The sequence below is a fragment of the Acidithrix sp. C25 genome, assembly GCF_904848545.2.
The window spans coordinates 230,686-346,028 of the sequence record NZ_CAJHCI020000007.1 but is presented as its reverse complement, the minus strand read 5'-3'; the positions used below and the strand labels follow the sequence as shown (position 1 = coordinate 346,028).

At 47.9% G+C, this 115,343-nt stretch carries 89 protein-coding genes, 1 tRNA gene and 2 pseudogenes (2 of these 92 only partly in view); 45 read left to right on the top strand and 47 right to left on the bottom strand.

The genetic code is table 11. From position 1 onward, the window contains the following. The 5 genes from kdpB to ACIDITHRIX25_RS83110 form a co-directional block, all read right to left on the bottom strand. Positions 1-810 carry the beginning of a potassium-transporting ATPase subunit KdpB gene (kdpB, locus tag ACIDITHRIX25_RS83125; protein WP_052606465.1) on the bottom strand. The gene continues 1,248 nt to the left of window position 1, outside the view, so 810 of the gene's 2,058 nt are visible here — the first part of the coding sequence; it begins with the start codon at positions 808-810; its stop codon lies off the left edge, out of view. Then, the gene (kdpA, locus tag ACIDITHRIX25_RS83120) at positions 810-2,498 is read right to left on the bottom strand and encodes a potassium-transporting ATPase subunit KdpA (protein ID WP_201731951.1); all 1,689 of its coding nucleotides are present in this window, start codon (positions 2,496-2,498) and stop codon (positions 810-812) included. The genes kdpB and kdpA overlap by 1 nt, the downstream gene beginning before the upstream one ends. Then, positions 2,498-2,584, bottom strand: a complete 87-nt coding sequence (kdpF, locus tag ACIDITHRIX25_RS000000104335; protein WP_152626096.1) for a K(+)-transporting ATPase subunit F — start codon at positions 2,582-2,584, stop codon at positions 2,498-2,500. Before kdpF ends, kdpA begins: the two co-directional genes overlap by 1 nt. Before the next feature lie 145 nt (positions 2,585-2,729). Next, entirely contained in the window at positions 2,730-3,443 is a 714-nt protein-coding gene (locus ACIDITHRIX25_RS83115) for a response regulator transcription factor (protein WP_201731950.1), read from the bottom strand. Further along, the gene (locus ACIDITHRIX25_RS83110) at positions 3,433-4,935 is read right to left on the bottom strand and encodes a sensor histidine kinase (protein ID WP_201731949.1); all 1,503 of its coding nucleotides are present in this window, start codon (positions 4,933-4,935) and stop codon (positions 3,433-3,435) included. Before ACIDITHRIX25_RS83110 ends, ACIDITHRIX25_RS83115 begins: the two co-directional genes overlap by 11 nt. 570 nt (positions 4,936-5,505) lie before the next feature. Here ACIDITHRIX25_RS83110 and ACIDITHRIX25_RS83105 point away from each other — a divergent pair. After that, the gene (locus ACIDITHRIX25_RS83105) at positions 5,506-6,675 is read left to right on the top strand and encodes a universal stress protein (protein ID WP_201731948.1); all 1,170 of its coding nucleotides are present in this window, start codon (positions 5,506-5,508) and stop codon (positions 6,673-6,675) included. 315 nt (positions 6,676-6,990) lie between these two features. Here ACIDITHRIX25_RS83105 and ACIDITHRIX25_RS83100 read toward each other — a convergent pair whose 3' ends face one another. Continuing rightward, positions 6,991-8,400: an NAD-dependent malic enzyme gene (locus ACIDITHRIX25_RS83100; RefSeq protein WP_201731947.1), complete on the bottom strand. Its 1,410-nt coding sequence runs from the start codon at positions 8,398-8,400 to the stop codon at positions 6,991-6,993. A 570-nt stretch (positions 8,401-8,970) separates the two neighbouring features. Between ACIDITHRIX25_RS83100 and ACIDITHRIX25_RS83095 the strand changes: the two genes are divergently transcribed. Both ACIDITHRIX25_RS83095 and ACIDITHRIX25_RS83090 read left to right on the top strand, forming a co-directional pair. Beyond that, positions 8,971-9,630: an NADPH-dependent F420 reductase gene (locus tag ACIDITHRIX25_RS83095; protein WP_201731946.1), complete on the top strand. Its 660-nt coding sequence runs from the start codon at positions 8,971-8,973 to the stop codon at positions 9,628-9,630. A 782-nt stretch (positions 9,631-10,412) separates the two neighbouring features. After that, positions 10,413-10,595, top strand: coding sequence for a hypothetical protein (locus ACIDITHRIX25_RS83090; protein WP_201731945.1), 183 nt, complete (start codon positions 10,413-10,415; stop codon positions 10,593-10,595). Positions 10,596-10,634: 39 nt separating this feature from the next. On the opposite strand, the gene ACIDITHRIX25_RS83085 is transcribed toward ACIDITHRIX25_RS83090, so the two are convergent. The 7 genes from ACIDITHRIX25_RS83085 to greA all read right to left on the bottom strand — a co-directional run bounded on the left by ACIDITHRIX25_RS83085 (position 10,635) and on the right by greA (position 17,585). Then, positions 10,635-10,707: transfer RNA gene (locus ACIDITHRIX25_RS83085), tRNA-Arg, on the bottom strand. A gap of 148 nt (positions 10,708-10,855) precedes the next feature. Next, complete coding sequence (locus ACIDITHRIX25_RS83080; RefSeq protein ID WP_201731944.1) at positions 10,856-12,331, bottom strand: amidase family protein; 1,476 nt, start codon at positions 12,329-12,331, stop codon at positions 10,856-10,858. A gap of 92 nt (positions 12,332-12,423) precedes the next feature. Further along, entirely contained in the window at positions 12,424-12,942 is a 519-nt protein-coding gene (locus ACIDITHRIX25_RS83075; RefSeq protein ID WP_052604586.1) for a hypothetical protein, read from the bottom strand. 161 nt (positions 12,943-13,103) lie between these two features. Then, entirely contained in the window at positions 13,104-14,696 is a 1,593-nt protein-coding gene (gene cimA, locus ACIDITHRIX25_RS83070) for a citramalate synthase (RefSeq protein ID WP_201731943.1), read from the bottom strand. Next, positions 14,686-15,609, bottom strand: a complete 924-nt coding sequence (locus ACIDITHRIX25_RS83065; RefSeq protein WP_201731942.1) for a branched-chain amino acid transaminase — start codon at positions 15,607-15,609, stop codon at positions 14,686-14,688. The genes cimA and ACIDITHRIX25_RS83065 overlap by 11 nt, the downstream gene beginning before the upstream one ends. Continuing rightward, positions 15,599-16,624 (bottom strand): 3-isopropylmalate dehydrogenase, encoded by a 1,026-nt coding sequence (locus ACIDITHRIX25_RS83060; RefSeq protein ID WP_201731941.1) that lies wholly within the window; start codon positions 16,622-16,624, stop codon positions 15,599-15,601. The genes ACIDITHRIX25_RS83065 and ACIDITHRIX25_RS83060 overlap by 11 nt, the downstream gene beginning before the upstream one ends. Positions 16,625-17,132: 508 nt before the next feature. Then, on the bottom strand, positions 17,133-17,585 hold the full coding sequence (greA, locus tag ACIDITHRIX25_RS83055; RefSeq protein ID WP_235347569.1) for a transcription elongation factor GreA: 453 nt from the start codon (positions 17,583-17,585) through the stop codon (positions 17,133-17,135). Positions 17,586-18,122: 537 nt separating this feature from the next. Between greA and leuC the strand changes: the two genes are divergently transcribed. Both leuC and leuD read left to right on the top strand, forming a co-directional pair. After that, the gene (leuC, locus tag ACIDITHRIX25_RS83050) at positions 18,123-19,532 is read left to right on the top strand and encodes a 3-isopropylmalate dehydratase large subunit (RefSeq protein WP_052604590.1); all 1,410 of its coding nucleotides are present in this window, start codon (positions 18,123-18,125) and stop codon (positions 19,530-19,532) included. Positions 19,533-19,622: 90 nt separating this feature from the next. After that, a complete protein-coding gene (leuD, locus tag ACIDITHRIX25_RS83045; protein WP_201731940.1) occupies positions 19,623-20,216 on the top strand; it encodes a 3-isopropylmalate dehydratase small subunit in 594 nt (197 codons plus the stop codon). On the opposite strand, the gene ACIDITHRIX25_RS83040 is transcribed toward leuD, so the two are convergent. Next, a complete protein-coding gene (locus ACIDITHRIX25_RS83040; protein ID WP_201731939.1) occupies positions 20,185-21,108 on the bottom strand; it encodes a DMT family transporter in 924 nt (307 codons plus the stop codon). The two genes, leuD and ACIDITHRIX25_RS83040, sit on opposite strands and share 32 nt — an antisense overlap. A 2-nt stretch (positions 21,109-21,110) precedes the next feature. Next, entirely contained in the window at positions 21,111-22,241 is a 1,131-nt protein-coding gene (gene serC, locus ACIDITHRIX25_RS83035; protein WP_052604593.1) for a phosphoserine transaminase, read from the bottom strand. 34 nt (positions 22,242-22,275) lie between these two features. Between serC and ACIDITHRIX25_RS83030 the strand changes: the two genes are divergently transcribed. Further along, positions 22,276-23,490, top strand: a complete 1,215-nt coding sequence (locus tag ACIDITHRIX25_RS83030) for a pyridoxal phosphate-dependent aminotransferase (RefSeq protein WP_052604594.1) — start codon at positions 22,276-22,278, stop codon at positions 23,488-23,490. A gap of 550 nt (positions 23,491-24,040) precedes the next feature. Here the strand turns inward: ACIDITHRIX25_RS83030 and ACIDITHRIX25_RS83025 are convergent. Further along, positions 24,041-25,033 carry an NAD(P)/FAD-dependent oxidoreductase gene (locus ACIDITHRIX25_RS83025; RefSeq protein WP_213333473.1) on the bottom strand — a complete coding sequence of 331 codons (993 nt, stop codon included), beginning with the start codon at positions 25,031-25,033 and terminating at the stop codon, positions 24,041-24,043. A 190-nt stretch (positions 25,034-25,223) separates the two neighbouring features. On the opposite strand from ACIDITHRIX25_RS83025, the gene serA reads away from it, so the two are divergent. The 3 genes from serA to ACIDITHRIX25_RS83010 all read left to right on the top strand — a co-directional run bounded on the left by serA (position 25,224) and on the right by ACIDITHRIX25_RS83010 (position 31,302). Further along, positions 25,224-26,789 (top strand): phosphoglycerate dehydrogenase, encoded by a 1,566-nt coding sequence (gene serA, locus ACIDITHRIX25_RS83020; RefSeq protein WP_052604601.1) that lies wholly within the window; start codon positions 25,224-25,226, stop codon positions 26,787-26,789. 1,155 nt (positions 26,790-27,944) lie between these two features. Further along, entirely contained in the window at positions 27,945-29,495 is a 1,551-nt protein-coding gene (locus ACIDITHRIX25_RS83015) for a 2-isopropylmalate synthase (protein ID WP_052604598.1), read from the top strand. A gap of 916 nt (positions 29,496-30,411) precedes the next feature. Then, complete coding sequence (locus ACIDITHRIX25_RS83010) at positions 30,412-31,302, top strand: hypothetical protein (protein ID WP_052606380.1); 891 nt, start codon at positions 30,412-30,414, stop codon at positions 31,300-31,302. Here the strand turns inward: ACIDITHRIX25_RS83010 and ACIDITHRIX25_RS83005 are convergent. From ACIDITHRIX25_RS83005 to ACIDITHRIX25_RS82955, 11 genes are all read right to left on the bottom strand, one after another. Continuing rightward, positions 31,261-33,582 (bottom strand): putative bifunctional diguanylate cyclase/phosphodiesterase, encoded by a 2,322-nt coding sequence (locus ACIDITHRIX25_RS83005; protein ID WP_052606381.1) that lies wholly within the window; start codon positions 33,580-33,582, stop codon positions 31,261-31,263. The genes ACIDITHRIX25_RS83010 and ACIDITHRIX25_RS83005 overlap by 42 nt on opposite strands. A 207-nt stretch (positions 33,583-33,789) precedes the next feature. Beyond that, positions 33,790-34,482, bottom strand: coding sequence for an ABC transporter ATP-binding protein (locus ACIDITHRIX25_RS83000; protein ID WP_052606382.1), 693 nt, complete (start codon positions 34,480-34,482; stop codon positions 33,790-33,792). A gap of 6 nt (positions 34,483-34,488) precedes the next feature. After that, positions 34,489-36,051, bottom strand: a complete 1,563-nt coding sequence (locus ACIDITHRIX25_RS82995) for a hypothetical protein (protein WP_052606383.1) — start codon at positions 36,049-36,051, stop codon at positions 34,489-34,491. Between the two features lie 5 nt (positions 36,052-36,056). Next, on the bottom strand, positions 36,057-37,079 hold the full coding sequence (gene ilvC / locus ACIDITHRIX25_RS82990) for a ketol-acid reductoisomerase (RefSeq protein ID WP_052606384.1): 1,023 nt from the start codon (positions 37,077-37,079) through the stop codon (positions 36,057-36,059). 4 nt (positions 37,080-37,083) lie between these two features. Beyond that, positions 37,084-37,668 carry an acetolactate synthase small subunit gene (gene ilvN, locus ACIDITHRIX25_RS82985; protein ID WP_082058741.1) on the bottom strand — a complete coding sequence of 195 codons (585 nt, stop codon included), beginning with the start codon at positions 37,666-37,668 and terminating at the stop codon, positions 37,084-37,086. Next, the gene (locus ACIDITHRIX25_RS82980; RefSeq protein WP_052606385.1) at positions 37,669-39,390 is read right to left on the bottom strand and encodes an acetolactate synthase large subunit; all 1,722 of its coding nucleotides are present in this window, start codon (positions 39,388-39,390) and stop codon (positions 37,669-37,671) included. 311 nt (positions 39,391-39,701) lie between these two features. Then, complete coding sequence (ilvD, locus tag ACIDITHRIX25_RS82975) at positions 39,702-41,375, bottom strand: dihydroxy-acid dehydratase (RefSeq protein ID WP_235347814.1); 1,674 nt, start codon at positions 41,373-41,375, stop codon at positions 39,702-39,704. Positions 41,376-41,595: 220 nt separating this feature from the next. Further along, on the bottom strand, positions 41,596-43,062 hold the full coding sequence (gene gatB / locus ACIDITHRIX25_RS82970; protein WP_201731937.1) for an Asp-tRNA(Asn)/Glu-tRNA(Gln) amidotransferase subunit GatB: 1,467 nt from the start codon (positions 43,060-43,062) through the stop codon (positions 41,596-41,598). Positions 43,063-43,111: 49 nt separating this feature from the next. Next, positions 43,112-44,563, bottom strand: a complete 1,452-nt coding sequence (gene gatA / locus ACIDITHRIX25_RS82965; protein ID WP_201731936.1) for an Asp-tRNA(Asn)/Glu-tRNA(Gln) amidotransferase subunit GatA — start codon at positions 44,561-44,563, stop codon at positions 43,112-43,114. Between the two features lie 9 nt (positions 44,564-44,572). Then, positions 44,573-44,875 (bottom strand): Asp-tRNA(Asn)/Glu-tRNA(Gln) amidotransferase subunit GatC, encoded by a 303-nt coding sequence (gatC, locus tag ACIDITHRIX25_RS82960; RefSeq protein WP_052606389.1) that lies wholly within the window; start codon positions 44,873-44,875, stop codon positions 44,573-44,575. A 261-nt stretch (positions 44,876-45,136) separates the two neighbouring features. Beyond that, the gene (locus ACIDITHRIX25_RS82955; RefSeq protein ID WP_201731935.1) at positions 45,137-45,556 is read right to left on the bottom strand and encodes an SCP2 sterol-binding domain-containing protein; all 420 of its coding nucleotides are present in this window, start codon (positions 45,554-45,556) and stop codon (positions 45,137-45,139) included. Positions 45,557-46,058: 502 nt separating this feature from the next. Between ACIDITHRIX25_RS82955 and ACIDITHRIX25_RS82950 the strand changes: the two genes are divergently transcribed. The 3 genes from ACIDITHRIX25_RS82950 (at position 46,059) to ACIDITHRIX25_RS82940 (ending at position 48,781) form a co-directional block, all read left to right on the top strand. Continuing rightward, positions 46,059-46,817, top strand: a complete 759-nt coding sequence (locus ACIDITHRIX25_RS82950) for an alpha/beta hydrolase (protein ID WP_201731934.1) — start codon at positions 46,059-46,061, stop codon at positions 46,815-46,817. A 170-nt stretch (positions 46,818-46,987) separates the two neighbouring features. After that, positions 46,988-47,782: a Druantia anti-phage system protein DruA gene (locus tag ACIDITHRIX25_RS82945; protein WP_201731933.1), complete on the top strand. Its 795-nt coding sequence runs from the start codon at positions 46,988-46,990 to the stop codon at positions 47,780-47,782. 615 nt (positions 47,783-48,397) lie between these two features. Continuing rightward, positions 48,398-48,781 carry a transposase gene (locus ACIDITHRIX25_RS82940; protein WP_201731932.1) on the top strand — a complete coding sequence of 128 codons (384 nt, stop codon included), beginning with the start codon at positions 48,398-48,400 and terminating at the stop codon, positions 48,779-48,781. Between the two features lie 215 nt (positions 48,782-48,996). Here the strand turns inward: ACIDITHRIX25_RS82940 and ACIDITHRIX25_RS82935 are convergent, their stop codons facing one another. The 7 genes from ACIDITHRIX25_RS82935 to ACIDITHRIX25_RS82905 all read right to left on the bottom strand — a co-directional run bounded on the left by ACIDITHRIX25_RS82935 (position 48,997) and on the right by ACIDITHRIX25_RS82905 (position 59,054). Then, positions 48,997-49,731, bottom strand: a complete 735-nt coding sequence (locus tag ACIDITHRIX25_RS82935; RefSeq protein ID WP_201731931.1) for an ABC transporter permease — start codon at positions 49,729-49,731, stop codon at positions 48,997-48,999. Beyond that, positions 49,724-50,686, bottom strand: a complete 963-nt coding sequence (locus tag ACIDITHRIX25_RS82930; protein WP_201731930.1) for an ABC transporter ATP-binding protein — start codon at positions 50,684-50,686, stop codon at positions 49,724-49,726. The genes ACIDITHRIX25_RS82935 and ACIDITHRIX25_RS82930 overlap by 8 nt, the downstream gene beginning before the upstream one ends. A gap of 733 nt (positions 50,687-51,419) precedes the next feature. Further along, the gene (locus ACIDITHRIX25_RS82925) at positions 51,420-53,702 is read right to left on the bottom strand and encodes a Stk1 family PASTA domain-containing Ser/Thr kinase (RefSeq protein ID WP_201731929.1); all 2,283 of its coding nucleotides are present in this window, start codon (positions 53,700-53,702) and stop codon (positions 51,420-51,422) included. 129 nt (positions 53,703-53,831) lie between these two features. Further along, positions 53,832-55,937, bottom strand: coding sequence for an NAD-dependent DNA ligase LigA (ligA, locus tag ACIDITHRIX25_RS82920; RefSeq protein ID WP_201731928.1), 2,106 nt, complete (start codon positions 55,935-55,937; stop codon positions 53,832-53,834). 293 nt (positions 55,938-56,230) lie between these two features. Next, positions 56,231-57,262, bottom strand: coding sequence for a tRNA 2-thiouridine(34) synthase MnmA (mnmA, locus tag ACIDITHRIX25_RS82915; RefSeq protein WP_201731927.1), 1,032 nt, complete (start codon positions 57,260-57,262; stop codon positions 56,231-56,233). A 186-nt stretch (positions 57,263-57,448) separates the two neighbouring features. After that, positions 57,449-58,303: a glycerophosphodiester phosphodiesterase family protein gene (locus tag ACIDITHRIX25_RS82910; protein ID WP_052606649.1), complete on the bottom strand. Its 855-nt coding sequence runs from the start codon at positions 58,301-58,303 to the stop codon at positions 57,449-57,451. Between the two features lie 106 nt (positions 58,304-58,409). Then, positions 58,410-59,054, bottom strand: a complete 645-nt coding sequence (locus tag ACIDITHRIX25_RS82905) for a response regulator (protein WP_052606650.1) — start codon at positions 59,052-59,054, stop codon at positions 58,410-58,412. A 587-nt stretch (positions 59,055-59,641) separates the two neighbouring features. On the opposite strand from ACIDITHRIX25_RS82905, the gene ACIDITHRIX25_RS82900 reads away from it, so the two are divergent. Both ACIDITHRIX25_RS82900 and ACIDITHRIX25_RS82895 read left to right on the top strand, forming a co-directional pair. Continuing rightward, positions 59,642-60,721, top strand: a complete 1,080-nt coding sequence (locus ACIDITHRIX25_RS82900) for a CHASE3 domain-containing protein (RefSeq protein WP_201731926.1) — start codon at positions 59,642-59,644, stop codon at positions 60,719-60,721. Further along, positions 60,631-61,314, top strand: a complete 684-nt coding sequence (locus ACIDITHRIX25_RS82895; RefSeq protein WP_201731925.1) for a hypothetical protein — start codon at positions 60,631-60,633, stop codon at positions 61,312-61,314. Before ACIDITHRIX25_RS82900 ends, ACIDITHRIX25_RS82895 begins: the two co-directional genes overlap by 91 nt. On the opposite strand, the gene ACIDITHRIX25_RS82890 is transcribed toward ACIDITHRIX25_RS82895, so the two are convergent. After that, positions 61,311-62,015 (bottom strand): hypothetical protein, encoded by a 705-nt coding sequence (locus tag ACIDITHRIX25_RS82890; RefSeq protein WP_201731924.1) that lies wholly within the window; start codon positions 62,013-62,015, stop codon positions 61,311-61,313. The two genes, ACIDITHRIX25_RS82895 and ACIDITHRIX25_RS82890, sit on opposite strands and share 4 nt — an antisense overlap. A 366-nt stretch (positions 62,016-62,381) precedes the next feature. Here ACIDITHRIX25_RS82890 and ACIDITHRIX25_RS82885 point away from each other — a divergent pair, with 366 nt between their 5' ends. From ACIDITHRIX25_RS82885 to ACIDITHRIX25_RS82875, 3 genes are all read left to right on the top strand, one after another. Then, positions 62,382-62,777 carry a response regulator gene (locus ACIDITHRIX25_RS82885; protein WP_152626115.1) on the top strand — a complete coding sequence of 132 codons (396 nt, stop codon included), beginning with the start codon at positions 62,382-62,384 and terminating at the stop codon, positions 62,775-62,777. Positions 62,778-62,998: 221 nt separating this feature from the next. Next, positions 62,999-63,547, top strand: a complete 549-nt coding sequence (locus ACIDITHRIX25_RS82880; protein ID WP_201731923.1) for an IS110 family transposase — start codon at positions 62,999-63,001, stop codon at positions 63,545-63,547. Between the two features lie 83 nt (positions 63,548-63,630). Then, positions 63,631-63,846: a transposase gene (locus ACIDITHRIX25_RS82875; protein WP_201731922.1), complete on the top strand. Its 216-nt coding sequence runs from the start codon at positions 63,631-63,633 to the stop codon at positions 63,844-63,846. 752 nt (positions 63,847-64,598) lie between these two features. Here the strand turns inward: ACIDITHRIX25_RS82875 and ACIDITHRIX25_RS82870 are convergent. After that, entirely contained in the window at positions 64,599-65,576 is a 978-nt protein-coding gene (locus tag ACIDITHRIX25_RS82870) for an adenosine kinase (protein ID WP_201731921.1), read from the bottom strand. A gap of 821 nt (positions 65,577-66,397) precedes the next feature. Here ACIDITHRIX25_RS82870 and ACIDITHRIX25_RS82865 point away from each other — a divergent pair. The 8 genes and pseudogenes from ACIDITHRIX25_RS82865 to ACIDITHRIX25_RS82830 all read left to right on the top strand — a co-directional run bounded on the left by ACIDITHRIX25_RS82865 (position 66,398) and on the right by ACIDITHRIX25_RS82830 (position 73,839). Then, positions 66,398-68,944: a M1 family metallopeptidase gene (locus ACIDITHRIX25_RS82865; protein ID WP_052606658.1), complete on the top strand. Its 2,547-nt coding sequence runs from the start codon at positions 66,398-66,400 to the stop codon at positions 68,942-68,944. A 406-nt stretch (positions 68,945-69,350) separates the two neighbouring features. Then, entirely contained in the window at positions 69,351-69,941 is a 591-nt protein-coding gene (locus ACIDITHRIX25_RS82860) for a response regulator transcription factor (protein WP_052606659.1), read from the top strand. Positions 69,942-69,974: 33 nt separating this feature from the next. Then, positions 69,975-70,600 (top strand): annotated as a pseudogene (locus tag ACIDITHRIX25_RS82855) (IS607 family transposase). Positions 70,601-70,634: 34 nt separating this feature from the next. Beyond that, positions 70,635-71,465 carry a hypothetical protein gene (locus tag ACIDITHRIX25_RS82850; protein ID WP_201731920.1) on the top strand — a complete coding sequence of 277 codons (831 nt, stop codon included), beginning with the start codon at positions 70,635-70,637 and terminating at the stop codon, positions 71,463-71,465. Beyond that, on the top strand, positions 71,449-72,111 hold the full coding sequence (locus ACIDITHRIX25_RS82845) for a zinc ribbon domain-containing protein (protein WP_201731919.1): 663 nt from the start codon (positions 71,449-71,451) through the stop codon (positions 72,109-72,111). The genes ACIDITHRIX25_RS82850 and ACIDITHRIX25_RS82845 overlap by 17 nt, the downstream gene beginning before the upstream one ends. After that, positions 72,112-72,297, top strand: a complete 186-nt coding sequence (locus tag ACIDITHRIX25_RS82840) for a hypothetical protein (RefSeq protein WP_201731918.1) — start codon at positions 72,112-72,114, stop codon at positions 72,295-72,297. It abuts the gene before it with no gap. Beyond that, positions 72,294-72,440: a winged helix-turn-helix domain-containing protein gene (locus tag ACIDITHRIX25_RS82835; RefSeq protein ID WP_082058655.1), complete on the top strand. Its 147-nt coding sequence runs from the start codon at positions 72,294-72,296 to the stop codon at positions 72,438-72,440. The genes ACIDITHRIX25_RS82840 and ACIDITHRIX25_RS82835 overlap by 4 nt, the downstream gene beginning before the upstream one ends. Before the next feature lie 49 nt (positions 72,441-72,489). Then, positions 72,490-73,839 (top strand): sensor histidine kinase, encoded by a 1,350-nt coding sequence (locus tag ACIDITHRIX25_RS82830; protein ID WP_201731917.1) that lies wholly within the window; start codon positions 72,490-72,492, stop codon positions 73,837-73,839. A 205-nt stretch (positions 73,840-74,044) separates the two neighbouring features. Here ACIDITHRIX25_RS82830 and ACIDITHRIX25_RS82825 read toward each other — a convergent pair. Further along, a pseudogene (locus ACIDITHRIX25_RS82825) lies at positions 74,045-74,511 on the bottom strand (SDR family oxidoreductase); the annotation flags it as partial. A gap of 234 nt (positions 74,512-74,745) precedes the next feature. Between ACIDITHRIX25_RS82825 and ACIDITHRIX25_RS82820 the strand changes: the two are divergent. Then, entirely contained in the window at positions 74,746-75,402 is a 657-nt protein-coding gene (locus tag ACIDITHRIX25_RS82820; protein ID WP_052605750.1) for a class I SAM-dependent methyltransferase, read from the top strand. Here the strand turns inward: ACIDITHRIX25_RS82820 and ACIDITHRIX25_RS82815 are convergent. Then, a complete protein-coding gene (locus ACIDITHRIX25_RS82815) occupies positions 75,383-76,402 on the bottom strand; it encodes a prenyltransferase/squalene oxidase repeat-containing protein (RefSeq protein ID WP_201731915.1) in 1,020 nt (339 codons plus the stop codon). The two genes, ACIDITHRIX25_RS82820 and ACIDITHRIX25_RS82815, sit on opposite strands and share 20 nt — an antisense overlap. Positions 76,403-76,985: 583 nt before the next feature. On the opposite strand from ACIDITHRIX25_RS82815, the gene ACIDITHRIX25_RS82810 reads away from it, so the two are divergent. From ACIDITHRIX25_RS82810 to ACIDITHRIX25_RS82775, 8 genes are all read left to right on the top strand, one after another. Continuing rightward, positions 76,986-78,590 (top strand): MDR family MFS transporter, encoded by a 1,605-nt coding sequence (locus tag ACIDITHRIX25_RS82810; RefSeq protein ID WP_201731914.1) that lies wholly within the window; start codon positions 76,986-76,988, stop codon positions 78,588-78,590. A 167-nt stretch (positions 78,591-78,757) separates the two neighbouring features. Then, complete coding sequence (locus ACIDITHRIX25_RS82805; protein ID WP_201731913.1) at positions 78,758-80,074, top strand: MFS transporter; 1,317 nt, start codon at positions 78,758-78,760, stop codon at positions 80,072-80,074. Positions 80,075-80,915: 841 nt separating this feature from the next. Then, on the top strand, positions 80,916-81,623 hold the full coding sequence (locus ACIDITHRIX25_RS82800; RefSeq protein WP_052605747.1) for a class I SAM-dependent methyltransferase: 708 nt from the start codon (positions 80,916-80,918) through the stop codon (positions 81,621-81,623). Between the two features lie 398 nt (positions 81,624-82,021). Next, the gene (locus ACIDITHRIX25_RS82795; RefSeq protein WP_052605746.1) at positions 82,022-83,368 is read left to right on the top strand and encodes a magnesium transporter MgtE N-terminal domain-containing protein; all 1,347 of its coding nucleotides are present in this window, start codon (positions 82,022-82,024) and stop codon (positions 83,366-83,368) included. Positions 83,369-83,524: 156 nt separating this feature from the next. After that, positions 83,525-84,811 (top strand): NRAMP family divalent metal transporter, encoded by a 1,287-nt coding sequence (locus tag ACIDITHRIX25_RS82790; RefSeq protein ID WP_201731912.1) that lies wholly within the window; start codon positions 83,525-83,527, stop codon positions 84,809-84,811. Next, positions 84,801-86,144, top strand: coding sequence for a glycosyltransferase family 4 protein (locus ACIDITHRIX25_RS82785; protein ID WP_201731911.1), 1,344 nt, complete (start codon positions 84,801-84,803; stop codon positions 86,142-86,144). The genes ACIDITHRIX25_RS82790 and ACIDITHRIX25_RS82785 overlap by 11 nt, the downstream gene beginning before the upstream one ends. Further along, positions 86,141-86,863 (top strand): class I SAM-dependent methyltransferase, encoded by a 723-nt coding sequence (locus ACIDITHRIX25_RS82780; protein WP_201731910.1) that lies wholly within the window; start codon positions 86,141-86,143, stop codon positions 86,861-86,863. The genes ACIDITHRIX25_RS82785 and ACIDITHRIX25_RS82780 overlap by 4 nt, the downstream gene beginning before the upstream one ends. A gap of 151 nt (positions 86,864-87,014) precedes the next feature. Next, positions 87,015-87,743, top strand: a complete 729-nt coding sequence (locus tag ACIDITHRIX25_RS82775; RefSeq protein ID WP_201731909.1) for an SOS response-associated peptidase — start codon at positions 87,015-87,017, stop codon at positions 87,741-87,743. 54 nt (positions 87,744-87,797) lie between these two features. Here ACIDITHRIX25_RS82775 and dxs read toward each other — a convergent pair whose 3' ends face one another. Next, complete coding sequence (gene dxs, locus ACIDITHRIX25_RS82770; RefSeq protein WP_201731908.1) at positions 87,798-89,711, bottom strand: 1-deoxy-D-xylulose-5-phosphate synthase; 1,914 nt, start codon at positions 89,709-89,711, stop codon at positions 87,798-87,800. A gap of 885 nt (positions 89,712-90,596) precedes the next feature. Between dxs and ACIDITHRIX25_RS82765 the strand changes: the two genes are divergently transcribed. After that, positions 90,597-92,213: a proton-conducting transporter transmembrane domain-containing protein gene (locus ACIDITHRIX25_RS82765; protein WP_201731907.1), complete on the top strand. Its 1,617-nt coding sequence runs from the start codon at positions 90,597-90,599 to the stop codon at positions 92,211-92,213. After that, positions 92,210-94,732 carry a DUF2309 domain-containing protein gene (locus ACIDITHRIX25_RS82760; protein ID WP_201731906.1) on the top strand — a complete coding sequence of 841 codons (2,523 nt, stop codon included), beginning with the start codon at positions 92,210-92,212 and terminating at the stop codon, positions 94,730-94,732. The genes ACIDITHRIX25_RS82765 and ACIDITHRIX25_RS82760 overlap by 4 nt, the downstream gene beginning before the upstream one ends. Positions 94,733-95,413: 681 nt before the next feature. Here the strand turns inward: ACIDITHRIX25_RS82760 and ACIDITHRIX25_RS82755 are convergent. Continuing rightward, on the bottom strand, positions 95,414-97,117 hold the full coding sequence (locus ACIDITHRIX25_RS82755; RefSeq protein WP_201731905.1) for a hypothetical protein: 1,704 nt from the start codon (positions 97,115-97,117) through the stop codon (positions 95,414-95,416). A gap of 466 nt (positions 97,118-97,583) precedes the next feature. Between ACIDITHRIX25_RS82755 and ACIDITHRIX25_RS82750 the strand changes: the two genes are divergently transcribed. The 3 genes from ACIDITHRIX25_RS82750 (at position 97,584) to ACIDITHRIX25_RS82740 (ending at position 98,889) form a co-directional block, all read left to right on the top strand. Beyond that, positions 97,584-97,928: a lycopene cyclase domain-containing protein gene (locus tag ACIDITHRIX25_RS82750; RefSeq protein WP_249685808.1), complete on the top strand. Its 345-nt coding sequence runs from the start codon at positions 97,584-97,586 to the stop codon at positions 97,926-97,928. Between the two features lie 4 nt (positions 97,929-97,932). Then, entirely contained in the window at positions 97,933-98,256 is a 324-nt protein-coding gene (locus tag ACIDITHRIX25_RS82745; protein WP_201731904.1) for a lycopene cyclase domain-containing protein, read from the top strand. A 105-nt stretch (positions 98,257-98,361) separates the two neighbouring features. After that, positions 98,362-98,889, top strand: coding sequence for a sterol desaturase family protein (locus ACIDITHRIX25_RS82740; protein WP_082058652.1), 528 nt, complete (start codon positions 98,362-98,364; stop codon positions 98,887-98,889). Here the strand turns inward: ACIDITHRIX25_RS82740 and ACIDITHRIX25_RS82735 are convergent. From ACIDITHRIX25_RS82735 to ACIDITHRIX25_RS82720, 4 genes are all read right to left on the bottom strand, one after another. Further along, complete coding sequence (locus ACIDITHRIX25_RS82735) at positions 98,803-99,660, bottom strand: phytoene/squalene synthase family protein (protein ID WP_201731903.1); 858 nt, start codon at positions 99,658-99,660, stop codon at positions 98,803-98,805. The two genes, ACIDITHRIX25_RS82740 and ACIDITHRIX25_RS82735, sit on opposite strands and share 87 nt — an antisense overlap. After that, positions 99,654-101,159 carry a phytoene desaturase family protein gene (locus tag ACIDITHRIX25_RS82730; RefSeq protein ID WP_052605734.1) on the bottom strand — a complete coding sequence of 502 codons (1,506 nt, stop codon included), beginning with the start codon at positions 101,157-101,159 and terminating at the stop codon, positions 99,654-99,656. Before ACIDITHRIX25_RS82730 ends, ACIDITHRIX25_RS82735 begins: the two co-directional genes overlap by 7 nt. 21 nt (positions 101,160-101,180) lie before the next feature. Beyond that, positions 101,181-102,236, bottom strand: coding sequence for a polyprenyl synthetase family protein (locus tag ACIDITHRIX25_RS82725; protein ID WP_201731902.1), 1,056 nt, complete (start codon positions 102,234-102,236; stop codon positions 101,181-101,183). A 708-nt stretch (positions 102,237-102,944) separates the two neighbouring features. Then, a complete protein-coding gene (locus ACIDITHRIX25_RS82720; RefSeq protein ID WP_201731901.1) occupies positions 102,945-103,958 on the bottom strand; it encodes a lysylphosphatidylglycerol synthase transmembrane domain-containing protein in 1,014 nt (337 codons plus the stop codon). 327 nt (positions 103,959-104,285) lie between these two features. Here ACIDITHRIX25_RS82720 and ACIDITHRIX25_RS82715 point away from each other — a divergent pair, with 327 nt between their 5' ends. The 3 genes from ACIDITHRIX25_RS82715 to ACIDITHRIX25_RS82705 are packed head-to-tail and all read left to right on the top strand — an operon-like array spanning position 104,286 to position 107,667. Then, the gene (locus ACIDITHRIX25_RS82715) at positions 104,286-105,677 is read left to right on the top strand and encodes a TldD/PmbA family protein (RefSeq protein ID WP_201731900.1); all 1,392 of its coding nucleotides are present in this window, start codon (positions 104,286-104,288) and stop codon (positions 105,675-105,677) included. Further along, positions 105,670-107,013 (top strand): TldD/PmbA family protein, encoded by a 1,344-nt coding sequence (locus ACIDITHRIX25_RS82710; RefSeq protein ID WP_201731899.1) that lies wholly within the window; start codon positions 105,670-105,672, stop codon positions 107,011-107,013. The genes ACIDITHRIX25_RS82715 and ACIDITHRIX25_RS82710 overlap by 8 nt, the downstream gene beginning before the upstream one ends. A gap of 9 nt (positions 107,014-107,022) precedes the next feature. Continuing rightward, complete coding sequence (locus tag ACIDITHRIX25_RS82705; protein WP_201731898.1) at positions 107,023-107,667, top strand: PHP domain-containing protein; 645 nt, start codon at positions 107,023-107,025, stop codon at positions 107,665-107,667. 1,266 nt (positions 107,668-108,933) lie between these two features. Here ACIDITHRIX25_RS82705 and ACIDITHRIX25_RS82700 read toward each other — a convergent pair. After that, positions 108,934-109,137 carry a hypothetical protein gene (locus ACIDITHRIX25_RS82700; RefSeq protein ID WP_201731897.1) on the bottom strand — a complete coding sequence of 68 codons (204 nt, stop codon included), beginning with the start codon at positions 109,135-109,137 and terminating at the stop codon, positions 108,934-108,936. A 398-nt stretch (positions 109,138-109,535) separates the two neighbouring features. Between ACIDITHRIX25_RS82700 and ACIDITHRIX25_RS82695 the strand changes: the two genes are divergently transcribed. Beyond that, on the top strand, positions 109,536-110,768 hold the full coding sequence (locus ACIDITHRIX25_RS82695; protein WP_201731896.1) for an NAD(P)/FAD-dependent oxidoreductase: 1,233 nt from the start codon (positions 109,536-109,538) through the stop codon (positions 110,766-110,768). Here the strand turns inward: ACIDITHRIX25_RS82695 and ACIDITHRIX25_RS82690 are convergent. Next, positions 110,765-111,094, bottom strand: a complete 330-nt coding sequence (locus ACIDITHRIX25_RS82690) for an FmdB family zinc ribbon protein (RefSeq protein ID WP_201731895.1) — start codon at positions 111,092-111,094, stop codon at positions 110,765-110,767. The genes ACIDITHRIX25_RS82695 and ACIDITHRIX25_RS82690 overlap by 4 nt on opposite strands. A gap of 403 nt (positions 111,095-111,497) precedes the next feature. Between ACIDITHRIX25_RS82690 and galU the strand changes: the two genes are divergently transcribed. After that, positions 111,498-112,493, top strand: coding sequence for a UTP--glucose-1-phosphate uridylyltransferase GalU (gene galU, locus ACIDITHRIX25_RS82685; protein ID WP_201731894.1), 996 nt, complete (start codon positions 111,498-111,500; stop codon positions 112,491-112,493). A gap of 642 nt (positions 112,494-113,135) precedes the next feature. Next, a complete protein-coding gene (locus ACIDITHRIX25_RS82680) occupies positions 113,136-114,356 on the top strand; it encodes a molybdopterin molybdotransferase MoeA (RefSeq protein WP_201731893.1) in 1,221 nt (406 codons plus the stop codon). 63 nt (positions 114,357-114,419) lie between these two features. On the opposite strand, the gene ACIDITHRIX25_RS82675 is transcribed toward ACIDITHRIX25_RS82680, so the two are convergent. Next, positions 114,420-115,343 carry the 3' portion of an IS630 family transposase gene (locus tag ACIDITHRIX25_RS82675; protein ID WP_201731892.1) on the bottom strand. Its footprint extends 102 nt past the window's final position, so the window shows 924 of its 1,026 coding nt (coding positions 103-1,026); its start codon lies beyond the right edge, outside the window; the stop codon is at positions 114,420-114,422.

Genomic DNA, 115,343 nt, shown 5'->3' with positions numbered 1-115,343 from the left:
CGTAGTTGGAATGAGACAGACTGTCAACGCGACAAGAACGACTACCGATACAGTGGCATGTCCAAAACTTGCAAAGCTATAAAGGGTAACAGTTACCGGGATAAAAATGATAGTCAACGCAGCAAGCAAAATAGTAAGCGCTATCTCATTCGGCGTCTTTTGACGCGAAGCGCCTTCCACCAGTGAGATCATCCGATCAAGAAAAGTCTTGCCCTTCTCGGCCGTAATTTCAACCACTATTCGGTCTGACAAGACCAAGGTGCCTCCCGTTACCGCCGACCGATCGCCTCCTGATTCTCTGATAACCGGCGCCGATTCGCCTGTAATTGCGGACTCGTCGACACTCGCGACACCTTCGACGATCTCACCGTCAGACGGGATCACATCTCCGGCTTCACAAACGACAAAATCACCTCGTCGCAATTCAGCAGTGCTTACTCGAGTCTCAACCCCTTTATCATCGATGCGTCGAGCATCAGTGTGGGTTTGCATCGAGCGAAGGGTATTTGCCTGGGCTTTCCCGCGTCCCTCTGCCACCGCCTCAGCGAAGTTGGCAAAAAGAACTGTCAACGCAAGCCATGCCGTAACCGAGATAGTAAAGATTGAAGGTGATTTTATGCTCTCATAGATCGAGATCACAGTTCCAACCGCCACCACGAACATAACCGGGTTGCGAACTTGTACCTTTGGATGCAGCTTAGTAAATGCTCCCTTTAGGGCATCTCGAAGGATCGCCTTGTCGATGATTCCTTTACCAGCTGTTTTTTTCTCTTTTGAAGAGGCTTCTGGCCCCTTGGTCGTAGTTTCCACTAGAAAAGCCTTCCATGTGACAATGCTTCAGCAATAGGACCGAGCGATAGAACTGGGAAAAAGCTCAGGGCGCCTACGATCACGATCACTCCTACAAGTAATGATCCAAAGAGAAATGAATCCGTCTTTAGAGTTCCATCGGTCTCGCCGACGATCGGAGCTGCCGCAAGAGAGCCTGATAGTGCCAAGACGGGGATCATCACACCAAAACGTCCAAGCAACATCACCACTCCACCGATGATGTTATAAAAGGCGGTGTTCCCAGATAATCCACCAAAGGCCGATCCGTTATTATTCCCCTGGGACGTAATGGCATATAAGATCTCACTAAATCCGTGGGGACCCGCATTTAGGGGACCCGCCCGACCAGCTGGTACAGAAACTGCGATTGCTGTTGCCACAAGCACCACAATCGGCATTATCAAAACAGCTATGCTGGCGAGTTTGATCTCCTTAGCTTGAATCTTTTTACCGAGAAATTCTGGCGTACGCCCAACCATCAATCCAGCAATGAAGACCGTGACAATGGCAAAGGCAAGAATCGTATATAGACCGCTTCCAACACCACCCGGAGAGACCTCTCCAAGCATCATTCCGCCTAGAGCAACTGCGCCTCCAACCGGTGAATATGAATCCAGCTGGGAATTGATGCTTCCTGTAGAGGTTTGGGTGGAAGCCACGTCGTAAAGAACCGAATCAAAGATACCAAACCGAGACTCTTTACCCTCAAAAGCATGGACTACCTGCCCGTGGGTCGCTGCTGACATAACAGGCGATGGAGCCTTTTCCGCCACCGTCGCAACGCCGAGACTCACAAAGAAGAAAAACGCCATGGTTGCTAGAAGCAGCAATCCGGTACGCTTGCGCTTGATCATTTTGCCAAAGGTGTAAGTCAAGGAGACGGGAATAGCCAAGATCAGAACTACCGACAAAAACGCAGTCATGGCAGTCGGATCTTCAAATGGATGCGCGCCGTTAGCATTGAAGTAGCCACCACCATTGGTGCCAAATTGCTTGATTGTCTCCAGGGAAGCGACTGGTCCCAACGGAATTGTCTGCTTGAACCCAGTTGCCGCATTTCGAATGGTAACCGAATGAGAAAAGGTCTGAACGGCACCCTGGCCCATAAAGACAATCGCTGCAATGAAGGCTACCGGCAAAAGCACATAAATTATTACACGGGTTATGTCCACCCAAAAGTTACCGATAGTCTTAGACAATTTACGAGAAAATCCACGAGACAGCGCAATAGCCGCAGCAATGCCAACGGCAGCCGAGGTAAATTGCGGAACGACCAAAGCCATCATCTGCGACAGATAGGTCATTGTGGTTTCACCGGCGTAGTTCTGCCAGTTCGTATTCGTAATAAACGAAACAGCAGTGTTCCAGGCAAGTGCTGGTGGAACGCCAGGCAGATGCGACTGGTTCAGGGGCAGGTGTGCTTGAAGACGAAGAATCCCATAGCAAAATGCAATCGAAAGAACGCTAAAGATAATCAAGGACCGGGCATAGCTCTGCCAGCTTTGCTCTGCCTCGGGATCGACACCTAATAATTTGTAAAACCGACGCTCGATAAAGGAGAGAAATTTAACCCGGCCTTCAAAAACCGCCTCTAAATAAGAGCCAAGATACCTCCAGGAAATTCCAAGGACAATCAAAAGTGCCAAAATAGTAAGTGCGATATTCATTAAAATCGCTCCGGACGCCAAAGGGCATAGCAAAGATAGCCAAAGATAGCTATGGATCCAACCAGAAGTACAAGATTTACACTCATGCGTTCTCCAGTCCTTTTACGGCAAGAATGAAAACTACCGCAGTCACGACCATCGACGCTAAAAAATAAAGATCAACCATAGGAGCTAATGATAAGGAATGGAGTGTTAATGGTCCCTAAAAGGCAGGGCTCTAGATATCAATAATTAATTAATTCCATTGCTATCATCATCAGATTCCACCATCTGATATCCGATTCCGGCTCTGGTTCGGATCAAAGAGCCATCTTGACCGAGTTTTTGACGAAGTCTATTTACATAAACTCTCAAATAGTTAATTTCATCAAAATATCCTTCACCCCAAACGTCGTTGAGGAGTTGCCGATGGGTGTAGATTCTCCCGACGTTGCGAGCTAAAGCTGAAAGCAGGGCGAACTCCTTTTGCGTCAAGTCGATCTCAACGCCTTTTACCTGCACCTGCGAGGCGGCAAAGTCAATTAAAATATTTCCAATCTCGATGGACGAAAAAGCATCATCAAAGTTTCCTCTGATCTGACGGTGACGAAGAGAGACCCTCAATCGAGCGGCAAGTTCGGCCATGCCAAATGGCTTAGTCACATAGTCATCGGCTCCATTGTCTAGGGCAGCTACCTTTTTGAGCTCATCATGAACAGCAGAGAGCACAATAATAGGAACGTCACTAAAACTTCGGATCGTACTGCAAACTTCAACACCATCTTGATCTGGCAATCCAAGATCCAAGATAACCGCATCCGGTGGACTGTCTATGACCGACATGACTCCGAGATGGCCTTCGCCCACGAGCCTCACCCGATAACCCCTTCCGCTCAAACCAATCTCTAAAACTTTTCTTAGAGCTGGATCATCATCGATCACGAGTATCGATGGGTTAGAGTTCATGGATCGTCTCCATTGGTGCTATCGCTAAGGTAAAGAAAAATATGGCTCCGCCATCTGGAGCGTTCCGCACAGAGATTCTCTCACCGTGGGCTTCTACAAATGCCTTAGCAATTGCCAGGCCGATACCTGCCCGCCCCCCGTTTAGTCGCTGTTCAAACATGCGAAAGATCGCCGACTCGTCCTCTTTGTCAACTCCAGGACCCCGATCGCGTATCTCGATCAAGACTCGACCATCTTGAAGACGGGCTGCCACGTCAACTACACTATTAGCTGGAGAATGGCGAATCGCATTATCGAGTAGATTTCCCACCACTTGAGCCACTAAAGTGTGATCTGCCATAACATCGGGCACCTCGGGTGAAATGAAAATCTCGATCGATTCCTTCAATTCACCTGTGAGCATAAGAGAGTCGATTCCCTCTTCGATTAGAACATCGATCTCGACTGGGGAAAATCTTGGCTCTAACGCACCAGCCTCTAGACGTGACATATCCAACAGATTCACAACAAGACGACTGAGGCGGTCCGCTTGGGCTTCAATCATTCTAAAAAGCTCATCTCGATCAGCAGCTTCAATCTCTAGACATGGATCTCTTAGGTTGGAAATAGATGCTTTTATTGCTGTCAGAGGGGTCCTCAGGTCGTGCGAAACGGTACCCAAGAGTGCACGTTGCCACCTCTGCGACTCAGCCATCATACGCGCGTGCTTTGCCTCTTGGGCCAAGCGGGCATGGTTCAACGCCAGACCGGCTTGATTCGCAAAGGTATTTAGAATTCTAAGGTCCTCTCGCTTGGCAGATTTAAATTTCACAACCAGAATCCCAACTGGTTTAGCTTGGACAGTGAGCGCAATCGCGAATAACCTATCGACGTTCAACTCACTGTTAGGTCCAAGATCCAAATTCTGCATCAAATGGTCGTTATCGGCCTTAAACTGCTCCAGGAGAATCGCAACATCAATCTTCCCAACCACTGCAATGGGCTCTAGGGCTCCCGAATTTTCGACTAATATTACTACGAACTCCAAGATAAAAGCGTCACAGAGGTTTAGTGCGATCGAATTAGCTAGGTCCGACAAAGACTTGTCGCCGATAAGCATCTGTGAAAGCTCAAACAGCCGAAGGTTGATCGAACTCTCTCGCAACGAGATCGCCCTCGCCTCGCCAAGATTAGATACCACTCGCGAAACAACCAAAACAACCACCACGTAGACGCCAAGTGCAATCCAGTTTTGATCAGCACCGACCGACAGGGTGTAAAAAGGGGGTATGAAAAAGAAGTCATAGACCAAAAACCCAATGGCAGCGCCAATAACCCCTACCCTAAAGCCACCAATTACGGTCCCGATTACCACCGGAACAACAAAGACCAAGGCTGATGTAGCAACGCTGATAGAGCCTCGAATAAAAAACAGAGGCACGCCAAAGATAATCGTTGCTACTAAGACGCCGCCGATGCCCCTGGCAAATTCTTTAGATGAATCATATGCCACATAGTGATCCTAATACATGAACAACGGTCTTACAATGACATCCTCCCCGCGCGCCCTTACGGAAAGGGCTTCCTAAGCTGCTTAGGCAGCTTTAGGCGTGGTGGTGCGCTTCACTGGGTCGCTCTGGCTGTGTCTAGGTAGACAATAGACGATTCTTCGTTGAGCCAGGTTTCCTTGGAGAATCGAGCTACTTCGTGCGCTTAGGTATTGTAGATAATCTTCTGGGCTCTCTTTGGTTTCCATAGATTGCGTTGTTCTGGAGCTAGGTTCCATACATGGCGAGCATCTGAACATGGCGAGCATCTGAACATGGCGAGCATCGAGGCAGTGCCGAACAAGAACGGGCAGTTCCTGTTCTTATGGGTACAATGCCTCACGAATACTCATACCTATATTATACGCCGAGGGTGTGATGGTTTTATTTTGGGAGCGCAATAAAGGTCGCTCGACCCCGCCCTTCCAGACGGGGTTTGCGCTCTTGTTCGATCAACCGTGGTATTGTCGACCAGAGAACCTTTCGCAATGAGTCAATTATCTACAATTGAAATTTTCAACAAGGAGACGATCGAGATGGAGAAAACGCCGTTTTCCGATACGGATACAGAAAATTCCTTCGTAGAGCCTGCAGGAAAGTTCAGAATCTATCTTGGCGCAGCAGCGGGAGTCGGTAAAACAGTAGCCATGCTCGAAGAAGGCATTCGCAGGAAAAGCCGAGGGGCCGACGTGGTGGTGGGATTCGTTGAAACGCATAAGCGTCCCTTTACCTTAGAGAAAACCCTCGACTTTGAGATCATACCGAGAAAAACCATCTCTTATAGGGGTAGCACCTTTCAAGAAATGGATTTAGACGCCATATTAGCTAGAGCGCCTGAAGTTGTCTTGGTGGATGAGTTGGCGCACACCAATGTGCCTGAATCCTCCACAAACGAAAAACGCTACCAAGACATACTGATTCTTCTAAAATCCGGAATCTCCGTGATTACTACAGTTAATATCCAGCACCTTGAATCAATCGCAGCCGCTGTCGAGGAGATCGTTGGTGCCAAAGTTGCAGAGCGAGTTCCAGACTGGGTGGTAAGAAACGCCGACCAGATCGAATTAGTAGATTCCTCGCCAGAGTCGCTTCGACGCCGCCTCCTACATGGCAATATTTACCCCCAAGAAAAGATTGAATCCGCACTCACCCACTTCTTCAAATTCGAAAATCTTTCAGCACTACGAGACATTGCTCTCAGATTCGTCGCCGACGAAACCGAGGAAGAGATGCTTGACTATCTGCGAAAGATCAAAATACCCGGGCGATGGGAGACCTCAGAGAGAATCATGGTGGCGGTGAGCGGTGCGCCTGAATCATCGTTCGTGCTACATCGCGCGGCCAGGATGGCCCAGAGAGCCAAAACACAACTAATGGTGGTTCACATCAAGTCCGCAGACGCAAATCTTAATGGCAGCGACCTAGACGTCCTAAAAAACGAGTGCGAAAAACTTGATGCCAGATGGCAAGACCTCTACGAGGACGACGTAGCAAAGGGAATTGTTGAATTTGCCCTAAGCGCCAAGGTAACCCAGATCGTACTCGGCGCTACTCGTCAAAATAAATGGAAAAGACGCCTTGGAAACTCCATACTCACCAAAATAATGGATAACGCAGGCAACCAAGGAATCGATGTCCACATAATCGCTCGTCACAGGGACTCCCCTAACGGAGACTTTACGTTGAACGAACTAACAGAGAGCTAGCCGCACCTAACGCCTTCAAAGTCGAGGCTTCGCACTACAGTAAATAGCAAATCAAAACAAATTGGCTTCTCATCAACTAGTACGATAGTTGTTAATCGATAAAGCACACTGAGACTTCGTTATGGCCAACTCCCAGTCATCCAAAAACCGATTATATTTCCGCCCCAAGGATAATGACATGTTGTCATCCACCGCTATGGTTGTCGAAGCCTTGAATATTATGCTAGATTCAGCTCTCGGCTCAAATCGGCTCAAAGTCCATCAATCGTGGATCAATCCAGAAGAATATGCAACACCAACCAAGAACAAAAAGCATCAACTTTGGCGATGAACGACGCTGTGTTCTGGTCGAACCGTCGATCGAATCGCATCTGCTATCGCCTTAGTGACGGCTGGGTTGAAGACCGTCGGAACGATATAAGCAGCCGAGAGCTCCTCGTCACCGACTATCCCCGCCAGCGCTCGTGCCGCCGCGATCTCCATTTGAGGAGTAATTGAACGCGCTCCAACATCCAATAGTCCCCGGAAAAATCCGGGAAAGACAAGCACATTATTAATTTGATTCGGCTCGTCACTGCGACCAGTAGCCACTATTGCTGCGTGTCTCCGGGCGATAACTGGATCGATCTCCGGATCCGGATTTGCCAGAGCGAATACTATTGGAGAGCTTGCCATCTTCAAAAGATGAGATTCTTGAATCGAACCCTTACCCGAGACTCCAATTATCGCATCAGCACCGACAATTGCATCGGATAGATCCCCTGTGACTCTATTTGGATTAGAGGCCCTTGCTATATGCAAGCGCTGTTCGTCTAAGTTTTTATCAGATGGATCCAAGATCCCTGTTCTATCAACTGCTATCAGATCTCCCACCCCTTCGGCCAAGAGAAGGGTAGATATCGCCACACCAGCCGCACCAATGCCAACAACAACGATCTTGGCATCTTTGAGTTTCTTGCCCACAACCTTCAGGGCATTCAGAATGGCCGCGAGGACTACAATTGCCGTACCGTGCTGATCGTCGTGAAAAACAGGAATGTCGAGCGATTCACGAAGTCGACGTTCAACTTCAAAGCATCTAGGAGCAGAGATATCTTCAAGATTTATCCCGCCAAAGACAGGCGCAATAAGTTCAACCGCTCGAACTATCTCATCCACATCTTGGCTCGCCAAACAAATTGGCCAAGCATCGACGTCGGCAAATCGCTTAAAGAGAACTGCTTTGCCTTCCATCACTGGCAGAGCAGCAGCCGGACCCAAATTACCAAGGCCAAGAACCGCTGATCCATCGGTGACAACCGCCACCGAATTTCGCTTTATCGTAAGATTCCTTGCCGCACTAGGATCCTTCGCAATTGCCAGACAGACCCGAGCTACACCTGGGGTATAGGCCATTGAGAGATCTTCTCTGGTCTTGAGCGGGACTTTAGACATAGTTCCCAGAACTCCACCTAGGTGAAGCAGAAGAGTCCGATCGCTCATTGCACGAACCGTAACTCCTGGAATCGAATCAACCAGATCCCGTAGCTTTGTGGAATGCACCTCGTCTTCAGCGTTCACTGTGATGTCGACTACCAGCGTCTCAGGACCGGGTTCAATCATATCAAGAGCTGTTATCGCGCCACCGGCTTCACTTATATTCGCGGTTACAACTCCGACAAGTCGTGCATTTGCTATCTCGACTCGTATTGTTACTGAAAACGATGCGCTTGGACTTGCACCCATAAAAATATCCGCCCCTCATGCCTAAGTGTCCCTTCCTATCCATGAAAGCAAGCCCTCAACGATCTACTTTGATCGTTTTTGGGGAAAAGACAAATAGAACTTCTTCATTATTTTAATCCACAGATTTACAAGTCGCAAACTGAAGATATAATATCGGTTTTCCTGACAGCTTCAATAAAGCTCAGACATCAACATCCTAGCCATTTGAACTCCCTCGAAGTCGTAATCTCCCAAAGCAGCACTTCCAGCGTCAATTACGTATCCACAATTCAAATCCGAGATCGGAAAGTAAAAATATTAACCTCAAAGCAGCCAAAATGTCGATGAGCAATCTGACCTTCAACCTCGAGACAACCATCAACGGGTCGACAGCCAAACCAGCTATCACACAAGGACTAACCAGAGGGGAAAATCTATCTTTTTCCTAGATCCTGACCGAACAAAAGAAAACGGCGAGATCAATTCGACACAGACTAACCACTCCGAGAAGATGCAACTGCGAGATCGATTCGGAATAATGACCAGGTGAATAACGCTGGAAATACTGAAAGCACTTAAAGGGAGTACCAAATGAGAATAGGCATCATCGGCGCAGGAAATATTGGTGGCAACCTTACTAAAAGGCTAAGCGCCCTCGGCCATGTAGTAAAAGTTGCAAACTCTCGTGGACCTGAAACGCTGAGTCAGCTTGCCGGAGAAACTGGAGCACTAGCTTGCAGCCCCAGCGAGGCCGTTTCAGATGCAGAACTTATCATCGTAACGATCCCACAGAAGCGGATTCCAGACCTACCACCGACACTCTTTCAAAACGTACCCAAAGCCGTTGCGGTGATTGACACTGGAAACTACTATCCAAAAGAGCGCGATGGGCTGATAGCCGAGATAGAAGATGGAGAACCTGAAAGCGTTTGGGTCGAGCGCCACCTTGGCCATAGCGTGATCAAGGCATTTAACGGGATCTACTCACAACATCTCTTGGATCGCCACCTCCCTGCGGGGACACCTGGTCGCATAGCATTGCCAGTTGCAGGTGACGACCAAGCTGCTAAAAAGATGGTCATAGCACTCATTGATGAGTTGGGCTTCGATGCTGTAGATGCTGGTCCATTAGCAGAATCGTGGCGACAACAACCAGGAACTCCCGTCTATGGCGCTGACCTTGGAATCGAAGGTGTCACCGAGGCGCTATCCCAGGCACCCAGGGAGCGTCCCGAACACTTCCGAAACTAATTTTTTCTTTATTATCCAAGCTCGCCTGAGCCGTCTTATAAAAACTTCTAAGCACTTAGCGTCAATGTGCGTCGGGAATTTGGCTATTTGACGGCTCAATTGTTCCTTTTGAAGTTACTCAGATTTAGAAAACACCTAGCAATTGAGCAGACGGTGCGAATTATCAGGTGTCACTATGGTAATCGACATAAGAAGCTCCTCATTAAAGTTGAAGGAAACGGCGGCCACTTAGGTAATTGATTCTGTTCGTAGCGAAAAAGAAGTAGGTATCTTTAGAGTTCACAAACGTCGAAGATTCACTGTATCGCTAGGGACGCGACCAACGAAAGCAAATGGAGACAGTCTCAAGTATCGGTGACGATCACCTTAGTTTCGGTGACGATCGAGAACTAATTATACGCACGCGTGAGACGGCAAAACCGCAAAAAGACAATGCCCCTTGATTACGACAGCGGCCTATGTCAGCCACGTAACGAACAGGAACGACGCGCACCGATGGAGACCTCGCGCAAAAGTGGAGATTGTATGGATGACCTGACGCCTCGAACTCTCTCCAACTGGATGCTATCGATAACCGAAGAAGAGAGTTTCTCTAGTTCGGGTTTGCAACTTAGAGTTCAATTCGATGATTCTCTTCATTCACACAGAGTCGAAGGGTATCTATGTACCACATAGGATCGTCGCCATTTGGTACAGGAAGGGTGATTCGAAATTCTAAACACTACGTACGCTCTATGAATGAAACAAGTCAGCCTAACTGGATCAACTCCAGGGCATTCAAAATGACAACGACGGTGTCGGATCCGACTGCTCCGATTGCATCCTACCCGCCTGATCTCATGCGTAGCGATTTAGACCAAGGATCTCTTATTGCTGCGATGCGGACCCAAGAAGAACAGAGTCTCATAACGATTATCCCTAGCAAAAGTCAGGATTTACATTGGTTTAAATTTATCGCCCTATGAGATCAGCGATAGGGCAGGATCGCCAATTGAGGAAGATCGCGCGCTCGGAGGGAGTCGAACCCCCAACCTTCTGATCCGTAGTCAGATGCTCTATCCATTAAGCTACGAGCGCAGCGGATAAATATCCTAATCGTTGAATTGACAACTTAGTGCGCACACTCATCAAGAATGGAACTCTCGGTGCCATGTCACCACTCTCCAATTGCTAAAGACAAAAAAACTAACCGAAAAAGGATCGGCGGCACCAGAAAAATGCCAGACTAAAGCCCCGATGAAGTTGAAAATCCAGGCAACAATTTCACGGACAAGATCTCCTGGATCCGCGAGGCTACCCTAAGTAGATGCAGGTCACTATAGGCGTCACCAAAAAGCGTCATTCCAACTGGAAGACCAAAGACATCTCCGATTGGAATGTTGATGGAAGGGAGGCCCGCTATTGCAGCTAACGAATAGCCACTTCCTGCTATCACGTCTCCACAAATATGATCAATAAGCCACGCAGGTCCCATAGACGGAACTAGCAAAAAATCCACATCACCATTGATTAGAGTCTTGCGAATTTCACCTCTAGTATGTCCCAAATTTGTAGAGCGAGCAACCTCGTAATCGCTACGGTAGGAATCGTCCATTTCACAGGCGGCAAGAAAATGTTCTTGCCCGAAAAAACTCATCTCTCTCGAGGAATTATCTCTGTTAAAGTCGACGATCTCCTCCAAGCTAGAACGGCCCTCGACACCTCTTGCACTCAAATATTTACCGAGCTCTTGCTTCATCTCCCATCGCAAAACCAACAACTCATGGCCAATGTTGAACGAAAGATCGCTTCCTGCTCGGGTTGCGATATCGTCTATCACAAGAATTCCGGCCTCGCCTAGTGCAATGAGCACATCCTCAAATACCAGGTCTGACTTTGGACTATATCCAAAAAACCCTGCTCTAGGCACGCCTATTCGAAATGGTGTGGGTTGTGGTCTGGCCGACAAATTCGTGCTTGCACTACCTTCGCCAAAGAGCGCTCCCTTACCCAACTTATCGATCAACGCACTATAGACAATCTCTACATCCAAAACTGAGCGAGCGAAGATGCCGAGGGTGTCCTGAGTTCGAGAAATAGGCACTACGCCTTCTGTCGGCAAGATCCCATGGGTGGGCTTAAAGCCCACCACGCCATTGACCGATGCCGGACAAATAATAGATCCGTCGGTTTCAGTTCCGAGAGCAATCGGCACATACCCAGCTGCGACCGCAACTGCAGATCCAGAAGATGACCCACCCGGGCTACGATCGAGTCTGTGAGGGTTTCGAGTCTGACCCCCAACACCCGACCAGCCACTAGCCGAGTAGATGCCTCTGAAGTTTGACCACTCAGAAAGATTGGTCTTTCCAATCAAAGTGGCCCCCAGCGACCGCATCAAGGTAATAATTGGAGCATCGCTAGAGGCCGGCAAACCCTCAAAGGCTAGCGAACCGGCCGTCGTAGGAAGGTCTTGGGTATCAATATTATCTTTTGCTAAAAATGCAATTCCGCTAAGAGGCTTCGATCTCTCTTGTTGAAGATGAACTTCATCAACTTCAACAAGAGATAAAAGGGCATTTAATTTCGGTCCTTCTTTATCAAGTTGTCCCATCCGATCAAAAGCAGTCGAAAGCGCCTCATCGTATGAGATCACTTTCGCTTCAATACTTCTTCGGATCTCTGCGACAGAAGCACTACTAATCTCAAATCTTGACTCCACAAGCGGTCACTCTAGCAAGTTTCATACAATATACCTTCGAAATCCACCGACTATTAGAGATTACGACTTGGAAAGAGGTAGGCGAATCAAGCTCAAGAGAGAAGGTACTGATCCCATTTAGCGACATCTATCTCATCGACAGATAGAGATAGAGTTGCAACTGGAATTAGGTCCAAAAGGCGACGCACTTTGAAATAGTCGTGAGCCACCCCGGAAAAAGCCTTCTTTCGAAATTCAACAAGCTCCACTGGTGGAGAAAGTTCCTCTCCATAGCCAAATAGTTTTAGGGCAAACCTGACATCGTGAATAACCGGAGCTCTCGAGTAAAGTGCTGAACGCTTGATGGCAACTGAAGTAACGGCCTTTTCCACATCTTCATGATGCTCATTTTCATCCAAGGAAATTTTGGCCAGTTCGTATCTTGCCAACTTTATAGCAAAACCACTATCAGGACCTGGTGTACCCAGAAGAACTCCCTGCTCTACTGCGGAATGAGGATTTGGAGGGAGTTCTGCTACACGATCGCTCATCCAGCTTCCAGGGTTAGATAGCTCATCAAATTTTCTCAATTGTGTTCCAGAAGCGACGGGAACGTAATCTGGCTGAGTCACTAAAACCTCTTCATCGAATCAAATAACAATCTACAAGGCTAACTGCTTTAACTGCAGCTCGCAAACCGACAACCGATTTGTCTCATTTTAAATCGAAGATCATAGCCTCAAGCTGTCAAAACACTGATCGAGACTTAGTCCCAAGTGATAGATAAAAAGAGCTACCCTTGCTGAGTCCTTAACAAACCAATGACAATTGAATCAACCAGAGCCTGCCAGGAGGCATCGATTACATTTGGCGAAACCCCAATTGTGGTCCAAGATCCCACTTCATCCGATGAATCGATTAAAACACGAACCTTGGCTCCGGTTCCGCTGCTTGAATCCAAAACTCGAACTTTAAAGTCGGTCAAATGTATCGAGTTCAATCCCGAGTAAAGCGGAGTCAATGCCCTTCGTAGCGCACCATCCAAGGCATTCACAGGACCGTTTCCTTCACCGGTGGCAATAAGTCTCTCTCCGTTTGCCCAAAGTTTTACAGTTGCCTCAGTAAGTTGTTCTGAATTATCCCTAAAATCGTCAATTACTCTAAAGGACTCGACCTCAAAGAAGTTTTGATTCCAGCCGGTCGCCCTTCGCAAAAGTAGTTCCATCGAACCATCAGCTGTCTCAAAATGAAAACCTTGGTGCTCCAAGGTCTTTAGGTGCTCAAGAACAGTGGCGATCTGCTCTTTAGTGAGATCTATCCCTAATTCGCTAGCCTTGATAGCTACGGTCGAACGACCTGCCATCTCTGAAACTACAAATCTCGTTCCATTGCCTACTAACTCTGGAGCGATGTGCTCGTATGCGTCCTTTCGTCGTGCTATAGCACTGACATGAAGGCCGGCCTTATGTGTAAACGACGAGGTTCCAACGTAAGGCTTCTGAGGATCAGTCGCGATATTTATGACTTCAGCCAAGTGGCGTGAAACCGATGTAATAATTGCTATCTTCTCACGCGGGATCGTCTCGATGCCCATCTTTAGAGTTAGGTTAGGGATTGCTACCGACAGATCGGTATTGCCAGTTCTTTCTCCATAACCATTTATGCAGCCCTGGACGTGGGTAGCTCCAAGGCCAACTGAGGTGAGCGCATTTGCCGTAGCACATCCAGAATCATTGTGAAAATGAACGCCAATCTGTGTAGGAAAGCTAGATTTCACTTCCCGCACGATCCGTTCAACTTCAAATGGCAAGGATCCTCCATTGGTATCACATAAAACCAAGGTGGAGGCACCACCATTTTGAGCAGCTCTTAAAACCGCCATCGCAAATTGTGGATTATTTTTATATCCATCAAAAAAATGCTCTGCATCGAAAAACACCCGTCGATCGCGCTCCACTAGGTAGCGAACGGACTCTTCCGCCATACGTAGCGCCTCGTCCAAAGTAGTTCGAAGCGCCTCTTTTACGTGATAGTCCCAAGACTTAGCTACCATGCATACCGCTTCGGTATTAGCATCCAACATATTCCTTAGGGTATCATCGCTATTAACGTCACCGCCTGGTCTCATAGTTGACCCGAATGCCACGAGAGTTGCATTCCCAAAGCGAATCTCCCGCGGAGCACGATGGAAGAATTCGATATCTTTAGGGTTGGCCCCAGGCCAACCCCCTTCGATATATTTCACCCCAAGGTCATCTAGAGCCTCTGCGACTCGAAGCTTATCATCGACAGTTAATGAGATTCCCTCTTGTTGCGAGCCATCACGAAGTGTCGTATCGTAGATCTCTACACTTTCAGGAACCGCAAAGTCAATCTCAGCCGACATAGTCAAGCCACTCTGGGTGTCTGTCGTTCTCGCCGTGGACCGCAGCATAGTAGGCGGCCTGAATGGCTTTCGTAAATACTCCGGGCTTACCGTCGCCCACCATACGATCGTCGACCGAAACTGCTGGGGTAACTTCTGCGGCGGTTCCACAGACAAAGATCTCTTGCGCAGTGTAAAGGTCTGAGCGAAGAATGTTTTCGACCTCGACCTTGTAGCCCAACTCTTGCGCCAGAGCACTTACCGTCGATTGAGTAATACCCTCAAGCGCACCAGCAGAAGTTGGAGGTGTGAAAACTCTCCCTTTGCGCACTACAAAGACGTTCTCACCTGTGCACTCAGAGACATAGCCCTGAGGAGAGAGCAAAATCGCCTCGTCGTAGCCGGCCTTTACCGCTTCAACCTTTGCGAGGGAAGAGTTCATATACATACCAGTTCCCTTGGCCGCTGGAGGAAGAGAGTTCGGGTTATGTCGCACCCAGGAACTCACTTTCAAGCGAATCCCCTTGGTGACACCATCTTCACCTAGGTATGTCCCCCACTTCCATGCAGCAACCGAAACATCCGCCTTACAAGTAAGAGGATTTAGGCCCATCTCGCCATAGCCCAAGTAGACGATTGGTCGAATGTAGCACTCCTCTAAATTATTCTCGCGCACGATAGCTTTGATCGCTTCGGTTATCGTCTCGGTAGAAAATGGAATGTCAATCATAAAGATATGGGCAGATTCAAAGAGACGATTCACATGGTCGTTCAGGCGGAAGACCGCAGGGCCATTAGGAGTTTGATAGGCCCTGATGCCTTCAAACACACCGGAACCGTAGTGTAATCCGTGAGTTAGGACATGAACGTTTGCTTCATCCCATCCGACCATCTCACCGTTCATCCATATAAACTGGCTCTTTTCAATTGGCATTTGAAACCCTCTCTGCTATCGCATCCCCAATTTGAGATGTAGTGGCGCCACTTTCTGGCGCAAAATCTGAAAGTACTGAAAAAATCTTATTGGCGCCTTGGCTCTCACCGAGAAAGTCAAGCATCAACGCTCCCGAGCGAATTGCCGCAATTGGATTCGCCTTGCCAGTTCCCACTATGTCATGAGCCGCACCATGGACAGGCTCAAACAAAGAAGGACCGGTACGAGCAGGATTCAAGTTAGCTGAAGCGGCATGTCCTATGCCTCCAGAGATAGCTCCAGCCAAGTCGGTCAAGATATCTCCAAAAAGGTTATCGGTTACGATAACGTCATAACGACTTGGAGACTCAACCATGTAGATACAGGCAGCGTCAACGTGATTATAGGAAGTGGAAACGCCAGGGAACTCCAGCGCCACAGCATCGAAGGTTCGTTGCCAAAGATCTCCAGAAAAAGTCAAAACATTTGTCTTATGAACCAGAGTAAGGTTCTTCGCAGGGCGCGAATTCGCCAACTCAAATGCAAAGCGGATCGCCCTCTCAACACCAAAACGAGTGTTTACCGAACCCTGAGTGGCAACTTCATTTGGTGTGCCCTTTCGAAGAAAACCGCCTTCGCCAGCATAAGTACCCTCGGTATTTTCTCGAATCACTACAAAGTCAACCGTCTCGAAGGCTGGATTGGCACCACTTGGAGGCGTCACAAACGGTCTCAAATTGATATAAAGATCCAATTCGAAACGCAACTTGAGCAAAAGACCGCGCTCGAGAGTTCCAGACGGAACCTCTTTTGAGCCAATTGCAGGCCCAACGGCCCCAAGAAGAATCGCATCAAAAGTGCGCAACTCATCTAAAACCGAATCTGGAAGTACCTCTTTGGTCCGAATATATCGCGACGCTCCAAGGTCATATGAAGTACTTGAAGTCTTGACGCCAGTAGCGTCAATTACCTTCATCGCTTGTTCCACAACTTCGGGGCCGATACCGTCCCCACCAATAAGCGCAATGTTATACATGCAAAAGTCCATTCTTTGAAGAGCACACCGATGGTCCAGAAGATCCCCACGTCCATTCGTAGCTATACCAATAAAAAAGACCGCCCACGTTTGTGACCGGCCTCTAACGCTTGCACCTCAGCGATACTGAGCCACAAGCGTTCAAATAATTACTACGAATCGTGCAAATATAGTGACCACTAAGACCACATTCCTTATTAGGGAGAGATTTATAATAGGTAAACATTAGCAGGACAAGATAGCCAAGTCCACTTAGCCCCATTGGGAATTCAAGAATTTTTAAGGCAAAATCTAAAATTTTCCCTTTGACGGCCATTCATTGCAATACTCCCAAAGGCAAAGTCAATGGAAAAATTGTAAAAAGCAACTAAAAACGGTCAATGCAACTGCTTTCCATGCGTCAGATAGATAGATAATGGCTTCGATAGGCAGATAAACCGACTTAGATAAACCAATTTAGCCGACCGGAAAGACCGACACCGCACTTCAAAAGTCGCTTTACGCCAGCCTAAGATCCAATATCCACAATCTCCACCTCAAGCGTTCCACCAGGAGCCTGATAGGTGACAACACTTCCCTTTTGTTTGCCCTGAAGTACTTTACCCAATGGACTGCTTGGAGACAAAGATGCTAGACCTGGTCTCTTTTCTTCAATTGATCCATAAAAATAGGACTCCGTATCTTCATCTCCAACGTACCGCAAGGTGAGCACGCATCCGATACCGACAACGTCAAAGACAGCTTCATCATCGATAATTATGGCATCCTCAAGGATGGAATCGATCAATCGAATTCGAGCTTCCATCTTCCCTTGGGTATCTTTAGCCGCATGGTAATCCCCATTTTCACGTAGATCGCCCAATGCCCTAGCATCTTCTATAACTTTTGCTATTTCAATACGACCACGTGTCGATAGCTCGTCGCGCTCTGCTAGGAGCCGTTCATATGCTTGTCTTGTCAATGTTTGAGCCACATAATTAACGCTAGCCGACATTTAGCGAAACAGGATTGAAACCAAAAGATGCCTTAGGCCAAAACACTACCAGCAGCCAGCAAGAGCTCTCGAGGAAGACCTCGCGATGGACCAAGTTCTTACCAGTCCCATCAGACTTTCACAAGAGCCATATCCCCACAGCTATGGGCCATCGAAGTCACCCTCTAAAATCCATGGACTCTGGATACTTGCAAAAGGACAGAACATCCAAGGTCATCGCTATCTCCTCGACACATCTGGGGCTTTTCTCGCCGTGAAAATCTTTTGAGAGAATCACTATGGCCGGATCATCTCATTCGATGTAGTCTTTATACAAACAAAATCGTTGAGCAAGGCCCGCGTGTCGAACACTTTGATAGGTTTTCTTGTCATCGAGTCCCATATAGTACCGCCTAGTGGGGCATTGGCAGAACCAAAACGATGTTAGTCCGTCGCTAGCATCTCTAAGAAAAGTGTTTCGGCTTGAGCACTTACACATACACCGTAGTTTTAAGGAAGGTCGAATTGACTGGAAAGACTCTATCTGAAAAGGTATGGGATGCACACTTGGTCCATAGTGGCGAAGAAAGTCCCGACTTACTCTATATCGATCTCCACCTAATACATGAGGTAACCTCTCCGCAGGCTTTCGACGGTCTTAGACTTGCCGGCAGAAAGCCAAGAAGGCCGGACCTAACAGTTGCAACCGCTGACCATAATGTCCCAACTAAAGATATAGATAAACCGGTGGCTGATCCCATCTCTAGGCGGCAATTAGAGGTGCTGAGCTCAAACTGCGACGAATTCGGCATAACCCTATATCCGATGGGCAATAAAAATCAAGGTATTGTCCACGTAATTGGACCAGAAAAAGGTCTCACGCTTCCAGGAATGACTATCGTCTGTGGTGATAGTCACACCGCAACCCATGGTGCTTTTGGAGCATTAGCCTTTGGAATCGGGACTTCCGAGGTGGAACATGTTTTGGCAACACAGACCCTGCCACAATCTCGACCTGGAACCATGGCGATCGAAGTGGACGGGGAACTTCCCCCCGGCGTAAGCGCAAAGGACCTGATCTTAGCGATCATCGGAACCATTGGAACCGGAGGCGGAATTGGTTACGTCATAGAGTACCGCGGATCCGCAATTAGAGCACTCTCAATGGAGGCTCGTATGACCATCTGTAATATGTCGATTGAAGCTGGCGCACGTGCGGGGATGATAGCACCCGACCAAACTACCTTTGAATATGTTGCTGGACGTCCATATGCACCCAAAGGCGATGACTTAGAGGCCGCAATACAATATTGGTCGACCTTGGCTACCGACGACGACGCAGTCTTTGACAAAGTCGTCCACATAGATGCGACAAAGCTCGTACCATTCGTATCATGGGGCACTAATCCAGCACAAGTAGCCCCAATCGATGGCATCGTGCCCGATCCAGCCTCCTTCGCCGAAGCATCAAACCAAGAGGCTGCCTCCCGAGCACTCACTTACATGGGTCTCACAGCAGGAACAGCTATCAAAGATATCCGAGTAGATACCGTGTTTATAGGATCTTGCACAAACTCACGAATCGAAGACCTAAGGGCTGCTGCTGCAGTTGTAGATGGAAGAACCGTCAAATCAAGTCTGCGGGCTATGGTCGTTCCTGGATCTCACCTCGTAAAAGCTCAAGCAGAAGCTGAGGGCCTCGATAAAATCTTTTCCCAAGCTGGATTTGAATGGCGCGAAGCTGGGTGCTCCATGTGCCTTGGAATGAACCCCGACCAACTCTCACCCGGCGAGCGATCGGCGTCAACTTCGAATCGAAACTTCGAGGGACGCCAAGGAAAAGGAGGTCGGACCCACCTAGTCTCGCCAGAGGTAGCCGCCGCTACTGCAATACTTGGCCACTTTGGCGCTCCAAGTGATCTAGTGAAAAATTAATTTCATCATTTATCCAAAGTTCCAGCTGTGCTTGATGGTAAATCAAACACAGCTGGAACGACAATTATGCATTAAGAGAGGTTTACAGGAGTGAAAAAGATAAATGTCTTTTCGGGAAGCGCGCTTCCTCTTGAACGCAGCGACGTAGACACAGATCAAATTATCCCTTCCGATTGGCTCAAGCGGGTCGAGCGAACTGGTTTTGGCGCCGGCCTCTTTGGAGAGTGGCGAGAAGATCCGACCTTTATTCTCAACGATCCACGATACGCCAATGCAACTATCTTGGTTGCCGGTCCCAATTTTGGAACAGGATCATCCAGAGAACATGCGGTCTGGGCTCTGACGGACTACGGCTTTAGTGCAGTTATATCAGCGCGTTTTGGTGATATCTTCTTCAACAACTCGACTAAAGCAGGATTGGTACCGGTCGTATTGGACGCAAAGACAGTTGCAACGATTCAAAGTGCTGCGGTAGCCAACCCGAATTTGATAATCGAAGTAAACATAGAATCACGCGAAGTAAGCGTCGATGAGCTAGGGATTAAAGAGTCTTTTCCACTAAATGACTTTACCCGCTATCGATTTTTAGAGGGCCTTGACGATATTGGAATCACACTGGAGAACGAAGGTCGCATTACGACCTACGAAAACTCTAGGGCAGCTTGGTTGCCGCGTCTCGTTTAACTTTAAAGCCACCGGCGACCATTACGACTGAGATCAAAACCACTCCAGCACCGGCTAGAAAAGATCCAGACAGGTGGTCGCCTAGTAACACCACTCCTGCCGCTACGGCTACAAGCGGGACTATATAAGAGACGACCGAAGAAGCCGTAGCGCCAAGTTCTCGCACAACACGATGGTACATCAGTGTTGCAAGACCGGTTTGGACAAAACCTAAAACTACTATAGCCAAAAATCCCTCAACCGCTGATCCACTCGGATGCCGAGGGGCGTGAAAGAAGGGTAAGTAGAGAATCGAAATTGCACCGGCAATGGAGATTTGGGCGAAAGCCACCATGATAGGTGTTGCACTCAAAGCGCCTAGATATCTCTTGGTATAGACAAAGCCCAAGGCATAAGAGATTGACGCCAACAATACGACAAGGTCTCCAACAAGTTGCGCACTAGAGTGGCCATTTGAATTCCAAGGGGAAAGTATTAGAGCGACGCCGACTAGCCCCAAGACTACACCAACGCCCTTACGTCGACCTACAACCTCAGACGAAGACGTCAACTTGACGAAAACAACTGTAAAAAGTGGCGTCGCCGCATTTAGCATTCCAGCAATTGCAGTCGATGTCTTAGTTTCACCGTAGGAGATTGCAAGGTATGGAAGCGCAGAGGCAACCAAAGCTTGGATCGGCATCAAAAGCCAGAACTTTCGTCTGCTTCCTGATTTTATGAAGGGCTTTTCTGAAAAGATCAAGGCGACTAAAAGTACAAGGGAGCCTCCTAGGAGCCTCCCAAATACCACCACGGCCGGACTGAAATCTCTCAGCCCGACCTCGATAAGAACGTAGGAGAGCCCCCATAGTCCCCCAAGCAAAAAGAGCTCGAGGCGGGGGTTCAACTTCACTTTTAGAGATTCTCCACCACATAGTCGATACAAGCAACCAGAGCTTCAACATCTGCGGGCTCCACGGCTGGAAAGACCGCTACTCGGAGCTGGTTGCGACCAAGCTTCCTGTATGGCTCGGTGTCAACGACACCATTCTTCCTGAGCGTGCTTGCAACCACGGTCGCATCGATAGCATCGTCCAAATCAATTGTCACAACAACTTTGGATCGCATCTCTTCGTCTTGTACAAACGGAGTAGCATACGAAGATGCCTCAGCCCAGCTATATAAAGTCGCTGAGGAGGTTGCACACCTCTTGGTCGTAAAGTCAATCCCACCATTTGCCAACATCCATTGAACTTGGTTGTTCATAAGAAAGATCGTCGCGAGTGCTGGTGTGTTATAGGTTTGATCAAGTCGAGAGTTGTCAATTGCAATACTCAGATCCAATGCCGGAGGAATATAGCGTCCACTTGCTTTGATCTCGCCAACACGCTCGACAGCAGCCGGCGACATCAACGCAAACCAAAGGCCACCATCTGAGGCAAATGCCTTTTGAGGCGCAAAATAATAACAATCGAACTCAAGCGGGTCAACCGCAAGACCAGCGGCTCCGGAAGTAGCGTCGACGGCGACCAAACCTTTAGCACCAATCGGTCGATTAATCGTCATTGCCACGCCAGTGGAGGTCTCGTTGTGAGTAAGTCCATAGAGGTCGATAGATGAATCGGCGACCGCCTCGGGATGGGTGCCTGGCTCCGACTTGATAATCATCGGATCTTCTATAAAGGGAGCAGCCTTTGCCGAGGCTGCAAATTTCGCCGAGAATTCGCCGAAAGATAGGTGCTGGCTCTTTCTTTCAATCAATGAAAATACGGCAGTATCCCAAAAGTAGGTAGAGCCGCCATTGCCAAGTACGACTTCATAACCGTCCGGAAGGATAAAGAGGTCAGAGAGTCCTCGGCGGAGCTCACCGACGACAGACTTTACAGTTTTTTGACGATGCGACGTTCCCAAGAAGTCGCCCGAACGTGCAAGGAGGGCTTCGACGGCTTCTCGACGAACCTTAGAAGGTCCAGAACCGAAACGACCATCCTTAGGAAGCAGCTCCGAAGGGATTAGGATATCTGTGTTAACTTTTTTCTCGCTCATAGTTGCGCAGTTCTCACCTTAGGGGGTAGATGTGATGTCAGAGGGTAAGCCCAGGGTCTCACGACGGATTGGCTCCGTAGCCGAATCCGCGACGCTAGCCATCGACGCGAAAGCTAAAGCTCTCAAAGCCTCCGGTGTTGACATCATCGGTTTCGGCGCTGGAGAACCAGACTTTCCTACTCCGGCTTCCATCGTAGAGGCCGCAGCTAAAGCATGTGCAGATGTTAAAAATCATCGTTATACTCCAACGGCTGGATTACCGGAATTACGTGCAGCAATCGTTACAAAAACAGCTCGCGACTCCCAGGTGGAGATCACAACAAATCAGACTTTGGTAACCAACGGAGGCAAGCACGCCATCTACAACGCATTTGCAACTCTCCTGGATCCAGGCGATGAAGTGCTGATTCCTGAGCCCTATTGGACGACCTACCCCGAGGCAGTGAAGCTTGCTGGGGGAACTCCTATCGCCGTTCCAACAACCTTAGAATCAGAGTTTAAGGTATCGCCAGCAACCATTGAGAAATATGTCACACCTCGTACAAAATTATTCCTCTTCGTCTCTCCTTCTAACCCAACAGGTAGTGTTTATAGCCCAGAGGAGACCAAGGAGATCGCTCAATTCTGCGCGGATAAAGACCTTTGGATCTTGGCGGATGAGATCTACGAGCACCTAACCTATGACGGCATCAAAGCCGAATCAATTGCAAACCACGATCCGCGCGGCCTCGACAAGATAGTAATAGTCAACGGTGTCGCGAAGACTTACGCTATGACCGGATGGCGTGTCGGTTGGATGATTGGAGCGCCCGATATCGTCGCTGCCGCAATCAATCTTCAATCTCAATCCACTTCCAACGTTGCAAACATCTCACAAAGAGCAGCTATTGAGGCGCTAATTGGAGATCAAGGCCCTGTATCCATCATGAGAGAGGCCTTTGACCGACGACGAAAGCTAATAACTAGCCTACTCTCAGAGGTACCTGGAATTAACTGCCCTCTACCAAAGGGTGCTTTTTATGTCTATCCCGATGTAAGTGGACTTTTAGGTCGCGACTTTGGTGGAGTTAGACCTTCGTCAACGTCCGAATTGGCCTCGGTCATTCTAGATCAGGCAAAGGTAGCAGTTGTTCCCGGTGAAGCATTTGGAACTCCGGGGTACTTTAGGCTTTCATATGCCCTCTCCGACAATGACCTTGAGATTGGCATCTCCCGTATCGCTAAATTAGTTAGCGAATCAGCCCAATAGATAAATTTCGGATTTGGATTGGTCTTCGCCTAGCATGAATTACCAACCCAAATCCGAGTTTTCAAAGCAAGGCCCCTGCACTATTGCTATGGGACTTGCCTCCAATTGCTCGGTGCTAGTCCCATGAACTGTCTAGCACCATAGACCTGTCTGGTTGGAATGCGATTCGAAGCCCATTAGGCAATAGCCTCTGTAGCTAGGAGTTTTTGAAGCAGGTGTGGCGTCCAACCGAATCTGCATCCAAATATCCCTTAAATAGGTATTTACCAGCAATTGCCAAGGTGTCCCGTATTGCAAAACTAAAAACCCAAGCACTAACACCTAGGCAAATTCTACAAAATATTATCCGCCAATCAACCCTCGCTCCTATCAACCAAGACAACTTTGGGTCGCAGGCATCCACTTTCATGTGGTTCTTTCATCCCGTACTTGCAGATAGCTCATCCAGGTGGCTCGTAGACCAACTAAGATTAATGCTAGGTGCCGATTGACAACTGTCCTAAAATCAACGATTCTAAAACCAAAGATGCAGCACCTAAGCTAAAGCAAATTAGCCAAGATATTCCCTTACTGCCGCTGCTGCTCTCAATCCCGACAGATAAGCACCTTCGACTTTTGAACTTCCATAGCCATCACCGGAAAATATCAACGGAAGCGCTCCCGATCCTCCAATTCGGCCAAGATCCATAACCGCTTCTGGATAGATCGATATCGGCGAGGCGTACCTCCAGCTCTTTACTTGCATTTCGGAGATAGGAACCTCGCCAATCAATTCAAATAAATTCTCCCTCAAAATTGATTCAATCTCTCCTTGAGAGTAATTACCGTAAAAAAGTTCGAGCGAGATCTCGTCGCCTAAATGAAGAGTCAGCGCATTTTTGGCAGATATCCCCTTTTGCTTATTGTCCGCCAAGAAGTTCACCTTTGAATTAGGGCGTTGAATAGGCTGGATCGGCCCAAAGTCACCATCATCCATCATCACAAATAGACCACTTATCGTTGGGTTATAAGCAATAAAGCCAAGACTATCCCTAATTATCGTGACGCTTGATGAAGGCAGGTCTTTAGTTATCTCGATCGCCGAAGGGCACGGGATTGCAATTACCAATTGCTTTGCAAAATAGTCGTGTGGGTGACCATGTATGTGAAACTTTGAGTCCTCATATGTAATAGACGATACGGCATTCTGAAGATCCATGCGAATCCCCGTCGCTAAGTCTTTAGCAATGGAGTTCATTCCGTGCACTCCTATGTATCGGGGGTGACCGTCTGACTCGCCCTGAAAACCATAAGTCCATACCTTGGAGATGGAACGATTACTCCATTTGGTGACCTCATTGGCGAATTCCTGGGAGCGTACGGTAAAAAATTGAGCCCCATGATCGAAAGTCGCATCTCCGATTCGCCGAGTAGCCAACCGCCCACCAGGAGACCTCGCTTTATCCACAACAACCAGATCAATATCTCCGGAAAGCTCAGAAGCCGCAACTAAGCCCGATAGACCAGCACCAATAATAACAAGATCCACAGAGTTTTGAGCCATCTAAAAACGCTAGCCGACGGGCCTTAGAATTGCCACAGCGATTCAAATGGATGGTCAAAAAGAGCAACACCACATTTTTGGCGCCTACAACTAGGCTTGAGGGTACGAATTCCAATAAGAGAATCGATGCTTGATGTCGGTCTCAAATAAGATTCGAATTACCATTTTCCCGATAGCTTTGAGGAGAACGATGGCCAGAATACTGGTAACCGAAGAAATAGCCGATAGCGGGCTCGACCTGCTCCGTGCAGACGGCCACGAAGTAGACATCCAACTAAGACTCTCGCCCCAAGAACTTCTCGAGGCGATCAAAGGAGCAGCCGGACTAATAATTCGCTCGGCCACCAAGGTAACCGCCGAAGTGATCGACGCTGGGAGCGATCTTCTTGTAGTCGGACGAGCCGGAATTGGTTTGGATAACGTAGACGTAGATTACTCGACCAAACGTGGAGTAATGGTCGTAAATGCACCTCAATCAAATATCCTTTCCGCTGCGGAATTGACAGTGGCGCTCATCTTGGCTCAAGCAAGGAACATTCCCCAGGCCCATTCGGCATTAGTAGCAGGTAAGTGGGAACGATCCAAGTGGGAAGGGGTCGAACTCTTTGGCAAGGTTTTGGGAGTAGTTGGACTCGGCAGAATAGGTGCACTCGTAGCCCAACGAGCCTTAGCCTTTGGGATGAAGCTCATAGCCTATGACCCCTACGTATCTAGCGATCGCGCTCGTCAGATGGGTGTAGAGTTAGTAGACCTCGATAGCCTCATGGAACGATCTGACTTCATAACGATTCACCTTCCAAAGAGCAAAGAGACAATTGGAATCATAGGCAAGGAGATGCTCGCCAAGGCCAAGCCAACCGCACGAGTGATCAATGTTGCTCGAGGCGGAATCGTAAACGAGGATGCACTATTTGAGGCACTCTCTGAGAACCGAATTGCAGGGGCTGCTTTAGATGTCTTTGGAACTGAGCCCTGCACCACATCACCACTCTTTACTCTCAAAAATGTGGTTGTCACCCCACACCTTGGAGCGAGCACCTCAGAGGCACAAGACAAAGCGGGCGTCACAATTGCTGAGCAATTGAAGCTTGCCCTTGCCGGAGACTTCGTTCCCTTTGCTGTCAATGTCAATGCCGCCGAAGTTCCAGAAAATGTAAAGGCATACCTACCCCTAGCTGAATCTCTAGGCCGATTCATCTCCACCCTAGAAGGTAGTCTTCCTGATACACTTACCATCGAGTATCAGGGACTTTTGGCAAGCGGAGATACTCGTTTGCTTTCGCTATCAGCACTCAAGGGAATCTTCGGTGCTGGCACCAACGAACCTGTCTCTTATGTAAACGCTCCGGCACTTGCAAAAGAGCGTGGTCTAGAGGTGAAAGAGTCCTTTAGTGAACAAGCAAAAGATTACGTTAGCCTACTTACACTCTCTAGCGGCAGCCATAGCGTTTCAGCCACAGTCACTGGACCAAATAAGGATCCAAGGATCGTAGCAGTTGACTCCCATAGGGTAGAAATTCCACCTGCTCAAAATATGCTCGTTGTTCGCAACGACGATGAGCCTGGAAAGATCGGCGTAGTCGCGACAATTCTCGGGAATGCCGGATATTCAATCTCTTCGATGGCTGTAGGCCCATCACATGACGGCAAGACCGCCCTAATGATTCTCTCGACCAACGTTGAGCCCACTGCCGAGATCCTTGCTCAGATAAAGTCAGCTCCAGGAATCATATACGCTCGAAGCGTCTCCTGCTAAAAAGGTAACAGCGACGCATGAGTCCCACTTAGCGATCACTGCTACCTTGACAAAGGTAACCATAATTTAAGGCGTAGAAGTCGTACCACGGCCCCTTCTACGCCTTAAATTAATCCTAAATAACTCGAGATCCGAGCCCACATTACAGCTCGAACACCTCCACAAAATTGTGTCACCGACTACTCCCGGCCCCTCTATCGACCCCTTGGATTAAGTTCACCTTTAGCGGGCCAGCTAACGACAACAATAGCCCACCAGAAGGTTTCGCTAAATTCTGGGTTATCCTAAATCTTCTGTGCCCACAGCGCTTTGTCTTCGCATCATGTGTGGCCTAATCGGATTTGATACCTAGCAAATGAACACTACCACATACCCAAAACTCCCATCGAATAAACATCGCCTAGCGACATGAGATCTAAAGTGCCTTGCCTGTACTTTTTGAATTGCATCTTCCAACGAGTTCATGGCTGCCGCTTTGCACACATCAAAAGGGATGGCAAAGAGCCGGATCTAGTGACAAAATTATTTAGCAACCTCGAACATCAAAGATCGATCAGAGACACCGACTTCTGTGCTCTCACGATGGCAATATTTAGAACTCAAAATCACATGGAGAGAGATCAGTCACCGATCTCACTCCTTAGTGTTTCCAAAGCGCCAATGGCCATCAATGAAAATCCCTTTCATGGCGCTCCTTGGAAAATAACTATTATTTAGCGCCTAATTAAGATCTGGTCCGAAAGAAAAATCCAAACGATCAAAAAGCCAGCCTGCAAAATGACCTCTCGTTTCTCAGCTGCCATCGCGACGAGGAATTTGACTCAATCGAGCGCGAAAAAACAACCTAACCTCGACATGACTCCTTGAGTCAAATCCGATAAAAGGGCTCAAAGCTACGATTTCCTTGTCTTTGAAGCGAGATATTTTAATAAACTAAGTGCTATTCAAGCGCTAGGAATAAAAAAGTTCGACTATCATTGCCATTAATGGTTTCCCAATTTTCTTATCTCCTATCCCTAACCTGAGCGCGGTCTTCGACAATCGAAGCACCGCTACAGCCTCTGTGTTCGTTTTTGAACACGGAGGTTTTTTATTTTCTGGTGAGTGTTTAGCACTAGGTAAGAAATTGAAACAAAACGAAAGGCGAATACGGCAATGAGCCAAGATGCAGAAAAACTGATAATCTTCGATACGACTTTGAGAGACGGCGAACAATCTCCAGGAATTTCACTTGACGCTACAGAGAAACTCGAGATTGCAGAACAGCTAGCAAGGCTCAACGTCGATTATATCGAAGCAGGATTTCCCGTTTCTAGTCAGGGTGACTTCGAAGCTGTATCCCTAATTGCATCACGCATTCAAGGGCCTGTAATCGCAGCACTCTCACGGACCCATCTCTCGGACGTCGATAGATGCTGGGAAGCCCTAAAGCATGCTCAACAAGCACGCATTCACGTTTTCATCTCAACGTCACCCGTCCATATGGAGAATATGCTCAAGATGAACGAAGCCCAAGTACTTAGCGAAACCCGATCGGGCGTAGCAAGGGCTAAAGAGCACACCAACGACGTTGAGTTCTCTCCTCAAGATGCTACCCGTACGCCACTGGACTTTATGATCGAAGTTCTTCAGGCAGCCGTGGATTCAGGAGCGAATACTCTCAACGTCCCAGACACGGTTGGTTATGGAATTCCATGGGACTTTGGTGCGCTGATAGCTTATGTGCGTAAAAACGTAAGCGGCGACTATGTAATTTCAACGCACTGCCACAACGATTTGGGCTTAGCGACAGCCAACTCTCTCGCTGGCGTAGCAGCAGGAGCCCGTCAGGTTGAAGTGTGTGTAAACGGACTTGGAGAGCGCGCTGGCAATGCAGCACTTGAAGAAGTCGTCATGGCACTCAAGATACGCGGCGACCAATTTCCTGGAATTTATAGTCAAGTTAAAACCGAGGAGATCGCAAGGACCTCAAGGCTCGTATCTCGTCTAACTGGATATCCACTACAGTACAACAAGGCTGTGGTTGGTCGAAATGCCTTTACCCATGAGTCTGGCATTCACCAACATGGCGTTCTCAAGGACCGAAGCACATACGAGATCATTGACGCAGAGTCGGTTGGCCAAAAAGGTTCGCAGATCGTACTCGGCAAGCATTCAGGAAGGCATGCGTTTGCCGACACACTCTCGAAGATGGGAATCACAATAGTTGGAGATGCCCTCAATGCCGCATTCGCGCGTTTCAAGGAACTCGCGGATCGAAAGCTCGATATCACCGAAGCAGATCTTGAAGCCATCGTCGCTGAAGAATTAGGGACTGTCGCGACTGACGTTTATAGCCTTGAAGAGCTCCATGTCTCCGGTGGTACCGTCGGGACTCCAATAGCGAAGGTCGTTCTCTCTAGCGAAAACGGCAAAGTTGAGGCCTCGTCCGAAGGTAACGGAATGATAGATGCAGCAGGTAAAGCCATTCAGCTCGCTACTGGAACCAAGGCCAACCTAATTGGCTTTTCCGTCTCTTCAGTCACAGGTGGCGTCGATGCAATTGGCGACGTAGTTGTTCAACTTGAATCCGACGGAATCAAGGTATCTGGTAAAGGCATATCGACTGATGTGGTAGAAGCATCTGCACGGGCATACCTAAATGCTGTCAATCGCCTAGCAAGAGCTAACGCCCGCAAGGCCACTACTCCAGAAGTTGGACCATAAGACAAACAACAAACTTTCGGATCGACCAAAGCACTCTTCAAGGCCAAACCCGCGGCCGAGTAGAAACCTGAACTTACGAGCCAAGACCACACCAAAGGTAGTCTTGGCTCGTTGTCGTCTTCCAGACATAGACTGCCAGACACAGACCAAAAACTTCCCTGTCTCTATCCCATGTCACTCTAAAAGATCAAAGTGCCAACTAGCCAATAGAGACCTCCTTACTCACTTTCGCGAAACAGCGCGTGAATCATTAGATCTACACAACTCTTGGTGATTCGACTTTTGAAGTAACCTCAAATTACCAGCGCGCCCAGTAATTGAACACGCCTTCGAATGTGTGTGATAGGTACTCAAAGGCAATTGCTCATATCTTTAGACGCATGTGCTTTCGAAGTGCCAATATAGCTCCTTTACACTCCTGCGATCCGTTAGGTCTCTTAGGCAAGACCTGGCTTTTTGATCCCTCATTACAACGGCTAAAAACCATAGACAAACTATTTAAAAAGCCGACTTTGAACAATTTTTTGAAGTTCTACACGAACACTGGCCACCGGTTCCTAGATAGATGGAAGGAGATTGCCAGTGGCGCGATGGCCCTATTTACCAAGTGGCGACGAGATGAAGAGCGGATCATCTTGCTTGTATTTTCAAGCTATAATAATTAAGTAGCTACCAAATTTAGTCAAAGAAAGGCCGACTGTCGCGCAACATTTTATTCAATAGGGCGCCGCTGGTCTGCGCCTCCCAAACTTCCATCTCTTGACGAGATGATGATAAATCGGTCTCGCAGACCGCTTCTGAGCTTGTCAATTTATGGGTGATCTCACTTTGCAATATCCAAGCCTCGCCCTCCTTCCTTGGACAAGGCGAACAACCATCATCACAATGGACCTTTTCTCATTATTAGGACACTAGCTTGGATTCCAGAAAAGAAATTAAAATAGGCGCCTACGAGATCGGCGAAATAGCTAAAACCGTCATCGATCCCAATTCATCAAGAGCTTTTGGTATATATGCTTTTTCAGGCGATCACCCAGGTGTCCATCTAGCCAAATCCGTCGAAGAGCAGGTCTTTCTCGATACCTATGGCAACACAAGTGATCAGCTAAATACTGAATACTATCCATATCTAGATCGCTCCATCTTCCTATGCGTGATCAACCATTCGCTTTCACTTCCCGTTGCATCGATGAGGATAATTCTGCCCTCAGAAAGCGGCACTGGATCAAAGAGCCTTGACGACATCTCTGCTCACTGGGGAATTGAGCCTGTAGCATTAAAGATTCGCCAAGGCGAGAAAATGCCTCTAAATAACTTTTGGGATATCGCGACCCTTTCCGTTCATCGTCAATTTCAAGGCAGAGCAGCTCCTGGTCTAATTGCCATAAGCCTCTACCGTGCATATGTGACAGCTTCTCAAAGCTGTGGTGTTGACTGGACGATCGCCATCTTAGATGATCGTCTATTTAGATTTGGCAACTGGCAATTTGGTGGGACTTGGTCGCGCTTTGAGGATCTTGAACCAAAGGCATATCTAGGTTCAGAGGCTTCGCATCCAGTCTGGTGTCAACTATCCAAATGGCAACAAAGACTTTGGGCCTACAAGCCCGACCTTCACGAGAGCATATTCAGCCCTGGAGGACCTTCACCGACAGTAGAGGAGCTCTCGATAGATTCCTTTAGAAAACAGTTTTTTTCAATCCAGAAGCACTACCCCGCTGAAGGTGAAGTCATCAACCTTCGAGAGTTGGAAAAAGATCGAAATTCAAACGTCGAAGGCGAAAAAAAGATTGCTCGCTCGTTCTAAGTCGCCAATTGTCAAATGAAGATCCGCGGCTTCAACAGGCCTTGATAGATAAAAACCCTGAATAGAGTCACAGCCAAGTTGAAAAATCCGCTGGGCTTGAATCAGTGTCTCGACGCCCTCTGCTATGGTTGACATCCCCAGAGATTTCGCCATTGCGACGATCGACCCTATAAGCCTTGCGTCTGGAGAGTCCAAAGAGACCATAGAGTCGATAAAGGATTTATCGATCTTGAGTTTATCAACTGGAAATTTAGTCAAATATGCCAGAGACGAATAGCCAGAGCCAAAATCATCTATCGCAAGACGAACCCCAAGCTCCTTCAGCGCAAGCAAAATAGCAAAGGAGTTATCAAGGTTCTCCATAACCATCGACTCGGTAAGCTCAATACACAGGCTACGGCCCTCGACCTTATGGCGGACAAGGGCATCATGAACTCGAATAGCTAAATTACTATCGATCAACTGTCCGACTGAGAGATTGACCGAGACGTAAAAGTCGTCGTCCAAGCTCATTTCCCTATTCAACGAGGTGAAGCGATCTAGTGCTATATCGAGCACCCAAGCACCGATCTCTAAGATCATTCCAGACTCTTCGGCAATGGGTATGAAGTCCGTCGGCGAAATTAGACCATGTCTCGGATGATTCCACCTAATTAGCGCTTCTACCCCTTCGACTCGTCCAGTCCTCGTAGCAATAATTGGCTGATATACCAAAAATAATTGATCGAGCTCAATGGCTCTGCGCAAGTCGTACTTCAATTCGAGTCGCCTTGTAACTTCAGTCTGCATCGAAGAGTCAAATACCCTAAAAGTATCCCGCCCCGCCATCTTGGCTTGAAACATTGCCGTATCTGCGCTTCTCAAAAGGGCTTCGGTGTCAAGAGAGTCATTGGGTGAGGTAAGGGCGATTCCAAAGCTTCCAGTCACAAAGAACTTCAGACCATTGACTAAAAATGGTTCACGCAGGAAATCCCGCAAATCAGCGGCGACCGCCGTAGCCACTGCAGCATCTGGGACATCTTTTAGAACGATCAAAAACTCATCGCCACCAAGGCGGGCAACTAGATCGCTTTGGCGAACCCGCAACCGCAACCGTTGTGCTACGCCAATGAGCAACAGATCCCCAAAGGTGTGACCAAAGGAGTCGTTTATCAATTTGAACTGATCTAGGTCCACGAATATCAATGCAACGAACGAAGACTTCGACGCGGAATCCTCCAAAATTCGGGCTAGTTCCTCCGACAAAAGTCGTCGATTGGGAAGACCAGTCAATGCATCGTAAGCGGCTACGTGGGCCAACTGGTCTTCGGAGCGCCGTGCAACCGACATTGCGCGCAAAACCCGTGTCGTTGCCGCGCCGACAAGGCCTATGTCAACCACAAAGACTACTACTCGATCGGAGAAAGAGACCGACTGTTGACCGAAGATCAAAAACGCTGGGGTGGCCAAGGAAAGAGTAATCAAGCTGAACTGAATACGTTGATAACCCTTACCACGGTGTGAATCCGAGATTGAAAGTCGCCTCATAGAGGGCGAGAGAGCGCAACAACTCGCTAAAACGTATGCGCCCCCGTATGGGAGTCCCAAAATTGACAGTGGCAAGTGTAGTAGATCCGCGTCTACAAACATATACAAACTGTCACCCAAGAACATCATCGAGAATGCGCCAAGTAAGAGCCAGTAGGCGACAGATCGTCGGACATCACTCGTAAATGCAATGCGAAGGACCAATATCAAAAGAATCGACGACATCGGCGGATATGCAACTAGAGCAAGTCTTATTGAGATAGAAATTCCTCGGCTCGCACCTAGTGGTTCAATCAGAAAGACCCACGCAACAGCCAAAACCGATAGTCCAGCCATCAATCCATCCAAAATGGCATCAACGGTCTTACCTCGGTCATAGCGCTTCCCGCCTGAGAGTCGCATGAGGCCAGCTGCAAGAATGATATACCCTGGAATAATAATTAAATCGGGTACGAGGGAACGCGAAGGTGTCAAATTCCCCAGTGTGCCCAGAAGCGAACTAAGGGTGCCCCCAGCAATGAATAACCAGAGCGCGCCAAAGATCATCCACCAATTCCAATTGGGGGATGGTCTAAACCTAAGAATACCAACTGCTACAAAAATCGTTGAAACGACGGCGACAAAAACTGGCACAAAGCGCTCAACCGGGCCAAAGAGATCTAGGGCGAAGGCTATCAAAACGACAGTTCCACCCAATGCAACTACGCTCGACGGTGACAATCTCACCTTTATTGCACCGATCTCAAAGGTCATGGCTTACTTTCGGTGTTGTTGCATTTATGTAACAACCAAATTATCGCCATATTGAGGCACTTACTTGAAAAAGATCATGAAATTTATCATCCCAAGCCAGATAATTTAGCGATTGCTACCCCGCGGCAATAAAACAATCCACCATCAAGTGGCGTAACCCTTATAAGCACTCTGCCACCCGTAAAAAGAGAGTCTCCCGTAACCCTCTTAGCTATCAATTCTGCCAATATCGGGCTTTCCAACATAGGAAACTTTACCATCGCTAATTGTCACCATCTGGTTAGCAATAGCCAATAACTCGGGCGCATGTGTAGCTATTAGAACCGCAGCACCAGAGGTAGCCGCATCACCGAGAATTGCTAGGAGTGCCTTCTTTCCAGAGGCATCAAGTCCCGCATATGGCTCATCTAAAACCAAGAGCTTAAATGACCGAACTAGCCCCATCGAAAGAGCAGTCTTTTGCCGTTGCCCCCTCGAAAATCCCCTTGGAAGGCGCTGGCCAAGTTCTTGAATCGCAAACTCTTCCAAAAGCTGATCGGCTCGTTCCTGATAATCCATAAATCCCGAAAGGCGAGCGGCGAAACTCAAATGCTCCATCACAGTTAAGTCGGAATAGAGTGCCGGTTCGTCAAAGACCACCGACGTTACCGCCCTAGCTTGACGACTGCCCCCCTTAGCACCCAAAATGTCAATAGATCCGCTATCGGGAGAGACAAGACCTGCAATGGCTTTGACTAAAGTAGTTTTACCTGCGCCGTTCATACCTACAAGGCAACAAATAGAACCTCGCTTGATGTCGAAAGTGACTCCCTTTAAAATAGGGATATCGTCAAACTTCTTGTCGACATTCTTGACCGAGAGGACTATATCTGACTTCTTGGCCTCTGTATTCTTTGCCACTTAGAACTACTCCGCTTTCAAAATTTTCTGTCCGCCTATCCATGCCCAACCCGCCAAGGGAGCAATAAGCACAAAAGATGACGCCGAAAGTGCTGCACTTGATGCAGACGAATGATGGGCCAACGCGCCGTGGGCATTTATTGCAGCCACTATCCAGGCATTGGCAATTATTACAGGAATTAGCTCAATGAAAAACTTGAAGGCCTGCACCTCTGGTACCAGCACAAAGGCCGATACATCTTGACCTTTGCCACTTCGAACCTGGGCTACAGCACCTCCGAAGACGCTGGTAATCGCCATCGCAACGCTCAGGGGCAACAAAATGCTAAATGTCGTACCGGAAACCAAAAAGTAAACGATTACATCAGAGACCAAAGTCAATACAATTGCGATTGCTGCTGGCAGCATCGTAGATCGATTCAATAACCATCCATCTTCAACTGGATAGTTCACAAACCTATCAGCCTTGTCAACCAACGAACCAACTGAATCAGACAACTCGAGGCCCATTACAAAACAAAGCGGCACTGCCACGAAAAATAAAATCACTGAATGCAGCCAGGCGTTTGCAATGATGAAAACGACTGACAAATTCAAGATGAAAAGACGAATATACCTCTTGATGGACCAGTTGTAAATATTCGACAACGAGCGAAGCGAAGGTGTTGACTTCGGTGTACGAAATAAAGCTTCAGCGATTTTAGGCAATCTGCGCCCAACATAACCGTTCTCACCCAAAGATCTTGATATGCCAATAATGCTTCTTACGTCTCGCATTCCAATTGCAAAGCGGAGGCGCGAAATTAGCTCAGAGTGACGTTCTATGGGCTCCAGATCTGCCTTCGGAAGTCGAAGCACCCCTAATATCCCAATCACTAAGCCTGTCGCGAGCACGACCATATTTTGCAGATCCGTCGGAGACATTGCCTTTAATGGTCCGCCCAAAACGGCGATAGGAGAGGTGGAACCCGAGAGAATAGGGACCACTCCAACCAATATCAATACTAACCCAAGTGCATATCCCTTGATCCCACTGAGTGAAAAACTCACAGATAAAAGCGCCATGCCGGCATAGGCAAAGCCACACGCAATTCCAAAGATTCCAAAGTCAATAGCCGGTGTAGCTGCTTGGTGATGCGAAAGAGCGTGCAGCGCAACACCAACGCCACCGCCGCCAGCTGCTCCTATGTAACCATAGTGAAAAAGGGTTCGAATGGCTTTTTGTCTCAATAGCCGCTCTCGACCCACGTCCGACAAAAAGACCATCCGCATCTCTGGACGATGAACCGTGAGAGGACCGCCCCGAGTTCCTAGCATTGCGCCTAGAAATAAAATAAATAAGAATAAGGCGGTTCCGTAGTTGTTGGCATTCGAATGGAAAAAAGCGATGTCAGACGAGGTAGGAACGAAATAGGTCGATGATGTTGAGATAATATCAACCAAAAGTGCAGCGACGATGATCACGAAGTATCCCTTCACGATCACCGCCAACTTGTCATTGTTTTCTAGGAAGTGGGAACGCCGCGCAGATGAAAGCTCGCGCAGCAATTCCCTTTCTTGATTTGCCAAGGAATCTAGCCGCCAGAAACGTCGCGAATATTCGAAGAATTCGCTAGGAACGGCATCATATTACGAAGTTGTCTTCCAACTTCTTCAATTGGATGATTCGCAGCGGCGCTACGCAACTCGTTGAAGTGCTTCTGGCCATTCTCGTTCTCTGCGATCCATTCGTCTGCAAATTGACCAGAACGAATCTCATCCAAAACCTTCTTCATCTCGGCCTTCACGCCCGAAGAGATTACGCGAGGACCGATCTTCAAACCACCCCACTCAGCGGTCTCAGATACGGAGAACCACATTCCGGAGAGACCATCCTGATACAAAAGATCCACAATCAGCTTAAGCTCGTGCAGACATTCAAAATATGCCGACTCAGGTTGATATCCAGCCTCGACCAAGGTCTCAAAACCAGCAGTTACTAACGCAGAAAGCCCACCACAAAGTACGGTCTGTTCGCCAAAGAGGTCGGTCTCTGTCTCTTCAGAAAATGTTGTTTCCAACACGCCCGCCTTAGTCGATCCTATGTGATGCGCATAAGAAAGTGCCAGCTCACGTGCATTTGTTGTGGCGTCTTGATGAACTGCAATCAACGAAGGGATGCCTCCGCCTTCGGCATAGGTCCGACGAAGAAGATGGCCAGGCCCTTTTGGTGCGACCATTGCAACATCTATTCCTGGCGCCGGTTGAATCTGCTCATAGCGAATATTGAAGCCATGGGCAAATAAAAGAGCGTCACCGTCCTTTAGATTCGGGGCGATCTCTTCGTCGTAGATCTTCTTTTGAGCGGTGTCGGGGGCGAGCAACATTACTACGTCAGCCCATGCACTTGCATCACTAACGCTCATCGTGGTGAGCCCCGCATCCTTTGCCTTGACTACCGACGAAGATCCTTCCCGGAGGCCAACTACAACTTCAACACCTGAATCAGCCAAGTTCAGCGCATGTGCGTGACCTTGTGATCCATATCCGATAACCGCTACTTTTTTGCCTAGAAGCAAAGAAGGATTTGCATCGGCTTCGTAAAACATTTCAGCCATCTGGCTAGCTTGCCTTTCCCTTTGAAATTCCACCGCGCGAACTCGAACGAGTCAGCTTTGTTAAGGCAACTCGGCCAGTTCGCTGTACTTCTACTATTCCGAATACTTTAATCAGTTCGCTAAAGTCATCCAGTTTTTCCGGAGTATCTGCCAAGGCTAGTGTAAGACGTTCAAGACCAACGTCCAACACTTTCGCACCAAAGATTCCAGCCAACTCGAGTATTTGCGATCTACTTTGAGTGTCCGCTGCCACCACAGCAAGCAACAACTCCTGCTCAACAGAGTCTCGGGGATCGATCTCTGTAATTTTGATAACATTAATCAATTTATGGAGCTGCTTGGTGATCTGCTCTAGCGTTACCGACTCCAAATCTACAACAATGGTCAACCGTGAGAATCTCTGATCGTCGGTCGGCGCTACAGCAAGCGAATAGATGTTATAGCCGCGGCGTGAAAACAGCTGTGCCACCCGCGCCAAAACTCCCGCTTTATTCTCCACCAGTACCGATAGAACATGGTGATCTATCTCATTGGCGCTTTTTCCACCAGGTAAACTCATTGGAATAAGGTTAGGTCCTGAAACGGTCATCTACTTCCCTTCAAACATAGGTCCAAGAAAAACTTCATCGTTGGTCGAACCCGAGGGGACCATCGGGAAGACCTTCTCGCGCCAATCTGTCCTAAATTCGATAACCACAGATCGGTCATCGATCTCATTCGCCTTTTCAATCGCAGGGGCCACCTCTTCAGGAGATTCGACTCGAATGCCAACGCACCCCATAGCCTCTGCCCATTTGACGTAGTCTGGTAGGTCTGGAGAGAGATAAACCTCGGAATATCTTTGATCGTAAAACATCTCTTGCCACTGACGCACCATGCCAAGATAGGCGTTATTCAAAAGTGCAATCTTTACAGGAATTCGCTCGGCAGAGGCGGTCACCAACTCTTGGGCCGTCATTTGAAAACACCCATCTCCATCTACTGCCCAAACCATCTTGTCTGGTCGTCCTACCTTTGCACCTATGGCCGCGGGTATTGCAAATCCCATCGTTCCAAGGCCTCCTGAATTGATCCAGGTGTTTGCATCATTAAACTTCCAATACTGCGATCCCCACATCTGATGCTGTCCTACGCCTGAAGCCAGAATTGTTCCTGGAGGAGCCAGTGACGATAAGGTCTCAACAACGTACTGCGGCTTTAGCGAGCCATCGGCTGGATCTTTTTCATATGCAAGCGGATACTTTTCTTGCCACTGACGAATCTGAGAAATCCAAGCAGAGATATCTTGAGCTTGCATCTCACCTGCTTCGCCTCGATCGAGTGCCTCGATGAGCTCTTGAATGACCAGCTTTACGTCACCAACGATTGGGATATCGGCTCTACGCACCTTACCAAGTTCGGCAGGGTCAATGTCGACGTGGATAACCTTGGCATTTGGTGCAAAGCCAGAGACCTTCCCGGTTACCCTATCGTCAAACCTCGCGCCGAGCGTGATCAGCAAGTCAGCCTTTTGCATCGACGTTATGGCAGTGTAGTTGCCATGCATACCAGGCATACCGAGACATAGGGGATGCTCGTCGGGGAACGCTCCGCGACCCATCAAGGTCGTAACAACGGGAATCTGAGTCTTTTCGACAAGTGAAAATAGCGCACTTGTTGCATTAGCCCTGATACATCCACCGCCAATATAGAAAACCGGAGCCTTGGCCTCTTTGATCATTCGAGCAGCAGCCGCTATAGAGCGTGGGTGCCCCTTGGTATTAGGACGATAGCCAGGCAAGTCGATCGTCTCTGGCCAGTACCAATCCATCATCTGGTTAGCAACGTCCTTGGGGAGATCCACTAAGACGGGACCCGGGCGGCCAGTCGTAGCCACATGGAATGCTTGAGCTATGGTCTCTGGAATCTCATTCGCATCTTTTACGAGCCAGTTGTGCTTTGTAATACTCATGGTGATGCCAGTCGTATCTGCCTCTTGAAAGGCATCAGTCCCAATCGAAGAGGTCGCCACCTGACCAGTTATTACCACCATGGGAATCGAATCCATATATGCATCCGCAAGTGGCGTTACTATGTTGGTCGCGGCAGGTCCAGATGTAACAATCGCGACGCCCGGTCGGTTAGTTGCCTGAGCATACCCTTCGGCCATATGGCCAGCGCCTTGCTCATGACGGACCAAGATATGACGAATTGGTGAGTCTATAATAGGATCGTACACTGGCAAAATCGCCCCGCCAGGTAGGCCAAAAACGACGTCGACGCCCTGCATCTCAAGACTCTTGACTAATGCTTGTGCACCTGTTAATTTCATCTTATTGTCATCCTTCGTCCCGTAAACTCACGCTGCAATCATTTCAATAGTCAATTTGAGGTATAAAAAAACCTCCCTGTTGGGAGGTTAAGTAGCGCCTTGAAGCAGTGCTTCGGCGCTACAAGACTACAAGTACTACTTCAAAGAAGGCAGATAATTTCATTGCCCTATATCCTAATACCCATTCAACCATTCGTCAAATCAAATCTATATAATCAGTCCACCCAATCAAAGCTTTAGCACCTTCTGGCCACTCAAGATATCACCCTTTCGAGGGCCAGAAGGCCTGCTAACTACTTAGATATCACCGATTACGAAAAGAAATTCGTGACGGCACCGATCTCTGCACCCTGGACCAACTTGGCATACTTTGCCAACACTCCAGATGTGTATCTGGGCATCGGAGCCTTGACGTTGGCAAAACGGCGCTCCATCTCGTCTTTAGTCAAATGAAGATCGATCGTCTTTGTATTCACGTCTATAGTTATTCGATCACCATTTTGCACAATTGCAATCGGACCACCGTCTAGAGCCTCAGGCGCTACGTGACCGATACAAAAACCGTGCGTTCCACCACTAAAGCGACCATCGGTTACCAGCGCACAATCGCCACCTCTTCCAGCACCTTTTAGCGCACCGGTAACCGCTAACATCTCGCGCATGCCAGGACCGCCCTTAGGCCCCTCGTATCGAATTACCAAAACGGTATTTGGCCTGATCTCACCAGCTAAAATCGCATCCAGCGCCTTTTCTTCCCCATCGAATACCGCAGCCGTACCGTCAAAGGTGAACTGGTCGATACCTGCGACTTTGACGACTGAACCCAAGGGAGCTAAAGAACCGCTAAGAATGGCGATTCCGCCAATCTCATGAAGCGGCGAAGAGAGACTATGCACGACTTTGCCATCTGGCTGAGGCGGGTTGATCTGCGCCAAGTTCTCCGCTATGGTCTTTCCCGTAACAGTCATACAGTCACCATTTAAAAGACCGGCCTCTAATAGATGCGCCATCACAACAGGAACTCCGCCGATTTGATCGAGATCACTCATGTGATACTTTCCATGTGGCTTAGTATCGGCGATGTGTGGGGTACGCGCGGCAATGCGATTAAAGTCAGCCAAGGTCAAGTCAACTCGGGCCTCATAGGCAATCGCCAACAGGTGAAGAACGGCGTTGGTGGACCCACCAAGAGCCATGACGAGGGCGATTGCATTCTCGAATGCTGCCTTTGACATTATCTGTCGAGGGCGAATTCCTCGCTCCAGCAAAGCGACAACGGCCTCTCCAGATTGAAAGGCGTAATCCGACCGTCGTGAATCGATGGCTGGAGCCGACGATGATCCAGGAAGCGCCATCCCTAGCGCCTCCGCAACCGATGCCATTGTGTTTGCGGTGAACATACCTGCACATGAACCAATAGTTGGACATGCTTCAGATTCAATAAGAGCCAACTCTTCATCGCTGAGCGCTCCGGCCGCGCGGGCTCCGACCGCTTCGAAGACGGTAACTATATCGATCGCCTCACCCTTGTGGATTCCTGGCATGATAGTTCCACCGTATAAAAATACAGTTGGGAGGTCTAAGCGAGCAGCAGCCATCAACATACCGGGCAGCGACTTGTCACAACCAGCTAAAGTCACCATACCGTCGAATCGTTCAGCGTGCATAACGGTCTCAACGCTATCGGTTATCACCTCTCGAGAGACCAAGCTGGCATGCATGCCTTCATGGCCCATTGAAATTCCATCAGAGACAGCGATGGTATTAAACTCCAATGGAAAACCGCCCGCGGAAAGGACTCCTTGCTTGGCACTCTTGGCTAAAACGTCTAAAGGCATATTACATGGAGTAACCTCGTTCCATGAAGAGGCCACCCCAATTTGGGGCTTATCCCAGTCTTGATCACCCATACCGACGGCTCGTAACATCGCTCGAGCCGGGGCTCGACGAAAGCCATCCGTAACGTCGCCTGATCTTGGCTTCATTGATCCTGACATGCAAACCACCGTCTATCCATCTCGTAGATTTTCTTACTGCACTAATAGGTTATTCGAATAGCATCCAAATTTCCAAAAAGTCACCCTAACAAAGTTTTTAAAGAGACCAATACCAAATCAATGATCATTTCTGCGTGCACTTTTTTCAACGCTACCGCTTCCCCATGGCACTATCATCAGGGCCAAAGATGCAAAGCGGACCCGCACTTTAGCCCAATCGACGGGCTGCCATCTCCGAGGCTAAGGTCTTTCCGTTGACCTTACCGTTGGTAATCTTCATTGCTTTTCCAATAAAAAACCCCGCCAGCTGATTCTCTCCAGCGCAAAGTCGTTCCCATTCCATTGAATTTTCACTGATCAACCTATCGAGGAGTTCCGAAATCTCATCTTGAGAGGCTGCCTTATATCCGAGTTCCTCGATAAGGGCCGACACTTCTTCGTTATGGTTCGAAGCGATTCGAGACAAAAGTGTCTTCGCCTGGGTGGATGAGACCTTACCTTGACTTTCAAGCGAAATAACTTCAATGAATTTGCCACGGGGAAACTCCGCGACTTCGAAAGAGTCTACAGTGGCTTGATTTACATAAGATGCAAGCTCATTCGAGCCCCGTGCTAAAGCAAGGCGCGCTGGTACCCCAGTTCTCACAGCATCCAGCACATGCTCATCCAAATCAAACTTGACACAGGTTTGAACCTGCTCCAGCTCACTTCTCGTAAGCTCTCCATCTAGTAGTTCCCTCAATCGCAGCCTCCGTGCCGGTGGAAGGATCCCAAGGGCCCGCGCTATCGTAGCCACCTCATCCATATCTGGATCCAATGGCGTTAGATCGGGCTCTGGGAAATAACGATAGTCATAGGCCTCTTCTTTGGAGCGAAGTGCAGAGGTAACCCCTTGGTCCTCATTCCAATGGCGAGTCTCCTGTCGTATCGATTGACCAGCAGACAAAGCCTCCATTTGACGCCGAGCTTCGTAATTGATCGCTCGACCGAGTGATCGAAGGGAATTTAAATTCTTAATCTCGCATCTGGTGCCCAATTTCTCGGTGCCCAGGGGCCTTACCGAGACATTTGCATCCACACGCAGCGAGCCCTCTTCCATCTTGCCATCACTTGCCTTTGTGGAAACTAAGATAGCCCGAAGTTCAGAGACATATTCTCGAGCTTCATCTGCGCTTGAGAGATCAGGAGCCGAAACGATCTCCACCAGAGGAATTCCAGCTCGGTTGTAGTCCACCAATGAAAAATCAGCCCCATGTATTCGACCAGAAGTCCCAACATGTGTCGTCTTTCCAGTATCTTCTTCCATATGCGCCCGTTCGATTCGCACAGTCTTGGAAAACGACGGGAGTTCCAACTTTCCATTTACGCAAATTGGCTCATCGTACTGAGAAACTTGATAGTCCTTTGGCATATCCGGATAGAAATAGTTCTTGCGATGAAATACAGACGGTCTAATCTCACATGAAAGAGCCGAACCGATACGAATGGCATATTCAACCGCGCGCTCATTAATCACCGGTAAAGAACCAGGGAGCCCTAGGCACACAGGACATATATTCGTGTTTGGCTCTGAGCCAAATTGATTGGCACATCCGCAAAATAGTTTGGTATTCGTCTTTAGTTCACAGTGGACTTCGAGTCCAATGGTAATTATATATTCATCTTCAATTGCCATAATTCATCCCTATACTGTTCCTGTAATAAACCACTTAAACAGATCTTTGTCAATGCGCCCATTGAGGCTTGGCCATGTAGGTCGATGCGCCTTCTAATGCGCGAGCAACCTGGAACATCACTCTCTCTGAAAGGGCTGGAGCGAGAATCTGAACCCCAACTGGCAGGCCATCTGCTCCGCCACCAAATGGGACGCTCATCGCTGGATGACCAGCTAAATTAGACGGAATTGTGCATACATCGGACATGTACATCGAAAGTGGGTCGCTCTTGTCACCAAAGCCAAAGGCAACTGTAGGCGAGGTCGGAGAGACAAGGACGTCAAAGTCACTATATGCGCGAGCAAACTCGCTCACAATCAAGGTTCTCACCTTCTGGGCCTTACCATATAGTGCGTCGTAGTATCCGGCCGAAAGCGCATAGGTTCCCAGCATTATGCGCCGCTTCACCTCTGGGCCAAAACCCGCTTCTCGGCTCAGGCCATAGGTCTCATTCATATCTGCGCCTGTAACTCGAAGCCCATAACGAACCCCATCAAAACGTGCTAAGTTTGAAGATGCCTCTGCGGGGGCGATCAGGTAATACGACGACAGTCCATATCTAACGGCAGGGATGGACACAGTCTCCACCTTGGCTCCGCAACTTCTGAGCGCATCAAGGCTTTGATTAAAGACGCCAAGCACATCATTTGAAACGTCGCTCATCATCTCCTGGATAACTCCAATTCGCAATGATGAGATATCGCTTTCGTTGGGCGCATGCTCGTAAGTTGCGGTTCGACTCGATGTCGAATCCATACCGTCATGGCCAGCGATTACAGATAAGACAAGACTCGCATCGTCAACGCTCTTGGCAAAAGGACCGATCTGATCCAACGACGAGGCAAATGCAATCAATCCATAACGAGAAACCAACCCATAAGTTGGCTTTACGCCAACAACCCCGCATAAGGATGCCGGCTGACGTATCGAACCCCCAGTATCAGAACCAATGGCTATTGGTGCGAATCTAGAAGCGACGCTTGCAGCGCTACCACCTGACGATCCACCTGGAACTCGGTCAAGTTTGACAGGATTACGAGTAGGAAAGTAGGCCGAGTTCTCAGTCGATGAACCCATTGCGAACTCATCCAAATTGGTCTTACCGATAGGAATTGCACCCTGACTGATTAGCTTTTCGATCACGGTGGCGGTATATGGTGGCTCCCAACCACTCAAAATCTTTGAGGCACACGTCGTTTCCACTCCTTGAAGAACCATATTGTCTTTTAGTGCAACAGGCACACCAGCAAGAGCTCCAAGTTCTTCGCCGCCGGAGCGTCGTTTGTCGATCTCTTTGGCCCGTTCGATCGCTCGATCCGCCATAACCAATAAAAAGGCACCGACATCGCCGTCATGCTCATTTATCTCACTCAAATGAGCTGAGACAACCTCAAGAGCACTCAATTCACCTGACTTGACAGCTTTGGCTATTTCAACAGCGCCTAATTCGATAATTTCCACTTTTACTGGTTAGTCCTCTCCGATAATCTTTGGAACCAAGAACATATTGGCTTGGGTTTCTGGCGCCATTCTAAGGACCTCTTCGCGATTTACACTTTTGCGGACTTCATCGCTACGCATAACATTTTTAATCGGGAGCGCATGGCGAGTTGGAGCGACATCATCAAGATTTAAGCTTTCGATATCTTTAGCGTGCTCCAAGATTGCCGCTAGCTGTCCGGTGAAGTCCTCGATCTCAGCCTCAGACAAGGCCAGTCTGGCTAAGTGCGCAATATGGCGCGTTTCATTGCTCGATATCTTATCTGCTGACATGTCTTACAGACTAGGTCTATCAGCTCTGTAATCGATCGACTGATCGATCACTCTTAGGACTTTGATAAGAAGCAAATCTCAAATTCAACGCAACTTACCATAGTGCAAAAAAAATTCCCGGATTAAATCATCCAAACAGAAACGATCCTTATAGAGTCTCAAATACCTATTTACCCCTTGAGCCTTGAACCTTGAACCTTGAACCTTGAACGGAGAATAGATCTCACCGTGTCAAAGGCGCTGGAAGTCTTGATGGTTGCCCTAGGAAGTCAAGTCCTTTATCTTGGCCACAATTTCATTAGGAGAAAGGGATTCAGGAGAAAAAGCACTTTGCAAAGCTATCAACTTAGTGAAGTCGCCGGTCACCCTGATCTTTCCAGCCATAAAAGCTGTCATTGCAACCTGAAAGTCGAGATCCACAAAGATCGACTTTGCCGTTTCATAGTCGATTCGAATCGTAATTTCTGCATCTTCAAGTTCGCCCAACTCTATGTCGATAAAGCCTTCCGAAGAGTCGATATAGATCTTGACTTCACTATTGCCAAATGGGACATCGGTTACAATCTGGTTCATCCGAATTGCTACATCCACCGAAGGCGTATCGCTTTGCTCGCTATAGGCCTGGCGGATATCGCGGACTCTCTCGATCCACTCGGGTGACAAAAACGGATACTTTTCCACGATCTAAAAACCTCCATCGGCAATTGCACTACATGTTAGTTACAAGCTTTAAAGTTGCTACATATCGCCGCTTTCCTTCAGGTCTATTGAAATCTCGCCGCAACTTCAAAAGGATTCAATGCAGATCAGTGAAATTAGCCGATAAGCGACAGATAGCAATCGGCCTGTCACCCTTTTCATCAACCTAAGACAACGCAGATAGCCAAAATCCAAATGCTACACGCCAAAGGGCATCGTCCTTAGTTTCGCGGTACAATCTCATGGCCGTGAGATCACAAAGTGTATTCCTTGCAAAAACCCAGTAAGGGCACGTCTATAAAACGAGAGCAGAACCTTGAGCAAAAATTGATCGACTATTTGTATCAGCCATAAGAAAATCCTCAATCTTCAATAGCCGCTATCGGCTAAGGTAGAAATTTGTAGATAGATCCGAAAATAAATTTACGGACCGAAAAACAAAAGGTTCAATTGCGAGATATCTAAAGTCTTGCAAAGGAGAGAAATGACACCACAATTTGATATACCCAATGACCATCGGCAGCCCTTCTTTGTCGACGGAGGCCCAGATTCAAAGAAGGTGCTGTTCATTCATGGCTTCACTGGCTCACCTCAAACCTTTTTGCCTCAATATATTGCAGCTGCTAACGCTGGCCATACCGTAAGCGTTCCACTCCTTTCGGGCCACGGTACCGTCTTAGAAGATATGCTCGAGACTAGATACGAAGACTATCTCAGAGATGTTGACCAAGCAGCTCAAGGCCTAGGCGAAGAGAACGAGGCGATCTATGTGGTTGGCATCTCGATGGGAGGTACCCTCTCTCTTGATCTCGCATTGCGCAATCGCCGAGTAAAGGCAATGGTACTTGTAAATCCACTGGTCCTACCTCCACCGCCGGACTTCTTCGACTTGATCGATCAAGTTTTAGAAAGTGGTCTAGAAGTTTTTCCAGCCATTGGCTCGGACATAGCAAATCCAGAGATGGAGGAAGCATCATATCCAGGGGCACCAGTGCGAGCAGCTAAGTCTCTATTCGAAGCGGCAAAGGAACTCTCGCCCAAGGTAAGTGAGATTGCCATACCGATCTTGCTATTTAGTTCGATACAAGACCATGTAGTTGCAGTTGAATCAGGCGAATACCTCCGCGATAATGCCCAAAACGTAACAAGGGTAGTTCTGGAAAAGTCGTTTCACGTCGCTACACTGGACTACGATTCAGAGATAATCACAGAGGGAATGCTGGAATTTATTACGAAAAATTAGACATTTGATTGGGCTTTTTCTCCGTTGGGAAAAATCGTTGGTTCTTGCGAGCTATTTCCAACGGATACGGATAAAAGCCATGGCCATTGCAAAGTCCAGCTGAATGTCGCTTTACCTGGCCTGACACAACAGGATTGACGTTTTGTTTCAGTAGCTGTTAGAAATAGAGGATGCAAGAACCGCCAATCGATGTGGGCCGGATAAGCGTTCGTCCTATACTTCTGAGCGAGCAGGCCCGTTTCGATGCTGGTCTCGATGAGCATCACTGGCTCGGTCACCGTCTCGTAGGTGAAACGATGCGCTATGTAGCGCTATCCCCAGACGGGGAATGGCTGGCACTGGTTGGCTTCGGAGCTGCTGCGCTTGCATGTCGTCCACGAGATAGCTTTGTTGGCTGGAGTGATGAGATACATTTCAAGCGATTGCGCTACGTGACCAACAATCAGAGATTCTGTATTCTGCCTGCTGGAAGACAGGCTAACGTCGCCTCAGCAGTACTATCTCGTTGTCTCAAGAGGTTGAGTGACGATTATGAGCAGCGTTGGGGCCACCCAGTGTTCTTGGTCGAGACCTTCGTCGATCCATCCCGTCACCGCGGAACTTGTTATCTTGCATCTAACTTCACGGTATTAGGAACTACCCTCGGCTATGGCAGGGTCTCTGGTCGCTACGTCCATCATGGCAAACAGAAACTCTGTCTCGCCCGTCTACTCAGGCGTGACGCTCTCTCGATCTTGTCTGGTGAGTTCGACCATCCAGCGATTTCATCTACTCCGCGAAGGAAGGCACCTTTGATCAACCTAAATAACGTGAACTTCGAAGGTGACAGTGGTCTCCTCGCTCGTCTCAGCCAGATCTGTGACCATCGCAAACCACGAGGTGTGCGTCACAGCCCCTCAAGCGTCTTAGCTGTCGCAGCGTGTGCAACAGTCGCTGGCTTGTCGAAGTCTGACTGCAATCGGTGAATGGGCAGCTGACTGCCCACAAGAAGCCCTTGCTCGCCTTGGTGCCAAGTTCCACCCGGTGCACAAGCGGTATGTTCCACCATCGGATGCTACTATCCGCAAAATGAGCAATGTTAGGTCTGATGCATCATTCAGCATGGTTCGTGATTAGTTCCCACCTGGGAAAACAGTTTTAAGCAGTTCTATAGGAGTTTGTCCATCGCGCACCAAAGCGCTGGTGGGAATGGCTATATAACACCTGTAGTCAGTTAGATGCAATAATGATGCATCTAATAAGTTGGGTTAGAGTACATAATGCTGTATCTGATGCCACAACAGGGAGGAGCGCGAATGAGACGTCCGTCTGGTTCGGCTGCATTGGTTTTGGTGGGTGCTGGAACGCCACTGCGCGTAGAGCCGATGTTATTTGATGCAATGTTGTAGGGATGGCGATGTCAGCATATGGCGCGTCGACTATCTCCTTCTATGATTCGAAGTCGTAAACGAGTGGTAAGGCGATTCGGTGACTACTGCGAAACCTGGCCCTGGGAGTGGCAGTCTCAACAGTTAGATGCCTGGATTGCCCAAGGCAACTAGTCACATTCGACAATCAGATCTTACCAAGGATCAATAGCTTTGTTTTTGGGGTTTCTCTGTGACCCTCACTATGGATGGACAGCGGAATGTCTCAGCCAGGTAGCTGATCTCAAAGACCACATGGTCTCGACTGAGACTTCTTTCTACGTGACGAGCCTGACATCAGCTGAAGCAGGTGCGGATCGGATAGCAAAGATCGTTCGGGGTCACTGGGAGATAGAAAACGGACTGCATTGGGTCCGAAATGTCACCTGGGAGAAGGACAGATCGCAGGTGAGAACTGGCTCTGCGCCACGTAGCCTCGCCTCATTCCACAACCTCGCAATTGCTGTTCTTCGTCACGCTGGAGAAACAAACGCTGCACGAGGCCTCAGGTGGGCATCACGCGAGCATGCCAGGCCGCTCGCACTACTCGGCATGTAGCCACCAAGCTCCCACCAACACAGCACCTTTACACCGTCACGCTGGTTCAGCGCGCCATCGAAACAGAAAACACGTGCCAGAAGGAAGGAGTGGAAGTCAACTCAGGGAAATCGAGCCTCAGATGACTACCGAGTTGATTCTGTCGGCCTTCGGTGACTGCCTCAGATGATGGACTTTGCGAAGGACCGTGGGATAAAAGCCATCTCTGAAATCAACTATTCCCAACGAAATGCTCGAATGGCGACAAAGGCTCCTAGCAAAATCGTCGCAGAGATAACCGACAGATCCACGCCTAGGTTTGTGCTGGTTCCCAGCCATTGTGACTGAAGTAACTTAACTCCGTAGGTAAAGGGAATGAAGTCGCTAATTTTTATCATTATCGATGGAAAGATAGCCAATGGAATTGTCACTCCCGAGAGAAAAATAACCGGGAAGTAAACCAAATTGGCGATGACAATCGCCTGACGTTCGGTTCGCGCTAAAGCTGCGATCAAGGCACCGACCGAGTAGACCCCGAGCATGACCAATATAAGAGCAAATATTGTCGTGACAATATTCTTTGGCAGATGAAGGCCAAAGAATATCAAGCCAGTCAAAACGAGGAGAATTACTCCCCCGATGGTCAGTACCAAGTTTACGATACCCTGTGCTAGTAGAAATGAGGACGACCGAGCCGGCGTCGAGGAAAAGCGCTTCAACACACCACGTTCACGGTATTCACCAAGTCCAAGGGGAAAACTCATCAAACCTGTGACGCTTATAACCAACACAAGATACGCCGGTACAGAGCTGTCGACAACCCCCCGACCCCCGAAACGAGCCGACGGAGTGCTCCCATAGATTCCACCAAAGATCGACAGCATCATGACCGGAAAAACAAGGGCAAAGAAGACAGGAACAAAGTTCCGCGCCATCCGCTTGGTTTCAAACCAAAGTATTCCTCTAAACACTTGTCTGCTTCCTTGCCTTGTCGCAACTTTCGATAAGCGCGAGATAAGCTTCCTCAAGATTGGGCGATCTAAAGTGCGCGATCGCTGGCGAAAATCCTTTAGCGCCAATCCATAAAATGATTCTTTCAGCCATTTCGGGGGTAAAAGTCCGAAAAGTCGCCCGAGTATCGGTCGCTGTTACATCTTGGGGGTCTCCCAAATCTAAGAGTTGTTGGACCTGAGCCTCATTCATCAACGTCGTATCTACCTCGATTTGTGGAGATCCACCATATGTGGAAACAAGTTCTTTTGGAGTCCCCAAAAATACAAGGCGACCTCCATGCAAAACTCCGACCCTAGAACAAAGAGCTTCCACCTCATCCATATAATGAGACGTCAAAACGATGGTTTTGCCAGATGTAGCCAGGCGACGAATGATCTTCCACGTAGCACGCCTTTGCTCTGGATCTAGACCGGTAGTCAGCTCATCGAGGAGTAGAAGTTGAGCAAAACCCACCTGGGTCAAAACAAGCGCCAATCGCTGTCGAAGGCCACCGGATAATGAGCTAACCAAGCTACTTCGTCGATCCGCAAGCCCAAATTCTTCCAACAAGGAATCGCTAGCGTCCCGAGCGTTATAGATGCTCTCATAAAGTGTGCACATGTCGCCTACTGTCACACGACTCGGAAAGGCGGAGTCCTGTAGCTGAATAGCCACCATGGCCTTTAAATTCTTTTGTTGAGTTAACGGGTCAAATCCGAAGGTCGAGATTGATCCACTTGAAGAGACCGCCCGCCGCAACCCGGCGATCGTCTCGAGAATAGATGTCTTTCCAGCGCCATTTGGCCCAATAAGGCCAAAGAGCTCGCCGCGGGAGACGCTAAAAGTTACATCCGACACCGCAAGAAGGTCACCGTATCGAATACTTAGACCCTCTATCTGCACCACATCTGAGAGGCCGTCTAAGTCAACCAAAGATTCCTGCTCCCAAAAGAAGATCCACACAAATTCGCCAACGAGATACCGCCGCGTTACTTGCTTGCATGAAAATCACGCACCCACGAACAGAAAGGTTCTAAACGGACAAGATAAAACTACCAAATAATTCCAATAGGACAACTACTAAGACGTATAAATGAAAAAAAATCGAAACGATAAAATCTTAATCGATCTCTTGTCATAATACCAATTCAGGATTGCCACAGATGCAAAAACCACTCGGCTTAGCCATTGCTCTGGCTAAGCCGCCAGCCCCAGCGATTCCATCTATATTGAAAAAACTCTAAAAAACTAAATGCCGCCCTAAAAGAAATAGTCGCAGTTCATATCACCGGGGGGGGCTTTTTCAACATTCTTTCCAAAGGAGAGATATGCCCCAAGCTGGGAAAACGATTAATTTGGAAGATTTAGCGGTTATATGTGGAGTTCACTTTGCAACTATAGATATTTTGGCGGACAAAGAGCCACTACTTGCGATTTCCAAATAAAAAAATTGCATAAGTGGCGAAGCTTTGCAATCTAACCCATCGCCAAGCTGATCAAAACAAGAAAGACCACCTAAATCCAAAGATCCAACTAAGCCATCACCAGCAACCAACGCGAATAGAGCATCTACAAAACGGCCCACTTCCAAAAGTGCGACCATAGACTCGGCAAATAGCCCCACTTTTTGTCTTCGTCGTTAGAAAGTTACGGTAACGGACTTAGTTCACATCTTGATTCCATAGATATCGACGGTTGACCCATAAAGCACCGAGGTGCTAGCCAGCGGATTCTGAAGAATTATAACGATACTTCCCTTGGGCGCATATACCGAACCAACGCTCAATCCGACGCCGGCTAGGGCTGCCTGAGCTTGCGAAAGTGTCATTCCTGTCAAATCAGGGACACTAACTAAGTGTGGACCCTGTGAGACCACAACCGAAAGCGTACTGCCCCTTGCGACGCTATTGCCCGCTGGAATATTCTGTGAAATTATTGAACCCGATGGGACCGAATTCGAATAGGCCACCTGGGATGTCAAGTTGAGACCCTGACTTCCAAGTGTCGACTTTGCCGCCGCAAGGCTTTGCCCAACCAAGTTCGGCACAATACGCGGCACCGGACCTTTTGAAATTACAAGTGCCACCTTAGAACCTTGTACGACCTTGGTTCCGGTAATAGATTGGGAGATAACATCACCCGTAGGGACGGTTTCAGAATATGAGCTAGAGGTGGTGTAGCTCAAATGGTTAGAGGTGAGTGTATCAATAGAACTCTGAAGCGGATCACCTACTACATTTGGAACTGCTACCAAAGGTGGCCCCAGCGAAATGGTGAGATTTACCTTGACACCTTTTACAACCAGAGACCCAGGCGATGGAAATTGAGATACCACGTCACCCTTTGGGATAGAGGGGTCATAAACCGAGGCAGAAGTAGATGCCACGCCGCCCGCTTTAGTAATACTGCCTTGAGCCACAGATGCAGCCTTGCCAATGACATTTGGAATGGAAAACTTTGCCGGAGAAGAGAGAGCGCTTATAGCTACGATTAGCACCGCCACAACAAGCGCGAGGATGCCAAGCAAAACAGCACTGCGCTTGAAAACCGAACGACGCTTTTGCGACGATCCCGTGGCATCACTTCCTTCACCCTTCGATTTCTTGAGCCTTTTCGATACCTTTACCCCGTCGGACTGAGAGTCCTCTCTAGGGCCTCTCGTTTCTTGGTTTGATTCAATTAAAGTTTGACCCGCTACAGCCCCGACTTGGCCAACGGTTAAGGTGCTATCCGCATCGGCTTGTAGCGCTTCAAACCAATGCAGTTCCCCTAGACCACTCTCACTATCAGAATGAGCCTTTTGGTCCACTGGAGCACTAGAAGTTTTCGCGCTTGTCCCACTCAAAGCTAGCGTGGTTTCTTCTGGAATTAGAAGGTGCTCATCTTGATCGAAAAACTCACCTTTAGCATTCGCTAACTCCACGGACCTCAAAAAATCGTTAGATGGACTCGGCGGCACAAATTTAGAATCCAAAACGCCATGTTCTGGGTTTAATGCCCCCTCAAGGTCAATTCCAACAGCGCTACTAGGCACAATGACAGGTGGTATACGCGAAACAGTAGTAGGCGGGTCAAAAGCATTCTTTGATGGCGTCCAAGACGTCAAATCAAGCGGATCTGGTATTGGAAGTTCTCTGGCGATAACCGCCAATCGCTCAACTACTGAAGCTGCAGATGGGCGATCCTTGACGCCCAAAGAACCCATCTCGCTGACGAGATTGCGTAATGGACCAAGCGAATCCGGAACGACGATACTTTCCTTGGTCCTTGCCATAACCGTAGCAAAGGTGGTATCCGACAAAAAAGGAAGTTCTCCTGTTATCGCTTCAATAATCACAAGAGCAAAAGAATAGATATCCCCCTCTTGAAAACATTGCTCTCCTCGAGCCTGCTCTGGAGAGGCATACCTCGCGGTTCCAATGACCACTCCAACTGGTTCAGTCCATGCAGCCTCAGCTAAGGCTCGAGCTATTCCAAAGTCGGCGACTCTTATTCTGCCTTCATCGTCAAAGAGCAGGTTTGAGGGTTTTATGTCACGATGAACATATCCCCGATTATGGGCATAAGCCAACGCTTGGGCAATCTCAAGCGAAATTCGAGCGGCTTGCGGGATTGAAAGTTGGACTCCCGAGTCCAAATAATCCCTAAGAGTGCCGCCACCTAAAAATTCAAAGACTAAAAAAGGAGCGCCATGCTCTTCGCCAGAGTCAAAGACCCTAACGATACTGGGATGATTCAAGGAAGCTGCTGCCTTGGCTTCAGCGTGAAATCGCTTTATAAAGGCAGCATCCGAGCTCAAACCTTCATGCAAAAGCTTAACGGCGACCCGGCGACCTAAGGTTAGGTCCTTAGCGGCGTAAACCACTCCTGACCCACCTTGGCCGACTAAATCGACCAGTACATACCTATCTAAAAGAACCGCACCAATGTGCTCACTTAGCCGCTTCAAACGCAACCATCTAGATCGATAACCTCTTGAAAAAAATTTGACACATAAAAGCCAATTCCTTGATGATTCTAGATGGAATTCACCAAAATAAGGGGGGATTTAGCGATAAGCAAAATATCTAAAGTTCTATTATAGGTCCCAAAGCAATTGTTCGCCATTAAGCAGCGCCACGAAGAAATCTTCATCTTTCACGGGTATATTCAGTTCACGTGCTTTGGAGACCTTAGATGCTCCCGGGTCAGCACCAACTATGAGAGCTGTGGTTTTTTTCGAGACGCTTGAGACCGCCTTACCGCCACCAAATTTTATTGCTTGTTCAGCCTCGTCCCGGCTAAAACCCCGTAAAGTTCCACTCACCACAAAGACACGATTGGCAAAAGGACCAGAGCTCGAGGAGGAGGTAGCTTGGTTCGATGGCCTCTGCGTTGACCTTGGTCGCACCCCCAGTTCAATCAATGAATCAAGGAGCCCCTGCTGTCGCGGATCATTAAAATAAGATTCAACTCCCGCGGCTATGGTGGGTCCAATTCCTTCAATCGTTGAAATCTCCGATGCCCTAGCCCCTCTCAGCTTCTCCAAGCTTCCAAAATAGTCAGCAAGGGCCTCACTGGCCACCTGGCCAACATGGCGAATTGTTAGCGAAACCAAGAACCTTGCAAGGGGCGGTTCCTTTGACTTTTCAATCGAATCTATAAGTGCACTTGCACTCTTTTCGCCAAATCGCTCCAGTGACAGAAGTTGCCCAGCTGTCAGACGATAGATATCAGATACATCTAGTAGAAGTCCTTGTCGATAAAGTCGCGAGATTATCGACTCCCCAAGGCCCTCGATATCCATCCCAGACCGAGAAGCAAAGTGCGTCATGCGAGCTACAGCCTGAGCTGGACAAAGATAATTCGTGCAGTAGCGATCCACCTCTGTCTCATAGCGAACGAGCTCACCCCCGCATTCCGGGCAAAGCTCTGGAAACTTCCAAGGAGAAGAACCTGCAGCTCTCTCGCTTAGAACCACTCCCAAGACCTCGGGTATGACGTCGCCAGCCTTGCGTACAATTACCGTATCACCTTCGCGCAGGTCCTTTAGTACGACCTGATCTTCGTTGTGCAAGGTTGCTAATCCTACCTCCGACCCTCCAACCACCACGGGCTGCAGTTGCGCAAAAGGGGTGGCGCGACCGGTCTTTCCAATCGAGACAAGGATGCGCTCCAATTTTGTATGGCGTTCCACTGGTGGGTACTTATAAGCGATAGCCCAACGAGGTGCCCTTGAAGTTGATCCAAGCAGTTCTCGATCCTCGATAGAATCGATCTTCAAGACTGCACCATCGATCTCGTAATCTATTGTTTCACGACCACTTGACCATCGAGTTATGAGTTGGGCAATCTCTTCTAAATCTTTAGCTCTAGTCGTATTGGGATTTGTAGGAAATCCAAGTTCTCTCAGATATCCAAGAGAATCGAAATGACTTTCAAAGTGGGCGTTCGATGAGTAAGCAATTTGGTAGGCAAAAAAACTCAAATTGCGGCTTCTGGTTACCCTGGGATCTTTGACTCTTAGGGAGCCCGCTGCGGCATTCCTTGGATTGGCAAAGACTTTGGGCTTCTCACTTGGCGAGAGAGATTCATCCGATCTAGCCTTTAGCGCCATCTCGTTATGGTGATCAAAAGAAGATAATGGCATGTAAATCTCACCACGCACTTCAAGATCTATATCATTCCTGTGGGGTCCAAGCGTCTTTGGGATTGCATCGATAGTCAAAACATTTGCAGTGACATCCTCCCCCATCGTCCCATCGCCCCGGGTCGCTGCTTTTACCAAGACACCTTGCCGATAGGAAAGTGCCATTGCTAGACCATCTATCTTCAACTCAAAGCAAAACTTCGGGCTCTTAGTTTCATCGACCTCTCGAAGTGTTTTGAGGGTTCTTTCTACCCAGCCACCGAGCTCCTCGATCGAAAAGACGTTGTCCAAACTTTGCATTGGAATCGCATGAGTAACCGATCTAAAGAGCTCGTGAGCCAGACCTGAAACTTTCGCAGTCGGAGAGGTATCGCTTCGAAGCAGCGGGAACCTCTCCTCTAGATCTCGAAGCTGAGAAAACGCTAGATCGTAGTCATAGTCCGAAACCATGCTGGTGTCTAAAACGTAGTAGGAAAGATCCCATTGGCGAATTTGAGACTCAAGACGCCTCATCAACAAAGACGCCTCGATCTCATCTGCGGCTTCGAAGTTCATTGCATCCACTCCCAGGTCCAAATAAAAATAGATCAACTATTAGATCATTATCTCAAAAAATCTGCATCCGAATCGAGCCAGATTGCCATAAAAACTCATTGCGCTTGACAAACCCACTTTGGAACTAACCCACTTTGGTTAGCCACTGGCAAATCCAATCCGATATCAGACTGCCAAATTGCCTAATTTCAAAAATCCCTATGGCAAAGTTGGTAGCAGTGGAAAAGTGGTGACAGAATTTGCCTCGGCGCACCCCAAAGAAGAGATAAAAAGAGAAATTTACTGACCCAGCCTCATCTCACAACCCCACTTCCCAACACCTCATCATCCCTATAAAAGGCGACGGTTTGACCGGGGGCGACCTTACGAATGGGTTCATCTAGCTCTACCCTATCAAGCCAAAAGGTGCCGCCTTTAACGTAACCGTGCGAAGAAGTCTGAATCATCACATGAGATCCCTCCTCGATTGGCCCTAGAGTCGTGGCAAGATCTCCAAAGTGAAGCATCGACGCGTAGGTATCATCAAGCGTCCCCATGACGATCTTTCGCTCGTCGTTACGCACCTCTATCACGTATCGACGTTTCGAGTCGCCCACGGTTCCCAATCCCCGCCGCTGCCCAATCGTCACTGTCTCAATAGCTTCAACCTTACCGAGTTCGCTCCCAGTATCTGAGTCGACAATTACACCTTCATGGACAGCTGTTCGCTTAGAGAGAAACTCAACTCTTGAAGTGGTGGAGGCAATAAAACAGACATCTTGGGAGTCAGGCTTACTAGCCGTGATAAGACCAGCATCCTTAGCAATCTCTCGAACCTGCTCTTTAGGAAAATCTCCAATCGGAAGAATCAATCGACCTAAGCGCTGTTGATTTAGCATAGAGATCACATAGGATTGATCCTTTTTCGGATCGATACCGCGCAAAAGATGAAATCCGTCTACTCGTTCCTCTACCCTTGCATAATGGCCAGTTGCCACCATATCGAATCCAAGACGTAGCGCTCGATCGATAAATAAGTCAAATTTAATCTTCCGGTTACACTCTATGCAAGGATTTGGAGTCAATCCACTTGAATAAGACTTAACGTAGTGGTCAACTACATTAGATTCAAACTCTTCTGTAAAATTAAAGACATGGTGGTCTATTCCAATTCGTCCAGCCACCATTCGAGCGTCTGCCACATCCGAGACAGAGCAACAACCCGAATCGCTAACTCCACCCCACAACTTCATTGTGGCGCCAACAACTTCATGTCCCGCATTTTTCATCATCAACGCAGCAACAGAAGAGTCAACCCCACCCGACATCGCTATCAGTACTCTCACTTGATTATTTCTTCCTGAAAAACGAGGCAAATTGCCAAAAACCTTGTTCTGCACAAGGTACCAAATATGATTCTGCCTAGTTCATGGGCCAACCATGAACAAAGAAAAACAGAAATTAAAAATGTCAATTCAATCGACTTCAACCCAAGCTAACTATTGCTCGCAATAGGATCAGCCGCCAAGAGATCACTTCCTTGGTATAACTTTGCTCACAACGCTCGGGCAATCCGAAATAATCCCATCCGCGCCTCTCTCGAGAAGAAGTTCTACCTCCGCAGGATCATTAATTGTCCAAACATGCACCGCCTTGTCCGCTGCATGTGCTGCATCGATGAATTCCTTGGTAGCAAGTTCAATCTCGCCGTAAAAGTGCGGAATCTGGAAAGCGACATAGGGCACCGCAAGTGCTACTGCAACTGCGCTTTTGAACGAATTCAAAAGCGCAAAATAAAACTCCGAAACTTCACCCGGCCCCGCCGATGTGGATATTTCAGAGTTATACTTTCGAACTGCAAAAAGAGAGGAATCCCTAAAGGAGGCAACCATGACTCGATCGATTGCTCCACCAGCAACGATCTCGTCGACTACCTGCGTCTCGTAGGGAAGCGAATTTGGAGAGGCTTGTTTTATGTCGACATTGATATAGACATCTTTGTATCGCTCCAGAATCTCCGAAAATAGAGCAATTCCGAATTCCGGATTCTCGGGCGCAAGACCTCTATAGACATAGTCTTTAGGTGGATGACCAACGCTATTTGCCTCCATTGAGTCGGGGACAAACCAGTAACTGTTATCTAGGGCTGAGAGCTCTTCCCAAGTTAGATCCGAGACTCGACCCTCCCCTGAAGAAGTTCTATCAACACTTTCATCGTGCATAACTATCAAAACGCCATCAGCGCTTCTGTGGATATCTAATTCCAGCCCAGTCATACCCAATTTTATTGCATTGTCCATTGCGTAAAAGGTCGAGGCCGGCGCCTCGAAAGCTCCACCTTGGTGAGCGTAGCCTATAACACGTTGTTCTAGCCACTTATTAGCCATCTTTGCCTTTGGTCTTGAAAGTTACACCGCTACCATGCTAGATCAAACTTGCAGATCCCAACTTCATCAAATAACCATTTCAACCAAACACCTTATTCAAAGCGGCCTAGTCGATTATTCCCTCTCTGCGTGCAGTAGAAACGGCCTCGAGCATCGAATGACACTCCAACTTGGAGATTATCCTTGCGATATGATTTCTAGCTGTATTTAAAGAGATATTCAAAGATCCAGCAATTTCCGCAGCCGAATTACCAGCATCTAACATGTGAAGGACTTCGATCTCTCTCTTGGTCAAATTATCACCAACACGCTGACGCCGCCCCGACAGGATACTCAAAACCTCAGTAGCCATCGAAGGCTCCATTACGGATCGCCCTCTCACGGAGTCGCGGATACCACGGATGACGTCGCTCAGGGGCATATCCTTAGTCAAGAATCCAGCAGCGCCATGCGAGACTGCAAATGCAGCGCTACGAGCATCTCTAACAGCAGTTAAAACGAGTATGGCCACTTCGCCATTCAGCAGCCTAAGGCGTTCAATAACATCCAGTCCTTCGTCTTCACCGAGGCGCATGTCCATAAGAACCACATCGCAATGATAACTTCTCAACATCGAGGCTGCCTCTGAGCCATCTTTAGCCACACCTACCACATTCATATCAGACTGTGCCGAAAGTGCCATCGACATAGTTTCAGCAAAGACCGTGTGGTCTTCTACGATCAATATCTGAATGGATTCACCTAGTATCAATAAAGGCCTCCGTAAACATAGCCCATCTGGTCATCGTCGATCGCTGTTTGCAAAATTGACGTCTGTGAAAAGTTTTTAGAGCAACCTGACAAAAACTCTGAGGAGAAGTCTTCGAATTTACTTCCTAATTTCAAAGACTATAAAGTCATCGTCAAATCACTTGATTAGGATAGGCTTTGAGCCCAAAATAAGAGTGCTGTAACGCCCGCCCCCAAAAAACCTAAAGTCACCAACAACATACGGCACCGCCAGTCGCACTCCCCGAAGCCGCGATACCATATTCAAATCGCACCCGATCAAACATATCCCTACAACTAATGGTGCTTTAGACTTGGAGTATAAAACCAATAACTGCATAAAAAGCCGAAAACTTCTGCGGAATAGTCAAAATGACTACAAAGGTTAAAGTTCGCGAGAGATAGTATCAAATTGACGACCTAAACAACACAACTATACACAAACATTGAAGGTCACATAAGAGATCTCTGTCAATTCGCACCTTGACTTAGCTCGAGACGACCGACATACAAATTAGGTCCATGCGAAACTCAATCGCCCACTCTTCATTACCCAAGGAAGTAACTTCGATGATCACCAAAGTTAGAATAAAACGATCACGACTTTCTTTTTCTGCGATATTTCTCCTTGCGGGACTCCTGCTGAGCGTAGCCGCATTAGTAAATGCAAGTGCAATCTTTGCCGCCGTCTCAAACGAAGCAAATGTCGCCAACTCATCGCTGAAGTTTTTCCATCCAGCTGAAAACGCCGAGGCTCAGCTTCTAATCGGATACTTAAACCAAGAGACTGGTTTGCGTGGCTATGTGCTTACTGGGGATACTTCATTTTTAGCCCCTTTTGTCTCGGGAACAAAACAGGTGACTGCAGCTTATAAGATCCTTGACTCGGCGCTTGGCCCCTATGGTCTTTTGGACAAACAATTGCATGCGGTTCAACTCGCTGGAACATCATGGGAAATCTCCGCTACGCTCCATGAAATTGTACCTTCTCTCGAAGAATCGGGATTAAAGTCAGCGATACAGGCCAGCCTTCAATCCGATCAAGCAACTTTTGATGCCCTAAGAAACAGAATTGCCACACTAAATTCATCGACTATCACAACAGAAGATACTCTGCGGAATGCTGCAACTGTTGCATTAGACGACCTCCGCACCACAGTTGCGGTAGCGGCAATCGTTTCACTGGTAATTATTCTTACCCTGGGAACGATGTTCTGGCTGATGATCATCACACCCATGCGAAAACTCCAGAGCGAAGCCGACACAGTGGCCAACGGTAACCTCTCAACCCCTGTATCACTTCATGGAGTACGAGAGATCGAGTCACTATCTAACTCAATCGAATCAATGCGCCAAGGGATTCTCAAGGAGCTCGACATTCAACGAAAAACAGCACTTCTCGACGCTCAATTTAGAGAGCGTCGCGAGGTAGCCGAAGCAATCCATGACAATCCACTTCAGCTCTTAGCTGCGGCGAAGCTACGTCTTCAAATGGGAGGATACGGCGTCGAACAATTATCTAGCGATCCCGTAGTCTCCTTGATTGATCGAGCGACAGAGTGGATGCGAAATATGATCGCCACTCTCTATCCCCTGGGCTTGCTCGATCCGACTTTGAGCAAGCAGTTAAAGAGCATATTTCGTCTCTAGAGCTTGGGACCGAATCGAGAATCAACGCCGTCGTCGAACTCTCCGAACTAAAAAATCGCGACTCTCACTCTGAGCCCACCTTGCTTTTGGGATTTAGGTGCGTCCAAGAGTTTGCATCCAACGCCCTAAAAGGATCGCGTGGAGGTCCAATTGACCTTTCAGTAGTTGCCTCTAAATCAGAAATGACTATTCATTCGGTAAATCAAGTTAGCGAACCTGATATAGCTAACTTGAAGAGTATGGCTCAACATCTAATTGGAAATGGACCGCGGCGCCATAGTCAAGCCGGCCACCTCGGCATACCGCTTTTGGTAGATTCGATCGAATCGATAGGAGGCCAGCTGTCGATGCAACTGATCTTCAAAACCGAAAAAGATCTCAGAAAGGAGACGCTCTTCGAAAGGCAGATACAGTGGAATATCGCCACGAAACATCCGATCGAAGAAGACAGAGATAACGCGCCAGAGATGACTCTCGTCGAAATAATAGAGTCAATGGGTGATCTAAAGGGAACGTTCATCTCCTTTAGGGCTACCATTCCACTGCTAGGCGATGGAACTCTCACAAATGTCGCTCCTGTACTTTCAAACTAGCTTCCATAAGTGTCCAAAATCAGCTCATGAGACTCTCTAAGATCCCATTTATCCACATTAGGAGAGACTCTAAATCGCTCATATGCCGCATCCGCGAGCGTCTTAGGGAGCGACCGCCTACAAATCTCGACGATCAGACTGTGGTGAAAGACAGGGTCACCGATAAGTTCTGCAAGCTTTTCTAGGTTAGAATCCGCAACAGAGTCAGGGACCGGACCAATTACAGCTTCATTCTCTCCGTTACTAATTATCTCCCATAAAGTATCTGGAACTTCATTTTTAGAATAACCGCTAAGCCATGAAACCTTGGGAGATACTTCCAGCAAAGAGAGCATCTCGTGTACCATCAACTCCAACGAGCGGCGCGGAATTTGACGAAAGTTCAAACAATCCAAGAAGCGCTCAAAGGGTAGGTTTGGAGCTTGTGCTATATCCCGAGCCAATATCGCATCAATCTCCAAGTTTTCAAGAAGCTTTGCGATTAATTTTTCACCTATAAAAGGGCTTAGAACCGTCCGAATCAGATTGGCTACGTCCACCGTAGCAGTTTCCCCATCCCAATCAACAACCACAGTATGGCTTGCCGTGGGAAGATCCGATTTACTTGGAGAGTGTCCATATACACATCGAAATAGTGGATACAGTACGACCTCTCGACAGTTGCCTCCCCAGATCTCCTTACAAAGCGCTCTTTCTACCATCGCTAAATCCATCTACGTCAAAACACCACGCAACTACTATGGCATCTAAAAAAATTATCTGTATGCTCTACCTGTTAATCGGTTTCTAAATGCAACTCCTTTAACCTTGATGGCCCACTAATCGTTTAGGACAATTTTTGCACTTGAATAATTTACGCTTTTGGTTCTCAAGAATTACATGCCTCCAGAAATTCACAAACAATCAGTCGCTCATTTGATTATCTAACACATATTGCATAGAAAGATTTAAATGAGATAGTAATATTTGACTACCATGCCGATAGCAGTAACGTCAGGCAGTTATGCCAATCGTCGACAATACTTGAATAGTCCAAATAGAGTTTTATCGTGAAGGCACTCCAACAAATGCGCATAGTAATTGCTGACGATTCCGACGAATATCGAGAGGCCCTCATCCATGCCATTTCGAACTATCCTCAATTGATTGTCGTTGGCGCCGCAAAGAATGGTGCTGAACTAATCGAGATGTGCGATAGCACCGCCCCTGACATTGCCATGACGGACATCCGCATGCCTATCATCGACGGTTTGAGTGCAATAAAAAAGATATCAAAAAACCACCCAAAGACCCTTTTAGTGGCATTTTCGACCGCGAATACTGCTCCGATCAAGCAGGAGGCGATAATGGCTGGCGCGCATATTTTCTTCTCAAAAGATCAAACCATGGTGGCACTCCAAGGAATCTATGAGAACTACAAAATCGAGATGAGCCAAAGACCAGAAGAAAAACAACCTGAATAAGTTCTTATGACGTTGGCAACACCGCTGAAGCATGTAATGCTAGCGATGAAGGCCCTCGGGAGTAGTCACCGTCCTTTCTTGCAGCCATGAGCGCGTTATAAGTTTGGTGGTGGACCGTTGAGAACCAAAGAATGTCGCTACGAGCACGTACTCCAGATTCCGCTTTACCTTGGCCTGATCCCTACAACCTCCACTAATAAACAATTAGTGCGGTTAGCACAATGGAACAGATTAGAGACAGAGTCGCTGGTCTTGATATCCACCGCGATACGGTGGTGACATACACTCGGATAGGTGATTCCACCGATATTGAGCTAACCAAGGTAACCACTCCAACGACACTCCGCAGGTCTGGTCCAATTGGCATCGTTCTTATCCGAGGCAGAACTAACAACGATAGCGATGGAGGCAACCGACATCTTCCCCAAGCCGGTGTACTACGCCTTGGAGGGATTGACTTGTGGCTCTGTAACGCCCAACGCACCAAGAACGTACCAGAACGAAAGACCGATCTCTCCGATGCTGAGTGGCTAGGCGATGTTGCAAGGCATGGGATGGTGAGACCTTCAATGGTGCCTCCATCTGAGATTCGTGCATTACGTGACTTGACCCGCTATCGCAAGAGCCAAGTCGACACACCTACCAAGGAGATTCAACGCCTAGGCAAGGTGTTCCAAGATGCTCAACATCAAGATCACCTCGGTAGCTTCAGCTATATGGAGCGCATCGTCGAGGGAGATCATCGAGGCACTTATCTCAGGAACACGTGACCCTGTGGTCCTAGCCCAGATGGCCAAGTCCGAGATGCGAAGTAAGATCTCACAGCTAGAAGAGGCACTAGCTGGAACCTTTGATGATCATCACGCTCTTTTGTGTCGGTAAGATCATCGCCCACATTGACTTCTGTGATAAGACCATCACAGAGCTAACCCAGGAGATCTGTGATGGTCTAGAGGATTTTAATCCAGCGGTGGCCATCTTGTGTTCTATACCCGGTACATCACAGACCACGGCCCAGGTGATCATCGCTGAAACAGGGGGTGACATGTCGAGGTTTCCAACTTCTTAGTCACCTGTGTGCATGGGCTGGGGTCGCACCGGCGAGTTATGAGTCAGCTGGTAAAGAAAAGGCCAGCTGGTACACGTCATGGTGTCCCATGGCTGAGACGAATCTTGATTGAGGCGGCTAGAGCAGCCGCACGTACGAAGGGCACATACTACTCAACCCAGCTATTTAACCCAGTATCTTCGTATCGCTAAACGCAGAGGAGCTAATAAAGCGCCAGTCGCTGTTGCCCACTCCATATTAGATACTTTTATGGCATCTACTCACCAATGGCACCTTGTATGTAGACCCAGGAGCCGACTACTTTGATCGTCGTTGTGACCCAGCTATCCAAGCTCAGAAACTAGCTAGCCGAATAGAAGCTCTAGGTTTTGAAGTTACCATGACCCAGGCAGTCGCCTGGAGCCAACACCGACACTAGCCGCCTTTAGAGCCTCATGGTTTCTCGTGGTATTTAGCGTCGAAGTGGCGAAGTAAAGAGGTTCGACCACCAAGACCTAAAACATCACACCCATGACCAATCTGGAAGCGGCATCTCTAGCTATAAGATGACTCACAACCACAGTACTCTAGTTTTGCGCGCTCTAAATTCGGGAATACAGTAAGCATTACACACCAGGAAGTATCCAAAAACTCCTCATAGCAAAGATCTATCCATGACCGCCAATACCTAATACAGATAGATCAAAATACCTCCGATCACTCTGTATCAGGTGCCAGCGCCTCTTTCCATGGTGACGAATTGACTGGGTTACCTAAAATGCCTTGGCTACCAAAGTACTCAATTCCACGAGCGGACGAGCGCCAAAGTGTGAGATTACCTCAGAAGCACAGATATTACCCATCCTTGCTCGTTCGTAAGAAGGGTACCCCTTTTCACGAGCAAACAAGTAGCCTGCAGCAAATAGATCGCCGGCTCCGGTGGTGTCCACTACTTCTATTTGGGCCGCTGGTACTACTATAGGTTCTTGATCGCGAGAGAATACAAAAGAACCTTTAGCACCAAGGGTGATCGCTCCTTCGCCAACATAAGCACCGACTTTCTCTACGGCACCTAATAGATCGTTCGAATCGCACAATTCAAGAAATTCATCTTCATTGCCAAATAAAATCGAGATTCCACCGCCTTTAATCAGCTCCCAGATCTGGGGCTTGCGTCTTTGGACTAAGGTTCGATCTGAAAGTGAAAATGCGTACTCTACCCCTGCTATTTCTTTCGAAAACATGGCCTCGATATTCTGGCCACCAGATGGTGAATCCAGAAGATAGCCCTCCACATAGCAGACAATTGCATCGTGGCCAAGGTCAATGTTGGGCACTGAATCCAAAACATGAATCGAGGCACCAAGGTGGGTTAGCATCGTCCTTTGCCCATCGGGAGTTACAATTACAATGCAATGGCCGGTATTGGAGGCGCCCAAGTCCAAGGAATTGTCGATAAATACAATCCCTACATCCTCTAGATCATCACGATAGTTATTAGCGAACTGATCATTTCCAAGGGCACCGACAAAATACGTTGCACCACCAAGACTCGAAACCCCAGCCAGGGTATTTGCCGCCGAGCCTCCAGAGGAAGCCTTCAGAACAGAAAGATGTGCCAAAACTTCCCTAGAAGTTGAATCATCGATCAAGGTCATCGAACCAGGATCTAACCCTAATTCCGAGATTAGTTCGACCTCTGCTTGAACGAAAAGATCAATAATCGCATGTCCTATGCCTACCACTGCCATTTTTTGAGCCTATGCCGTTTCTGAATCATATCCGAACCATTATTTCGGTCCCATAGATCTGCGTTTTGTAAGATTCCACCTTAGATGTCTCGGCAGCCAGATAGGACTAGAGCCAACAAATGAACGCAAGACCAAAGGAGACATCGTCGGAATGGAAAGCAACATTAAGAGATCGAACGACCTAGGCAACAACGCTAACGTCGTCGTTAGGGAGCCTCGTTCCCCATGATCACTGAAATCTCATCAATATCAAAAAAGAGAACGGCATCCGATCGACCGATAAAAGAGGTTCCACGAAAGAACAACTCTGCGCCTTCCATTTGGCGAACACCGATTCAATCGTTCGAGACTATTAAAAAGAGAAAAAGGGCTAACTTGCCCTCGAGAGACTAATAGTTTGACGACTACGGCCAAGCCCATTGCGAATACTGTTGACAAATCTAAAATGCGACCATCACACAAAGAAAGACCCAATCAAATCCCCTAAATCTCGTCGTTGGCGACAGCAATGTGCATATCAACCGTCTCTCAGATCAACCGTCTCTCAGATCAACCAAACTTAGAGGCCTCTGCTATTTTTCAAAAAAAATACAAAGACGCCATTCCCACAATCCCTTTAGCTAAATTCGCACCCCAAAGAGAACCGGAAATCAGATTGTAATCTATGTCACAGCCCACACCCCGTCTTCCAAAGGTTCCTGCATTTAAGGCAGATCCAGCTGAGGGGTAGACACTTTTAGAGGCGTTTGTGATGGTTCATGGCTGAAAAAGTTTTGTCCAGAGTGGGGCCAAAGTGAAAAAAATCTACTACGTTAGGGCAAGTGACAACCGAGAACTATCGCCTTTCAAAAACAATTCATCCGCTTCATTACAAACTCCATATCGCACCAAATCTCAAAGATGCAACTTTCAGAGGAAGCCTAGAGATAAAATGTGAAGCCGCTGAAGCATTTTCGTCAATTCGAATCAACGCTATCGAACTGGTAATAGAAACCGCCACTATTACAGATCCATCTGGCACGTACAACGCAAATATCACTTACGATACCGAAAACGAGATGGCCAATCTTGATTTGGAACAGGAATTACCCAGTGGTGCCTTCGCCATAGCAATGAACTTTACTGGCATCCTTAACGATCGCCTCGCTGGCTTTTATAAGAGTACCTATCGTAACGATGAAGACCAAATCGTTGAAATCGCCACGACTCAATTTGAAGCAACTGACGCACGTCGCGCATTCCCATGCTTTGACGAGCCTGAGATGAAAGCGATCTTTGAGATCTCCCTCGAAGTCGAGCCAGAACACATAGCGATTTCCAACGGTGCGGAGGTCTCTAGTGTTATGCTCGCTTCGGGGAAGAAGCTGGTAAATTTCGAGCCAACAATACCAATATCGAGCTATCTAGTAGCGTTTGTAGTTGGACCTCTAGAGGCGACCACGCCACGAGAGGTTCGTGGCATACCAATTCGAATCATTCACCGTCCAGGATGGTCTCATCTCACCACATTTGCAGTTGAAGCCGCCGCCCACGCCGTTGAATTCTTTTCGGACTTCTTCGGAATCGCCTATCCAGCATCAAAATTGGACCTCATAGCCATACCAGACTTTGCCTTCGGCGCTATGGAAAATATTGGAGCAGTCACCTTTCGAGAGTCGTTGCTAATAGTCGATAGTGCAAACGCTTCACAACCAGAAAAAGAGCGTATCGTAGATGTGATCTCACACGAGATAGCTCATATGTGGTTCGGGGATCTCGTTACGATGAAGTGGTGGAATGGCATCTGGCTGAACGAAGCCTTTGCGACCTATATGGAAACTCTCTGTACTGATCACTTTGATCCAGCTTGGAAAAAATGGAACACCTTCGGCATATACCGTTCGACGGCCCAGACTACTGATTCGTTACATGCAACACGACCGATAGAGTACCCAGTTGCGCATCCATCGGATTGTCAAGGTATGTTCGACATCTTAACCTATGAAAAAGGCGGAAGCGTCCTAAGAATGCTTGAACGCTATCTCGGAACCGAGCCAACCCGAGCCGGAGTTTCAAGCTATCTTCGCAAATATAGTTATGCCAATGCGGAAACCACCGATCTTTGGGATGCTCTCGAGGAGTCAACGCACGCGCCAGTAAGGTCTTTGATGGACTCATGGGTATTTCAGGGCGGATTTCCTCTCGTGACTCTCAAAAAGGAAGGAACCGACCTCATTGTCGAGCAGGAGCCGTTTTCCTTTATTCCCGGCAAGCCAGAAGGTTCAGCAATTGGAGAGATCTGGTCGGTACCGCTCACGTTCCGCAACCTAGATGATTCCGACGAACTAAACACATATCTACTCGATACTACAAGAGCTAAGATCGCCGACTCTTCAAGCGTGCCGACCATCATAAACGCTAAGGGCGACGGGTATTATCGTGTTGCTTATTCTCAAGAGTTGATCCAAGAAATCATTCCACAGATTCATAAACTGGAGGAGCTCGAGAGGTTTAATTTGATCTCGGACTCTTGGGCTCAAGTCGTCGCAGCCAAGATCGACTATCTTGGGTTCTTGGATGTGGCCAATGCTCTCGGCGGGCAGGGGCCCTTCCTCGAATCTCCCGTTTGGGCAGTCGTGGCACAAGGTCTCGAAGTCGCGTCAAAGGCACTTGGAAGTGAAAAAAGCGAATGGATAGGAGATATCGCAGGAGCATTATTTAGGCCTCTATTGCAGGTTTTGGGCTTCAACCCAGCCGACGACGAACCTGAAACAACTGGAGTCCTACGCTCTCAAATCATTTCGGTCCTAGGAACACTTGTCAAAGATCCAGAAGTTATTGAATTTGCCCAAAGCACCTTCAGGTCAGAGATGTCAGGCGAAGCCACAATGGAACCCTCGTTGGCCCAAAGCATCCTTCGAATCATTGCGGCCAATGGAGACGAAGCCGATTACGCCTTCGTCTTAGACAAATATCGACACCCAAGTGACCCAATCGAAGAACAGCGCTATCTTTCAGCTCTTTCAGAGTTCACCGAACTTCCCTTGATAGAGAGGACTTTGGGAATGTCTCTAAGCGAAATTAGAAGTCAGGACGCTCCCTTTACAATCTCTAAAATGCTCGCCGGCGCCACATCTGGGCCAATTGCATTCGACTTCGTGGCGAATAACTATGAAGCCCTTGCAAGCCGCTTTCCTGAAAGCACAATCTCAAGGATGATAGAAGGAATGGCCGTTCTCTATAGTCCAGAGATCTCAAATCGAGCAAATGAAGTCCGTAACTTTCTAGCTAACGTCCGGATCCCTGAGACTGGGAAAAAGCTACTTCAGATACGGGAGCGCTTCGAGGCCAACCTTGCTCTCTCGAATCGCCTTCGATCGCAACTATAGCGAAACCAACATGGCGGACCATAGTAACAGATCATCCAAAACAGCTCTTTTGAGGATTTGACCTGAAACCAAAGCCCTAATTTTACAGATAATCAATATGGGGTCTTGGGCTACAAAAATCAAGGTCATGATGTGTAAGGCAAACTCCCCAATGAAGCAATAAAACTCATTGGGGAGAAGCAGAGAATCGATACTTCCTGATCTGATATCTTTCGCTCTGGTGGTTTTTGGAAAACTCTCTATGAAGATCTAGATCCAAACAAGAGACTACTGTCTCTTGTTTGGATCTAAAAATCTCAAATAACTCAAATAGGAATCAAAATAGGTCGGGCTAAAAGAGCACTCTCTATTCAAAAGTTCATACGTTCCAACACGATTGACGCGCTCTCCTCTTAGGAATCAACTCATGGAAGAAACTACTACAATTTTGATCGTCGACGACGAATATCCACTTCGTCGACTTTTGAGGAGCTACTTCACCAAAGAAGGTTTCAATGTCGTCGAGGCCGGAGATTCCACAAGCGCTAGAGCGCTCTTTGATCAATACCAAATCAACATAGCTCTTATCGACGTTATGATGCCTGGCGCAGATGGATTTGCCCTAGTTAGAGAACTTAGAACAATAACAGATATACCGCTTATCTTAGTTACAGCAAAAGGAGAGGAATCTTCAAAGATCACTGGCCTTGAAATTGGAGCGGATGACTATGTCACCAAACCTTTTTCGGCGCCTGAAGTCGTAGCAAGAGTGCGAGCCCATCTTCGGCGCTTCAATGGAACATTTCACGATTTCGAAGTTGGCGCACCAACCATAACAATGGCAAAATTGTCGATTAACCCCAATTCCCGGCGAACCACAGTTGACGATTCTGAGATCGACCTCTCAAAGCGCGAATTCGACCTACTCTACAAACTCGCCTCCTCGCCAGGAAAGGTCTTCACCAGAGAAGCGCTACTTTTGGCAGCATGGGGCTCGCTACTGCTACTCTCCAGCTGAGCACTCTTGAACGAAGTTTACTATAATGCCTATATGACGAGGTTAGTGCCTATTGGGGTGCCAGCACAGGAGCTTGGGGTACACCCCGTGACGCTACGGTGATGACAAGCAGAAGGACGTATCGATCCTCCTATACGCACACAAGGAGGCAGAAGGCGTTATGACCTATCTAAGCTTCGTGCTATTACTCTCATAAAGCTCCATCCACCAGAGCTACCATCGCCTATGCCCGCGTGTCAACCAACGCTCAAAAAGACGACTTGGTTCGCCAGGTGGCTCTCCTAGAGAGCTATTGCGCCGCAAACGGGTGGAGCTATGAGGTCATCTCCGATGTAGGGTCAGGACTCAACTACCATAAGCGTGGACTAAAAGTGCTTATCTCTTGGATTTGCTCCGGCGAGGTAGATCGGCTGGTGCTCAGTCACAAGGACAGACTGCTTCGTTTTGGGTCAGAGCTTGTTTTGTCTCTTTGTGAGCATTTTGGAGTCGAAGTAATCATTATCAACGCTAGCGAGGATTCAACCTTTGAAGAAGATCTGACAAACGATGTCATTGAAATCGTAACCGTCTTCTCGGGCTGGCTATATGGATCGCGTAACCATAAAAACAAAAAGGTTATGGAACGGCTTCAAGAGGTGGCCAAAGAGGTAACTCCATGATCCGATGTCCGAGCCTCACTCTATGGTTAGCATTATGAAGCGCACGGTACGTCTAGCCACGTTGCCACTGAACAAGAACAAGTATGACGAGACGCGCTCTGTGATTGGGCACTATAGCGACGCAAAGCGCGTCTTCGTAGCTCATCTGCGCCAGACTAGCCTATGGAGGCTGCTTGATAGAAGCAAAAGCTTTCGTGACTATGCAAAGGCACAGGGCTTATACCCAGAGGGCATCAACGTCCATTTGGTAGACCAAGCTGCCTTTGACGCCGTGGATACCTGTATTCGCCACATCGAGTCCTGCTTTGTAAGAGCTAACGTCAAGGCAAGGGTGTGGAGACGCTTCACAGACGAAGATGAGAGGCATTATGCCTATGCTTGTCTAACGAGATACTCGGCTATTGGCCAAATCATGGGTGGCGGCGTGCCAGAGATCTCCACTGTGACTACCTCCCCCGAAACGGGTGCAAAGATAGCCTCGTACTTACATCGCGTCATTCGAGATGCACTCGATGGTAGCTGGCCAACCGTTATCAAGTCTCACTCGATGTCTTTGGACTCTACCTTGTATTCAGTGGTCGACAACGACACAGCTAAAGGCAAGACCAGACGCTATGTCAAAGTTGTCAGCTCAACTCGCAACAAACGCATCTCGCTACCCCTGTCTGGCATTTCTCGTGTGTCGGGGAATGTCAGGGTCGTACTTGATGAAGAGAACAAGCGGGCCTTCATTCACGTTAGCTACGACGTTGCAGCTCTAGCCAAGGCCACCGGCCCCGCTGTATCGCTCGACTGGGGAATCACCGAGGTCTGCACTGATGACTCGGGAGTTCATCATGGCGACGAGTATGGCCGAGCTCTATAGTTCCATGACTAAGCGCAGGCATAAGACCGCCAAGGCAAGGAACAAACTTCACGCTCTATCAAAGAGAGGTGCTGGCTCCAGAAGAACCAAGCACATCTCACGAAATAACCTAGGGACCAAGAAACAAAAAGCTCGACTCAGGCGTGCAAAGGCACAACTACAGACAATTTCGGGCGCTGCAATCAAAGAAGTGGTCTACGGAGAGGGCAATCGCACCAGAGCTAATGGACGAGCTCCCCAACATCCATCACAACGGCCAAAAGAAATCATCACCGAAGATCTGTCTCACCTAGGGGGTAAGGCTAAGTCTAAGAAGATATCTCGACTCTGCTCATCGTGGGCAAGGGACGAGAACCAAGAACGCATTATGGTACATGCGCATGTCGGAGGTTCCGGCATTAAAACGGTCAACGCGGCCTACACCAGCCAAACATCTCCTAATCCAACGTGTGGGTATGTCTCTTTCGACAACCGAAGCGGGGATGTGTTTCACTGTCGTAACCCTTATTGGGATTGCAATTGGCAGGGCGATGCAGATCACGTAGCCTCCATGAACATCAAATCAAGGATCCAAGATCACCAGATCGACCGGTTCACTCCCTACACGGAAGTGAGAAAGATTCTTGACGCGAGGTTCCTACGCTAAATGGAAAGCCGGAACATCCTCGAAGATGCCAAGGATAGCGCTCACGGCAGGACTCCAACGATACCACGACAACGCGAGTTGGACGTGGGAGGTGTGCAACCACCGACTCGCCCTAGTTCTGCCCCCGTGGATGGGGCAGAACACGCAAAGGCGTCTGGAGAGCGAAAACAAAAGAGGTGCATATGAATGTATATGTATTTCGGAGCGGAACTACCTTCATCACGGAAAAAACCATCGATGTGTATGTCGCCTCTCTCAGGAAGAAACTAAATGGAGCCGCGAACATCACATCACTGCGAGGCGTTGGTTACCGACTTGATGAGAGATGAACCCAAGATACTGAGATTCGATTCGATAAAGTAATCCAAAGGAGCAGCTTTGCCCAAATATAAAGTAAAGTCAATTAGGTCCAGAGTGTTGGCAGTACTCTTTTTAACTGGCGCAATTGGCATCATTGGAAGCTTCATCTTGGCAATGCAACTCGAACGAAGCGACCAACGCCTCTACCTAAAGAACGCGGCTCGCTCAATCTCACGATCGGTATATGAACTTGCCACTAACGGCTTGAACTCTCACGCATTCAATGAAATTTATCGGGCCTCACCCGGATTTGATTTCTCAATCTACCGAGATGGAGTTCGATTATTTGCAACCCCTGGATCAATGAATTATGGTTCAAGGGTCTCTTTCGCCAGAATAGGACCCTCTTTAGACGTCACAGTCATCGCGCCAAAGTCAAACCCTACACCCCTATCGGTTGAAATAACCACAGTGTCAGCGATAGTAATCGTTGGAGTACTCATTGGCGCATTCTGGGTCACCTCTATTATCGAAAGAGCGATAGGTGGATCAGTCAAAGAGACATCAAGAGTTGCCCAAAGAATTGAATCTGGGGACCTGTCCGCGCGCCTTCAAAACACCCTGCCGTCTGAGTTCGACGCCTTAGTAAGTGCCTTCGATCAAATGGCAAAATCACTAGAGCGCTCCGACCAAGAACAGCGTCGATTTCTTTCGGACCTAGCCCACGAAATTGCGACTCCTATCAATGCTGCTACAGGTTTGGCCATAGCAATTGCCGATAAAACCATATCAGAACCAAAAGAACAGACTGAAGCCATCGAGCTAATTACCGACGAGGTAAAGAGGATACATTTTTTACTAGAAGACCTACGCTCCTTAGATCATTTGGAGGTGACGAAAGCGGCAACCCAGACGCACTTCAATTCGATTGAACTCTCGCATAATCTAAAAGGGCGGTTCCAAAATCGCGCTAAAGAAAAAGAAATTTCGCTTGAGATATCCTATCAACCGCGTGAGATTGCCCAGGACAAACGATTAATCGAGATGATAATCGACAACTTCACCAGCAATGCAATCAGATATTCAACCACTAAAAAAGCTGTAGTAATCGAGGGGAAGCGCGCCTCGCAAAACGAATACTCGATCTCGGTAACAGATAATGGAATCGGAATCAAGAAAGAGAATATCCATAAAATATTTGATCGTCTCTACCGAATAGACAACGCAAGAGATCGCGCCAGTGGTGGTTCCGGACTTGGCCTCTCTATAGCCAGGCAAGCTGCCCTCAACATAGGTGGGCGTATCGATGTTGAATCAAGATATCAAGTTGGCTCCAAGTTCACCTTGACTTTTCCAATCACAATCAACGAGCCAGAGCTAGATCACCAGAGTAAACCAGAAAAACTCTCCGCCAATCAAAAGAGATAGTCGTTCGACCAGTTGCGAACCCATATTGAATCACCTCAAAGGTGACCCTAAACTTGACATACAAAAGCGAAAAACAGATTCCTAAAAGGGATGTACCGGAGAGACCCTTTTAGGAATCTATTTAGGAATCTGCCGTTCAAATAGCCCATAAAACCAAAATCGCGCGCACGACTTGACGCTAAAAAAGATCGGAAGGAGGTGGTCTTTAAAGGCTTGGCCATCCCCCATCTGAGGGTACAATTGCACCATTTACATTCGTAGCATCATCGCTCAGCAAAAAGGTAATCAAGGCAGCAAACTGCGTCGCTTGCGCAATCGGAGGCATCGCAGCCATTGCATTAGCGATGCGGGATTGACCAAGCTCAGATGCGAACGAAGCCTCTATGTTCGTCGCAACCGGCCCAGGTGCGACCGCGTTGAAACGAAGACCCGATGGCCAATACATAAAAGCGCAACTACGGGTCAGGCCAACTACAGCGTGTTTTGAGGCGGTATAGGCAAGGCCAGCGGCAAACCCTCGCAGACCAGCCTCTGATGGGATATTAACTATCGATCCGGCGCCGGCGCCGAGCATGTGAGCGCAATCACGGCGCGGGTCAGGCGGAACATGCCATCAACATTGACAGCAAACACCCGCTCCCACACTTCATCAGTGACCTCATGCAAAGGGTTGCAACCCTAGAAGGTTGTCTAATTTGAACCATCAGATAGTCAGTGATGACTCCAATTTGATGGACATGGATCCCTAGAGTCGCACTGGCGGCCAAAGACGCCAAGAAGGTCAAACCAATTTCGATTCCAAGAATAAGCAACAAGGCAATTATTCATTCTCAAAACACCGAAGCACAGCGGTCCTTATATATTTACATACAGCATAAAAACTTACTCCGCACTAAAAGGAGCCAAATGAAGTATCGATTGAGCCTTCCCGCCGAACTTTTAGATCTTGCTCTATGGGTAAAAGGCTTTATGCCAACTTCAGAGGGTGAGGCACTGTGCTACTGGGCTAGCAAGGCGTTAGCATCGCCAAACAGCCTAGGAATCGAGATTGGGACCTATTGTGGCCTATCGACCATCTATCTTGGGTACGCGGCTTCACTATCTAAGTCCTTAGTGGTTACAATCGATCACCATAAAGGGTCCATTGAAAATGGCCCGGATTGGGAGAGCCACGACTGGACTTTAGTGGATCCAGTCTCGAACGATCTAGACACCCTTGGAAGATTTCGGGCCGCGATGCGAGTAACTAACCTAAATAAATATGTAATGGCAGTTTTGGGGGATTCGCGCAACGCCGCCAAATTTATAAAGCACCCTGTGGACTTTATCTTTCTAGACGGAGGGCACGACGAAAAAACCCAATGGAGTGACTTTCAAAGTTATTCACCTCTGTTGGGACTAGGTGGCACGTTGGCAATCCATGATGTATTCCCTGACCCAAAGGATGGGGGAAGACCACCATTTGAGATCTTTCAACATGCCTTAGAGAGCGCTACCTACCAAGAGATCTCGTCCGAGGGATCGCTTAGAATCCTGAAAAAGATCATCGATGATGGCGCCTGAGCCAACGCTCTATAAAGAATTCTCCTAGGCTTCCAAAGATACCGCTAGATATGACATCGTTTGCGATTATCACCGCTGCCGCGGTATATGTGGACCTCTCTTCATGAGGATAACTAGCTTGACTAGGATACACCAGTCCGGTTAAGTAGGAGCCATCCTCGCCTCTGAAACGATTTGTTGTCCAGAAAATCTCCGTTGCCGCCTCATTCATTCCGCTGAGTGAAAATGCGATCGAGGCCTCGGCGGTCTCGGCAGCCGTAAACCAATCTCGCCCAGAGATGCATCTAACTCCTGAGCCAGACACGAAAAATCGACCGATTTCACGATGAGGGCCGAGCCCTAAGCCTTGGCCTCCAAATCGCGGAATATTTGCCAAGTAGGGATAGTACCAATCCATCGCCCAGGATGATTTGTCTGCCACGACACGTGAGTCGCTCGAATATATAAAATCACCAAGACTCTCGTGAGCACGTTTCCACTCAGGCTTTTCGATATCGACTATTCCTGCCAAAAAACTTCCTGCCTCGAGAGAGTTGAGAATCGAACAACTGCCAGCCAAAAGCGACTTGGGATGACATAGCCCCTCAGGAGTAATCATCATCGGGAAACTTCCATCATCACGTTGGTACATGACGACATAGTCAAGTGCACGCTCAACGAATGGAAAGTACCGCTCTACATCGAGGTTTTCAATGCACGAATGTAGCGCAAGTAACCCCAGGGCACAGTAGCTGATCACATTTGGATCGCGATTTGGCTCCTTTACGCCATTGGTTAGGTAATAGTGGCAAAAGGAGCCATCACGATTTTGGAGTGAAAAAAGTGAGTCAACACCCTTTATTGCACTTTCATCAAAACCCGCCATGCCTAGGGCGATCACAGCTTCAATATGATTCCACGGATCGATATGACCCCCGGAATACCAAGGGATTAAACCGTTACGAAGTTGAACTTCACTTATCCATTTCGCAGTAGTTTTGATTTCTAGATCTGTAAGCATTATTAAATAAAATAGTCTAGTAGAAATACGAAAAACCTACCAGATGCCTTCGGAACGACTCTATACACCAGTCAATAGATACAAGGTTTTAGAGACGATTTCTAAACAAAGAGCGAAAGACACCAAAGGTGGAAGGGGAAGGGAGCGACCTAAAAGCCCTAGATTGGGAGAGATTTGCTACCAAACCCTGAGAATACAGCCATGAATCGCTGAACATAAAGCAGCAACTTCTTTGAACTTTCGGCACCTGCCCGCTCTAGAGGTTCTCGCATCTATATTCACCTAAATCTTTGCCTGGCATCTTTGAAAATTTATTGCACAGCTCCAGCGAACCTCAACCCAAATAGAGTTGACGCAAAACCAGACGCTGCTAATAGTAAAGCGTCGACGTCCATGCAATCTTATGGACAAAGAATCCTAGCAAAGCTATGGGCATTCATCGAAATCGAAGTTTTTGATGAGGCGATACTAAACCCGGAATAGCTAATGCCCGAAGTAGAGTTGATAGTTGTGTGTTGCATGCAACTATCAAGTTCTGCAGAGAAGTTGACCGCTGAATTTCCCGAAGGAGACAAAAAAAGCGATGGACAAAGAGTCGAAAGCCGAGCCTTTAGATCAAACCCATGGCTCGACCCCTCTGACTCATCGCCAAATACTTTTGGCACTGAGCGGTCTTTTGTTAGGAATGCTTCTTGCGGCACTAGATCAGACAATAGTATCAACGGCATTACCCACAATCGTAGGAGATCTAGGTGGACTTCAACACCTATCCTGGGTAGTCACCGCCTATCTGCTCTCTTCGACTGCGGTCACTCCGCTTTATGGCAAGATCTCTGACTTATATGGGAGAAAAGCACTCTTTCAATTTGCAATCGTCATCTTTCTAGTGGGCTCAGTCTTGTCTGGACTTAGTCAAAATATGGGAGAGCTAATAGCTTTTCGGGCAATTCAAGGAGTCGGTGGTGGTGGGCTATTCGCCATGGTTCTATCCATCATTGGCGATATCGTGCCTCCTCGCGAGAGGGGAAAATACCAAGGCTACACCGGAGCAGTATTTGCAAGCGCGAGCGTCTTTGGACCCTTGGTCGGAGGATTTTTGACCGACCAGATCTCATGGCGATGGATATTTTACGTAAATGTCCCCATCGGGATCTTCGCCCTTGTGGTTACTTCATATGTCCTGAAATTGCCAGTTCGCAGAATGCCTCACAAAATCGATTTCTTAGGATCTGGCCTCATCACCGCCGCGGTAACTACCGCATTACTTTTGACCGTTTGGGGCGGAGTCACCTACTCTTGGACCTCGCCCATGATTATTTCATTAGCCGCAGCTACCATAGCTCTGACTTTGGCCTTTATCTTCCAAGAAAATAGAGCCCCGGAGCCGATTCTTCCACTTCGACTATTCAAAGACAAAGTCTTTTCAGTCTCGTCATCCATAGGATTCCTATCCGGTTTTGCGCTGTTTGGCGCTGTGATATTTCTTCCTGAATATATGCAGATCGTCAGAGGGGTATCAGCGACGCGATCTGGCCTAATGCTTATTCCGTTAACTCTTGGAATAGTACTTGGTTCAGTCGGATCTGGCCAAATAATCACACGAGTTGGAAAATACAAGATCTTCCCCATCATTGGCTCGATCCTACTTGCTAGCGGATTCTATCTTCTTTCACTCTTTGAGGCCAATACTCAGTATTGGATTGAGAGTATTTACATGACCATAACGGGATTAGGACTTGGCCTTTCGGTTCAAGTCATCATCCTTGCAACTCAAAATTCGGTCGACATCAAAGATCTAGGAACAGCCACTTCCGCCGTCACCTTCTTTAGAACGATGGGCGGTGCAATTGGGACCTCATTCTTTGGGAATATCCTCATCAATCGGCTCTCGTTCAATCTCGCTCGTACCATGGGTTCTGCTGCGGGTACATCTAGCGCAACTGCAGCAGTGATGGGAGGCTCACCAGCACAACTCGCAAAACTTCCGACTCGGATACATATCGGGGTAATTGACGCATTTGTCAAAAGCCTTCACGTGGTCTTTCTGTGGGCTATTCCATTTAGCGCTATAGCAATCGCCTTAGCTCTAATGCTTCCGGAAAAGCCACTGAGGTCGATAGCTGGCATAGCCGGAGCAAAGTCCAACGAAAATTCCAAAGAACATATACCCTTCCTAATTAGCGAATAGTGATATCAAACAAAAGTTCAAATCGACTAGTCACCAACAAGATATCGTGGTCGGAACTCACGTAGGAGAAAGAGACACCAGGGACTCTCAATCTTGGAATGAGTTTCACCAAAGAATCATCCACCCCGCCCCTAAGAGATAAATTAATATTACGAAAAGATTTTATAATGAGCCAGATATCTAAAAAATATTCCAAGGCGTCAGATAACTCTGACCCAGAAGACCATAAAACCCATACAGAAGACGATGCTATAAAACAAAAACCTCCTCGAGCCAAACTCGCTACTTTCTCTGCACTCTCAAACCGCAACTATCGCCTCTATTTCATAGGTCAAGTAGTCTCAAACTCCGGCACGTGGATGCAGATGATCGCGCAATCGTGGTTGGTTCTTCAACTGTCAAAGTCAGGGGTGGTTCTTGGCCTAGTTTCAGCGGCCAACTTCCTTCCAACGCTACTGCTAGGTCCCCTTGCTGGAGTATACGTTGACCGTGCCAACAAGCGCAAACTCCTAATTGGAACCCAGAGCGCTTTTGCGCTCCTCGCGCTTGCTCTTGGCCTATTGGTAGAGTTTCGCCTGGTGCAACTCTGGATGATCTTTGTAGCAGCAGCCCTTGTTGGACTGGTAAATACACTCGATATGCCCGCTCGACAGACTTTCGTCATCGAAATGGTAGGACCCAAAGATCTTCCAAATGCGGTAAGCCTCAACTCAGTGGTCATGAACTCCGCCCGCGTAATCGGACCATCGATTGCTGGGGCTGTCATCTACAGCTTAGGAGTCGGACCAAACTTCATCCTAAACGCCATTAGCTTTCTCGCGGTAATTGCAATGTTGATCATGTTGCGCACATCAGAACTTATGCCAGCCACACGAGCCACCTCAAAATCCGGCCAGCTGCGAGAAGGATTTTCCTACGTCGCCAAAACACCCTCACTTGCGATCCCCCTTTTGATGATGGTGATCGTCGGAACTCTCGCGTATGAATTTCAAGTGTCCCTGCCGCTTTTCACCACGGATACCTTTCACCTCGGAGCAGGCTCATATGCACTTATCACGGCGAGTCTTGGTCTAGGCGCAGTGGTAGGAGGATTAGGAGCGGCAACTTATGCCAAGGTCTCACAAAAGCTCCTAGTGGCTGCAACGTTGGCTTTCGGAGTGCTAATGATATTGATGTCCGAAATGCCATCATTCCCATTGGCACTGATTGCAACAGCTCTTACTGGTGCCGCGTCGATCGTCTTTCTCTCAACCGCAAATTCGCTCTTGCAGATGACATCACTTCCTGAGATGAGAGGTAGGGTCATGTCACTTTATGGCGTCGCATTCCTTGGATCAACACCAATCGGAGCTCCATTGATCGGCTATATCTCTGGTCATTTTGGAGGGCGCTCGGGGATCTTAGTTGGAGGGGTAGCAACCCTAACGGCGGGACTCTTGGCTGTTATATATCATCGCCACAAAGCAAACGCCACCCGCATCTAAAAGCGAGTTCACTAATAAATGACGGGTATTACATTTTTAAAAATTTATATGAGCAAGCTAATTTTTATTTAGCAAAATATTATAGCCCATCTGCAGGTGATTAGATAATAAAGCCCAACTATAAAATCATCCTTCGACAAGTAGCCACGAGCAAAATTATAAGGTACATGCCCCGCTCTTTAGCGCTCTAAACTACTCGCTACACCAGGTTATTTGTGGCCAAAATACCATCTATATTCGTAACCAGCACCGCCAAGGCGAGTTGCTTACCTAGATCAGAAGGTGAAAGCAAAAAGTAGACATAAAAATTCGTCAGGAACAATCAGCGGTCCATATAAAAAATTAAGGCAATATATCAATTATTCTCATCAATTACCGGATCAAATATAAGAATATAGCACTAAATAATATCTATATAAAAACTTTCTACGTGCTACGCCAACCATAAATTGGCGTAAATAGGTCATGAATTATCGTTCAAAAGTCGCCACTACCGTAAAACTATAACCAAATTCATCCTTTCTGAAATTTTATTTCCGAAATTTTCATACAATATCTCATTGTCGCTACCGATAATCGATATTCGACTTCAAACTGTCCCACCTACTTCGTAATCAAAATAAGCCAGGGCGATAAACCTCCACCTCGATGGGGCAAAACTGTAATAATTTGACCTTAGGGTTTGACTAGAATCTATTTCTCACTTCGTTTTCACTCCCTCCAACTAATATGTCATAAGCCGTTAATGCTGTTGGCGCTAAAGAGACTTCCACTTGAGCCCAACAAAGATACGTTTTACGGCGATTGTCTTATGTTCGTGCCAAGTTTGAAAGAGTAAAAATTGTCTTCAATTATGCAAAAGGCAGGTCTCTATCTTCAGCGGGTCGTCTGGTCACGACGCGCCACCAGCTGGGACGAAATGCAAAATCCTGGACTACAACGGGTAGTTGACGAGATGATTGAACTCATTGGAGATCGACCTTTAGAGTTTGCGATCGATCTTGGATGCGGTTCGGGTCAGCTTTCCATACCCCTAGCAACAAAGACAAAATCAGTTCTTGCACTCGATATCGCACCGAAGATGATCGACCTCTTGAATGAAAAACTCGAAAGTCAAAAGATCAAAAACGTACAAGCAGTGGTTGGCTCTGTTCAGCAATATGGAGTTACTAACGGTACCGTTGGTCTAGTCTGTTCAAATTACGTGCTGCACCACTTAAGTGACAAAGAGAAACAGAGTTTTGTCCACGATGCATTCCGATGGCTCCACTCTGGCGGAGAGCTTATCTTCGGCGACATGATGTTCGGACGTGGTGCTACCGCAGAAGACCGCGCGGTAATAATGGACAAAGTCAAAACAATGATGTCCAAAGGCCCCGGCGGATACTGGAGAATTGCAAAGAACGGATTCAGGTACCTCTTTCGTTTTCAAGAAAAACCTATAAGCCAAGCTTCTTGGGTAACCCTCCTTTCAAACGCTGGATTCGTTGAGATCGAGGCGATCAGGATTGTTTCCGAAGCTGGAATAATTCGCGCTAAAAAACCATAGTGGTAAAGATAATATTGCGTAAATTAAGAGTAAATTGTTGAGACAATTCGCTTTTTCAACACCAAGAGCTGCGATTATACAGCTACGCTTTAAGGAGTAGTAATTTACGCCCTATCGTTTAGTTTGGCATAACGTCACAAGGTTTTCTTTGGCATAGAAGTTAACGGTGGGTAAGCACGGGCCTCCACCGAGGTCTGACTCTGCGTAGTTGATCTGTTTGAAATATGGAGGTGATGTCATGAATTCTAGTGAACCCCCGAGTACCGGAGAAAAATTCGTCTTTATGACGTCACTGTCGGTCTGGTAGCGCTAGTTGCAACCCACTAAGGTTACGAGCCACATCGGAGCGGTGATGACGTCCCTATCTATTAGATATTTCTAGTATAAGGGGTTAAATCATGGCCTACAAGGTACAGATTCCTTCGCCGGTTCGGATTTCAAGAATCAGAGTTTCAAGAGCTCGAAGAATCCTTGCCATTTCGGAAATACGCGCAGCAATAATGCCGCTATCTGGGTTGCTTGGAATTACCGTTCGCAATCAAAGTGGTGGTGATATTGGCGTTTTGGTCGACATCGTCGCTCGATGGTCTCCAGAAATTGACTATCCACCAATTACGGGTCTAATCGTTAGGGTGGGACGTCAACGTACCTTCGTTGATATTGACAAAGTGGAGATCTTTGAAACCAAATCCATAGCGCTTCGAAGCTCTAAAGTAGATCTGCGGGATTTTTCAAAGCGCAACAACGAAGTACTTCTGATGGAGGAGATCCTAGACCACCAGCTGGTCGACGTAGAAGGAATCCAAGTTATTCGTGCAAGCGAACTCTATCTAGCAAACGCACTGGGGAAACTTAGGCTGGTTGGTGTCGAAGTTGGAGTGAATGCTCTCTTTCGACGTATGGCGCCTCAGAGAATTCGAGCAAGGGCCAACCCAATACGAGTAATCGATTGGTCCGATGTCGCAGCTTTCGATGAAACTAGTGGCGAGATGAAGTTACGTGCAGCCCGAGCCAACGGAGGAATAAAGCGGCTGCGCCCGGCCGAACTAGCAGACCTGCTAGAAGATTTAGGACGAAGAGAGCGCAGTGGGTTAATCGAGGCACTTGGTGTTGAAGCGATCGCAGATGCCCTTGAGGAGATGGATGCTGAACAGATCGAATCCTTCATTCGAAATACCGAACCAGATATAGCCGCCGACCTCGTGGCAAATATGGAGCCAGACGAAGCGGTTGATGTTCTTCGAGATCTTGACGAAGATGAACGAGATGAACTGCTCGACCTCCTCGAACCTGACGTAGCCGCGGATTTGAAAGAGCTTATTTCCTACGACGAAAAGACCGCTGGCGGAATCATGACCAGTCTGGTTCTTGAGGTCCACGAAGCGGCCACCATAAGCGAGGTAATCGACCAATTGCGCGACCTTTCAGACCACGGTGGCGACCTAGATGGCGTTGTAGTATTTGACGAAGATGGAAACTTCTGCGCCGACGTATCGATCTTCGAGCTGCTTATGGTCTCAAATAGAAACGACCAGATTGCTACGCTAGTTCGCGAATCAAAATGCGTGACTGTCGACCCTAACGACGACCTTGATGCGATTGCTGAAGCACTAATTGAGACTAGGCGCTCCTCTGTGGTCGTAGTCGAGGAGGGGAAGACTTTGGGTCGAATCCTAGCGGATGATCTGGTTGATGCGATTTTGCCAGATCGATCCAAAGGACGCTTCCCTCGGTTACTCTCTTAATTGCTTGCACCCATAAAACCATTCCGAAGCTCTAAATTACCCCTTAAACACATGATTACTAAAAGATCGGCACTAACCGATATCACAAGGAGACATTCTGTGCATTTGTTATTTGATAGCCGTGAGTATTCACACAATTGAATATGAGTTAATTAAATGCAAGAGCCACGAAAGAATGATTCTGGTGAGGAGCCTCGGTTCAGCACCAAGAAAAAGTTTGGAATTATCGCCTACCTCGGAGCTGCTGGCCCCGGATTAATCGCTGCAAACGCTGGAAACGACGCCGGCGGAGTTATCACCTACGCATCGGCTGGCTCTCAATTTGCCTACAAGACCCTCTTCTTTATGTTATTGGTAACAGTCGGCCTTGTTGTGGTCCAAGAGATGTCGGCACGCCTTGGCACATTTTCGGGCAAGGGATTAGCAAGCCTCATTCGGGAACAGTTCTCAATCCGTCTCACCTTTCTGGCCATTGTCGCCTTAGTTGTAACCAATCTCGGCCTTGTAGTCTCAGAATTTGCTGGGATTGGCGCATCTCTGGAGCTATTTGGGGTCTCTCGATATATCTCAGTTCCAATCGCAGCAGTCGGTGTCTGGTCGCTGGTACTTCTAGGTTCATATCGATACGCTGAGAGAATCTTTCTGTTTATGTCGCTCGCATTTCTTGCATATCCAATTGCGGCCTTCCTTAGTCACCCTAAATTTGGCCAAATAGCCACCAATCTAGTAATTCCACATTTCGTCCTTTCCAAGAATTACATCTACCTAGCAGTAGCTCTCATTGGCACCACCATCTCGCCCTATATGCAGCTATATGCTGCATCGGGAGTGGTCGACCGAGGGGTAAGCCCGGACGACTATCCATTGGAGCGTTTTGATGCCGTCGGCGGGGCAATCTTCGCGAATATCATCTCCATGTTTATGATCATTGCTACAGCTGCTGCAATTGGGGGCAGTGGACCACTCACCTCTGCCTCTCAAGCGGCACGGGCCCTTCGTCCTGTAGCAGGGGCCGCAGATATTTACATCTTTGCAGCTGGCCTCTTTGGTGCTTCGGCCCTTGCTGCTGCTGTAGTTCCCCTATCCACCTCCTACGCCATCGCAGAGGCAGCTGGATTTGAACGTTCGGTCTCTCGATCGTTAAAGGACGCCCCCGTCTTTCTCGGTATCTTCACAGTTCAAATTGCAATTGGAGCAGCTGTAGCCCTAGTCCCGGGCAGTCTAATCAAACTTCTAGTCTTTTCCCAAGTGCTCCAAGGTTTAGTGACTCCAGTTATCTTGGTATTCATATTAAAGTTAGCAAACAAGCGGTCCATACTCGGAGACGCGGCTAATGGCCGTATATTCAGAGGTGTTGCGACTGCCACGGTTGTTGGCGTGTCTAGTCTGTCTTTAGTACTTATGGGGCAGACAGTTTTAGGTTGGTTTCACATTGGCGGATGATCTATCGCGATCTCTACGAATTGCATTCTGCGTATATCGAGGAAATCCTTTCTCAGGTGGTCAAGGTGTCTACACAAAATATATAACGGCGGCGCTCTGCGACTTGGGCCACAAAGTTACAGTATTTTCAGGACCTCCATATCCTCATCTAGACGAACGGGTTGAGCTCGTCAAACTCCCCTCTCTCGACCTTTATCGTGAGCCAGATCCTTTTAGAGTTCCCAAACTCACGGAGTTCAAGTCCATGTTCGACTTAATAGAGTTTGCATTGATGTCAACTGGCTCATTTCCCGAACCAAGAGTCTTTGGCTACAGAGCAGCCCGTCAGATTCGTCGACGCATTGGGGAATTTGACGTCATCCACGATAACCAGTCCCTAAACTGGTCGTTACTGGGACTGTCCTTTGACAATGTTCCTAGCGTGACTTCTATCCACCATCCAATCACGGTGGACCGCACACTTGATATAAAAGGTGCCAAGGGAATGCTTGCCAAGTTAGGAGCGAGGCGCTGGTACGGTTTCGTTCGCTTTCAATGCGAAGTCGCAAGACGATATGAATCAATAATTACAGTTTCCACGGCATCAAAAAATGACATGGTGACAGGGATGAAACTAGATCCCGAAAAGATTACCGTTATTCCGATAGGCGTAGACACCACAGTCTTTAGACCCATTGATGGAATAACACCGATACCACACCAAATCGTAACCACAGCTAGTGCGGACGTCGTACTAAAAGGGCTCAAATACCTTGTGGAAGCTGTAAAAATCCTAAGTATTAACTATCCTGACGTGACTCTAAAGGTACTGGGAGCACGCAAATCCAATAGCGAAGTACATCAACTCGTAAAAGAGCTTGGCATTGGCGGTCATGTAGAATTTGTCGGCAAGGTGACTCACGAGGAGATGGTGCGGTGCTATTCTACATCCCAGGTGGCGTGTGTACCAAGCGTGTATGAAGGATTTTCTCTCCCGGCCGTTGAGGCCATGGCCTGTGGAACACCCCTTGTCACCACCGATGGCGGCGCCTTACCAGAAGTGGTAGGTGAAAATGGGGTAGCAGGCCTAATTGCCAAGGCCAGGAATCCAGAATCACTAGCAGACTCAATCTCGATGATCTTTGACTCAAGCGAACTTGGGGCATCACTTTCACACCATGGTCGTCTTCGGGTTCTAGCAAACTACTCCTGGAAGAGCGCAGCTATTGCCACCGTTGAACAATATAATCTCGCTATTGCAAGAAGCAAAGACCCCATACCATCGCCCAATGTTTTAAAGGTCAACTTCAATGAACCATTACATCTTGAGGATGCGACAGGCGAAATTTCATGAAGACATTCGACTTTGATCGTTTTGGCGATCTGCGTACAAAATCGGTCCTCGACCTAGGTGCTGGAGCGGGTCGACACAGTATCGAAGCCATAATTCGCGGAGCCAGCGTAGTAAGTGTTGAAATCGACCCAACTCCACTTCAAACAATTCCAGCGGCCCTGGACGAGACGTTGGCTTATCTAGACATCAAAGACGACACATCACCCAAGATTCTCTCACTGGCTGTGAGTGACGCCAGGGGTCTCCCCTTCCATGACAACTCATTTGATATAGTGATCGTCTCGGAGATCCTCGAGCACATTCAAGAAGACCATGTCGTCCTAAGAGAGATAAACCGGGTCACAAAGGCCGGCGGAATGATCGCGATCTCAGTACCTCGAGCGATGCCGGAATTATTAAACTGGATCTTCTCCAAGGAGTACCATAGCGTCAAGGGTGGACACATAAGGATCTACCGAAAACGCCAACTTCTCCAACGAATCGCACAAGCTAACTTGGATGTAGTTATGGTCTCATATGCACATGGTCTTCACTCACCTTACTGGTGGCTAAAGACACTGCTGGGGTTAGAAAAAACCAATTTATCGCCGATTCGAAGATACCAAGATCTATTGATCAAGCAAATGTCTGGCCGACTCGAGCGCTTAGATACCTTCGAGAAAAGGGTTCTTGATCCATCAATTGGAAAGTCATTAGTTCTCTACGCCATCAAAACCTGAACATTCTCCGCATGGATAGCCTCAATCTCGACAGACTACAGCCCAAAAACCGGGAATAATTCTTCCAAAGTCAGCTAATGATACGATTTCCCACCAAACTCCAACTATTACGGCTAGGGTTAGGGTATTAGAATCTAAGGTGGCTTTTTAAATGTGCGGCAGGTTTACTCAGAATATATCTATCTCAGAAATTATCTCAAAATATCAAAGTCCACAAATTGGCAAAATAGTCAAAGACGAATCTCTCGTCGAAATCGCGGCAAATGAGAACTTTAACCTCGCACCAAGCGAGCGGGCTATTGTTATAAAGGGCGCAAAAACCGAAGTGTCCTATCTTGGTTTTGAAACGTTTGGAGCCAATTTTACCTTTGGAACTCCAGCTAGAACAAAACTAATAATCAATGCGCGCTCTGAAACTGCCAATGAAAAGGCTTCCTTTTCAAAAGCGCTTCGAAATCGCCGAATTGCGATACCTATAAATGGCTATTTCGAATGGCTGACCTCAAATGGCAAAAAGATCCCATTCTTCATTCGTCTCGATTCGAATGACATCTCTTTACTGGCAGGCCTCGAGGTTCCAGATAGAACCACTGGGTTGCTCTCATTCGTTATTTTAACTCGCGATGCAAATGAAACCATCTCTGGTATCCACGACAGAATGCCCTGCTTTGTCCCGCAAGATCTCCTTGGGGAGTGGATCAACGGGGAAATAGATTCCAAAGGCGAGTCAGATAAACTCCTAAGTGAAATCTCTACCTACACCTTGGCTTCAAAGCCGACCTTCTTTGAAGTATCAAAGGCAGTAGCTTCCCCGGGCTTCAAAGGTGCAAAGGCTATCGAGCCGCTAACCGCTGAAAAAATAAGTGCAGAAGTAGCTTGATTGCCGAAAGCCAAGAGCACCTCGAAGTTCATCTATAGCTCAAATCTAAAGTAACTATGCGATTTGATTGTGGTTTAGATGCGCCATAACACTCTTTGCGATGCCAATACCATCCAGCCCTAAGCGAGCTAGTATATCGTTGGGTTTCCCCTGCTTTATGAATCCAATCGGGACGCCCAATTGGACCACCTCGGTCGGATCTACTAGTTGGCTCTGGTTGAGTTGATACGAGAGATGAGAGCCCACTCCACCAGGAACAAATCCGTCTTCAACAACAAATACATGGGTCATACTAGTAAGTTCTCGCATCATTTTAGAGCACAGAGGCTTAATGATGCGAGGATCCCAAGCTGTCACATCTAGACCTTGGTCCTCAAGAAGGTTCGCAGCTTCAAGCGCAAACTCAGCCATCTTTCCAACCCCAACAATCGCAATAGAGCCATTGCCGCCGCATAATTTATGAGCTGCAAACGGATCTAAGGGAGGAAGCAAACCATCGAGCGTCGTGACTCCAGTAGTCTTTGGAAATCGAATAACCGCAGGTCCCGAAAGGTTCAAAGACGCTTCAAGGGCACTCCGAAGTGCATCTGTACCCGATGGCGCAAAGATCGTTAGATTTGGTATTGCCAACATCTCTACCATGTCCAACAGACCATGATGACTTGGGCCATCATCGCCTGTGATGCCAGCCCTATCTAAGATAAAGACGACTGGAAGATTGTGGAGCGAGACGTCAAGATTTACTTGATCGAAGGCGCGAGCTATAAAAGTCGAATAAATCGCTACCACTGGACGTAGCCCACCCATCGCCATCCCGGCCGCACTAGTAACCGCATGCGCTTCAGCTATACCAACATCAAAAAAACGCTCTGGAAAGTTAGCTTCAAATTTCAATAAACCGGTTGGCCCTGGCATGGCAGCCGTAATCGCAACGATCTCTGAACGATGCGATGCGATCTCAATCAATTTCTCAGAAAAGGCATCGGTAAAAGACTCTCGATTCTTTATCGCGACGAGAGGGGCAACCTTGAGATCGTGCAGACACTGCACTTCATCCTGCTCGGCTGGACCATATCCATGGCCCTTGTGTGTCATGACGTGAACTACGATTGGGCCATCCCACTCCTTGGCACCAGCTAAGGCATACCCCATCGCAGAGATATCGTGGCCATCGATCGGCCCAGTATAGCGGACTCCCAAAGCTTCAAAAAAGACGCGAGGCTCAATTGCCTCACGAAGCGCCGTAGTCAAGCCAACTATGCCAGAGGATGCTATAGAGCCCACCCGTGGGAATTCGCTAAGGATCTGGCGAATGCGACCTCTAGCTTGAATATAGGTTGGGTTGAGTCGTATCTTTGTAATTGATGAAGATAACCTTGAGATGGTTGGTGCATAACTTCGACCATTATCGTTCCAGATTATGATCACTTTCTTATTTCCGTGGCCAATATTATTTAGCGCCTCATACGCTAGTCCTCCCGTAAGAGCGCCATCACCAACGACAGCGACCACATAACGAGTTGGATCCGAAGCGACTTGAGCATCGGAGGTTCCAACCAGTGGACCGCGACCTAAATTCATGGCACATGCTAAACCATGAGCGTAGCTAAGAGCCGTAGATGCATGTGAATTCTCAATCCAATCATGCTCTGATTCACTTCGGCTTGGATATCCAGAAAGACCACCCTCCTGTCTCAAAGTGTCGAACATGTCACGTCGACCTGTGAGGATCTTATGGACGTATGCCTGATGGCCCGTGTCAAAGAGAACGACGTCCTTTGGGGATTCAAAGGATAAATGAATTGCTACGGTTAGTTCAACCGCTCCAAGGTTCGAACCGAGATGGCCACCTGTTACCTTGACCTTATCAACTATAAACTCTCGAATCTCCGCGCAAAGTCTAATCAGTTCACCGCTTGTCAAGCGTTTCAGATCTGAAGGACCATCTATATTCTCAAGAACTGTCAAAGCTCACCTCCGCAGTCGTCGTCGATCGTCGACGCTGCACCTTAGCTAAACCCCATAGTTGAAACAGTTTCCAATTTCAACGGTGTTTCGCATTATTGAACATCATGCAACAAACCGACATTCCTGCGATTCTCATGTAGATGAACATTGCTATCAACGATAAACCAAGTCTAGAAGTTATGCGGAACCATATGGAATTATTTGTAGTAATTAGCCACATATAGTGATTCTTGACACGTCTTTTGACGAAATAAAACTAGCGACGACTCGATAAACACCAGCCAAGTCAGTAAAAATTTAAGCAAACTCCAACCGCTTGCTCGATCTCCGAACGATGAAACCGGCATCAGGGATGAATCTTGGGCAATTTCAGTCGGCCAAAAACTTATGCCCATGCTAAACCCGCAATTTTGGTGGGCCTGGATCTCCTTTGTCTGATGGTAAAGACGAACAAAACTACGAAGACTAAAGCCAGCAGCTTCAGGCTTCAGCCATTCCAACACTAGACCATCTAGCCCATATCCTTCCGTTGCGAATTTGACACCACAGATCAATCTGCTACAAATTAATCCAGGCAAAAATCACTCGGACAAATGCGCTGACGTGCCAATAAATAAGGTCAGAAGCACAATAGCAGTTCTGCTCCGTAGACCCTTGCCAAGGTGAGACTAACTCATGCGCAGGAAGTGGCAATCAACACGGATCGAAATCCAACCTCTCAGCATTTTTACCATCGTCACCAACGCGCTCGTCGACGCTGACAGGTAACCACCTACGTCAACACAAGGGTTTATTGAAATTATACGATATTTGTTTCATGAATTACTTTTCGTATATATAATCTATGTAATTGATTAAATATCGCCACAAACGGAGGTTAAAGAGTTGGATACTGGAATAGCTCTAAATGGCTCAACAGCCACTGTCGTGCTACCACTTTTCGCCGCAGGCGTGCTGTGTCTCGTACCTCGTCGTTGGGTAGCGCGATTGAGCGTATGGGCCGCCTGGTTAGTTGTAGCGTGTGCCCTATTGGTTATGGTCAAGGTATCCACTGGCGCTAATATATTCTCTCACATCTCTCTGATTCCTATAACAAAGCACCCTTACTTCGCATCAAATCGTCTTAGTGCCGTCCTGATGATCTTCATCGCTACGATCGGCGCTATCGTATCAACATTTTCATTGCGCTTTCTCCAGCAAGACCTGCTCAATAGACGGTACTTTGTCGCGTCCCAGGTGCTAATTGCCTCCTCGATAGCCGTTGCAACGGCAACCACTCTCGCGGTACTATCTTGTGCATGGATCATAGCGGATGCATCCTTTCTTGCCCTGCTCTTTTACCGTCGAGAACTTCCTGGAGTAGCTGAAGCCCTTCGACGCACTTTGACTTACTTTTCCATAGGGGCGATCGCTATGGTGGGTGCTGTGCTTCTTGTGCTCAACCGTGTAGGAAATCTCAACATCACAAGCCTTAGCGCACAACACGAGGCCCTAACTGCACTCGGAGGCGAGGCTCTGCCAGTTGGCGCGCTTTTGATGGTGGCCATCCTCATTCGAAGCGCTCAAGGTCCAGCGGCTCGTTGGATGCCACCAACAGTCAACGCACCCACGCCTGTCAGCGCTCTACTTCACGCTGGAGTGGTAAATGGAGGTGGCATCTTACTACTACGAATAGGTGTACTCGCAGAGTCATCGAACTTGGTAACCGCTCTCGCCTTTGCCATCGTCACCATAACCGCAATAGTTGCAGCTCTAGCGATCCGCTTTCGCAGCGACATAAAAGGCGAACTCACCATCTCTACCATCTCCCAGATGGGATTTATGATTAGTGAAGCGACTATCGGTGCAAACCTAGCCACACTCATGCATCTCCTGGGACATGGCACATACAAAGCTTCTCGATTTCTAAATTCACCTTCAGCGATTGGAAAGCCTAGCGGCCACAACGCGCCAGCCAAAGCAAATCACCCGCCCATAAAGACAAAAGCCATCGCAGCTCTGGGTGCCTTGGTCGCAGTTTCGGCTGCTTATCCCGGAGCATCGGGTCATCGAGGAGGTCTCATTTTGCTCGGATTCGTTGCTTGCACCATCTACGTTGCTATATCAAACGCTGCCCGGAACCTAGCTGGCAAACCAAAACTCATTGTGACCATTGCAGGGGCGACTCTCCTTGGTTCAGCGGCCTATGGAGCGATCCTCGGTGGTCTTGATCGTTGGATGTCATCCTCTTTGGCGGTTGTTCCCTCTGGAGCGCTTTCACCATGGTGGCTCATAGTCGCCCTCGGAGTGGCCTTGGGATTGGAACGCCTTAGCACAATACCCACACTCGAACGTCACCTTCGAGTGTGGTCAATAAACTTCGGCAGTATTAGCCGCCATGGCTTTTACCACATCCCAAATACCTGGGCCAAAGTTTCGCCGCCAAAGACAAGCCGACGACAATACCAACGAATCTTGATGCAATCCGAAAGTTCCATCGAAAAAGAAGAAGCAGCAGCATGAAAAAAGAGCGTGTTCAAAATTCCAAGCCCCTCTCGCTTATCAAAGAGATAGAACAAGCCGCAGAAGTGCTCGCACCCATATGGCCATTGACGAATTTCGTCGCCGTAAATCCCCTATGGGACCTTCGCGACCTGGGGTTTCATGGCGCCATTCGCTACGCCCGTCAATACCTCGGTATTGACGGGTACCTCCCCGAGAGTCTGGCTGACTTAGCAATAAAGCAGTCTCGTCTCATCTCGAAGGATATCGACGAAGCAACTATAGAGGCGAATATCTTGGCCGAACAATACCAGAAAGAGATTGAACCCCTCGAAATGGTCCTTCCGAGTCAACTCATCGATCACATCCACGGTACTCAACTTTCCACAATGATAGAAGAAGAGATGGCAAAGTGGTGTGCTTCTTTTTTAACTGCCTCCGATAAAAATGCCGAAAATGGCTTCTACGACTATTGGAGGCGACACGTCGTTATCGATCCGGCAGCGCGAAAAATCGTAGGGAAAAAGGAACACAAATCCTTAGGAGCCTTCGGAGAGACTCCACTAATAGCAATTACAAAAGCGCTAGAAGATCTCAAGGCTCCTCAAGAGCTACACATACAGTTATTTCGGCTCACCCTAACTCGGCTATTGGGTTGGGCAGGACATGCAAAGTGGCGCTCACAATGGGCCGATCCATCACATCCGGGGCCGAAACTCTACTTGGATAGCCTGCTTGCCGTAGGACTTGTCTACGAAGCGGTTGTGGCTAATGCCTTGAAAACCACAGAGATCACCTCGGTAAAAACCAACGCATCTTGCCCTCCTCTGACCCATGAACCAAAGAGGAAAAGAGCGACGACGAAGGATAATTCAAACAGATCCGGCTGGGAAGCCCTATCCCAACTTTCACCGGACCGCCAGAGCGCTGTCATCTTACGTGCTTATGAGAACCACTACCGCGATGAGCTTTTGACGATCATCGAATCGAAATCGAGCTGCGAAAGCTCCTCAGAATTCTCCAATGAACCCACGACGGCGAGCGTACAGGCTATCTTCTGTATTGACGTCAGATCAGAAGGAATCCGTCGCCAGCTTGAAGCAACTGATATAGCCGGAGAAATCGAAACATATGGCTTTGCAGGTTTCTTTGGCATCCCAGCCAACTTCGCCGCATTTGGAGAATCCACACCGATCCCATTAAGCCCTGTTCTGTTGCAGCCGACTATCTCAAGCTACGAAGTTCCCAATCAAGATAATGGCAGTTCTCTAAAAAGAAGAATGGCAATATCAGAGGTCGAAAGGGCGAGTTATTCCGCTTTTGAGAGGACTCGCCATGGAGCCACCTCGGCCTACGTACTTGCGGAAGCAACAGGAGTTGCAGCCGGTGCAATCGCAATTGCACGTACTATTAGTCCAAGAGGGTATGCATCTATTCGCTCATTTGCTAGAGGACAACGTTCGGGACCGATCTCAACTCACATAGAAATAGGCGATAGAAACGAAAGTTTTACGATCGACGAACAAGTCAATATGGCCGAAAATACCCTTAGAGCAATAGGTCTAATAGGCAACTTCGCTCCGATAGTGCTGGTATGTGGCCATGGAAGTAGCACCGAAAACAACGCCTTCTTCTCAGCTTTTCACTGTGGTGCGTGCGGTGGTAACCGCGGAGCCAACAGCGCTCGCATCTTTGCTACTATCCTAAACACCAGCGACGTGCGTACAGGATTGACTGGACGCGGCATTGCAATCCCAGATTCAACCATATTCATCGCAGGCGAGCACGACACATCGATCGATTTGGTAACTCTACTCGACACCCAAAATGCGACACTAACGCACAAGAGCGAGATAGAGTCGCTGAAACAGGCGCTCATCCAAGCAGGAGAAAAACTAGCTCAAGAACGTGTTAGATCCTTACCTGGGGCACCGGCCGGAGGAGGTACGGCCCACGTAGCACGTCGGGCTAGCGATTGGGCACAGATTACTCCGGAGTGGGGCTTAGCTCGTAATGCCGCAATGATTATAGGACCTCGATCGACGACTGCGGGTCTGGATCTAAATCGCCGTACCTTTCTTCACTCCTATAATGCAAGCATCGACCCCGACGGTACTTTACTCACAGCGATTCTCACGGCCCCAATGGTGGTTGCGCACTGGATAAATGCGCAATACTACTTTTCTAGTGTCGATGCAGCCACCTTCTCCGCAGGAGACAAGGTAGCCCACAACGTCGTTGGAGATACGGGAGTTATACTTGGTGCGGGCGGCGACTTGATGGTTGGCCTAACACGTCAATCACTCTTTGATCAAGACATGGCCTACCACGAACCGATGCGTCTTCTCACCTTGGTAGAGGCGCCCATTGAACGAATCGAACAAGTCATCGATGCCAACCAAATCCTTCAGCAACTCTTCAATGGAGCATGGGTCCACCTAGTTGCCCGCGAAAACAAAGATAGCCGATGGATGATCCGCTCGACCGCCAGACAGTGGTACCCATGGCAAAATAGCCCAGAGCACGATGAGAAGGCGTAAAAAAATCAAATCTTTCAAACAATGGCCAAAAATGAGACTATGAATTGAAACCATGCAGAGTGGAGTTCCAGAGTGGGTTGCTATATAGACAGAAAGAGTTAGAAATAGAGCCCTCAAAAGAGCAAAACTCTCCCAAGGCAGTTCAAGATTCGATCCCTCAGATTGCTTGTTAGATTGTAAGGAGCAAAGCCCTTGTCGGTCCTCCTTGCAATCCTTGCATTACGGCGCTTTGGGTTCACGCGAACGACCGGCGCCTAACCGCCACGCAAACCCAAAGAGCCAGAATCTCGTGCCTAAGACCGCAGAACCAATTCAGTTAGCGCTAGCGGCCAGTCCGTCTTTGAAGACAGTTTATCGAAATGCACTCATACGATGAGGAAAAATCCCTAGCGAAGATCTCGCCCCAAACCAACGAATAGACGACTTCGTCGCCAGAAAACAAGCCGCTAAAAAGACAATCCCATTGCCATCCTCCGCCGGATCGCCATAGAGCGCTCTTTCAAAGGATCCAAAACCCCTGGTAATCAGAGATATCAAATCTACTAAAGAGCATCTACCACCATCATCTCCATCAGATGATGGTGGTTACCAAAGGCGATTCAAGTCGAAGCTGGCCAGGTGCAAGTCCATCTCGAAATGGAAACTTTCGTTTAGTTATCACGGAAATTTCAACACAGTCTCTCAATAACCAGTCATAATGAGGTAATTGCCTCCCTTTGATACCGAGATCTCGGCCCTACCTCCCTTTGCTCTTGCAATCTTTGCGCCGACCGCTGATTCAAATGGCGAGAAATTTATTGGCAATAGATACGATCCAGCTTTAGCAATAGAGACTGAAATTGTAGTTACTCCGATTGAGCGAATTTGAAGTGGCGCCGAAGGACAACCAGCCACTTCAAAGACCTTGAACTCTCCAATTTTTATTGGATTAACAAGGTAAGTAGAAGGTGATGCTACGATCTGAGCCTCCCGTTGCGAACTATAGTCATAGGGGGCCGGAGGCAAAATCACCGCCCGAACTTGATTGCTACAAAGCCAATCTTTGTACTCTCGTGAAGTCAATCTCACACCATAAAAAATCTCATTCTGATTGAAGTCGCTTTGCCGGAACCACCCCCGTGCCAGGGGAATCTGACTATTAGCTAGAAAATATGAGCCCTCATGCAAAAGAGAGTCGACATATTCTACCCTTTGCCCAGGGTACGAAGCTTTGAGCACACGAACAAGGCCACTCCAATTGGAGCTATTTGTCAGCCAAGCGGCACTTGGATCAAAGATCGGAGCTTCGATTGAGATAAATTCCCACCCAACGCCCAAAAGATATAGGAGCGCAAAAACCGCCAATCGTACTTTCCTGCTTTTAGGACCCCTTGTGGAACCCTTTGAGAAAAGATACAAGACGGCAATCAAAATCGGTGAGATTTCACCCACACGAGCAATATTCCCACCTAACGTTGTCGACACGGTGAACAAAATAAGCGAACCCGCCATGTACAAAAGGGTAGGGATGACAATGGGGGCGCGCTCTCCATCGTCCACAAACACGTTCACAACAACCAAGAGAATCAGGGAAAAACCAAGAACCAGCCCTAAGTCAGAGCCAAAAAATGGATACTTGCCACCGATCCCAAAGTACTTTGAAATCTCATAGTCGCCAAAAAGCCCTAAAAGTGGTAGCCCCATGCCAATGCGAGTGATTGACGAACCAAGTAAGACCCCCAAGGCCTTCTTGGCACGGAGCCAAGCTGACCCCAAACCGGCAACTTTTATTGGATGATAATTTGCCGACTCCTTAGTGAGGAATCTAACGGCACTAAAAGTGACGCCAACCAAAATCCAAACAAGAACCAATGGCGAAGTAGCACCAGCCAAAATCAAAAAAAGACAATATGAGACCCAGGAGCGCTTATTCATGGCGACTATAGCAAATGACGCAAAAGCCAGCGATGTCAAAAACGGGTATGCCCCAGTAAGAATTAACGCACCCGCCGGAACACCAATAGCCACGGCAGTGGAGATCGTGCCAAAGTAACTACCAAGGAAGCCAGGTCGATCAGGATCTACTCCATTCCAAGAGATCGCCTTTAGCTTTAAACAAAAAGAGGAGACCACTCCAGAGATCGCCATCAAACCAAGGATTGGTGGTAGCCATGTGGTCGTAAATGCCGCTAGGGGGTAGTAGATGTAGGAGTAGCCAAGAAATTGGAACTTGCCAAAATACCAAAAATTATCCCAAAAAATAAGGCGATGGTACTTTGCAAAAAGAGCTGTTAGGTAGAGATGCGCTGCAGTATCATTTCCAAAACGGACCAATGCTACCAAAACAACCGCAACTAGGCCCGTTATCAGAGGCGCGAGGATCAATTGGCGTGATTTAGCAAACAAATCGAACTATTACCTTCGCTTTATGGTCATTCATTAATCATTAGACTAAAGGCACTTTACTTCTTTAATCCAAACGCCGCTAGCAGTACTCATGGGATCGTTCGACTTTATCCCTCCCCTTGAAATACGAAAGCACAAAACTTCCTCACAAGCAATCGACAAGGTTCCCGCTTTGGACCATGCCTCACCTTTCCTAACTCGGATTCAAATAAGAGGTGAGATCGCTTTAACTGGGTAATACTTGAACTAGGTAACACTTGGCCACCTACAAATTTCTAGTTGAAAGGTCTTCCCATTTCGCTCGCCTTGACGCGCAAAGTTTGACTTGCTATAGCCATGCTTTAGCCATAGGGGCCAACCTTATCAATATCAAGTCACATTGAGCACTACCATTAGTAATATTGGGTTAGCTTTTATAAGGAATTTGACAAACCCGCGTGCCTTCGAATCAGAAAACAGACTCGAGATGAAGTCGATCAACCACCTACAATACTTAATCGTGTTAGCGCTCTGCCTCATAGGTACGTTGCCACTGGAACTCGTCATTGGGGCTAAGGTCTACCGCAAGCCGCTCAGACTGGCAATCTCATTAATACCTATCGCGCTACTTTTCTCGCTTTTCGACATCTACTCCATCCATGCCAATTGGTGGCATTATGCCAAGCGCTACGTAAGCGGCGTCACCCTTCCAGGCAAACTTCCCCTGGAGGAGCTCCTATTTTTCTTGATCATACCAATTTGCGCACTTTTGACATATGAGGCCGTCCACGTGCTGCTAGAGCCAAGACAAAAAAGACCAACGAGGCGCTAGATCCATGCATGCATACACCATTGGCGCACTGGCCGCCGTGGCTCTTTCGATAATCTTTGAACTCTTTGTTATGAAAGGCCGGATCTACTTCAAAAAAGAGTTCTGGATCACAATTTTAATTGTCGTACTATTTCAAATCCCGACCGATGGCTGGCTCACAAAAACCTCAGCCCCAATTGTCATATATAATCCCAACCACTTCTCCGGCTTACGAATACCATTTTCCATCCCCATCGAGGACTTCCTCTACGGCTTTGCGCTTGTCTCAGCGGTCTTGAGCATTTGGGAACGCCTAAGACAAAGAGAAGAGAAGACAGATAGCTGCTGACCTTGAGATATAAGTGCTCTAGAACCACTCCCTAGCTGGCATTGCTCCAACTAGATCTTTAGATTCTCTATACTGATATATTAGAGATAACCTAAAGAGGTCCACATGCTCTTCAAAGTTTCAATTGTAATCGCAACATTCTTTCTGATGGAGCCGATCGCATATTTGGCCCATCGGCTAATAATGCATGGCTTTGGTTGGATTCTTCACGCCAGCCATCATCAAACTCGCCTTAAAAAGATCGAGGCAAACGACGCTTATCCCGTAGCCTTTGCCGCTTTTACCATCGCAGCTATAGCGCTTGGAACAACAACGTCAAAATTTTCAATCCTTGTTCCAGTTGGCATTGGAATTACCATCTATGGAGCGGCTTATGCATTCATGCATGACATCTACATCCATAAGAGGCTCTTCAATGTGCCCACCATTTCATTCCTAGAACCCCTAAGATACGCCCACCAGATCCACCACCTCTACAATGGCGAACCCTACGGAATGCTATTCCCAATAGTCCCAAAGTCAGTTCGAGCAAGGGCGGATGCGGTACTAGCCAACAATCGCGCCAATGGCTACTCTGAACTTCTTCCATGGGGCAACACTCACACGACTCCCAAATACATCGAAGTTGACTAATTCAATCTCTTCTAAGATTCCTGAATAAAGTTCTCGTGCGCCAGCTACGCAGGCCGCAGAACGAGGCGGCAAAAAACGATCCCCCAGACGGGACTGCTCATAGATTTCCCTATTTCGGGCGATCTCAAATTGCATCAATTCTCTAAATTCAAAATCAGATCGTCTGGTCTCAAAAGCGCTCATGGCCTTAAACTGCTCAATATCTTCAAGCGGAATATAGATTCTTCCACGCTGTAAGTCCTCTGAGACATCTCTCAAAAAGTTTGTCAGCTGAAAAGCAAAGCCTAGATCCCTAGCCGGCTTTCGGGCGTATTTAGACGATGGCTCCAAAACTGGTAATGTCATCTCACCTATAACGGCAGCAGAGCCTTCCATGTAGGTCAAAAGGTCTTCATAAGTCTCGTATCTGAATTTGGAAAAGTCCAGCCTCATCGATTCGGCAAATTTACTAAAAAGATCAAGATCGATTTCAAAACGAAGAACCGTGTCTACGACAGCCATCAATATTGGATCATTTGAAAAACCAACCTTTACATCGCTGAAAAAGCGCCCCACGAAGGCCCCCAGGGCACTCTCCCGGTCAGAAATTGGGACATCTCCGAGATCGTCAACGATATCGTCTGCATATCGACAAAAGCCATAAAGCGCATGTATATGTCGCCTCATCGCCTGAGGAAGTAGAAAAGTGGAATAGTAATACGATTTACCAAAGCGCATATTTAGAGATCTGCATCGCTCATAGGAGCCATCTAGTTCCCGTTGGGTCACCATCTAGTTGCCTTGCCGATTCTTTGAGCAACTAACTTTCCAGAGATCAAAACCATAGGAACACCCACCCCGGGCACAGTAGACGATCCAACAAAATAAAGGCCGGGGATTCTCTTGTCGTAATTATTCGGACGAAACGGTCCAGTTTGAAAGAAACGATGCGAAAGAGAAAATGGGGTTCCTCTCTCCATTCCCATAGCTTGCCAATCCAGAGGGTCTATCGCCTTCTCAAGCACAATATTCGAGGTCCCTGCTCCAAGAATACCTCTGTGAGCTAAACGCGCTTTAAAGTCAGAAATTGCTATGTCTCGCTCATATCGCCAATCAATCTTGCCATCAAGATTCGGGACGGGTTCTAAGGCGTAGACTATCGAGGAACCGTCCGGTGCTAAAGTTGGATCACTGTGAGTAGGAATTGTCACCAGAATAGATGGGCTCTCCATTCTCGTTCCACTCTTGAGAAGCGAATCAAAGGACTCTTTCCACTTTTTACCAAAATAGATATTATGATGAGCGTGCTCCACGCTCGGTTTACCATCGATACCCATCAAAAGTAAAAGAGCAGATGGTGAATACTCCCCCTTGCGTGATACGCGTGGGGCCTGCTCCCCGCCCAATAAATCTCTGTAGACACCCGGCAATTCACCGTTGGCCACTACCGCATCAGCGCTAAAGCGCTCGCCATCTTCAAGTTCAATCCCAACAACACTTCCACGCGATCCCATTGATCTCAGAATGCGCGAAACCTTTGAATTGAGACGAAACTCCACTCCATTCGCCTTAGCAACCTTCGCGAGGGCTTGAGGAATCGCACTCATTCCTCCTTTAGGAAAGTACACACCCTCGATCGTATCCATATAAGTAATTACCGCATAGACGGCCAGGGCATCATAAGGAGAAAGACCTGCATAAAGAGACTGGAAAGAAAAGAGCTTCTGAAGTCTAGGATCGTCAAAATACCGTTCAACGAGCGGAGCAAGTCGTCCAAAGGCCCCCATTTGAATAAGGCGCAGCCCTGGCATAAGTGGGTTCAAGAAATCTAGAGGTGAATCAAAATTACGGTCAATAAAGTTCTCGACCTCAAGAGCATATAGCTTTCTTAGATAGGCGCAAAACCTATCGAATGCAGCTGCATCCTTAGAACCAGCGACACTTCGAATCTCTTGTCTCATCGCCTCCTGGCCAGCACGTACCGATATCACGCCGCCACCGGATGGCCCCGCTTCGTCCTCAAAATTTGCACGATACATTGGGTCAAGCTTGATGAGTTCAAGTTCATCAGATAAGTTAGCGCCATTGGCATTGAAGACATCTGATAAAAGATTTAACATCGTAAGAACAGAAGGTCCGGTGTCAATAGAGAAACCATTAGAGGCAAAGAGGCCACTGCGGCCCCCCACTCGATCCGCACTATCAAAAACAGTTACCTCATAGCCGTCCCGCCTAAGATAACTTGCAGCGGATAGGCCCCCTAATCCTGCGCCAATTACGGCAATTCTCATATCGCTATCCTTAATCTTAGACTAGAGAGTTCGCGAGGCGATAAAGACGGCGAGGTCTCTTAGGTCAGCCTTTGCCGAATCCAAAAGGTAGCACTCGTCTAAAGCCAACAAAGACGATTCAACAAGCATCTCGACTCGATCCTCAACCATCGCCTTTGATCCGCAATCCTCAATCATCTCCATCATCGCGAGGATCTGGCTCTCATTCGGTAGATCAAGGGCAAACAGTCTTTCAAACTCTGATTTTGCGAGACCAGTCAGGCGGTCCATGGTCATCGCGACCAGGGTGGTTGGCTTACCTTCCCTCAAGTCATCACCGACAGGCTTACCAGTTATGGTGCTATCGCCAAAGATACCCAATAGGTCGTCTTTGAGCTGGAAAGCTTCACCGAGAGGAAGCCCAAAACGTGACAGTTCCTCCATCTGGTCTAAAGATGCCCCGGCCAAAGAGGCGCCTATCTGAAGTGGTCGCTCGATCGTGTATTTCCCGGATTTATAGATGCTTACCTTCTGCGCCGATTCGACAGTCGGCCTACCTTTGGCAGTTCCAATAAGGTCAAGGTACTGTCCAATATTTACTTCAAGTCGGAGTTCAGAGTAGATCTTGCGGGTCGCAAGTGGCGCGGCTTCCATCATCATATCTGCATAGACAAATGCTAAATCACCTATCAAGATCCCGATACCCTCGCCGAAGCGTCGACTCTCACCTCTGTAAGAAGATATCCTATGCTCTTCGATAAATCGCTCATGAACAGTCGATGAGCCACGTCTAGTAGAAGAGCCGTCCATAATATCGTCGTGCAATAGGGCAAAAGTATGTAGCAACTCAAGAGAAGTTAAAAGATCCACTAGAATAGGAGCGTCTCCATATCCTCCGGAGCCCAAGTATCCGTAGTAACAAAAAGCAGGTCGAAGCCTCTTCCCGCCCGAGGCAACCATCTTCTCAAGTGCTTCAAAAGGAACGATCAATCCGTCGTCAACGCGCTCCCACCTTGGCTTTTCGTCGTCAAAAAGTTTTGTCAAGCGTCGATCAACCAATTGGGCAATTGTTCGCAAACCTGCCGGAGCTCGATCCAACTGCATCTCCTTAGTCAAAACACTTTCCTAGCGCCTAGTTTAGTTTTTTCTTTCACTTCGAATCGACCACCTAACAACATGTGCAAATACACAGCAGGAACCTGCAAAAATAGACCGAACATAGATCGCATCTTATTGAGCCAACAAACACCCATAAATTATTTCTAAAATCAGAATAATTATCACTAAATCCAAAAATTCCCAAAATTAGCATCTAAACCTTCGCATGCCAAAGTTAGAGATCAAGAAAAACGCAACGAATCATCGACCTTTCAATCAAACTATCGAAACACTTCGACAGCTATCACGATCAAAATCTGAACTCGCCTAACCTACACAATTGAAAAAGCAAGAGCCAGTCGATAGATTTACAGACATAGATAACACTAAAGAATGTTCTAAACTTCCAAAGTGGTCTCATTTCAGGGCCGGAAAGCTCTTTTATTAGAACTTATCGAAAACGTCCAAGATATCGGTCTAAGTAAATGCACACCTAATCTTATTCAAAGTCGATTTTAAAGGCTCAGGTAATCACCCTTGGTTCAGCGGTAAAACGCGAGCCATCCTAGACCCACAGCTAAATGGATCATAAGGCCGGACCATCAAAGACAGTAATCTTTTGCATTTGATTCATTCGAAAGAGCCAGATGCGCTGACCAAATCTACCGCAAATCTCAATACATCGCTATCGAATCCGAGAACGAGCAGCTAAGGGTTGTCTGCTCGCCTTTGTACGAGTCGCTTTGAACCCATTGCAAAGCTAGGAGCCCCAAAGAGCGAAGCAGCGATATTTATAGCGTAGACCAAAAGACCAAACTCAATAGCAGGGGCCGATCGAATTCCCAGTGGGTGCAGCATAAGAACCAAAGCACCCTCTCGAACGCCAAGGCCGCCAATAGTTAGTGGTAGAACTTGCAACATGGCAATGGTGGGTACCAAAACAAATAGTGCCCGCCATCCAATGGAGATAGAAAGCGCCGAAGCCGCGAAGATACTAGCAGCAACGACACATATTTGATATAAAAATGCCCATCCAATAAGGCGTAAAAACTCTGTGGGATTCTCGCGAAACCTTCCGAGACCCTTGGATATCGAAGACATTACACCATTTAAAAAACGCAACTTAGAAGCGACGGGGAACTGCCACTTTAATATGGATAGCCTAACCAAAACAAAAAGAGCCACCAAAGTAACAAATGCTATAACCATAATCATTTGAGAGACTGAACCAAGTTGTAGCATACTAGGGTCGCTAGCTACGCCAAAAAGAACCAGTAGCGGCAACACCAACCAACCAGTTAATCTTTCCAGAACCACCGATGCCACAGAGTCAGAGGATGCCTTGGAAACCGACCCAAGCCACTTCGCACGGATCACGTCGCCACCAACAGTGGAGGGCAAAAAATTGCCAGCGAACATTCCTGCAAGCTGCAACTCAATAAGATCCCTAAATCGCGACTTTACATCCAGTGCGGCTAGAACTCGGTGCCAGCGGACCACAGAGACGGCAATTCCCACGAGCGTAACAACAAAGGCAAAGGCTATGAGGCTAAAGCCGCGCCTGCCAATCTGCTCAATTCGGGTCCAGTCCACTTTTGTAACCAAAACATAAAACATTACCAAGGTCGATACGTAACGAAGATAAGGGAATGCCCGCTTTATGGATGTTTGCGAGATAGTTGAAACTGCTGAATTTTTTCCCTCGAGATGGTCTTCACCCATTAGATTTCCGCACTTTAGGAGTTGAGAACTGACTTATTCTATCGTTTAGGCTGATTGGAATCTACAGACGCCTCTCGATTCACTGACGGGAAACTCCAACCCTACCGATCCCCTTCAATCAATTAGCTCGAAAATCGTCGCAAGCTTAGTTGAGTTAACCTTACTTGAAGTATATGCCAAAACCATTGTTTAGCGAGTGTCCAAGTAATCGTCGATCGACAGCCATAGACCAGCAATGGCAAGATACCACTTTAGAACAGCGTTTTAATCTATAGATCGCCTAGATTAAGTTAAATTAATAGTCGAAACAAATTGGGAGTATGGTTCATGATTGAGTCCAATCTCGTGGAAAAGGTTATCCGATCCGCGCTAAGTCGAGGTGGTGACTTCGCAGAGATCTTCGTAGAAGAAAAGACCACCTTTTCGGCATCCCTTGATGACGCGATCGTCGAAGAACTTTCATCCGGTACAGCTCGAGGAGCCGGAATTAGAGTTCGCTATGGTGACACAACCGGCTTTGCTCATACAGCAGATCTAAACGAGAATGGCCTATTACGCGCCGCGCAAGCAGCATCTTCGCTTGCGCAAAATAGCTCGAAGTCAAGACAAATAATGGCACTGCAAGAGCGAGTCTTTTCACCAATCGATCCGCTCAAAAACCTTCCTATGACGATAGCAAAAGATCGCAAAATCGAACTTCTAAAACACCTCAATGATGCAGCTCGTTCAGCAGGTTCGGCCATTCGACAAGTTGGGGCGTCATACTCCGACTCGTTAAGGAGATTTTTGGTCGCCAATTCAGATGGCGTCTTCGTTGAAGAAGAGCAGATAAGAACTCGAATCTCAATCTCCGCAATTGCATTAGGAGACACAGGGATGCAGGGGGGTTATGAAACCGTTGCCATGACCAAGGGGTTCGAAATCTTTCAAGATCTAGATATCGAGCAGATGGCGCTCAAAGCTGCTAATCGAGCGATCTTAAAACTTTCCGCACGGCCCGCACCATCCGGACAAGTACCAGTCGTCCTAAATGGCTTAGGTGGCGGAGTCCTCTTCCACGAAGCGTGTGGTCACGGTCTTGAGGCTGACCACGTTCTCAAAGAGTCATCTGTATATGCAGGAAAAATAGGTCGTAGCGTTGCAAGTCCATTGGTAACGCTCCTAGACGATGGAACCGTAACCGATCAATGGGGTACCTTCCATCACGACGACGAAGGTCATATCTCCTCAAAGAACACCTTGATCCAAGATGGCGTCTTGGTCGATTACATGTGGGATCAAACCCAAGGCGACAGAACCAAGCGAGACTCTTCAGGAAACGGACGCCGTCAAAGTTACGCCCATCTACCAATGGTTAGAATGACAAATACTTATCTCATGCCTGGCGAGTCAACACCGCAAGAGATCATAGCCGATACTGAATACGGCATCTACGTCTCGCAACTAGGTGGCGGCCAAGTAAATACCGCAACTGGAGACTTCGTCTTTGGAATGACAGAGGCATACCTAATTGAAGATGGTCGCATAACCGCCCCGTTGCGAGAGGCGAATTTAATTGGAAACGGACCAGAAGTTCTGGCGAACATCGATGCCGTTGCCAACGACTTCTCGATAGTACCTGGAACCTGTGGGAAAGATGGGCAAAGTGTCCCGGTTGGCTGCGGACAGCCAACACTAAGGATTAAAGCTGTTACGGTAGGAGGAACCGCGGGTGCCTGATCTAATTAAAATTGGCCAACGAATTGCCGATATGGCCTTTGGTGGCGAAGAGATAGAGGCATATGCAATCTGGGAGCGCGAGACCTCCATACGCGTCTACAATTCAGAGATTGAATCGCTTACCACATCTGAATCATCAGGAATCGGTATTCGTGTCATCCGGGATAAAAGAGTCGGAATTTCATATGCTGGAACCCTCGAAGACGACGACCTCAAAAGAGCCCTAGAAGAGGCCCGGGATAATTCCCGGTTTGCTTCACAAGATCCTTTCGCGGGGATCGCCGAACCCGACGGAGTCGATGGTCCCAAGCTCAACCTATGGTCGGTCGACATCACAAATACACCAACTGAAAATAAGATATCCCTTGCCCTTGAGCTTGAGAAGGTAACGCTTTCCAAAGATCGTCGCATCAAATCCCTCAATTCATCGAACTACGGAGACGTTAGCGTAGAGAGCGCTATCGTAAATTCAAAAGGCATAGCAAGCTACACCCAACAAACCTACTGTTGGCTTTGGGCATACGCCCTAGCTATGCAGGACGACGAGACCCAGACTGGCTTTGGCCTCCACGCCTCGAGGGACTTTGCGGGTATCGACTTAGAATACGCAGCCCAAGAGGCAGCTTATAAATCCACACGAATGCTTGGCGCGAAAAAGCCCAAGTCTTCGAATCTGATTGCGGTCTTCGAACCAGATATCTCATCCTCATTTATTGGCATCATCTCCAGCACCCTCTCCGCAGAGGCAGTTCAAAAAGGTCGATCAATCTTTTCAGGAAGAGTTGGCGAAAATGTTGCAAATAGCAGATTGAACCTAATCGACGATCCTTCGGATCCACGATTCTTTTCATCGGCAAAATACGACGACGAAGGTCTCGCGTCCAGGCAAAACCTTCTGATCAAAAATGGAAGTCTCAAGGGATACCTCTACGATAGCTATACCGCTCGCAAAGAAGGCGTGGCGCCCACTGGCTCTGCTATTCGAGGTGGCATCGCGGGCTCCTGCTCTCCGGGCCCCAGAGCTCCCTACATAGAGCCCGGAGAAAGATCCAAGGAAGAGATCGTCTCTGAAATAACCGATGGTGTCCTAATTCAATCGGTATCAGGAATTCATTCTGGCGTCAACCCAGTAAGCGGAGATTTCTCAGTTGGTGCAGAGGGAATTAGAATCCACGACGGCGAATTAAAGGAGCCGATCAAAGAGTTTACGATTGCATCCAACCTACAAAAGATGCTCCTTGATATTCGATCGATTGGCTCAGATTTAACGATACGACCGAGTGGTGCTGCTGGAGTAACTTTAGCAATTGGCAACATAAACCTAAGCGGCTCCTAGGTTTAGCCGTTGAAGATAGACCTCCACACACATACTCATCGTTCCGGGGATTCAACCACCACCTACGAAGAATATATAGAGGCCTTCCAATCCTCAAATTTGGATAAGGTGGCCGTAACCGACCACCTTACCATTGAGGGCGCATTGAACCTTCGAGAACGCCTCGGGGACACGATCATCATAGGTCAAGAATTTCGGGTCAAGGAGGGCGAGCTTATTGGCCTCTTCATCGAAAAAAAAATACCTCCGGGCCTAGATGCCAGAACCGCATCCAAGATGATTAGGGACCAAGGTGGACTAGTTTACGTTCCTCACCCAGGTGATCAAGGAAGAACCTCTCTCACCTATGAAACACTATCTATGCTTGCCAACGAGAAAATGATTGACATTATTGAAATCGGCAACTCTAGGTGGAGTCCTAACGGGTTCAACCAAAAAGCTCAAAGCATTGCCACCAAAACCTCAGTTTCCACAGGAGCTGGTAGTGATTCACATGTCGAGACCGCCATCGGCTCATCTTATTGCGACCTTGGCGATGCTCCCTGGAACGATTCAAGCCAATTCCTATTAGCACTGAGCGGCGCAAGCCTTACAATCGATTGGTTTGATCCGCCGCGAAAGTGGAAGTCGCGAATAGTACCATCGAGCCATTAGCACCCACGACACATTCGAGACAGTGAACCTCCCCGCCCTTACAGACGGGGCTTCTGACCTCGCCGTTTGGTTGGAGTTACCTGACATCGCTTGCATCATGCCACCGCTACCGACTGGTCTAGTGCTAATGAATTAGCACTAGTAGATGAGTTTGCTAGTTTCGGCTTGCTAGTCTGAGATAGCTCAGACAAGGCCCGGTTCTGGGCACCACTTCGGGCTCTGGCCTTGTGGCACTGCACCTTTTGGTGTGACTTGCGTTGATTGGGTGACCAACGCTTTTCAGCTCGAAGATACGTGACTCGGATTGTTGTATCTAGTCCAATTGGAGAGTACTCGTTGTATATCGCCTTCTGGAGAATATTTATTGCTCCTAGGGCGTCTCGATGACAGCTGAACCCACAGTTAGGGTTCTTGCATCGGTAGTGCCGACCTCATGGTCGGTTGCGCCTTGAACACGCTGGACAGGTTTGGCTAGAGTAAGACTCGTTTAGGTGTTCTATCTCTAGCTTGGTCTTTTCTTGCAGATATCGCTCCTGTACTCCTCTTGACCACTGGGATAGTTGTTGGCGGCCATGGCGACTTATGCGCCGTTTTACTTTGGTATCTTTCTCGATACCCCTCACATCACCAACTATAAGCCTGGCGGTGTTGTGGTTGATGACGTGATTAGCCGCTTTTTTGGACACCTGAGTATTCCAAAACTCTTTACCAGTCCTTTACCACAGGGGTCATTGCGAAATAACCGTTTTGGCGTATTCGACAGCAACGCATTTACTCAAAATGGTTGCTTAGAATTCAAGAACTCCCCTCGAGCGTTTCTTTGGATCCAAAGAAATAAGCAGTCCCGTAATTGGATCTGAAAGTTATGTTTTTAGCTCCATTGAATTCGAACTAAAGGGGTTTGATTCCAATACGTAGTTTAGGAACCAGTTACCCTTTGTGCTACTCCTGGCTTAGAGTGGTCCGTAATCCTCAGAAAAGTAAAAGACAACTTTCTAATCCAACAGCGGGAGGACTATGGACAAATAAATATCAGAAAACGAGCCATTTAGGCATTAATTAAGGGACCTTCTAGCCTGACGTCCACCAGAATTGAGGTAACTTAGAAATAGGTTTGAGGGATCAGGAAAGTCTGGTCCAAAGATACTGGTGCTATAGTCCAAAAATTCTGCCAATAGTGGTCCAGAGAATCGGAATAGTCACTTGGGGTTCCACTTCGTGGAGCATCAGATAGAACCGATACCCAAAGAGAGAGAATCTCTTCCTCTACTTAGAGACAGTAAAGCCTGAGACACTGGACAATTCAATGATCTCATCCTGGCTAAGGCCATCAGCTGCTCCAAGGGCAATCTTGGCACGAGTTACATGAGACTGAGGCGAGGTAGTAGCACGAAGTACGCCCTCTAGAAACTTTCTATCGTTGTCTGAAAGAACAACCTTGAATGCCGGTCGACCAATCTTCTTTTCCATTACTCTCCTAAGTGTAGTGAAATGTACCTCTGTATAGGTAAAACACTAAAAATAGGGATTAATTCCTTAGTTAAATGAATTTATGACTAAGGACACTAGATGTGTACTGGGATTATCACTTGCTTTAGTGGTACCTTGGACCCACATCTATGTCAATAGAGCCATAAGAGCCATCAGGATGGTGCCTTTCATGGGATAGCCATCCATGCTCGATGAATTTAATTGGATTATTCGTATTAATTAAATATTTCCGTTGGTCAATTCGACAAAGCAAGTCTCAAATTCCAAGTAAAATAACAAGAGGTCAACTTCTAGACATCTCTGGGAATCATCCAAAATTACGCCAACTTCAAATATTTAGCCCTTTCAACCTAGGAACAATCACAAAGGATTCAGATATGACACGCGTTGTAATTGTTGGAGCTGGATTTGGTGGACTAGCCACAATGTCGGCTCTGGCCCACCAAGATGTAGAGATTACTTTAATAGACAAGCACAACTTTGCCACATTTCAACCGCTACTATACCAAGTCGCGACCGCTGGCCTAAATCCGGGAGATGTAGCATTTCCTATCAGGACTCTTCTAAGAAAACAAAAAGGCGTAACCTTTCGACAAGGGATGTTGGCGGGTATTGACAGTGCTGCAAACGAAATTTCCCTAGTGGACGGAGCGCGGGTACCCTATGACTTTCTTGTTTTAGCGATGGGGGCAACTACAAACTTCTTCGGAATTCCCGGCGCAGAAGAGCACTGCCACGGCATCTACACCCTCGACGAAGCGCTCGCGGTGCGAAACAAAGTCTTCTCTCTCTTTGAACGGGCAGCATCCCAGGGCATCAAAGGAAATGCAATGACCACAATCGTCATTGGTGGAGGTGCGACCGGCGTCGAGATGGCAGGTGCCCTTGCCGAATTGAAGCTGCGCGCATTTAGAACAGACTATCCATCGCTAGATCCCGCCCAAGCTCGAGTGATCCTAATTGAAGCTAGAGAGCGACTCCTAGGCGCCTTCTCGCCAGAGCTCTCAAAGTACGCCTCAGCTGAGCTGAAAGGTCGTGGCGTCGAAGTCCGCCTCAACACTGAAGTGAAAAGCGTAACCGATGCTGGAGTTCACCTTGCCAACGGCGAATTCATCGACTCTCGACTGGTCATCTGGAGTGCAGGTGTTGGGGTTTCAAAACAGTTCTCAGATTTAGGGCTGCCCCAAGGCAGACAAGGGCGCTTTGAGGTTGGCGATGACCTTAGGGTCGTAGGCCATGAAAATATCTTCGCGGTTGGCGACATAGCTGCAACCCTAGAGTCAGACGGAAGCCTAGTTCCGCAACTAGCTCAGCCCGCAATACAGACAGGCACGCACGTTGCCAAGATGATCCAGGCCTTAATCACTTCAATGCCGACCACACAGTTTGTCTATCGCAACAAAGGGACGATGGCCACTATTGGAAGAAATGCAGCAGTCGCCGAACTAACGAATGGAATGAAACTCACGGGATCTACCGCATGGCTCGCATGGTTAGCTCTACACCTTTTGACCCTATTGGGCGTCCGCAATCGCCTGTCGGTATTACTCAATTGGAGTTGGCACTACATATCTTGGGGTCGTGGTCCCAGAGTAATACTTGGTGGTTAGGACGCGTTAGATGGAGAGGCAGGCGCCGGCGAACTTTCCGGTGCCGACTTCTTCTCTGTTGTCGCTGCTGGAGCCGCCGACTCTGATGTGGTTGGCGCAGCTGGAGTAGCTTCACCAGTTGAAGCGGGCGGTCTAATAGAACTCGAAGTGGATTTGGAATCGTTTCGGTAGAATCCACTTCCCTTGAAGGCAATTCCTATGCTTCCAAAAACCTTGCGAAGTTCTCCGCCACAAATCTCACACACCGTCAAGGAATCGTCCGTAAAGGATTGAGTCACCTCGAAGTTATTGCCACAAGACTTGCAGAGGTATTCATACTTTGGCACTTTTACTCCTAAATCTAAAGGTCTTTCACGATTAGCACTCAATATATCTGAGTGCTAATTTTAGTATGGTTTGGCCTTAAGTTCGTACGCATGACTTCGACGATAAAACAAAGTGATAGAACAAAATCTCTTCGGTGCCGGAAAGATTGCAACTGACGCGAAACCTCTGCACTAAAAAGATTAACCCACTTCAAAAGTAGTCAAAGTCAGATCATCGCGATCAAAAGGTTAAAAGCGCCGTCTTTATTGGGCATCCTATGGTGATTCTCCCCGCCTTAAAGCTAATCTAAAGAATAGATAAATCTAGGATTGGAGTCTTCTAATTCTACAAATCTCACACTAGCAATTGCATTTTAAGGATTAAGATTATATAATCAATAGCTATAGTCGCCGGGTTGTCAAAATGCGACCCAACCGACAACCCGGAGGCTACCTCACCAGGGGAGAGGTAATACTCAAATTGAAACAAGTTCGCAAAGCCGTGATACCAGCCGCTGGCCTCGGCACAAGATTTCTTCCGGCGACCAAAGCTCAACCTAAAGAAATGCTTCCCGTAGTCGACAAGCCCTCAATACAATACGTAGTCGAAGAGGCACTCGCAGCAGGTTTAGACGACATCCTAATTGTTACCGGCAGATCAAAACGATCGATCGAAGATCATTTTGATCGATCATTTGAGCTTGAGTACTACCTAGAAGAAGGCAACAGAACTAAAGAACTGGCGGAAATTCGTAAAATCAACCACCTAGCCGAGATTCACTATGTTCGACAAGGGGATCCACGAGGTCTCGGACATGCAGTACTAGCTGCTAAAGCTCACGTTGGAAGCGAGCCCTTTGTCGTTCTTTTGGCTGATGATATTGCAGCGTCGGACTCTACCCTATTACCTGACATGCTGTCACAATTTTATCGAAACGGTCGTTCTGTAATTGCCCTTCGCGAGGTACCAAAAGCCGACATACGTCTTTATGGATGCGCTGTGCCTGAATTCGTGACTCCAAATTTTGCTAGAATATCAAAAATAGTTGAAAAACCTACCGTAGAGGATGCACCTAGCAACCTAGCGGTTACTGGAAGATATATATTCACTCCGGAAATCTTCGATGCGCTTTCAGAGACAAATCCGGGCTTTGCTGGTGAAATCCAATTAACTGATGCAATTCAAATTCTTCTTGGATGGCAGGCAATCTATGGCCTCATCACCTCGGAAAAACGATACGACATCGGAAATAAATTGGATTACCTGAGGGCAACGGTCGAAACTGCACTAGATCGCAGCGACCTCTCGGGTCCATTCAGAGAAATTCTTGCAAACGTGGTTGCCAATGATCCAAAATTACGTGAAATGTGCCAAGACCTGCTCGATATAAAGATTGATCTAGATCGCAAACTCATATAAGTTCTGTCTGATTTAGCCACCGATACTATAGCTGATATGGTAATTGCTATGCATGATTCCACAAATATCCTGTAGAACCGAAAATCCGTCAGAAGCAATTATTTTAAGTAAACCGTCTAAATATTGATTCTCAACCGACGCCCTACCCGTAACCATAAAACCCAACAAACTTATTCTGAGTCAGATCTTTAGGGCAAATCTTGCAAAAATCGAAACTCAAGCCTTCTAGTTACAAGTGCCGTCGAATCTACTACCAATTCGCCAAGATACTCAAAGCACAGTCTCAACAACTACTCAAAATCTCATCGTGGCCACAAAGAGATTAAAGAAGTACCGGCAAACCTACAATAAAGATTCATCAACCAACAGATCACGCCTCGGGTAAAATCACCCTTGCAAACTCCCCCATACGGGCATCGGCTAAATAGGCTTGGGATCAATTTTTGGCCTTAGTCACCACCCCAACCAAGGCGCAATCATCCAAGTGAAACCCCTGGCGCCCAGATTCCCAAGATCGGATCGCCACCATGGAGACCATTAAGAGTGACCGCACTTCTTTAGCCTGTACGCACTCGCCTTAAATTTCCATTTTGAATCTAACGTAGGTATATAAAAGGAAATATCTAGTTAGGTTCAAAGAGAATGATCCCCTTAACACAGGCACAGCAGTACGTATTGTCAAATATTGATACCTCACGGGCAATGGCAATTCCTATCGACGAAGCAAACGGACTCATTACCTCGGGTTCGCTTGAGGCCATGGAAGAAATTCCCCCATTTGACAACACAGCAGTCGACGGAATAGCCATTAGATCAGAGGAGATAGATCGTCTAAACCTCTCAGGGAGCATCGAGGTAAGAATCGCAGCCACCATTGCCGCCGGTAGCCCAGACAAGGTAGAGATTGCCCCGGGTACATGCGTTCGAATCATGACGGGCGCACCAATACCATCAAATTGTTCGGCCGTGGTAATGATAGAAGATGTCGTTGCTAGCGATATTATGGCGACTATTTCTTGTCGAATTGCGCCGGGTGACAACATACGACGCAAAGGTTCAGACATAGCAATTGGAACTCGGCTCTTTGAATCAAATACCCGATTAACCCCAGCTCATATAGGTGTATTAGCATCTGTGGGATTTGCGAAAGTGCCAGCCTTTCGCCGAATCAAAATTGGCGTGATCTCGACCGGAGACGAACTCGCCGAGGTCGGACAGGCCCTAACCTACGGAAAGATACGAGATTCAAATCGTCATTCCCTACTTGCAATTGCATCCTCAAGCGGCGCCAACGTCCTCGATCTAGGAATCGTGAAAGATAGACCAGAGGATCTACGCAAGGCATTTTTAGACGCAGCCAAAGAGGTAGACGTCATAATAACCTCTGGCGGCGTCAGTGTAGGAGATTTCGACTACACCAAAGCAATCTTAAACGAACTGTCAAATGGAAAAGCTCAGTGGATGCAAATCGCGATACGACCAGCCAAGCCCTTTGCGTTTGGAAAAATCGACAACACTCCATTCTTCGGTTTACCCGGCAACCCCGTCTCCGCGTTAGTCAGCTTCGAGCTATTGGTCAAACCCGCGCTTCGAAAGATGCAAGGAGATCTAGAGCCGCTCCCTCGGCCAGTTTTAGCAAAAGCCACCGGCGCTTACAAGCGAACCCCTGACGGTAAAAGACACTTTGTACGTTCGAATCTACATGTAAATAACAGTGGAGCCCTAGCAGTAAAGCCTCTTGACAAACAAGGTTCACACATGCTCCATGAGATGTCGAAAGCAAATTCTCTTATCATCGTCGAAGACGGAGATGGATTCCTCAAAGACCAAGAGGTCGAAGTATTACCTCTTAGTGCTCTTTAGAGAAACGACACATTCAACTCAAATAGAACCCTCAAAGAGAAACGAAAGTTACATCTATAGAGCTCACACTATGACTTGCTCCTTGAAATCAAGCAAAGAGTATGGGAATGTCGTCGTGTTGAGATAGTCGACTAATTCCTTTGTGACTGGTTCAATCTTGGGAATGAAGCGATTGTGGGTTACAGCAGAGCGCCCTTGCTTCCAAACGTGTTCCTGGGGATTGAGTTGCGGAGAATACGGAGGGAAATGGACTGCTTCGATGTGATGCTCCCTAATTGCCTCTTGAGCGACGCTCCCTCTGTGCCATCCTGCCCCATCCCATATAAGCAGAATCTTCTCTCTTGGGTAGATCTTGCGGATCGCCAGCAGTATGGCCGCTGTTTCATGCATAGTCTGGCGCTCTGTTGCAAATGCATGCTCCTTGCCTGTCTTGAGGTTCAAAAACCTATAGATGCTCCGGTTCATTCTGGTTCCATTGGTCTCAATTACAGCTGGTGTGGTTCCTTTCGGTATCCACACTTTCTGAGTAGTTGTCGCCTGAGTGAGAACCATCTCGTCTTCACAGAGAATCACCGTATCTGGATCAGAGAATGCCTCTTTCAGACGTTCTTGCTGCTCGTCTTTCCATTCAGCTACCGCTTGTGGATCAGCCTTCTCGTACTGTTTGCCCGGCAGATGGAAGCTGAACTTACTTTCCCGAAACAGAACGTAATAGCTAGTCCTAGAGGCATAGAGAACACCGTATCTGCGCTTGAGTACTGTAGCCAGGATCCGTGTTGACCAAAACGGGGAACTGCTATAGCCGTGGTCATTGGGAGTTGTAGTCGTGAGCATGATTGCCACTTCATCTCTTTGAGACTTTGAGAGAAGTACCGGAGCGTTGTTATGGCGCTTGTCCTTGAATGCCTCAGTGCCAACGCCGCGGAATGACCGTCGAATTCGCTGTACATGCTTGACAGAGAGGCCTGTCCTGTTGAGGGGACTCCC

Bases quoted from the DNA above. Each gene is read 5' to 3' on its own strand.
- ACIDITHRIX25_RS82700 (WP_201731897.1), bottom strand. From the start codon at position 109,137: ATGGAAAAGAAGATTGGTCGACCGGCATTCAAGGTTGTTCTTTCAGAC.
- ACIDITHRIX25_RS82840 (WP_201731918.1), top strand. From the start codon at position 72,112: ATGGAAAGCCGGAACATCCTCGAAGATGCCAAGGATAGCGCTCACGGC.
- ligA (WP_201731928.1), bottom strand. From the start codon at position 55,937: ATGAACTTCGAAGCCGCAGATGAGATCGAGGCGTCTTTGTTGATGAGG.
- ACIDITHRIX25_RS82945 (WP_201731933.1), top strand. From the start codon at position 46,988: ATGCAAGAACCGCCAATCGATGTGGGCCGGATAAGCGTTCGTCCTATA.
- ACIDITHRIX25_RS82775 (WP_201731909.1), top strand. From the start codon at position 87,015: ATGTGCGGCAGGTTTACTCAGAATATATCTATCTCAGAAATTATCTCA.
- ACIDITHRIX25_RS82790 (WP_201731912.1), top strand. From the start codon at position 83,525: ATGCAAGAGCCACGAAAGAATGATTCTGGTGAGGAGCCTCGGTTCAGC.
- kdpA (WP_201731951.1), bottom strand. From the start codon at position 2,498: ATGAATATCGCACTTACTATTTTGGCACTTTTGATTGTCCTTGGAATT.
- ACIDITHRIX25_RS82845 (WP_201731919.1), top strand. From the start codon at position 71,449: ATGGCCGAGCTCTATAGTTCCATGACTAAGCGCAGGCATAAGACCGCC.
- ACIDITHRIX25_RS82820 (WP_052605750.1), top strand. From the start codon at position 74,746: ATGAAGTATCGATTGAGCCTTCCCGCCGAACTTTTAGATCTTGCTCTA.
- ACIDITHRIX25_RS82910 (WP_052606649.1), bottom strand. From the start codon at position 58,303: ATGGCTAATAAGTGGCTAGAACAACGTGTTATAGGCTACGCTCACCAA.
- ACIDITHRIX25_RS82735 (WP_201731903.1), bottom strand. From the start codon at position 99,660: ATGGTGACCCAACGGGAACTAGATGGCTCCTATGAGCGATGCAGATCT.
- ACIDITHRIX25_RS83105 (WP_201731948.1), top strand. From the start codon at position 5,506: ATGGAGAAAACGCCGTTTTCCGATACGGATACAGAAAATTCCTTCGTA.
- ACIDITHRIX25_RS83100 (WP_201731947.1), bottom strand. From the start codon at position 8,400: ATGGGTGCAAGTCCAAGCGCATCGTTTTCAGTAACAATACGAGTCGAG.
- ACIDITHRIX25_RS83025 (WP_213333473.1), bottom strand. From the start codon at position 25,033: ATGGCTCAAAACTCTGTGGATCTTGTTATTATTGGTGCTGGTCTATCG.
- gatC (WP_052606389.1), bottom strand. From the start codon at position 44,875: ATGTCAGCAGATAAGATATCGAGCAATGAAACGCGCCATATTGCGCAC.
- ilvD (WP_235347814.1), bottom strand. From the start codon at position 41,375: ATGAAGCCAAGATCAGGCGACGTTACGGATGGCTTTCGTCGAGCCCCG.
- ACIDITHRIX25_RS82695 (WP_201731896.1), top strand. From the start codon at position 109,536: ATGACACGCGTTGTAATTGTTGGAGCTGGATTTGGTGGACTAGCCACA.
- ACIDITHRIX25_RS82680 (WP_201731893.1), top strand. From the start codon at position 113,136: ATGATCCCCTTAACACAGGCACAGCAGTACGTATTGTCAAATATTGAT.
- ACIDITHRIX25_RS82740 (WP_082058652.1), top strand. From the start codon at position 98,362: ATGCTCTTCAAAGTTTCAATTGTAATCGCAACATTCTTTCTGATGGAG.
- ACIDITHRIX25_RS83115 (WP_201731950.1), bottom strand. From the start codon at position 3,443: ATGAACTCTAACCCATCGATACTCGTGATCGATGATGATCCAGCTCTA.
- ACIDITHRIX25_RS82805 (WP_201731913.1), top strand. From the start codon at position 78,758: ATGAGCCAGATATCTAAAAAATATTCCAAGGCGTCAGATAACTCTGAC.
- ACIDITHRIX25_RS82815 (WP_201731915.1), bottom strand. From the start codon at position 76,402: ATGCTTACAGATCTAGAAATCAAAACTACTGCGAAATGGATAAGTGAA.
- ACIDITHRIX25_RS82890 (WP_201731924.1), bottom strand. From the start codon at position 62,015: ATGGTAGAAAGAGCGCTTTGTAAGGAGATCTGGGGAGGCAACTGTCGA.
- ACIDITHRIX25_RS83095 (WP_201731946.1), top strand. From the start codon at position 8,971: ATGAGAATAGGCATCATCGGCGCAGGAAATATTGGTGGCAACCTTACT.
- ACIDITHRIX25_RS82870 (WP_201731921.1), bottom strand. From the start codon at position 65,576: ATGGCAGTGGTAGGCATAGGACATGCGATTATTGATCTTTTCGTTCAA.
- ACIDITHRIX25_RS82810 (WP_201731914.1), top strand. From the start codon at position 76,986: ATGGACAAAGAGTCGAAAGCCGAGCCTTTAGATCAAACCCATGGCTCG.
- ACIDITHRIX25_RS82885 (WP_152626115.1), top strand. From the start codon at position 62,382: ATGCGCATAGTAATTGCTGACGATTCCGACGAATATCGAGAGGCCCTC.
- ACIDITHRIX25_RS82760 (WP_201731906.1), top strand. From the start codon at position 92,210: ATGAAAAAAGAGCGTGTTCAAAATTCCAAGCCCCTCTCGCTTATCAAA.
- ACIDITHRIX25_RS82850 (WP_201731920.1), top strand. From the start codon at position 70,635: ATGAAGCGCACGGTACGTCTAGCCACGTTGCCACTGAACAAGAACAAG.
- ACIDITHRIX25_RS82745 (WP_201731904.1), top strand. From the start codon at position 97,933: ATGCATGCATACACCATTGGCGCACTGGCCGCCGTGGCTCTTTCGATA.
- ACIDITHRIX25_RS82780 (WP_201731910.1), top strand. From the start codon at position 86,141: ATGAAGACATTCGACTTTGATCGTTTTGGCGATCTGCGTACAAAATCG.
- gatB (WP_201731937.1), bottom strand. From the start codon at position 43,062: ATGGCAATTGAAGATGAATATATAATTACCATTGGACTCGAAGTCCAC.
- ACIDITHRIX25_RS83090 (WP_201731945.1), top strand. From the start codon at position 10,413: ATGACAACGACGGTGTCGGATCCGACTGCTCCGATTGCATCCTACCCG.
- cimA (WP_201731943.1), bottom strand. From the start codon at position 14,696: ATGTCGGCTGAGATTGACTTTGCGGTTCCTGAAAGTGTAGAGATCTAC.
- ACIDITHRIX25_RS83015 (WP_052604598.1), top strand. From the start codon at position 27,945: ATGAGCCAAGATGCAGAAAAACTGATAATCTTCGATACGACTTTGAGA.
- galU (WP_201731894.1), top strand. From the start codon at position 111,498: ATGCGACCCAACCGACAACCCGGAGGCTACCTCACCAGGGGAGAGGTA.
- ACIDITHRIX25_RS82715 (WP_201731900.1), top strand. From the start codon at position 104,286: ATGATTGAGTCCAATCTCGTGGAAAAGGTTATCCGATCCGCGCTAAGT.
- ACIDITHRIX25_RS82880 (WP_201731923.1), top strand. From the start codon at position 62,999: ATGGAACAGATTAGAGACAGAGTCGCTGGTCTTGATATCCACCGCGAT.
- serC (WP_052604593.1), bottom strand. From the start codon at position 22,241: ATGAGCGAGAAAAAAGTTAACACAGATATCCTAATCCCTTCGGAGCTG.
- ACIDITHRIX25_RS83065 (WP_201731942.1), bottom strand. From the start codon at position 15,609: ATGCCAATTGAAAAGAGCCAGTTTATATGGATGAACGGTGAGATGGTC.
- ACIDITHRIX25_RS82980 (WP_052606385.1), bottom strand. From the start codon at position 39,390: ATGAAATTAACAGGTGCACAAGCATTAGTCAAGAGTCTTGAGATGCAG.
- ACIDITHRIX25_RS82875 (WP_201731922.1), top strand. From the start codon at position 63,631: ATGATCATCACGCTCTTTTGTGTCGGTAAGATCATCGCCCACATTGAC.
- ACIDITHRIX25_RS82720 (WP_201731901.1), bottom strand. From the start codon at position 103,958: ATGGGTGAAGACCATCTCGAGGGAAAAAATTCAGCAGTTTCAACTATC.
- ACIDITHRIX25_RS83005 (WP_052606381.1), bottom strand. From the start codon at position 33,582: ATGACCTTTGAGATCGGTGCAATAAAGGTGAGATTGTCACCGTCGAGC.
- kdpF (WP_152626096.1), bottom strand. From the start codon at position 2,584: ATGAGTGTAAATCTTGTACTTCTGGTTGGATCCATAGCTATCTTTGGC.
- ACIDITHRIX25_RS82730 (WP_052605734.1), bottom strand. From the start codon at position 101,159: ATGAGAATTGCCGTAATTGGCGCAGGATTAGGGGGCCTATCCGCTGCA.
- ACIDITHRIX25_RS82860 (WP_052606659.1), top strand. From the start codon at position 69,351: ATGGAAGAAACTACTACAATTTTGATCGTCGACGACGAATATCCACTT.
- ilvN (WP_082058741.1), bottom strand. From the start codon at position 37,668: ATGACCGTTTCAGGACCTAACCTTATTCCAATGAGTTTACCTGGTGGA.
- ACIDITHRIX25_RS83030 (WP_052604594.1), top strand. From the start codon at position 22,276: ATGTCAGAGGGTAAGCCCAGGGTCTCACGACGGATTGGCTCCGTAGCC.
- ACIDITHRIX25_RS82795 (WP_052605746.1), top strand. From the start codon at position 82,022: ATGGCCTACAAGGTACAGATTCCTTCGCCGGTTCGGATTTCAAGAATC.
- ACIDITHRIX25_RS83060 (WP_201731941.1), bottom strand. From the start codon at position 16,624: ATGTATAACATTGCGCTTATTGGTGGGGACGGTATCGGCCCCGAAGTT.
- ACIDITHRIX25_RS82835 (WP_082058655.1), top strand. From the start codon at position 72,294: ATGAATGTATATGTATTTCGGAGCGGAACTACCTTCATCACGGAAAAA.
- ACIDITHRIX25_RS82900 (WP_201731926.1), top strand. From the start codon at position 59,642: ATGATCACCAAAGTTAGAATAAAACGATCACGACTTTCTTTTTCTGCG.
- ACIDITHRIX25_RS82750 (WP_249685808.1), top strand. From the start codon at position 97,584: ATGAAGTCGATCAACCACCTACAATACTTAATCGTGTTAGCGCTCTGC.
- ACIDITHRIX25_RS82950 (WP_201731934.1), top strand. From the start codon at position 46,059: ATGACACCACAATTTGATATACCCAATGACCATCGGCAGCCCTTCTTT.
- ilvC (WP_052606384.1), bottom strand. From the start codon at position 37,079: ATGGCTGAAATGTTTTACGAAGCCGATGCAAATCCTTCTTTGCTTCTA.
- serA (WP_052604601.1), top strand. From the start codon at position 25,224: ATGGCCAGAATACTGGTAACCGAAGAAATAGCCGATAGCGGGCTCGAC.